Source organism: Saccharopolyspora sp. CA-218241 (assembly GCF_050954615.1).
GTDB lineage: Bacteria > Actinomycetota > Actinomycetes > Mycobacteriales > Pseudonocardiaceae > Saccharopolyspora > Saccharopolyspora cebuensis.
Genome location: NZ_CP191860.1, coordinates 4,353,910 through 4,468,294, shown reverse-complemented (window position 1 = coordinate 4,468,294; position 114,385 = coordinate 4,353,910). Strand labels below are relative to the sequence as shown.

Annotated in this window: 98 protein-coding genes and 4 pseudogenes (1 of these 102 cut by a window edge); 73 read left to right on the top strand and 29 right to left on the bottom strand. The window is 73.3% G+C overall.

Annotated elements, in window-relative coordinates:
- Positions 1 to 29: 29 nt before the first annotated feature.
- Entirely contained in the window at positions 30 to 2,780 is a 2,751-nt protein-coding gene (locus ACQP0T_RS21230) for a helix-turn-helix transcriptional regulator (protein ID WP_433869654.1), read from the bottom strand.
- A 231-nt stretch (positions 2,781 to 3,011) separates the two neighbouring features.
- Entirely contained in the window at positions 3,012 to 3,422 is a 411-nt protein-coding gene (locus tag ACQP0T_RS21225) for a RidA family protein (protein ID WP_433869653.1), read from the bottom strand.
- Positions 3,423 to 3,525: 103 nt separating this feature from the next.
- Between ACQP0T_RS21225 and ACQP0T_RS21220 the strand changes: the two genes are divergently transcribed.
- The 3 genes from ACQP0T_RS21220 (at position 3,526) to ACQP0T_RS21210 (ending at position 5,712) form a co-directional block, all read left to right on the top strand.
- Complete coding sequence (locus ACQP0T_RS21220; protein ID WP_433869652.1) at positions 3,526 to 3,870, top strand: winged helix-turn-helix transcriptional regulator; 345 nt, start codon at positions 3,526 to 3,528, stop codon at positions 3,868 to 3,870.
- Between the two features lie 267 nt (positions 3,871 to 4,137).
- Positions 4,138 to 4,908 (top strand): oxidoreductase, encoded by a 771-nt coding sequence (locus tag ACQP0T_RS21215; protein ID WP_433869651.1) that lies wholly within the window; start codon positions 4,138 to 4,140, stop codon positions 4,906 to 4,908.
- Positions 4,909 to 4,965: 57 nt separating this feature from the next.
- Positions 4,966 to 5,712 (top strand): SDR family oxidoreductase, encoded by a 747-nt coding sequence (locus tag ACQP0T_RS21210; protein WP_433869650.1) that lies wholly within the window; start codon positions 4,966 to 4,968, stop codon positions 5,710 to 5,712.
- Here ACQP0T_RS21210 and ACQP0T_RS21205 read toward each other — a convergent pair.
- From ACQP0T_RS21205 to ACQP0T_RS21195, 3 genes are all read right to left on the bottom strand, one after another.
- Positions 5,699 to 6,616 carry a LysR family transcriptional regulator gene (locus ACQP0T_RS21205; protein WP_433869649.1) on the bottom strand — a complete coding sequence of 306 codons (918 nt, stop codon included), beginning with the start codon at positions 6,614 to 6,616 and terminating at the stop codon, positions 5,699 to 5,701. The genes ACQP0T_RS21210 and ACQP0T_RS21205 overlap by 14 nt on opposite strands.
- 69 nt (positions 6,617 to 6,685) lie before the next feature.
- A complete protein-coding gene (locus ACQP0T_RS21200; protein WP_433869648.1) occupies positions 6,686 to 7,432 on the bottom strand; it encodes an SDR family oxidoreductase in 747 nt (248 codons plus the stop codon).
- Between the two features lie 122 nt (positions 7,433 to 7,554).
- Positions 7,555 to 7,701 (bottom strand): hypothetical protein, encoded by a 147-nt coding sequence (locus ACQP0T_RS21195; protein ID WP_433869647.1) that lies wholly within the window; start codon positions 7,699 to 7,701, stop codon positions 7,555 to 7,557.
- A 219-nt stretch (positions 7,702 to 7,920) separates the two neighbouring features.
- On the opposite strand from ACQP0T_RS21195, the gene ACQP0T_RS21190 reads away from it, so the two are divergent.
- A complete protein-coding gene (locus tag ACQP0T_RS21190; RefSeq protein WP_433869646.1) occupies positions 7,921 to 8,817 on the top strand; it encodes a helix-turn-helix transcriptional regulator in 897 nt (298 codons plus the stop codon).
- 460 nt (positions 8,818 to 9,277) lie between these two features.
- Positions 9,278 to 10,543 (top strand): uracil-xanthine permease family protein, encoded by a 1,266-nt coding sequence (locus ACQP0T_RS21185; protein ID WP_433869645.1) that lies wholly within the window; start codon positions 9,278 to 9,280, stop codon positions 10,541 to 10,543.
- 57 nt (positions 10,544 to 10,600) lie between these two features.
- On the opposite strand, the gene ACQP0T_RS21180 is transcribed toward ACQP0T_RS21185, so the two are convergent.
- Both ACQP0T_RS21180 and ACQP0T_RS21175 read right to left on the bottom strand, forming a co-directional pair.
- Positions 10,601 to 11,383, bottom strand: a complete 783-nt coding sequence (locus tag ACQP0T_RS21180; RefSeq protein ID WP_433869644.1) for a DNA-formamidopyrimidine glycosylase family protein — start codon at positions 11,381 to 11,383, stop codon at positions 10,601 to 10,603.
- 20 nt (positions 11,384 to 11,403) lie between these two features.
- The gene (locus ACQP0T_RS21175; protein WP_433869643.1) at positions 11,404 to 12,237 is read right to left on the bottom strand and encodes a ParA family protein; all 834 of its coding nucleotides are present in this window, start codon (positions 12,235 to 12,237) and stop codon (positions 11,404 to 11,406) included.
- Between the two features lie 104 nt (positions 12,238 to 12,341).
- On the opposite strand from ACQP0T_RS21175, the gene ACQP0T_RS21170 reads away from it, so the two are divergent.
- Positions 12,342 to 13,082, top strand: a complete 741-nt coding sequence (locus tag ACQP0T_RS21170) for a class I SAM-dependent methyltransferase (RefSeq protein WP_433869642.1) — start codon at positions 12,342 to 12,344, stop codon at positions 13,080 to 13,082.
- A 165-nt stretch (positions 13,083 to 13,247) separates the two neighbouring features.
- Positions 13,248 to 13,673: a DUF3040 domain-containing protein gene (locus ACQP0T_RS21165; protein WP_345355221.1), complete on the top strand. Its 426-nt coding sequence runs from the start codon at positions 13,248 to 13,250 to the stop codon at positions 13,671 to 13,673.
- A gap of 287 nt (positions 13,674 to 13,960) precedes the next feature.
- Here the strand turns inward: ACQP0T_RS21165 and ACQP0T_RS21160 are convergent, their stop codons facing one another.
- The 3 genes from ACQP0T_RS21160 to ACQP0T_RS21150 are packed head-to-tail and all read right to left on the bottom strand — an operon-like array spanning position 13,961 to position 18,401.
- A complete protein-coding gene (locus ACQP0T_RS21160; protein ID WP_433869641.1) occupies positions 13,961 to 16,174 on the bottom strand; it encodes a transglutaminase TgpA family protein in 2,214 nt (737 codons plus the stop codon).
- Positions 16,171 to 17,400, bottom strand: coding sequence for a DUF58 domain-containing protein (locus ACQP0T_RS21155; RefSeq protein WP_433869640.1), 1,230 nt, complete (start codon positions 17,398 to 17,400; stop codon positions 16,171 to 16,173). The genes ACQP0T_RS21160 and ACQP0T_RS21155 overlap by 4 nt, the downstream gene beginning before the upstream one ends.
- 2 nt (positions 17,401 to 17,402) lie before the next feature.
- Positions 17,403 to 18,401: an AAA family ATPase gene (locus ACQP0T_RS21150; RefSeq protein ID WP_433873799.1), complete on the bottom strand. Its 999-nt coding sequence runs from the start codon at positions 18,399 to 18,401 to the stop codon at positions 17,403 to 17,405.
- Between the two features lie 561 nt (positions 18,402 to 18,962).
- Here ACQP0T_RS21150 and mraZ point away from each other — a divergent pair.
- The 4 genes from mraZ (at position 18,963) to ACQP0T_RS21130 (ending at position 23,248) form a co-directional block, all read left to right on the top strand.
- Positions 18,963 to 19,394, top strand: a complete 432-nt coding sequence (mraZ, locus tag ACQP0T_RS21145) for a division/cell wall cluster transcriptional repressor MraZ (protein ID WP_345355212.1) — start codon at positions 18,963 to 18,965, stop codon at positions 19,392 to 19,394.
- A 344-nt stretch (positions 19,395 to 19,738) separates the two neighbouring features.
- The gene (gene rsmH / locus ACQP0T_RS21140; RefSeq protein ID WP_433869639.1) at positions 19,739 to 20,746 is read left to right on the top strand and encodes a 16S rRNA (cytosine(1402)-N(4))-methyltransferase RsmH; all 1,008 of its coding nucleotides are present in this window, start codon (positions 19,739 to 19,741) and stop codon (positions 20,744 to 20,746) included.
- Between the two features lie 55 nt (positions 20,747 to 20,801).
- Positions 20,802 to 21,413, top strand: coding sequence for a hypothetical protein (locus tag ACQP0T_RS21135; protein WP_433869638.1), 612 nt, complete (start codon positions 20,802 to 20,804; stop codon positions 21,411 to 21,413).
- Positions 21,413 to 23,248 carry a peptidoglycan D,D-transpeptidase FtsI family protein gene (locus ACQP0T_RS21130; RefSeq protein ID WP_433869637.1) on the top strand — a complete coding sequence of 612 codons (1,836 nt, stop codon included), beginning with the start codon at positions 21,413 to 21,415 and terminating at the stop codon, positions 23,246 to 23,248. Before ACQP0T_RS21135 ends, ACQP0T_RS21130 begins: the two co-directional genes overlap by 1 nt.
- A gap of 51 nt (positions 23,249 to 23,299) precedes the next feature.
- Here the strand turns inward: ACQP0T_RS21130 and ACQP0T_RS21125 are convergent, their stop codons facing one another.
- Positions 23,300 to 24,646, bottom strand: coding sequence for an MFS transporter (locus tag ACQP0T_RS21125; RefSeq protein ID WP_433869636.1), 1,347 nt, complete (start codon positions 24,644 to 24,646; stop codon positions 23,300 to 23,302).
- A 218-nt stretch (positions 24,647 to 24,864) separates the two neighbouring features.
- Here ACQP0T_RS21125 and ACQP0T_RS21120 point away from each other — a divergent pair, with 218 nt between their 5' ends.
- Positions 24,865 to 26,577 carry an IlvD/Edd family dehydratase gene (locus tag ACQP0T_RS21120; RefSeq protein ID WP_433869635.1) on the top strand — a complete coding sequence of 571 codons (1,713 nt, stop codon included), beginning with the start codon at positions 24,865 to 24,867 and terminating at the stop codon, positions 26,575 to 26,577.
- Between the two features lie 343 nt (positions 26,578 to 26,920).
- Here ACQP0T_RS21120 and ACQP0T_RS21115 read toward each other — a convergent pair whose 3' ends face one another.
- Entirely contained in the window at positions 26,921 to 27,406 is a 486-nt protein-coding gene (locus ACQP0T_RS21115) for a CHAP domain-containing protein (RefSeq protein WP_433869634.1), read from the bottom strand.
- Between the two features lie 464 nt (positions 27,407 to 27,870).
- Here ACQP0T_RS21115 and ACQP0T_RS21110 point away from each other — a divergent pair, with 464 nt between their 5' ends.
- From ACQP0T_RS21110 to ACQP0T_RS21035, 16 genes are all read left to right on the top strand, one after another.
- Positions 27,871 to 29,430, top strand: a complete 1,560-nt coding sequence (locus tag ACQP0T_RS21110; protein WP_433869633.1) for a UDP-N-acetylmuramoyl-L-alanyl-D-glutamate--2,6-diaminopimelate ligase — start codon at positions 27,871 to 27,873, stop codon at positions 29,428 to 29,430.
- On the top strand, positions 29,427 to 30,896 hold the full coding sequence (locus tag ACQP0T_RS21105) for a UDP-N-acetylmuramoyl-tripeptide--D-alanyl-D-alanine ligase (protein ID WP_433869632.1): 1,470 nt from the start codon (positions 29,427 to 29,429) through the stop codon (positions 30,894 to 30,896). Before ACQP0T_RS21110 ends, ACQP0T_RS21105 begins: the two co-directional genes overlap by 4 nt.
- A complete protein-coding gene (mraY, locus tag ACQP0T_RS21100; RefSeq protein ID WP_345355188.1) occupies positions 30,893 to 31,975 on the top strand; it encodes a phospho-N-acetylmuramoyl-pentapeptide-transferase in 1,083 nt (360 codons plus the stop codon). Before ACQP0T_RS21105 ends, mraY begins: the two co-directional genes overlap by 4 nt.
- Positions 31,976 to 32,039: 64 nt before the next feature.
- Positions 32,040 to 33,440: a UDP-N-acetylmuramoyl-L-alanine--D-glutamate ligase gene (murD, locus tag ACQP0T_RS21095; RefSeq protein WP_433869631.1), complete on the top strand. Its 1,401-nt coding sequence runs from the start codon at positions 32,040 to 32,042 to the stop codon at positions 33,438 to 33,440.
- A 7-nt stretch (positions 33,441 to 33,447) separates the two neighbouring features.
- Positions 33,448 to 34,875 carry a putative lipid II flippase FtsW gene (gene ftsW, locus ACQP0T_RS21090; protein ID WP_433869630.1) on the top strand — a complete coding sequence of 476 codons (1,428 nt, stop codon included), beginning with the start codon at positions 33,448 to 33,450 and terminating at the stop codon, positions 34,873 to 34,875.
- A 116-nt stretch (positions 34,876 to 34,991) separates the two neighbouring features.
- Entirely contained in the window at positions 34,992 to 36,062 is a 1,071-nt protein-coding gene (gene murG, locus ACQP0T_RS21085) for an undecaprenyldiphospho-muramoylpentapeptide beta-N-acetylglucosaminyltransferase (RefSeq protein WP_433873797.1), read from the top strand.
- A complete protein-coding gene (murC, locus tag ACQP0T_RS21080) occupies positions 36,059 to 37,495 on the top strand; it encodes a UDP-N-acetylmuramate--L-alanine ligase (RefSeq protein ID WP_433869629.1) in 1,437 nt (478 codons plus the stop codon). Before murG ends, murC begins: the two co-directional genes overlap by 4 nt.
- A complete protein-coding gene (locus ACQP0T_RS21075; RefSeq protein WP_433869628.1) occupies positions 37,495 to 38,244 on the top strand; it encodes a cell division protein FtsQ/DivIB in 750 nt (249 codons plus the stop codon). The genes murC and ACQP0T_RS21075 overlap by 1 nt, the downstream gene beginning before the upstream one ends.
- A 45-nt stretch (positions 38,245 to 38,289) precedes the next feature.
- On the top strand, positions 38,290 to 39,978 hold the full coding sequence (locus ACQP0T_RS21070) for a DUF262 domain-containing protein (RefSeq protein ID WP_433869627.1): 1,689 nt from the start codon (positions 38,290 to 38,292) through the stop codon (positions 39,976 to 39,978).
- Entirely contained in the window at positions 39,965 to 41,194 is a 1,230-nt protein-coding gene (locus ACQP0T_RS21065; protein WP_433869626.1) for a type II toxin-antitoxin system HipA family toxin, read from the top strand. Before ACQP0T_RS21070 ends, ACQP0T_RS21065 begins: the two co-directional genes overlap by 14 nt.
- Positions 41,195 to 41,387: 193 nt before the next feature.
- Complete coding sequence (locus ACQP0T_RS21060) at positions 41,388 to 42,068, top strand: nitric oxide synthase oxygenase (protein ID WP_433869625.1); 681 nt, start codon at positions 41,388 to 41,390, stop codon at positions 42,066 to 42,068.
- A gap of 133 nt (positions 42,069 to 42,201) precedes the next feature.
- Complete coding sequence (locus ACQP0T_RS21055) at positions 42,202 to 43,536, top strand: ABC transporter substrate-binding protein (RefSeq protein ID WP_433869624.1); 1,335 nt, start codon at positions 42,202 to 42,204, stop codon at positions 43,534 to 43,536.
- Positions 43,533 to 44,408: a carbohydrate ABC transporter permease gene (locus tag ACQP0T_RS21050; RefSeq protein ID WP_433869623.1), complete on the top strand. Its 876-nt coding sequence runs from the start codon at positions 43,533 to 43,535 to the stop codon at positions 44,406 to 44,408. Before ACQP0T_RS21055 ends, ACQP0T_RS21050 begins: the two co-directional genes overlap by 4 nt.
- On the top strand, positions 44,401 to 45,288 hold the full coding sequence (locus ACQP0T_RS21045; RefSeq protein WP_433869622.1) for a carbohydrate ABC transporter permease: 888 nt from the start codon (positions 44,401 to 44,403) through the stop codon (positions 45,286 to 45,288). Before ACQP0T_RS21050 ends, ACQP0T_RS21045 begins: the two co-directional genes overlap by 8 nt.
- A gap of 138 nt (positions 45,289 to 45,426) precedes the next feature.
- Positions 45,427 to 46,131 carry a D-Ala-D-Ala carboxypeptidase family metallohydrolase gene (locus tag ACQP0T_RS21040; RefSeq protein WP_433869621.1) on the top strand — a complete coding sequence of 235 codons (705 nt, stop codon included), beginning with the start codon at positions 45,427 to 45,429 and terminating at the stop codon, positions 46,129 to 46,131.
- A 313-nt stretch (positions 46,132 to 46,444) separates the two neighbouring features.
- A complete protein-coding gene (locus ACQP0T_RS21035) occupies positions 46,445 to 47,413 on the top strand; it encodes a helix-turn-helix transcriptional regulator (protein WP_433869620.1) in 969 nt (322 codons plus the stop codon).
- Here ACQP0T_RS21035 and ACQP0T_RS21030 read toward each other — a convergent pair.
- Positions 47,404 to 48,324 (bottom strand): SDR family oxidoreductase, encoded by a 921-nt coding sequence (locus tag ACQP0T_RS21030; protein ID WP_433869619.1) that lies wholly within the window; start codon positions 48,322 to 48,324, stop codon positions 47,404 to 47,406. The two genes, ACQP0T_RS21035 and ACQP0T_RS21030, sit on opposite strands and share 10 nt — an antisense overlap.
- 452 nt (positions 48,325 to 48,776) lie before the next feature.
- On the opposite strand from ACQP0T_RS21030, the gene ftsZ reads away from it, so the two are divergent.
- The 12 genes from ftsZ to ACQP0T_RS20970 all read left to right on the top strand — a co-directional run bounded on the left by ftsZ (position 48,777) and on the right by ACQP0T_RS20970 (position 60,347).
- The gene (gene ftsZ / locus ACQP0T_RS21025; protein WP_433869618.1) at positions 48,777 to 50,234 is read left to right on the top strand and encodes a cell division protein FtsZ; all 1,458 of its coding nucleotides are present in this window, start codon (positions 48,777 to 48,779) and stop codon (positions 50,232 to 50,234) included.
- A 160-nt stretch (positions 50,235 to 50,394) separates the two neighbouring features.
- Positions 50,395 to 51,099 (top strand): peptidoglycan editing factor PgeF, encoded by a 705-nt coding sequence (pgeF, locus tag ACQP0T_RS21020; protein ID WP_345355155.1) that lies wholly within the window; start codon positions 50,395 to 50,397, stop codon positions 51,097 to 51,099.
- Positions 51,096 to 51,821 carry a YggS family pyridoxal phosphate-dependent enzyme gene (locus ACQP0T_RS21015; protein ID WP_433869617.1) on the top strand — a complete coding sequence of 242 codons (726 nt, stop codon included), beginning with the start codon at positions 51,096 to 51,098 and terminating at the stop codon, positions 51,819 to 51,821. Before pgeF ends, ACQP0T_RS21015 begins: the two co-directional genes overlap by 4 nt.
- A 70-nt stretch (positions 51,822 to 51,891) precedes the next feature.
- Entirely contained in the window at positions 51,892 to 52,488 is a 597-nt protein-coding gene (locus ACQP0T_RS21010) for a cell division protein SepF (protein WP_433869616.1), read from the top strand.
- A 19-nt stretch (positions 52,489 to 52,507) separates the two neighbouring features.
- A complete protein-coding gene (locus ACQP0T_RS21005; RefSeq protein ID WP_345355146.1) occupies positions 52,508 to 52,792 on the top strand; it encodes a YggT family protein in 285 nt (94 codons plus the stop codon).
- Positions 52,793 to 52,837: 45 nt separating this feature from the next.
- Positions 52,838 to 53,674, top strand: a complete 837-nt coding sequence (gene wag31 / locus ACQP0T_RS21000) for a DivIVA-like cell division protein Wag31 (RefSeq protein WP_433869615.1) — start codon at positions 52,838 to 52,840, stop codon at positions 53,672 to 53,674.
- Positions 53,675 to 53,802: 128 nt separating this feature from the next.
- The gene (locus tag ACQP0T_RS20995) at positions 53,803 to 54,240 is read left to right on the top strand and encodes a hypothetical protein (protein ID WP_433869614.1); all 438 of its coding nucleotides are present in this window, start codon (positions 53,803 to 53,805) and stop codon (positions 54,238 to 54,240) included.
- 280 nt (positions 54,241 to 54,520) lie between these two features.
- Entirely contained in the window at positions 54,521 to 57,697 is a 3,177-nt protein-coding gene (ileS, locus tag ACQP0T_RS20990; protein WP_433869613.1) for an isoleucine--tRNA ligase, read from the top strand.
- A gap of 157 nt (positions 57,698 to 57,854) precedes the next feature.
- Positions 57,855 to 58,484, top strand: a complete 630-nt coding sequence (locus ACQP0T_RS20985; RefSeq protein ID WP_345355135.1) for an HD domain-containing protein — start codon at positions 57,855 to 57,857, stop codon at positions 58,482 to 58,484.
- 41 nt (positions 58,485 to 58,525) lie between these two features.
- Complete coding sequence (gene lspA, locus ACQP0T_RS20980; RefSeq protein ID WP_433869612.1) at positions 58,526 to 59,107, top strand: signal peptidase II; 582 nt, start codon at positions 58,526 to 58,528, stop codon at positions 59,105 to 59,107.
- Positions 59,104 to 60,036 carry an RluA family pseudouridine synthase gene (locus ACQP0T_RS20975; protein ID WP_433869611.1) on the top strand — a complete coding sequence of 311 codons (933 nt, stop codon included), beginning with the start codon at positions 59,104 to 59,106 and terminating at the stop codon, positions 60,034 to 60,036. The genes lspA and ACQP0T_RS20975 overlap by 4 nt, the downstream gene beginning before the upstream one ends.
- 53 nt (positions 60,037 to 60,089) lie before the next feature.
- The gene (locus ACQP0T_RS20970) at positions 60,090 to 60,347 is read left to right on the top strand and encodes a hypothetical protein (RefSeq protein ID WP_433869610.1); all 258 of its coding nucleotides are present in this window, start codon (positions 60,090 to 60,092) and stop codon (positions 60,345 to 60,347) included.
- A gap of 27 nt (positions 60,348 to 60,374) precedes the next feature.
- Here the strand turns inward: ACQP0T_RS20970 and ACQP0T_RS20965 are convergent.
- Positions 60,375 to 61,327: pseudogene (locus tag ACQP0T_RS20965) on the bottom strand (AsnC family protein).
- A 604-nt stretch (positions 61,328 to 61,931) separates the two neighbouring features.
- Here ACQP0T_RS20965 and ACQP0T_RS20960 point away from each other — a divergent pair.
- Positions 61,932 to 63,173, top strand: coding sequence for a cytochrome P450 family protein (locus ACQP0T_RS20960; protein WP_433869609.1), 1,242 nt, complete (start codon positions 61,932 to 61,934; stop codon positions 63,171 to 63,173).
- Between the two features lie 41 nt (positions 63,174 to 63,214).
- On the opposite strand, the gene ACQP0T_RS20955 is transcribed toward ACQP0T_RS20960, so the two are convergent.
- The gene (locus ACQP0T_RS20955) at positions 63,215 to 65,191 is read right to left on the bottom strand and encodes an arabinofuranosyltransferase (RefSeq protein WP_433869608.1); all 1,977 of its coding nucleotides are present in this window, start codon (positions 65,189 to 65,191) and stop codon (positions 63,215 to 63,217) included.
- A 262-nt stretch (positions 65,192 to 65,453) separates the two neighbouring features.
- On the opposite strand from ACQP0T_RS20955, the gene ACQP0T_RS20950 reads away from it, so the two are divergent.
- Entirely contained in the window at positions 65,454 to 66,050 is a 597-nt protein-coding gene (locus ACQP0T_RS20950) for a DUF2567 domain-containing protein (protein ID WP_433869607.1), read from the top strand.
- A gap of 5 nt (positions 66,051 to 66,055) precedes the next feature.
- On the opposite strand, the gene ACQP0T_RS20945 is transcribed toward ACQP0T_RS20950, so the two are convergent.
- A complete protein-coding gene (locus ACQP0T_RS20945; RefSeq protein ID WP_433869606.1) occupies positions 66,056 to 66,736 on the bottom strand; it encodes an LON peptidase substrate-binding domain-containing protein in 681 nt (226 codons plus the stop codon).
- Positions 66,737 to 67,065: 329 nt separating this feature from the next.
- Positions 67,066 to 67,770, bottom strand: a complete 705-nt coding sequence (locus ACQP0T_RS20940) for an NUDIX hydrolase (RefSeq protein ID WP_433869605.1) — start codon at positions 67,768 to 67,770, stop codon at positions 67,066 to 67,068.
- 101 nt (positions 67,771 to 67,871) lie between these two features.
- Here ACQP0T_RS20940 and nadA point away from each other — a divergent pair, with 101 nt between their 5' ends.
- From nadA to ACQP0T_RS20920, 4 genes are read left to right on the top strand one after another with little or no spacing between them, the layout of a single operon-like run.
- On the top strand, positions 67,872 to 68,888 hold the full coding sequence (gene nadA / locus ACQP0T_RS20935; protein WP_345355111.1) for a quinolinate synthase NadA: 1,017 nt from the start codon (positions 67,872 to 67,874) through the stop codon (positions 68,886 to 68,888).
- Positions 68,885 to 70,480 carry an L-aspartate oxidase gene (locus ACQP0T_RS20930; RefSeq protein ID WP_433869604.1) on the top strand — a complete coding sequence of 532 codons (1,596 nt, stop codon included), beginning with the start codon at positions 68,885 to 68,887 and terminating at the stop codon, positions 70,478 to 70,480. The genes nadA and ACQP0T_RS20930 overlap by 4 nt, the downstream gene beginning before the upstream one ends.
- Entirely contained in the window at positions 70,477 to 71,349 is an 873-nt protein-coding gene (nadC, locus tag ACQP0T_RS20925) for a carboxylating nicotinate-nucleotide diphosphorylase (RefSeq protein ID WP_433869603.1), read from the top strand. The genes ACQP0T_RS20930 and nadC overlap by 4 nt, the downstream gene beginning before the upstream one ends.
- Before the next feature lie 10 nt (positions 71,350 to 71,359).
- Positions 71,360 to 72,268 (top strand): lysostaphin resistance A-like protein, encoded by a 909-nt coding sequence (locus tag ACQP0T_RS20920; protein WP_433869602.1) that lies wholly within the window; start codon positions 71,360 to 71,362, stop codon positions 72,266 to 72,268.
- A 113-nt stretch (positions 72,269 to 72,381) separates the two neighbouring features.
- On the opposite strand, the gene ACQP0T_RS20915 is transcribed toward ACQP0T_RS20920, so the two are convergent.
- The 3 genes from ACQP0T_RS20915 to ACQP0T_RS20905 form a co-directional block, all read right to left on the bottom strand.
- Entirely contained in the window at positions 72,382 to 76,140 is a 3,759-nt protein-coding gene (locus ACQP0T_RS20915; RefSeq protein ID WP_433869601.1) for a glycoside hydrolase family 2 TIM barrel-domain containing protein, read from the bottom strand.
- A gap of 185 nt (positions 76,141 to 76,325) precedes the next feature.
- Entirely contained in the window at positions 76,326 to 76,907 is a 582-nt protein-coding gene (locus ACQP0T_RS20910) for a rhodanese-like domain-containing protein (protein WP_433869600.1), read from the bottom strand.
- A gap of 138 nt (positions 76,908 to 77,045) precedes the next feature.
- The gene (locus ACQP0T_RS20905) at positions 77,046 to 77,837 is read right to left on the bottom strand and encodes a carbon-nitrogen hydrolase family protein (RefSeq protein WP_433869599.1); all 792 of its coding nucleotides are present in this window, start codon (positions 77,835 to 77,837) and stop codon (positions 77,046 to 77,048) included.
- A 67-nt stretch (positions 77,838 to 77,904) separates the two neighbouring features.
- On the opposite strand from ACQP0T_RS20905, the gene ACQP0T_RS20900 reads away from it, so the two are divergent.
- Positions 77,905 to 78,528 (top strand): GntR family transcriptional regulator, encoded by a 624-nt coding sequence (locus ACQP0T_RS20900; protein WP_433869598.1) that lies wholly within the window; start codon positions 77,905 to 77,907, stop codon positions 78,526 to 78,528.
- 254 nt (positions 78,529 to 78,782) lie between these two features.
- On the opposite strand, the gene ACQP0T_RS20895 is transcribed toward ACQP0T_RS20900, so the two are convergent.
- The gene (locus tag ACQP0T_RS20895) at positions 78,783 to 80,102 is read right to left on the bottom strand and encodes an MFS transporter (protein WP_433869597.1); all 1,320 of its coding nucleotides are present in this window, start codon (positions 80,100 to 80,102) and stop codon (positions 78,783 to 78,785) included.
- Positions 80,103 to 80,173: 71 nt separating this feature from the next.
- Here ACQP0T_RS20895 and ACQP0T_RS20890 point away from each other — a divergent pair, with 71 nt between their 5' ends.
- The 7 genes from ACQP0T_RS20890 to ACQP0T_RS20860 all read left to right on the top strand — a co-directional run bounded on the left by ACQP0T_RS20890 (position 80,174) and on the right by ACQP0T_RS20860 (position 86,610).
- The gene (locus tag ACQP0T_RS20890; RefSeq protein ID WP_433869596.1) at positions 80,174 to 80,851 is read left to right on the top strand and encodes a DUF2848 domain-containing protein; all 678 of its coding nucleotides are present in this window, start codon (positions 80,174 to 80,176) and stop codon (positions 80,849 to 80,851) included.
- Between the two features lie 462 nt (positions 80,852 to 81,313).
- Complete coding sequence (locus ACQP0T_RS20885; RefSeq protein ID WP_433869595.1) at positions 81,314 to 82,909, top strand: ABC transporter substrate-binding protein; 1,596 nt, start codon at positions 81,314 to 81,316, stop codon at positions 82,907 to 82,909.
- Positions 82,906 to 83,901, top strand: coding sequence for an ABC transporter permease (locus tag ACQP0T_RS20880; protein ID WP_345355078.1), 996 nt, complete (start codon positions 82,906 to 82,908; stop codon positions 83,899 to 83,901). The genes ACQP0T_RS20885 and ACQP0T_RS20880 overlap by 4 nt, the downstream gene beginning before the upstream one ends.
- Complete coding sequence (locus tag ACQP0T_RS20875; RefSeq protein WP_433869594.1) at positions 83,894 to 84,796, top strand: ABC transporter permease; 903 nt, start codon at positions 83,894 to 83,896, stop codon at positions 84,794 to 84,796. Before ACQP0T_RS20880 ends, ACQP0T_RS20875 begins: the two co-directional genes overlap by 8 nt.
- Entirely contained in the window at positions 84,784 to 85,770 is a 987-nt protein-coding gene (locus ACQP0T_RS20870; RefSeq protein WP_433869593.1) for an ABC transporter ATP-binding protein, read from the top strand. The genes ACQP0T_RS20875 and ACQP0T_RS20870 overlap by 13 nt, the downstream gene beginning before the upstream one ends.
- A complete protein-coding gene (locus ACQP0T_RS20865) occupies positions 85,764 to 86,408 on the top strand; it encodes an ABC transporter ATP-binding protein (protein ID WP_433869592.1) in 645 nt (214 codons plus the stop codon). The genes ACQP0T_RS20870 and ACQP0T_RS20865 overlap by 7 nt, the downstream gene beginning before the upstream one ends.
- Positions 86,409 to 86,451: 43 nt before the next feature.
- Positions 86,452 to 86,610, top strand: coding sequence for a hypothetical protein (locus ACQP0T_RS20860; protein ID WP_345355065.1), 159 nt, complete (start codon positions 86,452 to 86,454; stop codon positions 86,608 to 86,610).
- 269 nt (positions 86,611 to 86,879) lie between these two features.
- Here ACQP0T_RS20860 and ACQP0T_RS20855 read toward each other — a convergent pair whose 3' ends face one another.
- The 3 genes from ACQP0T_RS20855 to ACQP0T_RS20845 form a co-directional block, all read right to left on the bottom strand.
- Positions 86,880 to 88,163, bottom strand: a complete 1,284-nt coding sequence (locus ACQP0T_RS20855) for a hemolysin family protein (RefSeq protein ID WP_433869591.1) — start codon at positions 88,161 to 88,163, stop codon at positions 86,880 to 86,882.
- 62 nt (positions 88,164 to 88,225) lie between these two features.
- Complete coding sequence (locus tag ACQP0T_RS20850) at positions 88,226 to 88,921, bottom strand: YqeB family protein (protein WP_433869590.1); 696 nt, start codon at positions 88,919 to 88,921, stop codon at positions 88,226 to 88,228.
- Between the two features lie 324 nt (positions 88,922 to 89,245).
- On the bottom strand, positions 89,246 to 90,502 hold the full coding sequence (locus tag ACQP0T_RS20845; protein ID WP_433869589.1) for a M14 family zinc carboxypeptidase: 1,257 nt from the start codon (positions 90,500 to 90,502) through the stop codon (positions 89,246 to 89,248).
- Positions 90,503 to 90,673: 171 nt separating this feature from the next.
- Between ACQP0T_RS20845 and hisD the strand changes: the two genes are divergently transcribed.
- From hisD to ACQP0T_RS20825, 4 genes and pseudogenes are all read left to right on the top strand, one after another.
- On the top strand, positions 90,674 to 91,990 hold the full coding sequence (gene hisD / locus ACQP0T_RS20840) for a histidinol dehydrogenase (RefSeq protein ID WP_433869588.1): 1,317 nt from the start codon (positions 90,674 to 90,676) through the stop codon (positions 91,988 to 91,990).
- Between the two features lie 32 nt (positions 91,991 to 92,022).
- Positions 92,023 to 93,161, top strand: a pseudogene (locus tag ACQP0T_RS20835) (histidinol-phosphate transaminase).
- A complete protein-coding gene (gene hisB / locus ACQP0T_RS20830) occupies positions 93,158 to 93,781 on the top strand; it encodes an imidazoleglycerol-phosphate dehydratase HisB (RefSeq protein WP_433869587.1) in 624 nt (207 codons plus the stop codon). Before ACQP0T_RS20835 ends, hisB begins: the two are co-directional and overlap by 4 nt.
- Before the next feature lie 56 nt (positions 93,782 to 93,837).
- A complete protein-coding gene (locus tag ACQP0T_RS20825; RefSeq protein WP_345355044.1) occupies positions 93,838 to 93,996 on the top strand; it encodes a hypothetical protein in 159 nt (52 codons plus the stop codon).
- Positions 93,997 to 94,373: 377 nt separating this feature from the next.
- On the opposite strand, the gene ACQP0T_RS20820 is transcribed toward ACQP0T_RS20825, so the two are convergent.
- Positions 94,374 to 95,798 (bottom strand): cation:dicarboxylate symporter family transporter, encoded by a 1,425-nt coding sequence (locus ACQP0T_RS20820; protein WP_433869586.1) that lies wholly within the window; start codon positions 95,796 to 95,798, stop codon positions 94,374 to 94,376.
- A 145-nt stretch (positions 95,799 to 95,943) separates the two neighbouring features.
- Between ACQP0T_RS20820 and ACQP0T_RS20815 the strand changes: the two genes are divergently transcribed.
- Together ACQP0T_RS20815 and ACQP0T_RS20810 are read left to right on the top strand one after the other, a co-directional pair.
- Positions 95,944 to 97,554 carry a sensor histidine kinase gene (locus ACQP0T_RS20815; protein WP_433869585.1) on the top strand — a complete coding sequence of 537 codons (1,611 nt, stop codon included), beginning with the start codon at positions 95,944 to 95,946 and terminating at the stop codon, positions 97,552 to 97,554.
- The gene (locus ACQP0T_RS20810) at positions 97,551 to 98,231 is read left to right on the top strand and encodes a response regulator (protein WP_433869584.1); all 681 of its coding nucleotides are present in this window, start codon (positions 97,551 to 97,553) and stop codon (positions 98,229 to 98,231) included. The genes ACQP0T_RS20815 and ACQP0T_RS20810 overlap by 4 nt, the downstream gene beginning before the upstream one ends.
- Before the next feature lie 255 nt (positions 98,232 to 98,486).
- On the opposite strand, the gene soxR is transcribed toward ACQP0T_RS20810, so the two are convergent.
- Positions 98,487 to 98,951 (bottom strand): redox-sensitive transcriptional activator SoxR, encoded by a 465-nt coding sequence (gene soxR / locus ACQP0T_RS20805; protein ID WP_345355032.1) that lies wholly within the window; start codon positions 98,949 to 98,951, stop codon positions 98,487 to 98,489.
- Positions 98,952 to 99,006: 55 nt separating this feature from the next.
- On the opposite strand from soxR, the gene ACQP0T_RS20800 reads away from it, so the two are divergent.
- The 6 genes and pseudogenes from ACQP0T_RS20800 (at position 99,007) to hisI (ending at position 103,670) form a co-directional block, all read left to right on the top strand.
- Positions 99,007 to 99,705, top strand: a complete 699-nt coding sequence (locus ACQP0T_RS20800) for a thiamine pyrophosphate-dependent enzyme (RefSeq protein ID WP_433869583.1) — start codon at positions 99,007 to 99,009, stop codon at positions 99,703 to 99,705.
- Positions 99,702 to 100,598 (top strand): transketolase family protein, encoded by an 897-nt coding sequence (locus ACQP0T_RS20795; RefSeq protein WP_433869582.1) that lies wholly within the window; start codon positions 99,702 to 99,704, stop codon positions 100,596 to 100,598. The genes ACQP0T_RS20800 and ACQP0T_RS20795 overlap by 4 nt, the downstream gene beginning before the upstream one ends.
- Before the next feature lie 60 nt (positions 100,599 to 100,658).
- Positions 100,659 to 101,288 (top strand): imidazole glycerol phosphate synthase subunit HisH, encoded by a 630-nt coding sequence (gene hisH, locus ACQP0T_RS20790; RefSeq protein ID WP_433869581.1) that lies wholly within the window; start codon positions 100,659 to 100,661, stop codon positions 101,286 to 101,288.
- A gap of 214 nt (positions 101,289 to 101,502) precedes the next feature.
- A pseudogene (priA, locus tag ACQP0T_RS20785) lies at positions 101,503 to 102,233 on the top strand (bifunctional 1-(5-phosphoribosyl)-5-((5-phosphoribosylamino)methylideneamino)imidazole-4-carboxamide isomerase/phosphoribosylanthranilate isomerase PriA).
- A 316-nt stretch (positions 102,234 to 102,549) separates the two neighbouring features.
- Positions 102,550 to 103,323, top strand: a complete 774-nt coding sequence (gene hisF / locus ACQP0T_RS20780) for an imidazole glycerol phosphate synthase subunit HisF (protein ID WP_433869580.1) — start codon at positions 102,550 to 102,552, stop codon at positions 103,321 to 103,323.
- On the top strand, positions 103,320 to 103,670 hold the full coding sequence (gene hisI / locus ACQP0T_RS20775; RefSeq protein ID WP_345355014.1) for a phosphoribosyl-AMP cyclohydrolase: 351 nt from the start codon (positions 103,320 to 103,322) through the stop codon (positions 103,668 to 103,670). The genes hisF and hisI overlap by 4 nt, the downstream gene beginning before the upstream one ends.
- Here the strand turns inward: hisI and ACQP0T_RS20770 are convergent, their stop codons facing one another.
- Positions 103,671 to 104,282, bottom strand: coding sequence for a TetR family transcriptional regulator (locus tag ACQP0T_RS20770; RefSeq protein ID WP_345355011.1), 612 nt, complete (start codon positions 104,280 to 104,282; stop codon positions 103,671 to 103,673). It lies immediately after the preceding gene.
- An 85-nt stretch (positions 104,283 to 104,367) separates the two neighbouring features.
- Here ACQP0T_RS20770 and ACQP0T_RS20765 point away from each other — a divergent pair.
- The 6 genes and pseudogenes from ACQP0T_RS20765 to lgt all read left to right on the top strand — a co-directional run bounded on the left by ACQP0T_RS20765 (position 104,368) and on the right by lgt (position 111,505).
- Positions 104,368 to 105,935: pseudogene (locus tag ACQP0T_RS20765) on the top strand (anthranilate synthase component I).
- Positions 105,913 to 106,518 (top strand): Trp biosynthesis-associated membrane protein, encoded by a 606-nt coding sequence (locus ACQP0T_RS20760; RefSeq protein ID WP_433869579.1) that lies wholly within the window; start codon positions 105,913 to 105,915, stop codon positions 106,516 to 106,518. Before ACQP0T_RS20765 ends, ACQP0T_RS20760 begins: the two are co-directional and overlap by 23 nt.
- A gap of 762 nt (positions 106,519 to 107,280) precedes the next feature.
- Positions 107,281 to 108,093: an indole-3-glycerol phosphate synthase TrpC gene (gene trpC / locus ACQP0T_RS20755; RefSeq protein WP_433869578.1), complete on the top strand. Its 813-nt coding sequence runs from the start codon at positions 107,281 to 107,283 to the stop codon at positions 108,091 to 108,093.
- 113 nt (positions 108,094 to 108,206) lie between these two features.
- Positions 108,207 to 109,472 (top strand): tryptophan synthase subunit beta, encoded by a 1,266-nt coding sequence (gene trpB / locus ACQP0T_RS20750; protein WP_433869577.1) that lies wholly within the window; start codon positions 108,207 to 108,209, stop codon positions 109,470 to 109,472.
- Entirely contained in the window at positions 109,469 to 110,263 is a 795-nt protein-coding gene (trpA, locus tag ACQP0T_RS20745; protein ID WP_433869576.1) for a tryptophan synthase subunit alpha, read from the top strand. The genes trpB and trpA overlap by 4 nt, the downstream gene beginning before the upstream one ends.
- A 138-nt stretch (positions 110,264 to 110,401) precedes the next feature.
- Positions 110,402 to 111,505, top strand: a complete 1,104-nt coding sequence (gene lgt, locus ACQP0T_RS20740; protein WP_433869575.1) for a prolipoprotein diacylglyceryl transferase — start codon at positions 110,402 to 110,404, stop codon at positions 111,503 to 111,505.
- 9 nt (positions 111,506 to 111,514) lie between these two features.
- Here the strand turns inward: lgt and ACQP0T_RS20735 are convergent, their stop codons facing one another.
- Positions 111,515 to 112,255 carry an IclR family transcriptional regulator gene (locus tag ACQP0T_RS20735; protein ID WP_345354990.1) on the bottom strand — a complete coding sequence of 247 codons (741 nt, stop codon included), beginning with the start codon at positions 112,253 to 112,255 and terminating at the stop codon, positions 111,515 to 111,517.
- A gap of 49 nt (positions 112,256 to 112,304) precedes the next feature.
- Here ACQP0T_RS20735 and asnB point away from each other — a divergent pair, with 49 nt between their 5' ends.
- Positions 112,305 to 113,843 (top strand): asparagine synthase (glutamine-hydrolyzing), encoded by a 1,539-nt coding sequence (asnB, locus tag ACQP0T_RS20730; protein WP_433869574.1) that lies wholly within the window; start codon positions 112,305 to 112,307, stop codon positions 113,841 to 113,843.
- 92 nt (positions 113,844 to 113,935) lie between these two features.
- On the opposite strand, the gene ACQP0T_RS20725 is transcribed toward asnB, so the two are convergent.
- Positions 113,936 to 114,385: the 3' portion of an ABC transporter ATP-binding protein gene (locus tag ACQP0T_RS20725; RefSeq protein WP_433869573.1), read on the bottom strand. 330 nt of this gene lie beyond the right edge of the window; only the last 450 of its 780 coding nucleotides appear in the window; its start codon lies off the right edge, out of view; the stop codon is at positions 113,936 to 113,938.

Here is a 114,385-nt window from a genome sequence, read left to right as displayed (position 1 = left end):
GGCGTGCTTACGCCGGGGCCGGGGTAGTACTACGGCTCGGTGGGCAAGGCCTCCAGCGCGTCGCGGAGTTCGGCGCGCGAGGTGATGCCGAGCTTCGGGAACACGCGGTAGAGGTGGGACGACACCGTCCGCGGCGACAGGAACAGCCGGGAGGCGATCTGCGGGTTCGACAACCCGGTCGCCGCCATCCTGGCGACTTCCAGCTCCTGCGGGGTGAGGGCTTCTCCCGCCTTCCCCCGGGAGGTCCGCGTCATTCCGGTGGCCCGGAGTTCCGCCGCCGCCCGGGCCGCCCACGAGCGGGCCCCGAGCTCCTCGAAGCGGCCGCGGGCGGCAGCCAGCTGCGCCCGGGAGTCGCGGTGGAGCCCTCGACGGCGCAGTTCCTCGCCGTAGGCCAGCTGAGCGCGGCCGACCTCGAAGGGCCACTGCTGGATGTCCGGCAGCCCGAGGGCTTCCTCGAAGCGTTGGGCCATGGCGTCGGGAGCCGATGTCATCGCCGTGACCGTGGCCGTGCACAGCGCCAATCGCGACGACAAGCGGCCGAGAGCGGCGTCGCGCAACGCGTCCGCGTGCCGTCGGGCCTCCGTCCGCCGGCCGGAGCGCACGGCGGCCTCGACGAGGTCCGGCGCGGACAGCACCGCTTCGTGGTTGAAGGGCGCCAGCGCGCCGGGGGCGCAGATCGTCGTGGCGTGCCGGTAGGCCGTCTCGAAGTCGGCGGCGCCGAGGGCCGCCCGGGCCAACGCCTGGTGGGCGTGGTTCTCCAGGCGCCGCAGGCGCCTGGGCCCCGACCATGCCCGGATGTTCTCGCAGTGCTCATGGCACGTGTCGAGGTCGCCACGCTGCGCCGCGGCCATCGCGGCGACGTAGTGCCCCCCTTGGGCGAACAGGTGGTACCCCGTCTCCTCGCACAGCGCGATGAGTTCAGCCGCGGCGTCGGCCGACGCCTGCCACCGCCCGGCGTACAGGTCGTCGAGGGCGAGGAAGACCAGGGCCGGCATGCTCGCACCCACCGCGCCGCCATCGCGCACCACCCGGGACACCGCCTCGCGGCAGCCCGGGAGCCGATCGAAGTACGAGGCGGCCAGGGCGGTGCGGATGACCACGTCGGCGTCGGCCTGGCCCTTCAGTCGCGCGATCTCCTCGTCCAGGCGGCGCAGCATGTCGTCGGTGACGGAGCCGAGGTCGTGGTGGATGCGCCCCAGCGACGTCGCGGCGATGGGCGATGCCGTGGGGAACCGGGCGAGCACGTCGACCAGCGGTCGCCAGTGCTCCGGCCGGCCCGAGAACTCGCTGACGATGGTGAGGGTGAACAGCGCGGTCTCCAGCTCGCCGGGTGGCGGTCCGGACGGGGCCGGGACCTGCTCGACCGCCTCCACCAGGAGACCGTGGGCCGTGTCGGCGTCACCCTCTGTGACCAGCGCCAGGTAGCCGGCGGCCGCAGCCGCTGAGAGCGGCCGGGCCGCCGGATCGCCCTGCACCTCGCGCATGATCTCGTGCGAGATCTCCAGATAGCCCGCGACCCAGGCAGCGATGTACGCGGCCCGCGAGAGGCGGCGCGTGCGATGCGCCTGGTCGGGGCTCAGCTCGGCCGCGCGCCGCAGCCTCGCGACGGCGCCGTCGGCGTCGCCGCGCCGCAGGCTGCGCCGGGCCGCCGACTCGATCACGGCGGCGACCGCTTCGTCGGGCACCGTCGTGGCTCGTGCGAGGTGATCACCGCGACGCTCGGGCTGGTCCACCAGCGCGTCGGCCAGCCGGCGGTGCGCCTCGCGCCGCTGCTCACCGGTGGAGCCGTCGACCACCGCGGACCTGACCAGCGGATGCCGAAAGCGCACCGCGCGGCCGCTCTCCGCGACCATGACCAGGTGGTCGCGCTCCGCAGGAGCGAGCCCCCCGAGCCCGCCCGGCCCACCGGCCGCCTCGAGGACGCCGATGTCGCCGGAACCTTCGAGCGCCGCGAGCAGCAGGAGGTCGCGCGTCCTTCGCGGCAGCCGTTGGACGCGGGCGCCGTACAGAGCACGGACGTCCCGGCCCGGCCCGCTCGCCCACCCCGCTCCGGGGCCGTCGCGGTCGCCGGACACGATGGCGGACCCGGCGAACTCCAGCAGGGCGAGGGGATTTCCCTGCGCTTCTCGCGCCACGTTCGAAAGGACCCGGCGGGGCAGGTGCGCGAAGCGCCGGGAGAGCAATCGCAGTGCGTCCGCGTCGGTGAGCGGCGTGACCTCGACCTCGGCCAGGCCTGTGGACCGGACGGGTTCGCCGGACTCCACTCGTTGGGCGCCGAGCAACCCGATGCGGCGACCACCCAGTCTTCTGGCGACGAATCCCACTGCCGATCGGCTCGCGTGGTCGACGACATGGATGTCGTCGACCACGAGGAGCAGCGGCCGGTCCTTCGCGGCCTCCTCGAACAGCGACAGCGCCGCGTTCAGGACGGTGATCCGGCTCGGCGCGGGACCGGCGCCGAGACCGAGCGCGACCTCGAGCGCTCCCCGTAGGGAACGCGGCAGCCGACCGAGCTCGTGCGGCAGCGCGGCGACGAGCTGGTGGAGCCCGGCGAAGCTGATGTCCGTCTCGTACTCGACGCCGCTCCCCCGGATGACCCGGACACCCTGCGCGTCCGCCAGTGCGGCGGCTGCGTCGAGGAGCGCCGTCTTCCCCACCCCCGGCTCACCGGTGAGCAGCGCGGTGGCTCCGTCCGTCGCGGTCTTGTCCAGGAACACTGCGAGCTCGGCGAGCTCGCGGTCCCGGCCGACCAGCCCGGCCGGCTCGAAGCCCAAGCCCATCACTGATCCAGCCCGCCTCGCATGCGCTGTGCCCTTCCTCCCGCCGCGCGGAAGCGGTCGAACGCCCGCCACGCACATCACCGGCAATCATCCCACCGACGGGGGACATCGGGGAGGTTCCCCGCGAGCTGGTCCGGTGCCCGGGTCCGTCCGATGGGTCTTCCCGTGGCCGGGCGGAACCCGCACCGCCACGCACACCCGGGCTGGCAGCGGTCCTCAACCGACCGGAAGTCAGCTGAGGAGAGCGGTCGCTTCGACCTCGACGAGCACGTCCGCCTCGAAGAGCTGCTCGACGCCGATGAGGGAGGCGGGCGGCATGGGCAGACCGAGTCCGATCTCCTCGGCAACGGATTCGACTCCGGCCATGAACTCGCCGATCTTCGCCGGGGACCATCCAGTCACGTAGAACGTCAGGCGCAGCACGTCCGCGAACGACGCACCCGCGCCCGTCAGGCCGACGGACGTGTTGCGCAGTGCTTGGGCGACCTGGCCGGCCAGATCCCCGGGTGCGACCGGAGTCCCGTCGGCCTGGCGGGCGATCTGGCCGCTGACGTGGACGTGCTTCGTCCCGGTGCCGACGGCCACGTGGTGGTACGGGGTCGGCCGCAGCATGCCGTCCGGGGTGAAGTGCTGAACAGTCATGGCTCTCTCCTCCACGATTGGTATCCATAAGCTACCTAGTGGAACAAAAACACTTCAACGAGACCGGGTTTCGCCATGGATACCGACGCCGGACTCCGCATCGATGCCCCATCGCGAACTGCTCGACCAGATCCTCGACAAGTGGTCGCTGAGCGTCCTGAACGAATTGTGCGAACGCCCGTGCCGGTTCGACGAACTGCGCCGGGCCGTTCCCCAGGTCACGCAGAAGTCGTTGACCGCGACGCTGCGGCGACTCGAACGCAACGGCGTGATCGAGCGCGAGGTCGTCTCCACCCGCCCCGTGGCGGTCCGGTATCGGATCACGGCCCTCGGCAAGACCCTTCGACACCCGATCGACGTGCTGCTGGCCTGGGCCTCGCGGAACATGCCCGCTATCGCGGGCGCACGCGAAGCTTTCGACGCGCGGGAGGATGAACCAGGACGCTGACGCTTCCCCGGCCGGGCCCCGGCGGCGACGCCGCCGGGTGTGCCGGCCGGAAGCGCGAAGTCCTGGGAAGTGTTGGACGCACCATAGGAAAACCCTATGGTGGGTGCCGCATTTTCGTCTTTGCCTCTCAACGTCCCCCCGGCCTACGCTGAAAACAGCTCGACGAGGCGGGACGGTGCGCCGCGATTCCTCTGGGGGATTGGCGGTCGTGCAGGACGCACTTCTCCGGTTGAGCGGTCCCGATGGGAAGACGAGAGGGCGAGCGGCATGGCCGTGGTGAACAACGGTCCAGGAGCGCGAGAATTCGCCGGAAAGCGAGTCGTGGTCACGGGCGGTTCACGCGGAATCGGCGCGGCGATCGTGCGCCAGTTCCTGGACGCGGGCGCCGAAGTGCTGACGACCGCCAGGGCGAGGTCGAGCACGGTGCCCGATGGCGCCGCCTTCGTGGCGGCCGATCTGCGGACCCGGGCCGGAGTGGCAGCAGTCGCCGAGGCCGCGCAGAAGACCCTCGGCGGGGTGGACATCCTGGTCGACAACGCAGGTGGAGCACGACCTTTCCGGAACGCCCGGGACATCCCCGATGAGGAATGGCAGGACCAGCTGGACCTGAACTACCTGGCGTCGGTGCGGTTGGACGCGCTGCTGACCCCGGGGATGCGTGAGCGGCGTGCGGGTGCGGTCGTGCACGTCTCCTCGGCCGCCGTCCCCACCTCCGCGCCGGGGTTCCTGCACTACACGGCGGCGAAAGCGGCGCTGCGGAACTACAGCCGGGGGCTGGCCCTGGAACTGGCCCCATTCGGGATCCGGGTCAACGCGGTGTCTCCCGGCCGGACCGCCACCCCCGGCGGCGAGGCGACGCGGGAGCAGCAGCTGGGCCTGGGCGGGGGGACGGACCAGGACGACACCCGGCCTCCGCTCGGACGCGACGGCCGGCCCGGCGACATCGCCGACGCGGTGCTGTTCCTCGTCTCGGACCGGGCGAGCTGGCTGACCGGCAGGAACCTCACCGTGGACGGGGGCGAGTTCCCCGTGGGCTGACGTCGGCGAGGTGAGCGAAGAGCCGGACGAGCGATCGAAGAAGCAGAGGTACCGGAAATGAACGACACGTACAGCGGCAGGAACGTCGTGATCACGGGCGGCAGCAGCGGCATAGGTCTCGCGACGGCGAAGCTGCTGGTGGACGGCGGAGCACGGGTGCTGATCACCGGCCGTTCCCGGAGCGCGCTCGACACCGCCGTGGCGCGCCTCGGTGAGAACGCGCTGGCTTTCCGGGGCGACGTGGCTTCGCTCGCCGACCTGGACGCGCTGGCTTCCCACGCACGAGACCACCTCGGCACGGTGGAAGCGCTGTTCGTCAACGCGGGTGTCACCAGTCCTATGCCTTTCGAATCGACCACCGAGGAGATGTTCGACCAATCGTTCGCGGTCAACGTCAAGGGCGCTTTCTTCACCGTGCAGAAGATCGCTCCGCTGCTGAGCACGGGGGCCGGCGTCGTCCTGACCACTTCGGCCGCGAACGTCATGGGCATGCTGGAGGCCAGCGTCTACGCGGCCGGGAAGGCAGCGCTGCGCTCGATGGTCCGCAGCCTCTCCCGCGAGCTCCTTCCGCGCGGAATCCGCGTCAACGCGGTCAGCCCCGGCCCGGTCGACACGGGAATCCTGGAGAGCACGATGACCAGGGAGGCCGGCGAGCAGTTCAAGGCGGAACGGGTCGCGGAGAACCCCATGCGGCGGTTCGGGACTCCGGAAGAAGTCGCCAGGACGGTGGCATTCCTGGCCTTCGATGCCACCTACACCGCGGGCGCCGAGTTCGTGGTGGACGGCGGCATCACCCAGTTGTGAGCACGCCCGGCCGGTTGCCGGGGAAGCCGGGGTAGTGCCAGGTCTCCTGACGCAGGATTTCGAGCAAGGTCATTTCCGCCGGTCCCGCGCCGGGCCGGACCGCGGCGACGGTGGGCATGGAGATGCCGGGCACGACGGGACGGGCGAGGTGCTCGAATCCGGGTGGCACGGCGGAGGCCGGCACGAGGGTCACCCCCAGTCCGTGGGCGGCCCAGCGCAGCGCCGTCGCGGTCTGGGAGACGCGGGCGACCGTGGTGGGGGACAGCTCGTTGTCGCGCAGGACGTCCCGCAGCACGCCGTCGAGCGCGCTGCCGTGGTCGAACCTGATCCACGGCTCCCGCGCCACGTCGCGGAGCTCGACCCGGTCCGCGGCGAGCCGCGCCTGTTCGGGACCCAGCACCGCGACGAACTCCTCGTCACCGAGGTGGTGGCCCTCGTACCGGCCGTCCTCGCACGGCCCGCCCACCAGGCCGAGATCCACCGCGCCCCGGCGCGCCAGCCGCTTCAGCTCAGCCGGATTCGCCTCCTCGAACACGGTGATCTCCAGCCGAGGGAACCGGCGGCGCACAGCGCTCAGCGCACCCGGCAGCTGCCGCGTGCCCAGTCCCATCTGCGCCGCGACCACCAGCTCGCCTTCCCGCTCATCGGCACCGGCCCGCGCCGTCGCCTTCGCCCGGCGCGCCGTCCTCACCGCGACTTCCGCGTCTCGCAGGAACGCGCGACCGACCGCGGTGGGCACCAGCCCGGTCGGCGTGCGGGCGAACAGCGCCACGCCGAGTTCCCGCTCCAGTCCGCGGATCTGCTGCGACACCGACGGCTGGGCGACCCGCAGCAATTCCGCTGCTGCGGTCGCCGAGCCCGCTTCGGCGACGGCCAGGGCGTACTCGAACTGGCGAAGAGTCAACGCCGCACCTCTCCCCACGCACCGGACGACCCGCCCGGTGATCGATGTGACAGCGCACGGCCGCGGCCGTCAGGCGGTGAAGCCGCCGTCGATGTCCAGGCTGGAGCCGGTGATGTAGTCGGCGTCAGGCCCGGCGACGTAGGACACGAAGGCGCCGACCTCCGCGGCGGTGCCATAGCGGTCGGTCGCCATGACACCGAGCATGGCCTGCGCGGTGGGCCCGTCGGAGGGGTTCGCATCGGTGTCGATCGGCCCGGGCTGGATGTTGTTGATGCTGATCCGGCGCGATGCCAGTTCACGCGCGAGGCCGCGGGTGAGGCTCGCCAGCGCGCCTTTGGTCAGCGCGTAGACCGACTGGCCGGAAAACGGCGTCCGGTCGGCGTTGACGCTGCCGATGTTGATGATCCGCCCGCCTGCGCCCATGTGAGCCAGGGACTGGCGGATCGCGACGATGGCGGACCGCACGTTGACCGTGAGCATCGCGTCGATCTCGTCCATCGTCAGGTCGGTGATCGGCGCAACGGTGGCTACGGCGGCGTTGTTCACGAGGATGTCCAGGCTGCCGAACCGCTCGACGGTCCGCGCGACGGCGGCTTCGATGTCCTGCTCGTGCATGCTGTCGGCGCGGATCGGGAGCGCGGTTCCCCCCGCGGCGACGACTGCGGTCGCGACGTCGTCCGCGCGCTCGGCGGACCGGGCGTAGGTGAACGCCACCGCTGCGCCGTCGGCCGCCAGGCGCGCGACGATGCCGGCGCCGACACCTCGGGAACCTCCGGTCACCAATGCGGTCTTGCCTTCGAGCGGTCGGGTGGTCATGGGTCTCCCTCTCGGTGCGGTGGTCTGGAACCGGACGCGCGTGCTCCCGGGCGTTGCGCGGAGTGCAGGCCGGCGCGCTTCCGGTGGTCGTGGGGGTGCCAGGCGGCTCGCCCCGGCGCGTGTCAGGACTTGCGCAGCGGAGCGCCGTCCACGGTCCCGGCGCCGAGCTGGTCGTGGTGCCGGTGCACGGGCGAGGAAGCCCTGCGCAGTCCGGTCGGCTGCACCATGCGAGGCTTGTCGGCGCCGGTGGTGAACGTGGTCCTGGGCATGCGCCAAGTCTTCGCCGAGCCGCCGGGACCAGCCAGGGAACGGTTCTCGGTAGGACCACCAGTACCACCGGGCGAGCACCGGAACAGACTTGCGGCGACTTCGGGACGCGGCGGAGCCGCTGCGCGGTGGGGCACGCGGCTCGGACCGCCGGCGGCCGAGGTTCCGCCACTCGCACCGCTCCGCGGATCCGTGCCGGAAGCGTTCCTTACGATGCAGTGGTGAACAAGGCACAGGCCGTCGGCAACCAGCTGGGCGCGACGCTTCGGGCCTGGCGGGACCGGCTCTCGCCCGAAGCCGTCGGACTGCCGGTGGACAGGGTGCGCCGATCGCCGGGCCTACGGCGGGAGGAGCTCGCCGAGCTGGCCGGCCTCTCCGTCGACTACCTCGTGCGACTCGAGCAGGGCCGTGCGGTCAGCCCCTCCGAGCAGGTCGTCGGTTCGTTGGCCCACGCGCTCCGGCTTTCCGAGGACGAGCGGGACCACCTCCATCGGCTCGCTGGGCTCGGGCCGCCGCAGGACCGGCGGGTCGTCGACGACATCCCGCCGAGCATGCTCCGGTTGCTGACCCTGCTCGGCTCCACTCCGGTCGCGGTCTTCGCCGCGGACTGGCAGCTGGTCTGGTGGAACCCCAAGTGGGCAGCGCTGTTCGGCGAACCCACGAGGATCGGCGCCGAGGAGCGAAACCTGGTGCGGTCGCGCTTTCCGGTCACCTCGGATCGCGGCCGTTTGACGAGCTGGCCGGTCATCCCGGTCAACGCAGAGGCCGCCGACCGGGCCCTCGTGGCCGACCTGCGTCGAGCCGCGGCCAGGTTCCCCGACGATCCGCGCGTGTCCGAACTCGTGGCCAGCAGGGTCGCCGGCAACCCCCGGTTCGCCGCGTTCTGGGCCGATGCCGCCGTGGGCCGGCACGCCGAAGACCGCAAGACCATCCGGCACCCCGTCATCGGGGAAGTGCACGTCGACTGCGATGTCCTGACGGACGGGGACACCGAGCTCAAGGTCGTCGCCTATACGGCGGTTCCGGGCAGCGAGGACGAAACCAAGCTCGCGCGGGCCGGCATCCTCGCTGCCCCAGGAGCGACGCGTGACCACGGGCGGCCGCACCGGAGCGGGTGAGGTGGGCAGCCGGCTCGCCCCCCGCAGCCATCAGCCACGGCCACCAGTGAGCAGCGCGTCGTCGACCTCGCCGACGGACGCCGGATCCGGTACCGGTCCGAGGCTGAGCCTGGCCGCCCATCGCCGGTGCCTCAACCCCGCCGACACCGCGTCCGGCCACCCGTGACGGGTCCGACGCCGGCGCCGACGGCCGTTCCCGCCGTCCCGCGGGGCCACTGGCCGGCTCACCGCGCCGACCGGGCCACCGCGCCGATCGTCCGAACGCGGGTTCGCGTCCGGTTCTCGGGTGAGTGGCCGTCCCTGCTTCCCGGCTCCTGAACGGGCGCACCGACGATCACTGTCCGTGCTGGTCTTGCTCCGTTGTTATCCCTTGATTGTGTGATGCGAAATAGTAATCTTCCCTTGGCTGCCACTCGGCGTGGCTGAGTCCGGTTGACCGGACGCTCGGGGGAGGACGAACGTGGCGTTGTGGACCGTGCACGGCGACGGTCGCCCCCCGCTGCGCGACGCGGTCGTCGGCGCGGACGAGCGGCTGAGCTGGCCGCTCACCGCCGGGTTCGGCGCCCAGCACCTGCTGGCGATGTTCGGCACCACGACCCTCGTACCGCTGGTGACCGGTTTCCCGGTCGCGACCACCCTGCTGCTCTCCGGCGTCGGCACGCTGCTGTTCCTGGCGCTGACCCGCAACCAGGTGCCCAGCTACCTCGGCGCCTCGGCGGCCTTCGTGGTCCCGCTCAGCGTCGCCGCCGACGAGGGCGGCGTCGGCCCGGAGGCGCTGCTCGGCGGGATCGTCGTCGTCGGGCTGGTCGTGGTCGCCGTCGGGATAGCGGTGAAGGCGCTCGGCGTCCGGCTGCTGGAGTCGGCGATGCCGCCGGTGGTCACCGGCGCGGTGGTGCTGATGATCGGGCTCGGGCTGGCACCGCAGGCGGTGTCCGCGTTCGGCGCGCAGCCCGCGGCCGGTGCGGTGACCCTGGGCGTGATCGTGCTGAGCACCGTGCTCAGCCGGGGCCTGCCGGCGCGGATCTCGGTGCTGGTGGGCGTGCTGGCCGGGTGGGGCGCGACGGCGCTGAGCGGCGGCCTGGCCGAGCACCGGGTGCGGGAGCTGCACGCGGCGCCGTGGTTCGGGCTGCCGGAGCTGATCAGCCCGGAGCTGCACCTGTCGGCGATGCCGTTCCTGCTGCCGCTGGTGATCGTGCTCGTCGCCGAGCACGTCGCGCACCTCAAGGTCGTCGCGGCCGCCAGCGGTCGCGACCTCGACCGGTTCGTCGGCGACGCCCTCATCGGCGGGGGCCTGGCGGTGACCCTGTCCGGATCGGCGGGCGGCTCGGCGCTGAGCAGCCACCCCGCCAACATCGGCGTGATGGCCGTGACGCGGGTCTACTCGACGGCCGCGTGCGTGGTGGCGGCGCTGGCCGCGGTGCTCCTGTCGTTCTCGCCGAAGCTGTGCGCGCTGATCGGCACCGTGCCGATGGGCGCCCTCGGCGGCGCGATGCTGGTGCTGTTCGGCCTGCTGGCGCTGGTCGGGGTCCGGATCTGGACCGCCGCGGACGTCGACTTCGCCGACCCGGTCAACCTCGCGGTGCTCGGCACCGCGGTCATCGCCGGGGTCGGCGACCTGACCCTGTCCCTGGGCGAACTCCGCATCACCGGGATGGTCTGGGGCTCGGTGGGCATCGTCGTGCTCTACCCGGCGCTGCGGCGCCTGGCGGACCTGCGCACCACCTGAGACCTCGCCTCACCCCTTCGTGCCCCGCACTCGGAACCTGTTCGGCGCGGTGGGGGGTCAGCGGGGTTGGCAGGTGGGGCAGTGGTGGGTGACGCGGGCCCGGGTGCCCTCGCCCTGGGAGCCCCGGTGCACCGGTCCGCCGCAGCGCAGGCAGCGGCGGCGGCCGTAGACCCAGTGCTGCGCGCCGCGCCGCAGGGTGCCGGTGGTGGACTGCTCGGGGTGCCAGGCGTTGCGCTCCAGCAGGTCCCGGGCCAGCCGGACGGCGCGGGCGGCGTCGACCTCCCCGACGGGCGCCCACGGCGACCGGCCGAGCAGGAAGCACACCTCGGTGCCGTAGAGGTTGCCGATCCCGGCCACGGTGGTCTGGTCCAGCAGCGCCTGGCCGAGTTCGCGCTCCGGGTCGGCGGTGAGCCGCCGGGCGGCTTCGGCGGCCAGCTCCTCGTCCCAGGCCGGATCGAGCAGGTCCGGCCCGAGCTGCCCCACCACCCGGTCCTCCTCGCGGGTCGGCAGCCAGCGCAGGTCGTGCAGGTTGAAACCGATCGCGAGCCGGTCGTCGGTGCCGAGCACGGCGCGGACCTGGTGCGCGGGGCGCCGCCACCGCGCCGAGGGCGGGTAGAGGTGCCAGGAGCCGTCCATCCGCAGGTGGTTGTGCAGCGTGTGACCGTCGGCGAACCGGATCAGCAGGTGCTTGCCCGCCGGGCGGACCTCGGTGATCTCGCGCCCGCCGAGGTCCAGCGCGGCCAGCTCGGGGTGCCGGACCTCGCCGCGGGTCAGCTCCCGGCCCGCCAGCGCCGCGTGCAGCCGGTGGCAGGTCAGGAAGACCGTGTCGCCCTCCGGCACCGGCGCTCACCGCCCCTCGGTCAGTCGTCCTCGTCGAAGTCCTCGTCGGCCGGATCGGCCGCGCGGCTCCGGCCGGCGCGCAGCGTCCGCGCCAACAGCAGGTTGAACGCCAGTGCGACTTCCCGCGCGCCGGGCGTCCCCCACCCGTGGATCGGCAGGCAGGCGCCCTGCGCCTGCTGCACGGCGAGCCGGTCCGGCAGCGCCACCGGCATCACCAGCGGGCCGAAGATCTCGCGCAGCTCCTCGATCCGGAACTGGTGCTCGTGCGACCGCGGCCGGACCCGGTTGACGATGACGCCCAGCGGTTGCAGGTCCGGGTTGGTGGACTCGCGCTCGGCCTGCACCGCCTCGAACGCCCGTTGCACGCCGGACACGGCGAAGATGGTCGGCTCGGTGACCAGCAGCGCGCGGTCGGCGGCCACCAGCGCCGAGCGGGTCAGCCTGCCCAGCGACGGCGGGCAGTCCAGCAGCACCAGCTGGTAGGGGAGTTCGTCCTCGGCCACCAGGTCGTCCAGCGTCGACAGCGCCGTGGTGAGCCGTTCCAGGTCGCCGTCGTCGCCGTGGTGCCCGTTGATCGACTCGGCGTCCTCGGAACCGACCAGGACGTCGACCTCCTCGCCCCACGAGGTGCTGGACAGGGCCGCTTCGAGCACTTCGGGCCGGGGATCGGCGAGCACGTCGCTGATGCCGCGCTCGGTGTCCTCCGGTTCCAGGCAGGCGGTCGCGTTGCACTGCGGGTCGAGGTCCACGACGAGGGTGCGGACCCCGCGGCGCATCGCCGCGGACGCCAGACCCAGCACCACGGTCGTCTTCCCCACGCCGCCCTTGAGGCTCAGCACTGCCACGGTTCGCACGCTCGTAGCCTACGGAACGCGGGCCCGGGCGCGGAGCACCGTTGGCGTTTGGTGATCCGCACGCCGCTGCATCGTCGCAGCGGTGCGGGATTACGCTGCTCACCATGAGATCCGACGTCGTCCGCCAGGTGCTGGAAGCCGAGCTGGAGCAGGCCCGCGACCGCCGGGGTGGGCGGTCGCCGCGGGTGCTCGACGTCGGCGGTGGCAGCGGGGTGTGGGCGGTGCCGCTGGCCGCCGCGGGGTGCTCGGTGACGGTGGTGGACCCGAGCCCGAACGCGCTGGCGACCCTGGAGCGCCGCGCGCTGGACGCGGGGGTCGCGGACCGGATCACGCCGTTGCAGGGCGACACCGACGCCCTGGCCGTGCTGAGCCCGGAAGGCGGGGCCGACCTGGTGCTGGCGCACGGCCTGCTGGAGTTCGTCGACGACGTGGACAGCTCGCTGGCGGCGCTGGTCGCGGCCACCGCGCCCGGCGGGGTGGTGTCGGTGCTGGTGGTGAACCGCTACGCCGCGGTCCTGGGGCGGGCGCTGGCCGGGCGCGTGGACGAGGCGCTGGGGCTGCTGGCGGACCCGCACGGCAGGCTGGAGGGCACCGCCGACCCGCTGCTGCGCCGCTTCGACACCGAGGGCCTGCGCGCGCAGCTCGGCGACGCGGGCCTGACCGTCGAGCTGGTGCAGGGCCAAGGCGCGCTGAGCGACCTGGTGCCGGGGTCGGTGTCGGACAGCAGTCCGACGGCCGCCGACCAGGTCGCGGAGCTGGAGCGGGTCGCCGCGGTCCGTTCGCCGCTGCGCGACGTGGCCACCCGGCTGCACGCGCTGGGCCGAATCGCTGCACCGAGGGGATGATGTCGGCAACCTCGCACGGTTCCGGTTCGGGGACCGGGTAGTCGTCGCGTCCCCGGAACCGTATCCTCGAGGATGACGCCCCCAAGCGTTCGCCGGGCCCCAGGCCGCGAGGAAGCCCCTCGCGGGTCTCCGGCGCCACGACAGACCTGTGCCGGAGGAGGAGCCATGCCACTCTCCGAGCACGAGCAGCGACTGCTCGACCAGATCGAGCGCGCGCTCTACGCCGAGGACCCCAAGTTCGCCTCCACCGTGCGCGGCGGGCGGTTGCAACGACCTTCCAGGCGGCGACGCCTGCAGGGCATCGCCGTCTTCGCACTCGGGTTGGTCCTGCTGGTCGTCGGCGTGGTGATACCGGTCAAGCCGGCCGATATCCCAGTGGTGAGCGTGGTCGGCTTCCTCGTGATGTTCGGCGGAGCAGTGATCGTCCTGTCCGCATTGCGTGGTGGTGGCGGAGAGGACGCCGAAGCCGAGCAAGGGGATTCCGGGGGCGGAGGTGCCGCCCGGAAGGGCAAGAAGGGGCAGGCCCCCCGCGCCCGCGGCTCCCTCTCGCAGCGCATGGAAGACCGCTTCCGCAAGCGCTTCGAGCAGTAGTGCGGATCGCCCGTCGCCCACCGGTGCGCCGGTGGGCGATTTCGCGCGCCCGAACGCGGTGGGTGAGGGGCACCCTTGTCCAAGTAAGGATTGCTTTCGCCAATGGCTTGCGTGGCGGTGCGGGTGGCGGAACCTCAGCGGTCCAAGTTGCGTGCCGCACCGCATGCGGCTCCGCCGCATGCTGAAATGACCCCTGACCCGGGCAAGGGTGCCCCTCACTCATCTCCCGAACTGGTGAGGGGGTCGTTCGCGGCGGTGCGGGCTGCGGGCTCGGTGGCGGGAGGGGCTCACCCGTCGCGCAGCGGTCGCAGCACCGAGCGGGGGAACAGCCGTTCCCGCCAGGTCAGCGGGGCGCTGCGGGCGATCCCGGCCAGCACCGCCGACACCGCCGGGGACAGGTCCCGGGCGGTGTCGGGCTCCGGTGGGCCGTACCACTGGCGTTCGACCGCCGTCACCAGCTCGCGCAGCGAGCGGGTCGCGTCCTGGTCCAAGCCGTGCCGCTCGGCCAGCGCGGTGGCCACCCCGCGCGCGGTCTCGCCGCGCCCGGGCGTGCTGCCCCGGTCCTGGAACTCGTCGAGCACCTCGCGCCACGCGGCTCCGGCGCCTCCGCTGGTCGCCGCGCGCAGCCGGAGGTGGCGGCGGGCGGCGCGCACCGCGGCGGGGGCGGCCAGCAGGACCACCGCCAGCGCGCCCAGGGCGATCACCCAGGCCACGCCGGACCCGCCGGACTCCGGTTCGCGGCGGGTGGCGTCGGGCTGCGCGGGCTGCTCGGGCGCCGGTCCCGCGGTGGGCGGCTGCGGGGCCTGGGACTGGGGTTGCCCGGGCGGCGGAGGCGGCGCCGGGACGGCCGGGCCGGCGTCGGCCTCCAGGAAGCCGGGCAGCGCGGTGCGGCCGTCCTCCAGCGGAGTCGGGTCGAAGGTCTGCCAGCCGTGGCCGGGGAAGTACACCTCCACCCAGGCGTGCGCGTCCTCGGTGGTGATCACCCGCTCGTCGCCGTCCCGGTAGCCCGCGGTGAAGCCGATCGCCACTCGGGACGGCACGCCGACCGCGCGCAGCAGCACCGCCATCGACGAGGCGTACTGCTCGCAGAACCCGCGCTTGCCCCGGAACAGGAAGTCCGACAGCGCGCTGATGCCGGTGTCCGGCGCGGTCTGCAGGTCGTAGCGGAACCCGTTGGCGGGGTCGGTGAAGAACCGGTTGATCGCCACCGCGCGGTCGAAGTCGTTGTCGGCGTCCGCGGTCAGCCGGCGGGCCAGCGCGGTGACCTCCGGCGGGATGCCGCTGGCGTCCAGGTACTCGGGTGCGATCGGCATCGAGCCGGTCGCGGAGCGCAGCTCCTCCGGGGACGGGTCCGGCAGCACGAGTTCCTCGGTGTACGGGCGGCTGTCCTGGTTGGTCTGGGTGAACACGACCCCTGCCGCCGGGTCGTAGCGCCACGACGGGCCCATCCCGGTCACCCCGGTCGGCACGCCGAACACCGGCAGCCACGGATCGCGGTAGCCGACCGGCCGGATCTCCACCCGCGCGGGCGGTTCGGCCGGTGGCGGGGTGCCCTCCGGCGGCGGCAGGTCCGGACCGGCGGGCACGCCCTGGGTGAGCCCTTCGAGCCGCCAGCCCTGCTCGGGGTTGAACCGGCGCAGCGTCAGCGCCCGCAGGTAGGCCTCATCCGGCAGGCCCCGGACCCGGAACAGCTCGACGACCTCGTCCCGTTCGAGCTGGCCGCGCAGCGAGGTGAACGGTTGCAGCCCGATCCCGCTGGTGCCGCCCGCCATGTCCGCCTCCGAACCGGGCAGCCGTCCCTCGGTGCCGACGCCGGTGAACGCGACGCCGCTGACCAGCGCGACGACCGCCGCCGAACTCGCCAGGCCGACCGTGGTGCGGCCGAACAGGGTGTGCGCGATCCGGTCCCCGGGTTCGCGGCGCTGCCAGCGCTGCTGACCGCCGCAGGCCAGCAGCAGCGCGAAGCCCAGCGCGCCGAGCGCGAAGCTCCACCACGGCAGCAGCCGCGCCGCCAGCGACGCCGGGACCGCGAAGACGCACAGCAGCACCAGACCGGCCACCGCGGGCGCGCCCATCCCGACCACGATGACGTCGACGGCGATGGCGACCAGGCCGACGCCCAGGCACAGCAGGCATTGCAGCGCGGGTTCGGCGGGCACCGGCGGGACCCCGGCGCGCACCTGCTCCAGCGCGCCGGACAGGTGCGCGCCGAGTTCGCCGATCGCCGCGGGACCGGGCAGCACGCCCAGCACGCCGGAGCCGGTGAACAGCGCGGTCAGCCCGAGCAGCAGCCCGACCAGCTGGGCCAGCACCACCACGACCGGGTGCTGGTTCAGCTTGCGCCCGGCGATCCCGATGCCGCCCAGCAGGGCCACCACTATCGTCGCGGGCAGCAGCCACCGCAGATCGGCCAGCACGCCGGTGAAGGAGGTGGCCGTGCACAGCACCGCCAGCCCGCCCGCGCCGGTGGCCACCACCGAGGTGTCCACCCGCGCGCTCATGACGCCACCACCCCCTCGGGTCCGGTGTGGTCCAGGCACAGGTCCCGCCACACGTCGGCGATCGACGTGCGGGGTCCGCGCGCCACCGCGACGGTCCAGCCCGCGGCGCGCAACTGCCGCGCGGTGCGCTCCGGGTCGAAGCCGCCTTCGCCGCCGTTCCAGGCCGCGACGTCGAGCAGCACCGCGAGGCTGCGGCTGCCCTGCGGGCGGAGCTTGACCAGTTCGGTGGCCGCCGCGGGGGTCGTCTCGCCGAGCACCGCGATCAGCTCGTGCCCGGCGCCGGGGTCGCGGGTGCACACCAGGTCGCGCTGGGCCGATCCGCGCACCGCCGCGAGCGCGTCGAGCACCCCGTCCTGGTCGAGCCCGGAGGCCAGCGGCTCGGCGTCCTCGGTGACCAGCCGCAGCGTCCGGCCGTGCCGTTGCAGGTGCAGCGCGATGCTGGCCGCCGCCGAGACGGCCCACTCCAGCGAGGAGCGGGCGCCGCTGCCCCGGTGCGCGGCCGAGCGCCGGTCCAGCAGCACGGTGAGATCGCCGTGCCACGGCCGTTCCTCGACCCGGACCATGAGCTCGTCGCGGCGCGCGCTGGACTTCCAGTGCACCCGCCGGATGTCGTCGCCGTGCCGGTACTGCCGGACCATCGCGTCGTCGTCGCCGTGCCCGGCGCGCTGCCGGGTGGTGCCCTCGCCGCCGCTGCCCATCCCGGCGGCCGCGGGGAACCCGGTGAGCTCGACGACCTGCGGCACCGCGATCAGCCTGCTGCGGTCGGCGAGTTCGCGCTCGAACTCGGCCATCCCGAACGGATCGCCGATCCGGGTGCGCAGCGGTCCGATGTGGTGGACGCCGCGCAGCGACGGCAGCACCGGGTACTCCAGCACCGTCCCCTCGCGGCGGGGCAGCGCGTCGAGGCGGAACCGCGGTCGGCCGCCGAGCGCGTGCGGGACGCCGTCCTCCAGCACCAGGCCGCCGACCGGCAGCCGCCCGCTGCCGGTGATCCGCAGCCGCACCTGGGCCTCGGTGCCCACCTCGACCCGGTCCGGCAGCACCCGCCGCTCGGCGGTGATGCCGAAGCGGGTGCTCGCCGACAGCAGCAGGGCCAGCAGCGGCAGCGCCACCACGAACACCGACACCCGCAGCAGGTCCCGCTCGTCGAGGACCAGCGAGCACGCCGCCGCGGCCACCCCCGCCGCCAGCAGGCAGCGCCCCCGGATGGTCAGGCCGCTGAGCATGATCAGCGTCGTCCGGCGTCGGAGTCGCCGCGCGGTACCGGGATCCGGGTGAGCAGCGACCGCACCAGCTCCGCCGCCGACTTCCGGGCCGCCCGCGCCTCGTTGGTGAGCACCAGCCGGTGCGCCAGCACGGGGACCGCCACCGCCTGCACGTCGTCCGGGATCACGTACTCGCGCCCGGCGAGCGCGGCCTGCGCCCGGGCGGTGCGGACCAGTTGCAGGGTGGAGCGGGGCGAGGCGCCGAGCCGCAGTTCGGAGAGCTTCCGGGTCGCGGTGACCAGGTCGATCACGTACCGCCGGATCTCCGGCGACAGGTGGATGCCGCGCACCGTCTCCAGCAGCGCCCGCACCTGCGCGCTGTCGGCGACCGGGCGCAGCTCGCCGAGCGGGTCGTGGCCGGCGTGCTCGTCGACCATCGCCAACTCGGCGCGGGCGTCCGGGTAGCCGATCGAGACCCGCGCGGTGAACCGGTCCCGCTGCGCCTCGGGCAGCGCGTAGGTGCCCTCCATCTCGATCGGGTTCTGGGTGGCGATCACCATGAACGGGGTGCTCAGCGGGTAGGTCTCGCCGTCCACGGTGACCTGCTGCTCGGCCATGCACTCCAGCAGCGCGGACTGCGTCTTGGGCGAGGCGCGGTTGATCTCGTCGCCGACCACGATGTCGGCGAACACCGGCCCGGGGCGGAACTCGAAGGAGTCGGAGGCCCGGTTGTAGACCGAGACGCCGGTGATGTCGCTGGGCAGCAGGTCCGGGGTGAACTGGATCCGGCTGGCGGTGCAGTCGATGGACCGGGCGAGCGCCTTGGCCAGCGAGGTCTTGCCCACCCCGGGCACGTCCTCCACCAGCAGGTGCCCCTCGGCCAGCATGGTCACCAGCGCGATGCGCACCACGTCGGACTTGCCGACCAGCACCTGCTCGACGTTGGCGGCGATGCGCTGGAGGGTGCCGTGCAGCGCTTCCACTCCCGGGGCGTGCGGTTCCGCCTCGGCGGAATCCGGCATCGGTGAGCCGGAGAGCTCTGCCTTGGGCGTCACGCCACCTCCCGTGTCTCGCGGGAGTGCCCGCGGTCGCGGACGTCCCACCCGAGCGTCGCGTCGGCGGCCGGACCGCCGACGGTTCCGCGCGGACCCGGGCCGGTTCGGCCGCAGGGTCGCGCACCGTGCTCGTGCAGTGTGCCAAACGGACACCCCCTTCCGGCACACCCGCACCGCCCCCCACTCCGCCCCACCTCCGCAGGCACCCGGCGCCGGGCGGCCCCGGGCGGCGGAGGCGCGGGCGTGTCGCGCATCCTCGGGGGAGCGCGGCGGCCGGGAATTCCCCACCCGCCACCTCGGACGCCCCACCTGCGGAAACGCCGTCAGGCTTCCGGGGGTGGCCGGGTCGTTTCGTGTTGACGGTGGTGGCGGGTGGGGTAGTGTGGGGGAAAGTGGGGCGGACGGGCGGCCGAAGAGGGGTTGGCGGTCCTCCGAACGACCCCGCGCCGAACGGCCCCGCGGAGCAACCGCCGCGGCGGTGCGCTCGGACGGGGCGCTCCGCCGGAGGGATCGGGAGGTGGACGAGGGATGTTCCTCGGCACCCACTACCCGAAACTCGACGACAAGGGGCGTCTGACGTTGCCGGCGAAGTTCCGGGAAGCATTGGCGGGGGGGCTGATGATCACCAAGGGACAGGATCACTGCCTCTACGTGTTCCCGCGCGCCGAGTTCGAGCAGATGGCCCGCAAGGTGGCCGACGCGCCGTTCACCAACGAATCGGTCCGGGCCTACCAGCGCTACCTGTTCGCCGGGACCGACGAGCAGCGACCGGACGGCCAGGGGCGCATCCCGATCGCCCCGGAGCTGCGCCGGTACGCCGATCTGGCCAAGGAGTGCGTGGTGATCGGCGCGATCAACCGGTTGGAGATCTGGAACGCGGAGCGGTGGCAGAGCTACCTCGACGAGCACGAGGAGAGCTACGCCACGGCTCAGGAGGAGGTGCTGCCCGGCGTGTTCTGATCCGGCCGCCCCGGTCGGAGCGCACGCGTCCTCGGGCCTCGTGAGGCCTCGGTCCGCTCGGCTATCGCACGCCTGGTGCATCTTCCCCGGTGCCAGGACGCGACGGGCGGGCGGGGACCTGACGGGTTCCGGGGAGCAGCACGGAGGACGCGGGCCCGAATCCCGGGCCCGCTTCGGTGTTCGGGGAGCGGAGGAGTGGTCTCGGAACGGCTCGCGGCGAGGACCGCGCTGCCCGTTCCGGACGTCGCCCCCGCCCTCGCGGGGTGACGGCTGCGGACCCGCGGCGGTGCCGGTCGGGCGCCGCACCGCGAAGCGGCTCCGCCGCTTGCTGAAAGGACTTCCGAATGAACAGCGGCACGCGGGAGGGAGGGACCGCCGTGGCCGATGAGCACGGCTCCGCGCGCGACCGGCACGTGCCGGTCCTGCTGGAGCGCACGCTCGAACTGCTGGCGCCGGCGCTGTCCGGGCGGCCCGCGGTGGTGGTGGACGCGACGCTCGGCATGGGCGGGCACGCCGAGGCGCTGCTGTCGGCGCATCCGGAGCTGACCGTGGTCGGCCTCGACCGGGACCCGGACGCGCTGCGGCTGGCCGGGCAGCGGCTCGCCCCGTTCGGCGACCGGGCTCGCCTGGTGCACGCCGTCTACGACGAGTGGACCGAGGCGCTGGCCGGGCTGGGACTGTCCCAGGTGGACGGTGCGCTGTTCGACCTCGGCGTGTCCTCGTTGCAGCTCGACGAGCCGGAGCGCGGTTTCGCCTACGCGCACGACGCGCCGCTGGACATGCGGATGGACCCGGGGGCGCCGCGCACCGCGGCGGAGGTGCTCAACACCTACTCGGCCGCCGAGCTGGCGCGGGTGCTGCGGGTCTACGGCGAGGAGCGGTTCGCGGGCAAGATCGCCGCCGCGGTGGTGCGGGCCCGGGAGAAGGAGCCGTTCGAGCGCAGCGGTCGGCTGGTGGACCTGCTCTACGGCGTGGTGCCTGCGGCCAGCAGGCGCACCGGCGGGCACCCGGCCAAGCGCACCTTCCAGGCGCTGCGCATCGAGGTCAACGCCGAGCTCGACGTGCTGGCGCGGGCGCTGCCCGCGGCGCTGGACTCGCTGGCGGTCGGCGGCCGGATGGTCGTGCTGTCCTACCACTCGCTGGAGGACCGGATGGTCAAGCGGGTGCTCGCCGAGCGGTCCAAGTCCCGGACCCCGGTGGACCTGCCGGTGGAGCTGCCCGGGCACGGCCCGGAGCTGAAGCTGCTCACCCGCGGCGCGGAACTGGCGGGGGAGCAGGAGATCGAGATCAACCCGAGAGCCGCGTCGGTGCGATGCCGGGCGGCGGAACGGATTTCCGAGGAGCCGGTGTGAGCGCCGGGCCCCCGGCGCGGCGGGGCTGCGGACACCGCACGGCAGAGGAGGCGGGATGACGGCACCACCCCGTACCAAGGCGGCCCGCGCGACCAAGGCCGCCGAGCAGGAGCGCGGAACGACCAAGCGGACCCGGACCGCCGCGGCGGAACGGGCCTACGCGCGCCGCGAGGAGCGCCGCGAGCGCTCCCAGCGCGAGACCACCGAGCGCCGCCCGCGCAGGCAGCGCCAGAACCTCGACGAACGGCGGGTCGCGGCGGGCGCGCGGCGTCCCGCGAAGGCCCGGGCCAAGCTCCCGGAGAAGGGCGCGCTGCTGCGGCTGCCGCTGGTGGTGGTCGTCATGTCGGTGTGCCTGCTCGGCCTGGCCACGACCCTCTGGCTGTCCATCTCGGCGGTCGGCGGCAGCTACCAGATCCAGCGCGGCGAGGAGCGCATCCGGCTGCTCAACGTGCGCAAGGAGGAGCTGATGCGCGACGTCAGCTCGATGAATTCGACGCCCGCCCTGCAACGCCGCGCCGAGGAGCTCGGCATGGTGCCCGCCCCCGGGGTCGGCCACCTGATGCCCCGCCCGGACGGGTCGGTCGAGGTCATCGGTGAGCCGTCCGAGGCGCCGACCCCGGCGTCGCCGCCTCCGCCGCCCGGTGCGCCCGATCCGGAGGCTCCTTGATGGTCCGACGCGGCACGAAGCGAACCGCGCGCACCGACGTCGCGGGCAGCGGGCGGCGGCTGCGGGTGGCCAACGCGCTGATGGTGCTGGCGTTGGTGCTCACCGCGGGCAAGCTGATCCAGCTCCAGGCGTTCGAGGCCGGTGAGCTCTCGGCGATGGCCGAGCAGCAGCGCGAGACGCGAGGCGACATCGTCGCCGAGCGCGGGTCCATCGTGGACCGGGCCGGCAACGTGCTGGCCTTCAGCAACGAGGCGCGCAAGCTCTACGCCAACCCGCGCGACCTCACCCGGACCTTCGACGAGGCGCACCGGGAGGACCCGACCAAGCCCACCGCCGCCGAGTACAAGCAGGAGATCGCGACCTACATCGACCACGTGCTCGATGGCCAGATCAGCGAGCAGGAAGTGCTCGACGCGCTGAACTCGGACGTCCAGTTCACCTACTTCGGCGAGCAGGTCGACGCGAGCAAGGCGGCGCTGATCACCGAGAAGTTCCCGCACATCGGCGCGGAGTACCGCGCCACCCGGGAGTACCCGGCGGGCAAGGTCGGGGCGAACATCATCGGTGCCGCGAACTGGCGGATGGACGAGAACCGGGTGCGCGGCATGATCGGGCTGGAGTCCGCCATGGACGACGTGCTGGCGGGCGAGAACGGGGTCAAGGTCTCCGACACGGCGGCCGGTCAGTCGAACCTGGTCATCCCGGGCACCGAGCAGGTGCTCGACCCGGCGGTGCCCGGCTCGGACGTGGAGCTGACCATCGACTCCGACCTGCAGTACGTGGTGCAGCAGCGGCTCGCCGACTACGCCAGGAAGACGGGGGCGGCCAACGCCAGCGCGGTGGTGCTCGACGCCAAGACCGGCGAGGTGTACTCGCTGGCCAACGACAAGACCTTCGACCCGGGCGGGAGCTGGGACGCCAACCTCGGCAACCCGGCCGTCACGCACGCCTACGAACCCGGCTCGGTCGGCAAGGTGATCACCGCGGCGGGGGCCATCGAGGACGGCCTGGTCGCGCCGGACACGGTGCTCCAGGTGCCCGGCTCGATCGAGGTGGCGGACCGGACGATCGGGGACGCCTGGCCGCACGGCACCATCCCGCTGACCTTCACCGGCGTGCTCGGCAAGTCCTCCAACGTGGGCACCCTGATGGTCGCCCAGAAGCTCGGCGAGCAGCGGTTCTACGACCTGGCGCGCAAGTTCGGCCTGGGCCGGTCCACCGGGATCGGGCTGCCGGGCGAGAGCTCCGGGTACCTGCCGCCGCCGGAGGAGTGGTCCGGCTCGACGTTCGCGAACCTGCCGATCGGGCAGGGGCTGTCGATGACGGTGCTCCAGATGGCCGGGATGTACCAGACCATCGCCAACGACGGGGTGCGGGTACCGCCCCGGGTGATCTCGGCGGAGGTCCGGCCCGACGGCACCCGGGTGGAGGCCCCGGAGCCGGAAGGCGTGCGGGTGGTGAGCGAGCGGACGGCCGACACCGTGAAGGACATGCTCCGCGGGGTGGTGCAGGACGCGCCGCAGCAGACCGGCACCGGTCCGGAGGCGGCGCTGCCGGGCTACCAGATCTCCGGCAAGACCGGCACCGCCCAGCAGATCGACCCGGAGTGCGGCTGCTACAGCAACGAGAAGCACTGGATCACCTTCGCCGGGATGGTCCCGGCCGACGATCCGCGCTTCGTGGTGGGCCTGATGCTCGACGCGCCCACCGCGGAGGTCCCGGAGGCGTCGACGGCCGCCCCGCTGTTCCACGACATCGCCGACTACCTGACCCGGCGCTACCACATCCCGCTGTCCCCGGAACCCGCTCCGGTCCAAACCCTCCAACTCCACTAGAGACCACCGCGACCGGGCGGCGGGGCTCCCGCCGCCCGGTCACCGGGCCGGTCAGGGGCGTTCGGCGGTTTCCGGTTCGCCGGGGCGTTCGTCGACCGGGTCGCGGAACCGGGAGATCAGCAGGAACAGCGCGCCCGCGCCGAGACCGCACAGCGCCAGCAGGTAGAGCCCGGCGGTGTCGGAGTTCAGCACGTCCTCGGCCCAGGTCTTGGCGATCGGGGCGACGAACCCGCCGAGGTTGCCCAGCGAGTTGATCAGCCCGATGCCCGCCGCGGCGGCGCTGCCGGTGAGGTAGGCGGCGGGGAAGGTCCAGAACACCGGCTGCACCGAGATGTAGCCGGCCGCCGCCACCGACAGCCCCGCGATGGCCAGCACCGGGTTGCCGAAGAACGCCGAGGCCGCGATGCCGACCGAGCCGCCGACCACGCAGGCCGCCGCGACGAAGCGCTTGCGCTGCTGGCCCACCCGGTCGGCGCCGATCGAGACGGTGATGTTGACCAGCAGCGCGACCGTCCACGGGATCGCCGTCACCAGCCCGACCAGCAGCCCGACGTCGGCGCCGACCGCGGCGGCGACCTGGGACGGCAGGTAGAACGTCATCCCGTAGACGCTGCACTGGATCAGGAAGTAGACCAGGCAGAAGTACAGCACCCGCGCGTCGACCAGCGCCTTCCACACCCGGTGCGGACCGCCGCGCCCCTCCTTGGCCGCGGCTTCGGCGTCCACCGCCGATTGCAGCGCGTCGCGCTGGGCGGGGCTGAGCCAGCGGGCGTGCGCGGGCTTGTTGTCCAGGTAGTAGAACGCCCAGACGCCGACGACGCAGGCGATCAGCCCTTCCACCGCGAACATCCACTGCCAGCCGAACAGCCCGGCGAGCCCGTCGAGCTCCAGCAGCATCCCGGACAGCGGGCCGCCGAGCACCGAGGCCAGCGGGATGCCCAGGTAGAACAGCGCGTTGCAGCGGGCCCGGTAGGCGTGCGGCACCCAGTGCGTGATGAACAGGATGACGCCGGGGAAGAAGCCCGCCTCGGCCACGCCCAGCAGGAAGCGCAGCGCGTAGAAGGTGAGCTCGTTGGTCACCAGCGCCATCGCCGCGGAGATCAGGCCCCAGGTGACCATGATCCGGCACATCCACCAGCGCGCGCCGACCCGCTGCATGATCAGGTTGCTGGGCACCTCGAACAGCGCGTAGCCGATGAAGAACAGCCCGGCCCCGAAGGCGTAGGCGGCCTCGGAGATCCCGGCGTGGAGCTGGAACTCCTCCTTGGCGAACCCGATGTTGACCCGGTCCAGGAACGCGATGATGTACATGAAGAACAGGAACGGCATCAGCCGCACCATCACGCGCCGGATCGCGCTGGTCAGCGCCTCGTCCTGGGCGTGGTCCGCCGCTTGCACACTGCCTCCCGATGAGGTGTGTCCGAAATACCGAACCTGGTTCGAGTGAGATGCGGCTCACGACTGTAGGTCGGGGTGGGGGAGCGTCAACGCTGTCGCCCGCCGGATGTTCGATACTGCAACCATTGTTCGAAATCGCGGATATCTCTTGCGTCCGGTGCCGGGGAGCTGGTTACGTTCGCCCCGGTCGAGCCCCACGGCGGCGAGGGAGAGGGCTGATGGCGCGGCGCAGCGCGGAGTGGTTCGGAGCGTTCGGGCGAGCCGGGATGACGGCCCGCTCCTGGGTGAAGAACCAGGGTTACAGCGACGAGGTGTTCGACGGGCGGCCGGTGATCGGCATCGGGACCACGTGGTCGGAGCTGGCGCCCTGCAACGCCCACCAGCAGCGCCTCGCCGAGTCGGTCAAGCGCGGGGTGTGGCAGGCGGGCGGGTTCCCGCTGGAGTTCCCGAACATGGCGCTGGGCGAGACGCTGCTGCGCCCGACGGCGATGCTCTACCGCAACCTGCTGGCCATGCAGGCCGAGGAGACCATCCGGGCCAACCCGCTCGACGGCCTGGTGCTGCTGTCCGGCTGCGACAAGACCACGCCCGGGCTGCTGATGGCCGCTTCGAGCGTGGACCTGCCGACGGTGATGCTCACCGGCGGCCCGATGCTCAACGGCAAGTACCGGGGCACCGAGGTCGGCTCCGGCACCGCGGTCTGGAAGGCCGAGGAGGACCTCGTCGCAGGCCGGATCACCCAGGAGGAGTGCTATTTCATCGAGAGCTGCATGTCCCGCTCCAACGGGCACTGCATGACGATGGGCACCGCCTCGACGATGGCCTGCATCGTCGAGGGGCTCGGGATGCAGCTGCCCTACGCCGCTTCCTGGCCCGCGGTGGACGCCCGGCGCTACGCCACCGCCCAGCGCACCGGGCAGCGGGCCGTCGAGCTGGTCGACGCCGACGTCAAGCCCTCCGACCTGCTGACCCGCGAGGCGTTCCGCAACGCCATCCGGGTCAACGCCGCGATCGGCGGCTCCACCAACGCGGTGGTGCACCTGATCGCCATCGCCAAGCGGGTCGGGGTCGACCTGAGCATCGACGACTTCGACGCCGACACCCGCGAGGTCCCGACCCTGGTGAACCTGGCGCCGAGCGGGAAGTACCTGATGGAGGACTTCTGCTACGCGGGCGGGCTGCCCGCGGTGATGAAGGAGCTGGGCGGGCTGATCGACGGCGAGGTGAGCACCGTCAGCGGCGCGACGGTCGCCGAGAACATCGCCGACGCCGAGGTGCACGACCGGGACGTGATCACCCCGTTCGACGAGCCGTTCCAGGCCGTCGGCACCGGCACCGCCGTGCTGCGCGGCTCGCTGGCCCCCGGCGGCGCGGTGGTCAAGCAGTCGGCCGCCTCGCCCCGGCTGCTGCGCCACCGCGGTCCGGCGCGGGTCTTCGAGGACGTCGACGACTACTACGCGGTGTGCAAGGACCCCGATCTCGACATCGACGAGAACACCGTGCTGATCATCCGCAACGCCGGTCCGAAGGGCTACCCGGGGATGCCCGAGGTGGCCAACGTGCCGGTGCCCAAGAAGCTGCTCGACCGGGGCATCGACGACATGGTCCGGATCTCCGACGGCCGGATGAGCGGCACCGCCTACGGCACCGTGATCCTGCACGTCACCCCGGAGGCCGCGGCGGGCGGACCGCTGGCGCTGGTCCGGGACGGCGACCTGATCAGCATCGACGCCGCCGAGCGGCGGCTGGACCTGGAGGTCGACGAGGACGAGCTGGCCCGCAGGCGGGCGGCCTGGCAGGCGCCGGAGAACCCGTACCCGCGCGGCTGGCCGCGGCTCTACGTCGACCACGTGCTGCAGGCCTCCGACGGCGCCGACCTGGACTTCCTGGTCGGCGGCTCGGGCTCCTACGTCCCCCGGGACGGCCACTGACCCGGCGGATTCCGAGGTGAGGGGCACCCTTGCCCGAGTAAGGACCGCTTTCGCCAATGATCTGCGTGGCAGTGCGGGTGGCGGAACCTCAGCGGTCTTCTCGCTGCGCCGATCGCCTTCTGCTGTACCCACTTCGTACCCGGCGTCGGCGCTGTCCTCGCGAGAAGACCGCTGAGAACCCGCGGCGGTGCAAGCTGACGGCCTCACCGCATGCGGCTGCGCCGCATTCGGAAAGAACCCCTAACTCGGGCAAGGGTGCCCCTCACTCACGTATCGAACGGGTGATGGGCAGCCGTGGGCCGGTGCCGGTGCGGGGCCCGGCCGCGCCTCCGGGCCCCGCGGCTCACGTCCTCGCGGGGACCGCCGGGTCGCTCCACCCGAGGTAGCCCGCGAAGTGGTCGAGACCGGCCGCGTGCCCGATCGCCCCGCCGATCGAGGTCGAGTGGAAGCCGCCCGCGCCGTCGGCGACGCCCACGTGGCCCCACTCCCCGGAGTTCCAGAACACGAAGGCGCCCGGCGGCGGGTTCCGGTCGCCCGGATGCGCGGCGCCGGTGTCCAGCGCCGCCTGCCAGTGCGCGTTCGCCGACGGCCAGACCTCGCTGGTGCCGTAGGCGCGCTCCACCGCCGTTTCGCAGTAGCCCTCGTAGGACGCGTCGCCCGCGTGCTGCCGGAACCACGCCACGGCACCGTGCGCGGTGCCGTCCGCCATCCGGGACGCCGCGACGTCCGGCGGCGCCGCCGGAACGGCCTGCGCCGCGGTGGGCGAGAGCGCCAGCGCCGCGCCGAGCGCACCCGCGGCGAGCACCCGACCGGTTCGACGAAGATCCACGAATCCTCCTCGGGGAGCGAAAATCCTTAACCGGGGAACCTATTCGACGCGTCGCGGGTCGCGCCATCGCTCGTTGCGCCGCATCCGGGCGGGCATCCGGGTGGTTCCTCGGTTCCGGCCCGTCGCCGGGTCCGGCGCGGACCGGGCACGGTGCGGTGCCGTTCACGCGGACGGGTGGGAGGGCGGCGCGGTCGCCCACACGCGCGGCGCGCGCTGCGGCGGCGGCCGATCCGTGCTGTGGTCGGCCGGGGGCCGACCGCGCCGGCGAGCACGGCGGATCACCACCGGGAGCGCCGGGCGACCGGGTCTCGGCGGCCCCCGCTCTACGCCGAACGGAGCAAGCGATGGCCGAAGCCAGCGGGCAGCCGACCATGAGGAATGCTCCTCATGAGCGACCGGTAGCCTCACGCGACGTGCCTTCCGCGGTAGCGACAGCCCCGCCCCGCCCGCTCGGGGTGGAGCCGGTGGAGATCGATCAGCTCGCCGAGACGATCGGCGCGCAACTCGTCCGCGTCCCAGGTCATGGCGCTGCCGCGCGGGTGACCGGGGCGACCCTGCGCGCCCAGCACGTGCGCCCCGGCGACCTGTTCGCCGCGCTGCCGGGAACCCGCGTTCACGGCGCCGACTTCGCCGCCCAAGCGCTCGACGCCGGCGCGGTGGCGGTGCTCACCGATCAGGCGGGCGTGCACCGGGCCGGGTTGAGCGAGCATCCCGCGGTGCTCGGCGGTGACGTGGCGCTGCTGGTGCACGACGACCCGCGCGGCGTCCTCGGCGGCGCGGCGGCCCGGATCTACGGCAACCCCTCGCAGCGGCTCAACGTCCTCGGGATCACCGGCACCTCGGGCAAGACCACCACGACCTACCTGCTGGAGGCCGGGCTGCGGGCCGCCGGATTCACCACCGGGCTGGTCGGCACCGTGGAGACCCGCATCGCCGGGGAGCGGCTGGACAGCGCCTTCACCACGCCGGAGGCCCCGGACCTGCAGGCGCTGCTCGCCGTGATGGTCGAGCAGGGCGTCACCTACGTGCCGATGGAGGTCTCCAGCCACGCGCTGGCCCTGCACCGGGTCGCGGGCACCCGCTTCGCCGTCGGCGGCTTCACCAACCTGTCCCAGGACCACCTGGACTTCCACCGCGACCTCGAGGACTACTTCCAGGCCAAGGCGCTGCTGTTCGACGGCCGTTCCCGGCGCGAGGTGGTCTGCACCGACACCGAGTGGGGGCACCGCCTGGTCACCGACGACACGATCACGGTCGCGACCGCGGGCGAGGGTTCCTGGACCGCCACCGGGGTGCGGGCCCACCCGACCGGCGAGCAGACGTTCACCGCGCACGGTCCGGACGGCCTCGCGCTGCCGATCCGGTTGCGGCTGCCCGGCTGGTTCAATATCGCCAACGCGCTGCTGGCGATCGGCATGCTGCACGCCGCCGGGGTGCCGACCTGGGCCATCGAGCGCGGGCTCGCCGAGGTCGACGTGCCCGGCCGGATGGAGCGCGTGGCCCTTGGGCAGGACTTCACCGCCGTGGTCGACTACTCGCACAAACCCGGCGCGGTCTCGGCGGTGCTCGACGCCGCGCGCGCCCAGGCCGAGGGCGACGTCCTCGTGGTGCTGGGCTGCGGCGGCGACCGCGACGTCGCCAAGCGACCGCTGATGGGCGAGGCCGCCGCCCGGCGCGCGGAGCTGCTCGTCGTCACCGACGACAACCCGCGCAGCGAGGACCCGGCCGAGATCCGGCGGGCCATGATCGGGGGTGCCCGTGACGTGCCCGCGGACGAACGTGGTGAAGTGATCGAGATCGGGGACCGGCGCGAGGCCATCGCGGAGGCGGTGCGGCGCGCCGGACCCGGTGACATCGTCGTCGTCGCGGGCAAGGGCCACGAGACGGGACAGGAAGTGGCGGGCGTGGTGCACCCCTTCTCCGACCGGGAGGAGTTGGCCGCCGCGCTGCGCAGGCGACTCGACGAGGGGTCGCAACGGCAAACCGAAGGGCGTCGGGGGCAGGGCGACGAGGAGGCAAGGTGATCCGGCTCAGCCTCGCCGACATCGCGGAAGCGGTGGGCGGCAGGCTTCATCGTGCGGACGGTTCGGAACTGGTGACCGGCAGCGTGGAGTTCGACTCCCGCGAGGTCGGCACCGGCGGGCTGTTCGTGGCAGTACCGGGTGAACGCGTCGACGGGCACGACTTCGCGGCGCGGGCGGTGGCCGACGGCGCGGTCGGCGTGCTCGCCGCGCGCGAGGTCGACGCCCCGGCGGTGATCGTGCCGCCGGTGGCGGGTGCGGACGGGTCCGGCGCGATGGCGCTGGCCGGGGACGCGGACGGTTCGGGCGCGGCGGTGCTCGCGGCGCTGGGCGCGCTGGCCCGGGCGGTGGTTGACCGGCTGCCCGACCTGACCGTGGTCGGGGTGACCGGCTCGTCCGGCAAGACCTCGACCAAGGACCTGATCGCGCAGCTCCTGGAACCGCTGGGGCCCGTGGTGGCCCCGCCGGGCTCGTTCAACAACGAGCTCGGGCACCCCTGGACCGCGTTGCGCGCCGACGAGCGGACCCGGCACCTGGTGCTGGAGAAGTCCGCGCGCGGCATGGGGCACATCGCGCACCTCTGCGAGATCGCCCCGCCGCGCATCGGCGCCGTGCTCAACGTCGGGCACGCGCACGTCGGCGAGTTCGGCACCCAGGAGGACATCGCGCGGGCCAAGGGCGAACTGGTGGAGGCGCTGCCCGCCGACGGCGTCGCGGTGCTCAACGCCGACGACCCGCTGGTGGCGGCGATGGCCGAGCGCACCGCCGCCCGGGTGGTGCTGGTCGGGGAGAGCCCGAACGCGCAGGTCCGGGCCGTCGACGTCGAGGTCGACGAGCTGGCCCGGCCCACCTTCACGCTGGTGACCGAGCAGGGCTCGGCCCGGGTGGCGCTGCCGCTGTTCGGCGAGCACCAGGTGGCCAACGCGCTGACCGCCGCCGCCATCGCCCTGGAGCTCGGTGCCACCGTGGAGCAGGTCGCCGAGCAGCTCGGCGGGGTGCGGCGGGTCTCGGCCCGGCGGATGGAGGTCGGCGAGACCGCCGACGGCGTCACCGTCGTCAACGACGCCTACAACGCCAACCCGGAGTCGGTGCGGGCGGCGCTCAAGACGCTGGCCGCGATGACCCGGGGTCGGCCCGGACGCGGCTGGGCGGTGCTGGGCGCGATGGCCGAGCTCGGGGAGTCCGAGGCCGAGGCCCACGACGAGATCGGACGGCTCGTCGTGCGGCTCAACATCGACAAGCTGGTCGTCGTCGGCGAGCAGGCCGGGGTGATGCACCAGGCCGCGTCGCTGGAAGGATCCTGGGGAGAGGAGTCGGTTCTGGTGCCGGACGTCGATGCGGCCGTCGCGCTGCTGCGCGCCGAGCTGCGTTCCGGTGACGTGGTGCTGACCAAGGCGTCGAACTCGGTCGGGCTGTGGCGGGTCGCCGACGCCCTGCTGGACGGCGACCGGAACGGAGGGGTGGCGTGAGGCCCATCCTGGTCGCCGCCGCGGTGGCGCTGGTCGTCTCGATCCTGTTCACCCCGTACCTGATCCGCGTCTTCTCCAAGCAGGGCTTCGGCCAGGAGATCCGCGAGGAGGTCCAGGGCCAGCACGCCGCCAAGCGCGGCACCCCGACGATGGGCGGCGTGGCGATCCTGGTCGCCATGTGGGCCGGCTACCTGGTCACCCACCTGACGGTGGCCGGGGAGCTGCCGAGCGTGTCCGGCCTGCTGGTGCTGGGGCTGACCACGGCGCTGGGCATCGTCGGGTTCATCGACGACTTCATCAAGATCCGCAAGCAGCGCAACCTCGGGCTGAACAAGACCGCGAAGCTGGTCGGCCAGCTCGTCGCCGCGGTGCTGTTCGCGATCCTGGCGCTGCAGTTCGCCAACCAGCACGACATCACGCCCGCGTCGGTGCACCTGTCGTTCGTCCGGGACATCGCGGTGGTGTCCTTCGGCGCTGTCGGGTTCGTCATCTTCGCCTACGTCGCGATCAGCGGCTGGTCGAACGCGGTCAACTTCACCGACGGCATGGACGGCCTCGCGGGCGGCACCGCCGCGATGGTGCTGGCCACTTACGTGGTCATCTCGTTCTGGCAGCTCCGCAACTCCTGCACCGCGGCGGTGGGGCCGATGCCCGGCTGCTACACCGTCCGCGACCCGCAGGACATCGCGGTCGTCGCGGCGGCGGCGATGGGCGCCTGCGTCGGGTTCCTGTGGTGGAACGCCGCCCCGGCGAAGATCTTCATGGGCGACACCGGGTCGCTGGCCATCGGCGGTCTGCTGGCCGGGCTCTCGATGGTCACCCGCACCGAGCTGCTGATGATCATCGTCGGCGGGTTGTTCGTCGTCGAGGCGCTGTCGGTGGTGCTGCAGATCGCGGTGTTCCGCACGACCCGGCGGCGGCTGTTCCGGATGGCCCCGTTCCACCACCACTTCGAGCTCGCCGGGTGGGCGGAGACCACGGTGATCATCCGGTTCTGGGTGCTGGCCGCGATCACCTGCATGTTCGGCCTCGGCCTGTTCTACGCGGACTGGCTGTCCGAGGTCGGCGAGTACATCTAGCGGTGGCGGGCGCCCGGTCCCGGGCGCCCGCCCCGGACCACGACGCGGCGGGGAGGCTTCTGCGGTGGGGTTCGAAGGACGTGACGTGCTGGTGGCCGGTGCCGGGGTGTCCGGCCGGTCGGCGGCCGAGGCGCTGCTGGCGGCGGGTGCCGAGGTGACCGTCACCGACTCCTCCGCCGACCGCCTCGCCGCGCTGGCGTCGTTGCAGGTCCAGGGCGCCCGGCTGGTCCCCGGCCTGACCGCCCCGCCCGCGGGCGCCGAACTGGTCGTCACCAGCCCCGGCTGGCGGCCCGACGCCCCGCTGCTCGCCGCCGCGGTGGCGGCCGGGGTCGAGGTGATCGGCGAGGTGGAGCTGGCCTGGCGGCTGGACCGGGAGAAGGCGGAGCCCGCCACCTGGCTGGCGGTGACCGGCACCAACGGCAAGACCACCACGGTCGGGATGCTGGAGTCGGTGCTGCGCCAGGCCGGGGTCGACGTCGTCGCCTGCGGCAACGTCGGGCTCCCGGTGGTGGACGCGGTGCGGGCCGGGCACCGGGTGCTCGCGGTGGAGCTGTCCAGCTTCCAGCTCCACTGGTCGGACTCGCTCGCCCCGCTGGCCTCCGTCGTGCTCAACCTGGCCGAGGACCACCTGGACTGGCACGGGTCGCTGACCGCCTACGGCGCCGCGAAGGCCCGGGTGTACCGGGGCAACGCGGTCGCGGTGGCCAACGCCGACGACGACTGGTCGACCCGGCTGGCCGAGGACGCGGCCGGTGCGGCGCGCCGGGTCTCCTACACCCTCGCCGAGCCGGGCCCCGGCCAGCTCGGCCCGTCCGGCACGCACCTGGTGGACCGGGCGTTCGACCCGGCCGCGGCGGTGCCGCTGGCCGAGCTCGCCGACGTCCACCCGGCCGGACCGCACAACGTCGCCAACGCGCTGGCCGCCGCCGCGCTGGCCCGCGCCTACGGCGTTCCGCCGGAGGCGGTGGCCGCCGGGCTGCGCGCCTTCGAGCCCGGCGCGCACCGCTCGGTCCCGGTCGGCGAGGGCGGCGGGGTGACCTACGTGGACGATTCCAAGGCGACCAACCCGCACGCCGCCGCCGCCGCGCTGCGCGCGCACCCGCGGGTGGTCTGGATCGCGGGCGGCTTGCTCAAGGGCGCCGAGGTGGACGAGCTGGTCGCCGCTCACGCCGACCGGCTGGACGCGGTGGTGCTGATCGGTCAGGACCGCGACCGGTTCGCCGCCGCGGTGGCCCGACACGCCCCGGATGTGCCGGTGCGGGAGGTCCTTTCGGGGGACGATGCGGGCATGTTGCACGCCGTCCGGCTGGCGAGCGGGTTCGCGCGACCCGGCTCGGTGGTCCTGCTCGCGCCCGCCGCCGCCTCGATGGACATGTTCACCGACTACGCCCACCGCGGCCGGGCGTTCGCCGACGCGGCGCGGACCGTGCTGGCCGAAGCGGCGGCGACGGTCCACGGCGGGTGACGCGGCCGTGCCCACCGCCACCGCACCCGCCCGCGCGCCGCGCCCGCGCGACAAGCGGCCCGGACCGCGCCGCGCCGCCCGGACGGTGCTGTCCCCGCTGACCGCGTGGCTGACCCGCCCGCTGGCCTCGTTCCACCTGCTGCTCGCGGTGTTCGGGCTGCTCACCGTCTTCGGGCTGGTGATGGTGCTGTCGGCGTCCAGCGTGGACTCGTTCACCTCGGCCGGGTCGTCCTACAGCGTGTTCGGCAAGCAGGTGCTGTACTGCCTGGCCGGGTTGGTCTTCTTCTACGCCGCGCTGCGCGCGCCGGTGAAGCTGCTGCGGCGGATCAGCTTGCCCGTGATGGTGGCCTGCCTGGTGCTGCTGGTGCTGGTGCTGACCCCGCTGGGCACCGAGATCAACGGCGCGCAGAGCTGGTTCTACGTCGGGGTGTCGTTCCAGCCGGTCGAATTCGCCAAGATCGCGCTCGCGGTGTGGGGCGCGCACGTGCTGGTCACCAAGCGGGCGCTGCTGACCCAGTACCGGCACCTGCTGGTCCCGGTGGTGCCGGCGGCGCTGCTGATGTTCGCGCTGGTGGTGCTGCAACCCGACCTCGGTTCCACGGTCACCCTGTTCATCGTGCTGGCCGCGCTGCTGTGGTTCGCCGGGGCGCCGCTGCGGATGTTCGGCGTGATGCTGCTCGGCGGGGTCACCGCCGTGGTGGCCCTGGCGATGGTCGCCGAGTACCGGCTGGCGCGGCTGACCAGCTTCCTGGACCCGACCGGCGATCCCAGCGGCAGCGGGTACCAGGCGATGCAGGCCCGGTTCGCGCTGGCCGACGGTGGGCTGTTCGGCCGCGGTCTCGGACAGGGCTGGTCGAAGTGGCAGTACCTGCCCAACGTGCACAACGACTTCATCTTCGCGGTGATCGGCGAGGAGCTCGGCTTCGTCGGCTGCCTGATGGTGCTGGTGCTGTACGGCACCACCGCCTACGCCGGGATGCGGATCGCCACCCGCAACACCGACCCGTTCATCCGGCTGCTGTCGGCGACGCTGACCACCTGGCTGGTGGGGCAGGCCGTGATCAACATCGGCTACGTGGTGGGTCTGCTGCCGACCACCGGGCTGCCGCTGCCGCTGATCTCCTCCGGCGGGTCGTCGGTGGTCACCACGATGCTGGTGTTCGGGCTGCTGGCCAACTTCGCCCGGCACGAACCGGAGGCGATCGCCGCGCTACGGTCTTTGGGACCGGGCCGGGTCGGCAGGCTGCTGCGGCTGCCCACCCCGGCGCCGTACCGGCCGCCGGGCAGGCGGCGGCCGAGGCAATCCACCCCGCCGAGCCGCCCCGGGGCCAAGAGCTCCGGCACCGCGGGCGCCCGCCGGGGTTCGACGACGCGAGCGCGCGGAACGCGCAACGGCCCGGGATCCCGGGCGCAGACACGAGGAGGACACCGTTGAGCGGGGACGAGACGGTCCGGATCGACCGGGGCGCCGGAGGGCCGATCCCGGCTTCGCAGGCCCCGCAGTGGCCGGCCCACGATCCGCAGGACGCCGTGCCGGGCCGGACGCTGTCGGTGGTGGTCGCCGGCGGCGGCACCGCCGGGCACGTGGAACCGGCGCTGGCGCTGGCCGACGCGGTGCGGCGGCTGCGGCCGGACGTGCGGGTGACCGCGCTGGGCACCGAGCGGGGCTTGGAGAACCGGCTGGTGCCCGCGCGCGGCTACCCGCTGGAGCTGGTCCCGCCGGTGCCGATGCCGCGCAAGCCCAGCCCGGAACTGCTGAAGCTGCCGCTGAAGGTCCGCGAGTCGGTCAAGCGGACCCGGGACGTGCTGGACCGGGTCGGTGCCGACGTGGTGGTCGGCTTCGGCGGCTACGTGTCGCTGCCCGCCTACCTCGCCGCGCGCGGCCGGGTGCCGATCGTGGTGCACGAGGCCAACGCGCGCGCCGGGCTGGCCAACAAGGTCGGCGCGAAGTTCGCCGAGCGGGTGCTGGCGGCGACCCCGGACAGCGGGTTGCCGGACGCCCGGGTGATCGGCATCCCGCTGCGGGAGTCGATCACCCGGCTGGACCGGCACGCGCTGCGCGCCCAGGCGCGGGCGCACTTCGGGCTGCACCCGCACGCCCCGACGGTCCTGGTGACCGGCGGTTCCCAGGGCGCGCGCACCCTCAACACCGCGTTCTCCGGTGCGGCGCAGGCGCTGGGCAGCGCCGGGATCGGCGTGCTGCACGCGCACGGCCCGAAGAACACCGTGGCGTTGCAGCAGGTCCCGGGTTCGCCGGTGTACAACGCGGTGCCGTACCTGGAGCGGATGGACCTGGCCTACGCCGCGGCGGACCTGGTCGTGTGCCGGTCCGGGGCGATGACCGTCGCCGAGGTCTCGGCGGTCGGCCTGCCCGCGGTGTTCGTCCCGCTGCCGCACGGCAACGGCGAGCAGGCGCTCAACGCGCAGCCGGTGGTCGCCGCGGGCGGCGCCCGGCTGGTCCCGGACGAGGAGATGACCGTGCAGCGGGTGATCGACGAGGTGCTGCCGCTGGCCCGCGACGCCCAGCGGTTGCAGGAGATGAGCCGCGCGACGCAGGGCAGCGGCCACCGGGAGGCCGACGAGGTGCTGGCGCGGACCGTGCTGGAGGTGGTCGGGCGATGACGCCGCGGACCGAGGACGTGCTGGCCCGGGCGCACCTGGTCGGCATCGGCGGCGCCGGGATGAGCGGCATCGCCCGCATCCTGCTGGCCCGCGGACACGAGGTGTCCGGTTCGGACGCGCGGGATTCGCGCACCGTGCTGGGGCTGCGCGCGCAGGGCGCCCGGATCGGGCTCGGCCACGAGGCCGCCAACCTCGACCTGTTCGACACCGACCCGACGGCGGTGGTGGTCTCCACCGCGATCCGCCCGGACAACCCGGAGCTGGTCGAGGCGGGGCGGCGCGGGATCACCGTGCTGCGCCGGGCCGAGGCGCTGGCCGCGCTGATGGCCGGGGACCGGGTGGCCTGCGTGGCGGGCACCCACGGCAAGACCTCCACCACCTCGATGCTCACCGTGGCGCTCCAGCACTGCCGGAAGGACCCGTCCTTCGCCATCGGCGGCGACCTCAACGAATCGGGCGCCAACGCGCACCACGGCGACGGCGGCATCTTCGTCGCCGAGGCGGACGAGAGCGACGGCTCGTTCCTGTGCTACGAGCCCTCGGTCGCGGTGGTGACCAACGTCGAGCCCGACCACCTGGACCACCACGGCAGCGCCGAGGCCTACATCGCGGTCTTCGACGAGTTCCTGGAGCGGCTCACCGCGGACGGCGTGCTCATCGCCAACGCCGACGACCCGGGCGCGGCGCGGTTGGCGGACCGCGCCGCGGCGGCGGGGCGGCGGGTGCGGCGCTACGGCCGCTCGGTCACCGGCGAGGGCGACGCGCGGCTGGTCGGCTACCGGCCGCAGCGCGGCGCCGGGGTCGTCACCGTCGAGCTGGTCGGCGCCGAGGCGGGCGCGGACCGGATCGACGTGCAGGTCTCGGTGCCCGGCGAGCACATGGCGGGCAACGCGGTGGCCGCGCTGCTGGCCGGGCTGGAGCTGGGTGCCCCGCTGGCGGACCTGCTCGACGGCCTGGCCGCCTTCGGCGGGGTGCGCCGCCGCTTCGAGTTCAAGGGCAGCGCCCGCGGCGTCACCGTCTACGACGACTACGCGCACCACCCGACCGAGGTGGACGCGCAGTTGCGCGCCGCCCGCCCGGTGGTCGGCGACGGACGGCTGGTGGTGGTGTTCCAGCCGCACCTGTACTCCCGCACGGCCGCGTTCGCCCCCGAGTTCGCGACCGCGCTCGGCCTGGCCGACGAGGTCGTGGTGCTCGACGTCTACGGCGCCCGCGAGGAGCCGCAGCCGGGCGTGACCGGTGAGCTGATCGCCGACGCGGTGCCGCTGCCGCCGGAGAAGGTGCACTACGAACCCTCGTTCACCGCGGCGGCGCCCCGGGTGGCGGCGCTGGCGCGCCCCGGCGACCTGGTGCTGACGATGGGCGCCGGGGACGTCACGATGCTGGGCGAGGAGATCATCTCCGAGGTCGAGCGCGTCGTCGCGGAGGCCTGATGGCGGGCACGGCGACGCGGCGCGGTGGCGGGGCCCGACCGGGTGCCCGCCGTACCGGACGGCGCCCGGTGCGCGGCGGTCGTCCCGCGGCGCGGCGGCGCTGGCCGGTGCTGCTGGGGCTGGCGGTGATCACCGTCCTCGTCGTGCTGCTCCACTCCACCCCGCTGCTCGGCGTGCGCTCGATCCGGGTGGTCGGCGAGACGGAACTGACCCGGCAGCAGGTCGTGGACGCCGCGGGCGTGCCGCCGGGCACGCCGATGCTCCAGGTCGACACCGAGCAGGTGCGGGCCCGGCTGGAGCAGCGGCCCACCGTCGCCTCGGCCGAGGTGTCGCTGTCCTGGCCGAGCACCGTCGAGGTCGCCGTCACCGACCGGGTCGCGGTGGCCTACGTGGTGGCGCGCGAGGCGATCCGGCTCGTCGGTCCGGGCGGGATGCCGTTCGAGGCGGTGCCGGCGGCCCCGCCGGGCCTGCCCGAGCTGCGGGTCGCGCGGGTCGCCCAGGACGATCCGACCACGACCGCCGCGCTGTCCGTGCTGCTGGCCCTGCCCCCGCAGGTGCGCGCCGAGGTCACCGCCGTGGTCGCCGAGCGCCCCGGCGACGTGCACCTGCGGCTCACCGGGGACCGCGAGGTGCACTGGGGGGCGGCCGAGGCCAACGAGCACAAGGCGGCGATCCTGCCGCCGCTGCTGACCCGCGAGGGCCGGGTCTACGACGTCACCGCCCCCACGCTGCCCACCGTCGCCTCCTGATCGTCTTCGCGGTGGCGGCAGCGCTGACAGGACGTTGTGGGACGCTTGCCTGACCACGACTCCTGGGAGCAGCGGATGAGCATGCAGCTCGACTCTTTGCCCAGCGCGACGACCCTCGACATCGAGACCCTGGTCCACCGGGCGTGGCAGGGCCGCATCCGGGTGCCGCGCTTCCAACGGGACTTCCGCTGGCACCACGAGGACGTGCGCAGGCTCTTCGACAGCATCGTGCGGGGCTACCCGATCGGCAGTCTCCTGCTGTGGGTCCGCCAGGCCGAGGCGAAGGCGGTGCGGCTCGGCGTCCTCGACATCGAAGCGCCCGAGTCAACGGAGGCGCTGTGGGTCGTCGACGGTCAGCAGCGGATCACCAGCCTGGCCAACGCGCTGCACCCGGAGGGGGCGAAGGACCCGCGCTTCGCGCTCGCCTACGACCTCGTCGAGAAGAGATTCGTCCGTCCGGCGAAGAACGCGGGCCCGACCGTGGTGCCGCTGCACGTCCTGTTCGACCTCCAAAAGCTCATCTTCTGGTTCAACGAGCACCAAGAGATCAAGGATTTCCTGGACCAGGCGAGCCGGATCACCCGGTCGCTGCGGCAGTACGCGGTTCCGGTGTACCAGGTCCAGCGCGCGGATCCGGTGGTGTTGCAGGACATCTTCGACCGGATGAACAACTACGGCAAGCGGCTCACCCGGGCCGAGGTGTTCAACGCCCTCCACCGCGAAGAAGGCGAAGGTGAGGGCGAACAGAACGGGATCGACATCATCGCCGCTCGCATCGCCACCGAGCACTCCTTCGGCACGATCGACGGCAACACGGTGCTCCAATCGGTGCTGGCACCTCGCGGTGCCGACGTCAAACGCGCCATCCAGGAGGAGTTCAGGACCGGTGCCGATCGCAGGGAAGCCTACGACGTCGCGGAGCGGGCACTGCGCAAAGCCGTCGAATTCCTCCAGCGCGACGCCGGGGTGCCGCACTTCACGATGCTCGCGTACCACTACCTGCTCCCTCCGCTGGTGCGCCTGTTCGCCCTCCACCCCGAGATCGGCGGTCGGAACCGGTTGCTGCTGCGCCGGTGGTACTGGCGAGCGGCCGTCGCAGGTCCTCAGCAGTTCAAGGCGGGGACCGGGGATGCCGCGCGATTGCTGTGCGCTCGGGTCGATCAAGACCTCACGGGTTCGATCCAGCAGTTGCTGGAGACCGTTCAGCAGCAGGAACCGGTGTTCCCCGGGCTCAGCGGTTTCGCCACGAACCAGGCGGCCACGAAGATCGTGCTGTGCTCGTGGTGGGCGCTTGAACCGAGGGACCCGGAGACCGGACTGCCGTACGAGGCGGCCGACCTCGCGACACCGCTCGTCGATCAGCGGACCGCGCGGTCGGCGGTCCGCTACCTCGCACCCAACCGCGCGGTGCCCAAGTCGTTGCGCGCGTGGGCGGCGAACCGGGTCCTCATGCCGGTGGTCTCCGTCGATTCCCAGGAGGCCGGACAGCTCTTGGTGGACGTGGAGCCGGACGTCGAGGACCCCGCCGGGCTCAGGCGTTCGCACCTGGTGGACGACGCGGTGATCGAGCTGCTCCGGAGCGGCGCCCACGGTGGCGCGGTCGAGGCCCGGCAGGTTCTCATCGAGCAGCACCTGCGCGACTTCCTAGCCCGGATGGGCGAGTGGAACTCCGAGAACACGCCACCGCTCGCGGACCTGATCCTCGACGACGAGGACGACGATGGCACCGAATGAGACGCGGCACGGCGTCTGGCTCGGGGAACGCCGGGTCGGCACGCTGAATCAGCGCGGCGATCACACGTGGTTCGGCTTCACCGAGGAGTACCGCGAGGATCCGCAGCGACCGGTTCTGGGACTGGTCTTCGAGGAGGACCCCGACCGGCGCCACAGCAGTTCACTTCGCGTTCCGCCGTGGTTTTCCAACCTGCTGCCGGAGGGACCGCAGCGTAGGTGGATCGCTGCGGGGCGTGGCGTTTCGGTCGACCGGGAGATGGAATTGCTCGCGCAGGTCGGCCACGATTTGCCTGGGGCGGTCCGCGTGCTCGCCGAGGACGCCGTTCCGGAACAGTGGGATCCGTCCGCGGACGTTCCCGACCCGTATCGCGGAGTCGCCGAGCAGGAGCGTTGGCGGTTCTCGCTCGCCGGGGTCGGGTTGAAGTTCTCGATGGTCTCCGAGGGCGACCGCTTGACCCTGCCCGCCCACGGCGAGGGCGGCGACTGGATCGTCAAGCTCCCGGACCGCGTGTACCCGGACGTGCCGCGCAACGAGTTCGCGATGATGTCCTTGGCACGCGCGGTGGGCATCGACGTGCCGGAGATCCGTCTCGTGCACCGGTCGAAGCTCGACCGCTTGCCGGAGAAGGTGTGGCCGAACGAGGAATGGGCGTACGCGGTCGAGCGGTTCGACCGGGCCGACGGCGGTCGGCGCATCCACATTGAGGATCTCGCGCAGGTCCGGGACTTCTACCCGGACGGGAAGTACCGGGGCAACTACGAAACTGCGGCATCCCTGCTGTACCGGCGGCATGACCTCGGCTCGCTGCTGGAGTTCGTCCGGCGGCTGGTTTTCTCGATCATGATCTCGAACGGTGATGCGCACCTGAAGAACTGGTCATTGATCTACCGGGACGGTCGGTCGCCGAGCATCTCGCCAGCGTACGACCTGGTGTGCACCGCACCGTACCGCGACGACGGCCCCGAGGACCTGGCTTTGCGGCTCGGCGGCGGAGAACGTGCCTTCGACCGCATCGGCCTCCGTGCGTTCGCCCGGCTCGCGGAGCGGCTGCGCGTCGCCCCGGAGGGCGTGACCGAGGTTGTCGTGGAAACCGTCGATGCCGTCGTCGCGGAGTGGCCACGCCATGCTGGGCTCCTCGACGCGAGCCCGCGGTTGCAAGAGGTCCTCGACGCAAGCGTGTCGGCGAGGGCGAAGACCTTGCTGTCGGCCGACTGATACGAGGATCTCTCCGCGACGATCGGCTTCTACCGCCCGCACGCTGCCCACCGTCGCCTCCTGATCGTCGCCCGGATCCACGCCGAGAACCCGGATTCCGGGTCGTTGCGGCCGCGGCTGGACCGGATGCGCCACGAGGTCGGGACCACCGGCACGTACTGGCACACCCCGGAGGAGCTGGCGTTCGGCGCCCGTGGCGTGGCGCAACAGCGCGCGGTGCGTCGGCCGGTTGTACTGGCGCAGCCTGAAGGTGCGGGACCTGCGCGACGTGCGCAGCGTCGCCGGGGTCGCCGCGCACTGCGTGCAGCACCTGCGGCTGGCGGGCAACGGCGGCAAGGTCCGGCCGGTGATCAGCGTGTTCCCGCCGGAGACCCCGCAGCGCCCGGCGCCGCGGATCTGGAACGAGCAGCTCATCCGCTACGCCGGGTACGAAGCGCCGGACGGCTCGGTGCGCGGCGATCCCCGGTACCGCCGGTTCACCTCCGCGGTGCTGGGCTTCGGCTGGCGGCCCCCGGCCCGGCGCACCCCGTTCGACGTGCTGCCGCTGGTGGTGGAGACCGCCGAGGAGGGGTCGCACATGTTCGCGCTGCCCCCGAGCGCGGTGCTCACCGTGCCGATGTCGCACCCGGAGCTGCCCTGGTTCCGGGAACTCGGCCTGCGCTGGCACGCGGCCTCTGTGATCAGCCACATGCGGATCAGCATCGGCGGCGTCTCCTACCCGGCGGCGCCGCCGCCCGTGCTCGAACGTTATCGCTCAGCGGCCTTTTCGCGAGGACGCCCTGATGCCGTGTATGGGCGATCCATCAAGAAGGGCGCCCGGAGCGAGAAGACCGCTGAGGTTCCGCCACCCGCACCGCCACGCAGATCATTCTGAAAGCGGTCCTAACCGGGACAAGGGTGCCCCTCACCTCGTTCTCGAACGGGTCGCGCGACCTCGGGTCCGTGCCCGCAATGGAGCATTGACGATCGACCCGGTGGTCAGCAATCGTTTTCCGCGGGGTGATCCGATGATGGGTCCTGGTGGTGCCGGCTTCGGCAGGCGCGCGCTGCTGCGCGGTGCGGGCGCGGGTGCGGCGCTGGCGCTGACCGGGTGCGCGCCCCGGCGCGACCCCGGCGAGATCACCTTCTGGAACTTCTACGGCCCCGGCGGGCCGCAGGAGTCGCAGAGCGACTGGTTCGTCCGGCTGGCCGAGGAGTGGAACGCCACGCACGAGGTGCAGGTCCGGCTGCGCTACGTGCCGAGCAAGGACTACAAGTCCGGCCCCGCCCTGCAGACCGCGTTCAGCGCGGGCACCGGACCGGACGTCTTCCTGCTCAGCCCCGGCGACTTCCTGCGCTACTACAACGGCGGCGCGCTGGCGGACCTCACGCCGCACCTGGATCCGTCGGTGCGGGCGGACTTCCTCCCGCAGGTGCTGGAGACCCGCCTGGTCGACGACCGGGTGTACGGGCTGCCGATGGAGATCGAGCCGCTGGCGCTGTTCTACGACGAGGACGCCCTCGAAGGCGCCGGGCTCGCCGAAGGCGACCTGCCGCGCACCTGGGACGGCCTGCTCGGCGTCGCCGACGCGCTCACCTCCCCGGACCGCTTCGGCCTGATGCTGGAGACCAATCCCGGCTACTACCAGAACTTCACCTGGTACCAGTTCCTGTGGATGGCGGGCGGCGAGGTCTTCAGCGACGACCAGCGCCGCTCCGCCTTCGCCGGGCCGGCCGCGCACGCCGCGCTGCGGTACTGGCAGCAGGCCGTCGAAGCCGGGGTCGCGCCCCGGCGGGTGCGGGGCAGCGGCGGCAACGACTCGATCTCCAACCTCGCCTCGGGGTTCTGCGCGATGCAGCAGCTCGGCATCTGGGGCATCGCGGAGATCGCCGAGCAGGCGCCGGACCTGCGCTACGGGGTGATCCCGATGCCCGCGCCCGCGGACGGCGAGTACACCACGGTGCTGGGGAGCTGGGCGATGGTCGCCAACGCCCAAGGCGTCAACCCGCGGGCCGCGGCGGAATTCGTGGTGTGGGCGCTGGGTTCGGCCGACCCGGCCTGCGTCGAGCGGATGCGGCGGTGGAACACCGAGGCCAAGTCCGGCCTGCCGCCGCGCCGGTCGGTGCAGCGCGTCGCCGAGCGGCGCGGGGCGTTCGACAGCGGGCCGATGCGGGCGTTCGCCTCGGAGGTGATGACGCGGTCGCGGGCCGAACCCCGGTTCCCGCCCGAGGTCTACCGGGCGATCTCCGACGCGTTGCAGTCCTGCCAGCTCGACGGGGGTGATCCGGTGGCGGCCGCGGCGGGCGCGGCCGACCAGATCGACACCTTCCTGAGCACCTACGACGGGGCGCGGATCCAATGAGGGCGCGGCGATCGGACACCCGCGCGGCGTGGCTGTTCCTGGCCCCGGACGGGGTGGGGCTGCTGCTGTTCGTCGCGATCCCGACCGTCCTGGCGCTGCTGGTCGGGTTCTTCCACCTGGACGCGTTCGGCAACCTGTCCTGGGCCGGGCTGGACAACTTCCGGCTGATGGCCGGGGACGGCCTGCTGTGGCGCAGCTTCGGCATCACCCTGCTGTACGCGGCGATGTTCGTGCCGCTGTGCTTCGCGGTGTCGCTCGGGCTGGCGCTGCTGGTGCGCGACCACTTCCCGGGCGTCGGGGCGGTGCGGGCGGCCCTGTTCCTGCCGCACTCGGTGAGCCTGGTGGTGATCGGCCTGGTCTGGCAGTTCCTGCTCACCGACAAGACCGGCGCGGTGAACCGGCTGTTCGGGCTGTCGGAGGTGTCCTGGCTCGGCGACCCGGACCTGGCGCTGTTCACGCTGGTGCTGATCAGCGTCTGGTTCCTGATGGGCTACCAGATGCTCATCTTCCTGGGCGGGCTCCAGGACATCCCGCGCGAGTTCTACGACGCCGCGACGGTGGACGGCGGCGGGCCGTGGCAGCGGTTCCGGCACGTCACCTGGCCGATGCTGCGCCCCACCAGCTTCTTCGTGCTGGTGACCTCGACGATCAACGGGGTCGCCGGGCTCCAGGTGTTCGACCTGGTCTTCGTGGTCACCTCCGGCGGTCCGGCCAACGCCACCTCGACGGTCGTGTACTACGCCTACCAGCAGGCGTTCCTGTTCGGCCGGTTCGGCTACGCCGCGGCGATCTGCGCCCTGCTGGTCGCCGCGCTGGCCGCGTTCACCGCCGCGCTGTTCGCGCTGACCCGGGGAGGCCGGTTCGATGGCTAGGGGACCGCGCGCCGACGCCGGGAGCGCAGCGGGTACCGCCGGAGGCGGTTCCGCGGCGAGGAGGCCGCCGAGGCCGGGAACGGTCGCCAGGGCCGCGCGGGTGCTGGCGGCCTACCTGGTCGCGCTGCTGACCGTGGCACCGCTGCTGTGGTTGCTGCTCAGCGCGTTCCGCCCGGCGGGCGAGCTGTTCGAGCTCGGCCTGCCCGACGAGCTCACGCTGGCCAACTTCGCCTACGTGCTCACCGAGGTCCCGTTCCTGCGCTACCTGGCCAACAGCGCGATCGTGTCGGTGACCGTCACCGCGATCGCGCTGCTGCTGCACTCGATGGCCGCCTACGCGCTGGCCCGGATCGCCTTCCGGGGCCGGGGGATCGCCTTCGCCGCGGTGGTGGCGACGCTGCTCATCTCGCTGCCGGTGATCCTGGTCCCGCTGTTCCTGGTGGTGCGGGCGCTGGGCATGGTGGACAGCTACGCCGGGCTGATCGTGCCCGGGGTGTTCAACGCCTTCGGCATCTTCCTGCTGCGCCAGTTCTACCTCGGCGTGCCGCGCGAGCTGGAGGAGGCCGCGCACCTCGACGGGTGCGGGCACTGGCGGATCTACTGGCACGTCGTGCTCCCGCTGAGCCGGCCGATGCTGGCGGCGCTGGCGGTGCTGTTCTTCCTGGCCAACTGGAACTCGTTCCTGTGGCCGCTGACCGTGGCGCAGGACGAGTCGCTGCGCGTGGTGCAGGTCGGGATCGCCTCGTTGCAGGGCCAGTACGCCTCGAAGCAGCACTACGTGCTCGCCGCCGCGGTGCTGGCCGCGCTGCCCACGGTGCTGGTGTTCCTGTTCGGCCAGCGGCGGTTGGTGGAGTCGCTCAAGACCAGCGGGATGCGGTGAGCAGTTCCCGCCAGCTCCGGGACCGCGATCGGCGGTTGCGGCAGCATCTGGCGGCGGAAAGCCCGTTCTCGCGCTCGATGTCCGGGTGCGCGGCCGCGAGCAGCACGGCGGACGGGCGTTCGAGGAGAGGAGGACGGAATGCGCGCGCAGCTCAAGCTCGTCGTCGCCGTGCTGGCGTCGATGCTGGTGCTCGGCGGGGTCGCGACCGCGGCCGAGGACCGGACCCTCGGGCTCGGCGACCGGGGCGCCGACGTCACCGAGGTGCAGATCCGCATCGCGGGGTGGGCCGCCGACGGTCCGCAGCGGACCTTCGTCGCGGTGGACGGGATCTTCGGCCCGGCCACCGAGGCCGCCCTGAAGCGCTTCCAGCGGGCCTACGGGCTCACCGCCAGCGGCCAGGTGGACGCGCCGACCCAGCAGGCGCTCGACGCGCTGGCCGACCCCGACGGGTCCACCGCGCACTTCGACTTCGCCGAGTTCCACTCCAAGGACGGGGCGGGCTTCGGCGGCGGCAAGGTGGGCAGCTCCACCGTGCAGGAGAACGTGCGGCGGCTGATGTACAAGCTGGAGGCCGTGCGCAAGAAGGCCGGGGACGCCCCGATCACCATCAACTCCGGTTTCCGCAGCATCGCGCACAACAGCGACGTCGGCGGCGCGTCGAACAGCCAGCACATGTACGGCATCGCGGCCGACATCGTGATCAGCGGCACCAGCGTCGGCCAGGCCATCGGCCACGCCCAGACCTCGGGCTTCTCCGGCATCATCCGCTACAACACCTTCACCCACGTCGACAGCCGCGTGGAGTACGGCTACGGAGCAGGCTCCTGGTACTGGGCCACCTGAGTTTCGCTGTTCGGCAACTCGCCTGGCGGGCCGGTGCGGGCAGCGGAACCTCAGCGGCCTTCTCGCTGCGGGATCGCCGACATCATGAACCACGTCGGCGCTGTCCTCGCGAGAAGGCCGCTGAGAACCCGCGGCGCTGCCGGCCGCCCAGGTGGTCGCAAGCGGCTCCGCCGCTTGGACGACCCACGACCACCGCGCACGACCAGGTGATCTTCTTCCGAGTGAGGGGCACCTTCATCCGGCATGGTCGGAGGAAGGTGCCCCCACCCATTCCCCCCGCGGGTGAAATCGGGTGCCGGACTAGGCTGGGGCGGTGCGCGCTTCCCGGTTGATCGCGTTGCTGTGCCTGCTCCAGGTGCGGGGGTCGATGACGGGGCCGGAGCTCGCCCGCGAGCTGGAGGTCTCGGAGCGGACCGTGGCCCGGGACGTGCTCGCGCTGGCCGAGGCCGGGGTGCCGGTGTACGCCGAACGCGGCCGGACCGGCGGGTATAGGTTGCTCGGCGGCTACCGGTCCAAGCTCACCGGGCTGCACCAGGCTGAGGCGGAAGCGCTGTTCCTGGCCGGTTTGCCCGGCCCGGCGGGGGAGATGGGGCTCGGTGACGAGGTCGCCGCCGCCCGGCTCAAGGCCCGCGCCGCGCTCGCCCCGCCGTTCCGCGACGCCCCGGACCGCGTCGGCCAGCGCTTCCACCTGGACGCCCCGCGCTGGTTCCGGGACGCCGAGGCCCCCGCCGCGCTGGCCGGGCTGAGCCGCGCGGTGTGGCGGGACAAGGTGGTGATCGCCACCTACCGGCGCTCCGGTGCCGAGGAGGTGCGGCGGGTGCTGGAACCGCACGGCCTCGTGCTCAAGGCGGGCGTCTGGTACCTCGCGGCCCGCTCCGGCGACCGCTTCCTGGTGTACCGGGTGGACCGCTTCGGCGACGTCGAGGTCGGCGCGGACGGGTTCGCCCGCGATCCGGACTTCGACCTGGCCGCGTTCTGGGCGGCGCGGTCCGAGGAGTTCGCGCGTTCCCTGCTGCGCGAGGAGATCACCGTGCGGATCAGCCCGCTCGGCCTGCGCCGGCTGCCCGGGGTGATCGAGGCCGCGGCGGTGCGCGCGGCGGCGGACGGAGCGGGGGAGCCGGACGCGGACGGCTGGGTGCGGACGGTGCTGCCGGTGGAATCCCACGACGTCGCCCACTCCCAGCTCCTCGGCCTCGGCGCGGAGGTCGAGGTGCTGGCGCCCCCCGAACTCCGCGCCCGGCTGGCGGGCAGCGCCGCCCGCCTCGCCGCGCTCTACCGGTAGTCCGCCGGGTCGCCTTCCCCGCCGCCCCACGACACCTCGGTGAGGTAGCGCCAGGAGTCCGGCCGGGAGCCGTCGACGTCGGTGAAGCCGTACTCGCGGGCGAGCTGCCCGGTCGACAGCGACCGGGTGTTCCACCGCGCCACGTCGGGGTCGGCGGCCAGCGCGACCACCGCGCGCCCGACGTAGGCGGGCGTCTCCGAGGTGCCGAAGCCCGGCTCCTGCGCGATCGCGTCGCGCCAGGTGTCCTCGGTGACGCCGAAGTGGTCCAGCATCATCTCCGAGCGCAGCCAGCCCGGTGTCAGCGACACCGCCGTTCCGCCGTGCGGCGCCAGCTCCTCGCCCTGCGCCCGCGCCATCCGGTGCGCGGCGACCTTGGCGACGTCGAAGAACGCGCCGCACTCGCCGCGGTACCAGCGCTCGTTGACCTCCGCGGTGCCGTCGGTCAGCTCCACGACCAGCGCGCCCGGCTCGCGGACCATCAGGCCCAGCGCGAAGTGGCTGGTGACCAGGTGCGCCTCGATGCCGGTGCGCAGCCGGGCGATGCCCATGTCCAGGGGGTGTTCCCACAGCAGCGGCGTGTGCCACTCGATCAGGTGCTCCCCGCCGAGGTCGTTGACCAGCACGCCGAGCCGCCCCTGCTCGGCCTCGATCCGCCGCACCAGGTCGCGCACCTGCTCCGGGTCGGTGTGGTCGACCGGCACCGCGATGCCGGTGCCGCCCGCCGCCGTGACCAGCTCGGCGGTCTCCTCGATGGTCTCCGGCCGGTCGTAGTCGGACCGCCGCTGCCGGGTGCTGCGCCCGGTGCCGTACACGGTGGCCCCGGCCGCGCCGAGTTCCACGGCGATCCCGCGTCCGGCCCCGCGCGTGGCGCCCGCCACCAGTGCCACGACGCCGTCCAGTGCTGCGCTCATCCTTCGTCTTCTCCCTGGTCGTTCGGTCGGAATGCCGACGATCGCAGCGATACCGGACAACCGCGGTCGGGAATTCGCGGCTCCGACCCCGCCCAGTGCCCGTTCGGGTGAAGCGTGCTCGGGGTACGGTGTCGGTGGGGTGATCACGTCACGACGTGTTCACCCGAGGGGAGGAAGACAAGGGGCTCGGCTCGCTGTTCCGCCGACGACGGTCCGGGGGCCGGTGCGGGTGCGCGGCAGGACACACCTGGTCGCGGGACCGGCGTGGCTGCTGGACTTGGGTCCGAGGACCTGCTTACCGTCCGCACCGAGCGCGGGACCGGTGATCGAACGGTCCTGCTGCCGCCGACGACCTCGGTGCCGGAGCGGCGGTGGTCCCCGCCGACGGGCGGCGCGGCAGTACCGGTGGTAGAAGCAACGAGCACAGAGCCACGATCAGGAAGGCGGATCCGATGACGCCCCCGCACAACTACCTCGCGGTGATCAAAGTCGTCGGCATCGGCGGCGGCGGCGTCAATGCCGTCAACCGCATGATCGAGGTCGGTCTCAAGGGCGTCGAGTTCATCGCGGTGAACACCGACGCCCAAGCCCTGCTGATGTCCGACGCCGACGTGAAGCTCGACATCGGTCGCGAACTCACCCGCGGTCTGGGCGCGGGTGCCGCTCCCGAGGTCGGCAGGCAGGCCGCCGAGGACCACAAGGAAGAAATAGAAGAGGTCCTCAAGGGCGCCGACATGGTCTTCGTGACCGCGGGCGAGGGCGGTGGCACCGGGACCGGTGGCGCACCGGTCGTCGCCTCGGTGGCGCGCAAGCTCGGGGCGCTCACCATCGGCGTGGTCACCCGGCCGTTCTCCTTCGAGGGCAAGCGCCGGGCGCAGCAGGCCGAGGAGGGCATCAAGGCGCTGCGCGACGAGTGCGACACGCTGATCGTCATCCCCAACGACCGGCTGCTGCAGCTCGGCGACATCGGGGTCAGCCTGATGGACGCGTTCCGCTCCGCGGACGAGGTGCTGCTCTCCGGTGTCCAGGGCATCACCGACCTGATCACCACCCCGGGTCTGATCAACCTCGACTTCGCCGACGTCAAGAGCGTCATGTCCGGGGCGGGCAGCGCCTTGATGGGCATCGGCTCGGCCCGCGGGGAGGGCAGAGCCGTGGAAGCCGCGCAGAAGGCGATCAACTCGCCGTTGCTGGAGGCCTCGATGGAAGGCGCCCACGGGGTGCTGCTGGCCATAGCGGGCGGTTCGGACCTCGGCCTGTTCGAGATCAACGAATCCGCCTCGCTGGTGCAGGAGTCGGCGCACCCCGAGGCGAACATCATCTTCGGCACGGTGATCGACGACTCGCTCGGCGACGAGGTGCGGGTGACGGTGATCGCCGCCGGGTTCGACTCGGGCGCGCCCACCCACAAGAAGCTGGAGCCGACCCGGGTCGGGGGCAGGTCCGAGGACGAACCGCCGACCGAGGTGCCGCCGCGCGAGGACCCGGAACCCGCCGCGCCGCAGCAGGTCGAGCGGGCCCCGGAGCCCGTCCAGCAGCCGCCGGCGCAGCAGCAACCGGCTCCGCAGCAGCCGGTCCAGCAACCGGCCGCCCAGCAGCCGCCCGCGCCGGCGCAGCCCGCCCAGCAGGAGGTGCCCGCCGAACCGCAGCGCCCGGCGCCGGTGCAGCGGGAGGACCAGCAGCCCGCCGAGCAGGACCAGCAGCGCACCGGGTTCCCCCAGCGCTCCGGGATGTTCGGCGGTGACGGCTCCACCACCGGCGGCGTGTCGGTGCCGACCCGGGCCGGGAGCGGCTACCCGACGCACACCGGCGCCTCCTCGGGCCGTTCCGGCTCGGTGCCGAACCGGCCGGTGCCGGTCTCCGACGACACCGACGACGACGTCGACATCCCGCCGTTCATGCGCCGCTGAGCACCGACCGCACCGGCCCCGGACCGCGGCGGCGGGTGCGCGAGAATCGGCACCGGGAACGTTCCGTTCCCGGTGTCGTTCCACGTGCGGCGCCGGTTCCCGCCGGGAACCGCCCGCCCCGGTCAGGCCAGGAGGCTGAGCAGCAGTGCGGATTCGTCGCGTGATCACCACGCGGGAGGGCGGCAGCTCCCGGCCGCCGTTCGACTCGTTCAACCTCGGCGGCCGGGTCGGCGACGACCCCGAGGCGCTGGCGGCCAACCACCGCAAGCTCGCCTCCGGCATCGGGCTGCCCGCGGACCGGCTGGTGTGGATGGAGCAGATCCACGGCCGCACCACGACGATCGTGGACGGACCGCAGGCCGAGCCGGTGGAGGCCACCGACGCGCTGGTGACCGCCGAACCGGACCTGGCGCTGGTCGCGCTGACCGCCGACTGCGTCCCGGTGCTGCTGGGCGACCCGGAGACCGGGGTCGTCGCGGCGGTGCACGCGGGCCGCGTCGGCGCCCGGGTCGGGGTCCTGGTCTCCGCGCTGGAGGGGATGCTGGAGGCCGGGGCGCGGCTGGGGGCGATCGAGGCGCTGCTGGGACCGGCGGCCTGCGGCGAGTGCTACGAGGTGCCCGCCGGGATGCAGGCCGACGTGGAGCGGCACCTGCCGGGTAGCGCCTGCAAGACCCGCCGGGGCACGCCGGGGCTGGACCTGCGGGCCGGGCTGTGGGAGCAGCTCGCCGCGGCCGGGGTCGGCAAGGTCGGCGTCGACCCGCGTTGCACGATGGAATCCCCGGAGCTGTTCAGCCACCGCCGCGACGAGGGCCGCACCGGCCGGTTCGCCGCCCTGGTCTGGGCCGAGCCGGAGGAGCGGTCGTGAACCGGCGCGAGGAGATCGCCGAGTCCCTCCGCGAGGTCGAGGAGCGGGTCGCGGCGGCCTGCCGGGCGGCGGGCCGGGACCGCTCCGAGGTGGAACTGCTGGCGGTGACCAAGACGTTCCCGGCGTCGGACGCGGCGCTGCTGGCGGACCTGGGGCTCACCGCGTTCGCGGAGAACCGGGAGCAGGAGGCGCGCGGCAAGGTCGGCGAGTTCGACGCGCTGCGCCCGGACGCCGGCGTGCGCTGGCACATGGTCGGCCAGCTCCAGCGGAACAAGGCGCGCTCGGTGGTCCGCTGGGCGGACGTGGTCGAGTCGGTGGACAGCGAGCGGCTGGTGGCGGCGCTGGGCAAGGCGACCTCGAACGCGCTGGCGGCGGGGGAGCGGTCCGCGCCGCTGGAGGTGCTGATCCAGGTCGGCCTCGGCGACTCGCCCGGGCGCGGTGGTTGCCCGCCGGAGCAGGTTCAGTCACTCGCAGAGGTGATCAGTCGCACGAGTGATCTTCGACTGCGGGGAGTGATGGCCGTGGCCCCATTGGGCGGTGACCCGGTTGTGTCCTTCGATACACTTTCGGCGATCTCCGAGCGTCTCCGCCGGGATCACCCGGAAGCTGGCGACGTGTCCGCCGGGATGAGCGGTGACCTGGAAAGTGCCGTGGCCCACGGCTCGACGCGCGTGCGTGTCGGAACCGCGCTGCTCGGCGGGCGCCGGTTAATCTCGCCGTAGCCGCATCAGGGGGTCGAAGGTCGTCCGCCTTGTGCTCGGTGCGAAGGAGTCGCAGAGGAAGGGCATGCCGATGAGCGCTTTGCACAAGTTGAAGGCCTACTTCGGCATGGTCCCGGCCGACGAGGTGGACGAGTACGACGACGACGTCTACCGCGACCAGGAGACCTTCGACACCGCCGCCCGCAGGCGGCCCGGCGGTGCGCGTGGAAGCTACCAGCCCGAGGCCGACGGCGAGCCGGAGGGCTACGTCGAGGACTACCGCGAACCGCCGCGTTCGCGCAGGCCGTGGGCTTCGGAGACCTCGACGCGGGGGACGCTGTCCGGGGACCAGTCGCGGGAGTCGGTCTCCCGGCTGCGGGCGGTCACCGACACCGGCACGCAGTTCAACTTGAGCAAGATCACAACCCTGCACCCGCGCAGCTTCAGCGAGGCCAGGACGATCGGGGAGCAGTACCGCGACGGCACCCCGGTCATCATGAACCTGACCGAGATGGACGAGTCCGACGCCAAGCGGCTGGTGGATTTCGCCGCCGGGCTGGCCTTCGGCCTGCGCGGATCCATCGAGAAGGTCACCAACCGCGTGTTCTTGCTCTCACCGCCCAACGTGGACGTCGCGGCCGAGGACAAGCGGCGGCTCGCCGAGGGCGTCTTTTTCAACTACGGGTGAGTGGTGGCAGAGTTGAGGCGTGTACCCGCTGCAGATCGTCCTGTTCTACGTTCTGTTCTTCTTCTGGTTGCTGCTCACGGCACGTATCGTGGTGGAGCTCGTAAGGGTGTTCGCCCGCGATTGGCGGCCTGTTGGGGGGGTTGCAATCGCGTTGGAGAGCATCTACACAGTGACCGATCCGCCGGTCCGGCTGTTGCGTCGGGTGATGCCGACGGTCCGGATCGGCGGTGTGGGACTGGACCTATCGATTATGGTGCTGCTGCTGGTCGTGTTCATACTGATGCGACTGGTCCAACCCGGGTGACGGGGAACCCGGGACCCGCAGCCGAGGAGTGCGTGAGGTGATCTTGTGGGCTTGACCCCCGCCGACGTGCATAACGTCGCGTTCAGCAAACCTCCGATCGGTAAGCGGGGCTACAACGAGGACGAGGTGGACGCGTTCCTCGATCTCGTTGAAGCCGAGCTTGCCCGGCTGGTGGAGGAGAACAACGACCTGCGGAGCCAGGTGGAGCAGCTCGAGACCCAGCTCCAGTCCGCCCAGGTCGACCTGGAGGACGCCCGCAGCCAGGCGGCGTCGGTCTCCCCCGCCCCCGCCGCCCAGGAGGAACCGCGCCGACTGACCCCGGTGCCGGCGCCACCGAACCCGGCCGAGCAGACCTCGCCCGGCGGTGACCACCACGTCCAGGCCGCGAAGGTGCTCGGCTTGGCGCAGGAGATGGCCGACCGGCTCACCGGCGAGGCCAAGGCCGAGGCCGACGGCATGCTCTCCGACGCCCGGACCAAGTCCGAGCAGCTCCTGTCGGAGGCCCGGTCCAAGTCCGACAGCATGGTGAACGAGGCGCGCACCCGCGCCGAGACGCTCATCAACGACGCCCGGACCCGATCCGAGACGCTGGAGCGGCAGTCCCGCGACAAGGCGGCCAGCCTGGAACGCGATGCGCAGCGCAAGCACGCCGAGGTGATGGGCAACATCACCCAGGAGAAGAACGCGCTGGAGAAGAAGATCGAGACGCTGCGGACGTTCGAGCGCGAATACCGCACCCGCTTGCAGACCTACCTCGAATCGCAGCTCCGCGAACTGCAGGACCGCGGCTCGGCCGCGCCCGCCGACAGCAGCGGCGGCGGCAGGTCGTCGGGCCAGCAGACCAGCTACAGCTTCGGCGCCAGAGCGGCCGAAGCGGGCTGAGGACGCGCGACGAGGATGACCACCACGGCGGTGGCGGGCTGCGGTCCGCCACCGCTGGAGTGCGTCTCGGGGCCGTTGCCCGCTAGGTGGTCCCCGCCGCGCCGGACGGCGAGGAGCGTGACGTTGCCGTGCTGCTGATCGTGCTGCTGCTGGTGGTGGCCGCGGCGGGGGTGCTGGCCGCGGCGGTCGGCACCGGGCACCCGCAGTGGGCCTGGTACTCGGTCCTGCTGAGCGCGCTCGCGGTGCTGCTGCTGGTGCTCGACCGGGTCCGCCGCCGGCGCGCCGCCGCGCCGGGACGATCGGTCGGCTCCGGTCCGGAGCCCGAGTTCGCCGACGCGCCGGAGGTCCCGGAGCCGGAGGTGGGGCGCGGTGGCGAGCCCGCCGCCGACGCCGAGGTGCTGGTGGTCGACGAGCACCCGCGCTACCACCTGACCGGCTGCGACTGGATCGCCGGGCAGGAGACCATCCCGCTGCCGCTGGCCGAGGCCCGCGAGCTCGGCTTCACCCCGTGCGGGGTGTGCGCCCCGGACTCGACGCTGGCCGCGCGGCCGGCGGGCAACCGCTGAACCCCGTCGCCGCGGCTCGCCGCGAATCGCTATCCTGGTCGGCACAGGCGATGATCCGGCCATCACCGGGGAGCTTCCGGAAGAAGGGGTCGCCGCGGCGGCCTTGGTAGAACCGGACGGGTCCGGCCCGTGACAGCCGACGAGGAGCGGTCGTGCGCACCGGACGGCGGGTGCACGGCAAGCGGGGTGGTACCGCGGCCGCGTGCGAGGCACGCCGGGTCGTCCCCGGGCCGCCGAGGTCGGGCGGGATCGACGACACACCGCGAGGAGCGCATCCGCGATGGCTTACCCGAAGGTTCAGTTCAGCGGCGCCGGTGAACCGGAGCCGGGCCGGTCGGCGGGGGTGCCCGCGCAACCGTCCTTCCCGGACGTCGAGCGCGCGGTGCTGGACTTCTGGGCGGCCGACGGCACGTTCCGCGAGTCGGTGCGGGCCCGCGAGGCCGGTGCCCACGGCGCCAACGAGTTCGTGTTCTACGACGGCCCGCCGTTCGCCAACGGCCTGCCGCACTACGGCCACCTGCTGACCGGCTACGTCAAGGACGCCGTGCCGCGCTACCAGACGATGCGCGGCAAGCGGGTCGAGCGCCGGTTCGGCTGGGACTGCCACGGGCTGCCCGCCGAGGTGGAGGCGGAGAAGCAGCTCGGCATCACCTCGAAGTCCGAGATCGAGTCGATGGGCGTCGCCGAGTTCAACGAGGTGTGCCGGACCTCGGTGCTGCGCTACACCGCCGAGTGGGAGGACTACGTCACCCGGCAGGCGCGCTGGGTGGACTTCGACAACGACTACAAGACGCTCGACCTGGACTACATGGAAAGCGTCATGTGGGCCTTCAAGACCCTGTGGGACAAGGGCCTGGTCTACGAGGGCTTCCGGGTGCTCTGGTACTGCTGGCGCTGCGAGACGCCGCTGTCCAACACCGAGACGCGGATGGACGACGTCTACCGGCAGCGCCAGGACCCGGCGGTGACCGTCGGGCTGCGGCTGGTGGCGCCGGGCGAGGTCTACGACCGGGCGCTGGCCCTGGTGTGGACCACGACCCCGTGGACGCTGCCGTCGAACCTGGCCGCCGCGGTGCACCCCGAGGTCGACTACGTGCTGGTCGAGCCCGCGGGCGGCGACGAGCGCTACGTGCTGGCCGAGGCCCGGCTGGGCGCCTACGCCCGGGAGCTGGGCGAGGACGCCGCCGAGCACGTGGTGGCCCGCTTCACCGGCGCCGACCTGCTCGGCACCGGGTACGCGCCGCCGTTCGACTTCTTCACCGGCCGCGAGGGCGCCCACCGGGTGCTGGCCGCCGACTACGTCACCACCGAGGACGGCACCGGGATCGTGCACATCGCCCCGGCCTTCGGCGAGGAGGACAAGGCCGTCACCGACGCGGCGGGCATCGAGCCGGTCGTCCCGGTCGACGCGCACGGCCGGTTCACCGCCGAGGTCGCGCCGTACGAGGGCTTGCAGGTCTTCGAGGCGAACAAGGCGATCGCCCGCGACCTCAAGGACGCCGGGTTGCTGCTGCGGCACGAGACCTACGACCACCCGTACCCGCACTGCTGGCGCTGCGACAACGCGCTGATCCAGCGCGCGGTGTCGTCCTGGTTCGTGGCGGTCAGCCGGTTCCGGGACCGGATGTTTGAGCTGAACCAGCAGATCGGCTGGGTGCCCGAGCACATCCGGGACGGCCAGTTCGGCAAGTGGCTGGACAACGCCCGCGACTGGAACATCTCCCGCAACCGGTACTGGGGTTCGCCGATCCCGGTGTGGGTCTCCGACGACCCGGCCCACCCGCGCACCGACGTCTACGGTTCGCTCGACGAGCTGGAGCGCGACTTCGGGGTGCGCCCGACCGACCTGCACCGACCGGGGATCGACGAGCTGACCCGGCCGAACCCGGACGACCCGACGGGGCGGTCGACCATGCGCCGGGTGCCGGAGGTGCTGGACTGCTGGTTCGAGTCCGGCTCGATGCCCTTCGCCCAGGTCCACTACCCGTTCGAGAACGCGGACTGGTTCGAGCACCACTACCCGGGCGACTTCATCGTCGAGTACAACGGCCAGACCCGCGGCTGGTTCTACACGCTGCACGTGCTGGCCACCGCGCTGTTCGACCGGCCCGCGTTCGCCAACGTGGTGGCGCACGGCATCGTGCTCGGCCACGACGGGCTCAAGATGTCCAAGTCCAAGCGCAACTACCCGGACGTCAACGAGGTCTTCGACCGCGACGGCTCGGACGCGATGCGCTGGTTCCTGATGTCCAGCCCGATCCTGCGCGGCGGCGACCTGGTGGTCACCGAGCGCGGCATCCGGGACGCGGTGCGGCAGGCGGTGCTGCCGCTGTGGAACTCGTGGTACTTCCTGGCGCTCTACGCCAACGCCGAGGGCGCGGAGGGCCGGACGCGGGTGGGCAGCGAGCACGTGCTGGACCGCTACGCGCTGGCCAAGACCCACGAGATGGTCGGCGACGTGCAGGCCGCGATGGACGCCTTCGACCTCGCCGGGGCCTGCGCCACCGTGCGGGAGTTCCTGGAGGTGCTGACCAACTGGTACGTGCGCCGGTCCCGCGACCGGTTCTGGGCCGGTGACCGGGACGCCATCGACACCCTGCACACCGTCCTGGAGGTGACCTGCCGGGTGGTGGCGCCGCTGCTGCCGCTGACCGCCGAGGCGGTGTGGCGCGGGCTGACCGGGCAGCGGTCGGTGCACCTGGCGGACTGGCCGCTGGTCGACGAGCTGCCCGCCGACCCGGCGCTGGTGGCCGCGATGGACCGGGTGCGCGAGGTGTGCTCGGCGGCGCTGGCCCTGCGCAAGGCCAACAAGCTGCGGGTGCGGTTGCCGCTGGCCTCGCTGGTGGTGGCCACCCCGGACGCCGGGTCGCTGCGGCCGTTCGCCGACCTCATCCGCGACGAGGTCAACGTGAAGTCGCTGGAGCTGACCACCGAGGTCGCCGAGCACGGGCACTTCGAGGTCGCCGTCAACGCGCGGGCCGCCGGGCCCCGGCTGGGCCGCGACGTGCAGCAGGTGATCAAGGCGGTCAAGGCGGGCGACTGGCACCGCACCCCGGAAGGTGCCGTGGTGGCGGCGGGCATCGAGCTGGCCGAGGGCGAGTTCTCCGAGCGGCTGGTGTCCACCGACCCCGGTGCGGCCTCCGCGCTGCCCGGTGGCCGCGGCCTGGTGTCGCTGGAGACCGAGGTGACCCCGGAGCTGGCGGCCGAGGGGCTGGCCCGCGACGTGGTGCGGGTGATCCAGCAGGCCCGCCGGGACGCCGGGTTCGAGGTCTCCGACCGGATCACCGCCGAGCTCGCGGCATCGGAGGACGTGCTGGCCGCGGTGGCGGCGCACCGCGACTTCATCGCGGCCGAGACGCTGGCCGACGCGGTGGACCCCGGCCCGGCCGAGGGCGGCTTCGCCGGCACCGTCGGCGAGGGGATCGACATCACCGCCCAGGTGCGCCGCAAGGCGTGACGCCGAGGTGAGGGGCACCCTTGCCCGAGTAACTTGGGCAAGGGTGCCCCTCACCCACGTCTCGAACGGGTGAGCAGAGCGAGGGGTGGCGGCGGCGCCTGGGTACCCGAGTCGTCGCGGGAGTCGCCGCAGCCACCGGAACCGCCGAGGAGGAGCCATGCCGCTGGACGTCGAGGTGCCGCGCACGGAACTGGCCCGCGAGGCCACCGAGCTGGTGCGGGACACCACGAGCGAGTTGATCTACCACCACTCCCGGCGGGTCTACTTCTTCGGCGCCCTCCAGGGGCGCGCCCGGGGGCTGAGCTGGGACCCGGAGCTGCTCTACCTCGGCGCCCTGTTCCACGACGTCGGCCTCGGCGCGGAGTTCCACACCAGCGGACGCCGCTTCGAGGTGGACAGCGCCGACGAGGCCCGCCGCTTCCTGCGCGCCCGCGGTGTCCCGGACGACGGCGTCCGGCGGGTGTGGACCGCGATCGCCCTGCACACCACCCCGGGCATCCCGGAGCACATGGAGCCGGAGGTGGCGCTGGTCACGGCCGGGGTGGAGTACGACGTGCTGGGGCTGGGCTTCGACGCCATCACCGCCGAGGACCGCGCCGAGGTCGTCGCGCAGCACCCGAGGCCGGACTTCAAGAACCGCATCCTGGAGGCCTTCCGGCAGGGCGTCGAACCCAAGCCGGAGACCACCTTCGGCAACGTCAAGGCCGACGTGCTGGCGCACTGCACGCCCGGCTTCGAGCGCGGCGACTTCGTCCGCACCATCCGCGAGTCGCCCTGGCCGGAGTGACCACCGGCGACCGCCCGGAGCACGTCGGGGACAATGGCGGCGTGAGCACCGAGCCGACGCCCGCCGAGCAGCCTCCCGGACCGACCGGGTCGCCCCGCCCGTGGAAGCTGCCCGTCCTGCTGTTCGGGGTGGCCGCCGCCGTGCTGCTGCTCGACATCGCGACCAAGGTCGCCGCCGTGGCCTTCCTCGAGGGCGAGGTACCGGTCGAGCTGCTCGGCGGGCTGGTCTACCTCGACGTGCTGCGCAACCCGGGTGCGGCCTTCTCGCTGGGCACCGACTTCACCTGGCTGCTGTCGCTGCTGGCGATCGCCGTGGTGCTGGGCATCTGCTGGCTGGCGCTGAAGGTCCGCTCGACCGGCTGGGCGATCGGCCTCGGACTGGTGCTGGCCGGGGCCGCCGGGAACCTGGTGGACCGGATCTTCCGCGCCCCCGGACCGCTGCGCGGGCACGTGGTGGACATGATCTCGGTGCTGGAGCCGGGCGGGGCGTTCTTCCCGGTGTTCAACGTCGCGGACTCCGCGATCTGCTGCGGCGGCGCCCTGGTGGTGCTGCTGACGCTGCTCGGCCGGGACTACGACGGCACCGTGCACCGCAAGGGCGGGAAGGCGGAGGCCGCCTCGTGACCGAGCTGCGCACCCTGCCGGTGCCCGAGGGGCTGGACGGACTGCGGGTCGACTCCGGGCTGGCCAAGCTGCTCGGCCTGTCCCGCAGCGTGGTCGCCGGGCTCGCCGAATCCGGCGACGTGCTGGTCGACGGCGCGCCGGCGGGCAAGTCGGACCGGCTCATCGCCGGGGCCTGGCTGGAGGTCTCGCTGCCCTCGGCGGACCGCACGATCGAGGTCGTCCCGGTGCCGGTCGAGGGCCTCGGCGTGCTGCACGAGGACGACGACATCGTGGTGGTGGACAAGCCGATCGGGGTCGCGGTGCACCCGAGCCCCGGTTGGGAGGGCCCGACCGTGCTCGGCGGGCTGGCCGCCGCGGGCGTGCGCACCGCGTCCTCCGGGCCCGCCGAACGGCAGGGCGTCGTGCACCGCCTCGACGCCGGGACCACCGGCGTGATGGTCGTCGCCAAGAGCGAGTTCGCCTACACGGCGCTCAAGCGGGCGTTCAAGGAGCGCACCGTCGACAAGCGCTACCACGCCGTCGTGCAGGGCCACCCGGACCCGAGCCGGGGCACCATCGACGCGCCGATCGACCGGCACCCCCGGCACGACTACAAGTTCGCGGTGGTCACCGGCGGCAAGGCCAGCATCACGCACTACGAGACCGTCGAGGCGTTCCGCGCCGCCTCGCTGGTGGACGTGAAGCTGGAAACCGGCCGCACCCACCAGATCCGGGTGCACTTCTCGGCGGTGCGCCACCCCTGCGCGGGCGACCTCACCTACGGCGCCGACCCGGTGCTGGCCCGCAAGCTCGGGCTGACCAGGCAGTGGCTGCACGCGCGCAGCCTGTCCTTCGAGCACCCCGGGGACGGCCGGTGGGTCACCTTCGAGAGCCCGTACCCGGCCGACCTGCAACACGCGCTGGACGTGCTCCGGGACCAGGACCGCTGACCCGCGGCACCGGGTAGCGTGGTGGTCCGCCAGATCATCCGCAGGAGGCCCCGATGACACCGGAGTCGCGTTCGCCCGACGACGTCCCGACCCCGCCCACCGGACTGCCGGTCGTCGACGAGGACGGTCGCAGCCTCGCCGACCTGATCCGCGCGGAGGACATCGGTTCCGCCGCGCCCGCGGTCTTCGGCGAGCCCGCCGCCGGCGGCGCCGACGCCCCGGCGGGGGACTGGCCCGAGCTGGAGTACCGCAGCAAGGAGCAGCCCGCGCGCCGGGGCCCGCTCGACTGGATCCGCCGCCGGGACCGCTGAGCGGCCCCGCCGCTCCCGCACCGGTGGCTACAGGTCCGTGATGTCCCAGAGCAGGGTCCGCTGCTCGTCGCCCGGCCTGGGCGACCAGCGCACCGCGGTCAGCTCGGTGGCGTCCGGCAGCACGTAGACGGTGTGGCCGCCCGCGGTTTCCCCGGCGGGACGCCGATCCGGTGCGGCGGCCGGGAGGACAGCGACACCGAGGCCTTGCCCACCGCCGATCCGTCGGTGGCGACCAGCTCCAGGTGCAGGTCCGGCAGCGAGTTGAACGGCGTGGCGCCCCGGTTGGTCAGCTCGGTGTGCACCACGACGGCGCGCTCGCCGTCCTGCAGCTCGTACCCGGCGGCGGTGAACAGGAAGTCGGCCGGGTCCACCACCTCGACGAGCTGGATGGTGATCCGCTCGCCTTCCAGGCCCTCGACGTCGAGCTTGCTGCCGACCTTGCCGGTGCGCACCGGCTGCGGGCGGGCGGGGCGCGGCGGCTCACCCCGCGCCCACGCGGCCGAACCGGGCGGGCCCCACACGTTCACCGGGTCCGGCGGGCCGGGCGGCTGGCCGAACGACGGCGGCGTCGGGGTGAAGCGCTGCGGCCCGCTGGTGCCGGGCCCGGGGTGGGCGCCGCTGTACCCACCGCTGGGCGGCTGCGGGTACGGACCGCTCGGCGGTTGTCCGGGACCGCCGGGCGCCGGGTACGAGCCGCTGGGGGTCGGGTAGGAGCCGCTGGGCGGCTGCACCGGGTACGCTCCGCTGGCGAGGTTCTGGGCGTTCCACGCCTGGGCGGCGGCGACGGCCTTGCGGATGCCCTGCTGATCGCATTCCACGCCGACCAGCAGCGGCAACCCGGTGGTCGAGAGCACGGCCAAGCGCGCGGCGACGTCCCGCACGTCCATGCCGAGCCGACCGGCGATCTCGGGCACCGACGCACGGCCCATCTCGGCGACGACGGAGAGCAGACGTACGTCCACGGGATCTGGGCCAGCCACGTCGATCCACGCTACCCCCTCCACCGATCGTGGACAGCGGGGGCGCCGGGTTTTTCCGGGTCGCGGCGCGCCTGGGCCGTTTCGAGAGCCCCGGGCGCGGGAGCGTGAACCTGGCCGCTCCCCCGAGAACCCGCGCAGGAAGGCGCTGTCCAGCGACTTCGTCTCCACGGAGAACGGCCTGCAAGGCGAGCTCAAGGGGGAAGCGGGCTGCTTCGAAGGCGTCTGACGCAGCCACCCGTTCGGGAACGAGGTGAGGGGCACCCTTGTCCCGGTATGGGGTCCTTTCAGAATGCGGCGGAGCCGCATGCGGTGAGGCACGCAACCGGCACCGCGGCGGGTTCTCAGCGGTCTTCTCGCGAGGACAGCGCCGACGCCGTGTACGTCGTGGGTACATCAGGAGGCGATCGGCGCAGCGAGGGGACCGCTGAGGTTCCGCCACCCGCACCGCCACGCAGATCATTCTGAAAGCGGTCCTATGTTGGGCAAGGGTGCCCCTCACCCAGGTCTCGTCCGGGTGGGGCGGGGTGTGCGCCGGGATGGGTGACAGCGTTCGGTTATAGGAGTTAACTGGTTCTGGACATGCTTCCCGAACCGGAGGACTCCGATGACCGCCACCGATCCGCGCCCGCCGGACCCGCTCGTCCCCGAACCGGAGGTCGACGCCGACTTCGTCCAGCACCTGCACGAGCGCTACGCCGAGATCCGGGAGCGGACCCCGGTGCAGCGGATGATGACCCGGGGCGGACTGCCCATCTGGTCGATCACCCGCTACAGCGACGTCCGCGCCGCGCTGGCCGACCCCAGCCTGAGCAAGGACGTGGCCGGAGCCGACCGGGTGATCCGGGCCAAGCTGCCGGTCCAGGACGACGACGGCGGGCACCCGTTCACCGATTCGCTGGCCGCCCACATGCTCAACATGGACCCGCCGGATCACACCCGGGTCCGCAAGCTCGTGGTCAAGGCGTTCACGCCCCGCCGGGTCGAGGCGCTGCGACCGCGGATCGAGGAGCTCACCGCCGAGCTGCTCGACGCGATGGCCGGTGAGTCCACGGTGGACCTGCTGGACGCCTACGCGTTCCCGCTGCCGATCCGGGTCATCTGCGAGCTGCTGGGCATCGACGAATCCCGCCGCGACGACTTCCGGGCGTGGACCAACGCGCTGCTCGACGACACCGACCACGAGGCCACGATGGCGGCCGCCAACGCGATGAGCGCGTACCTGGTGGACCTCATCGAGCGCAAGCGCGCCGAGCCGGGCGAGGACCTGCTGAGCGGTCTCATCGAGGCCACCGACGAAGGCGACCGGCTCACCCGCGACGAGCTGATCTCGATGGTGTTCCTGCTGCTGATCGCCGGGCACGAGACCACCGTCAACCTGATCGGCAACGCGGTGCTCGCGCTGCTGCACCACCCCGACCAGTGGGCCGCGCTGCGCGCCGATCCCGAGCTGGCGGCGGCCGCGGTGGAGGAGGCGCTGCGGTTCGACGCGCCGGTCATGCACGGCACCCTGCGGCACACCACCCGGCCGGTCAGCTACGGCGGGGTGGAGATCCCGGCCGGGGAGGCGGTCTGGGTCGGGCTCAGCTCCGCCAACCGCGATCCGGAGCGCTACCCGGAGCCCGACCGCTTCGACCTCGGCCGCGACGCCCAGGGCCACCTCGCCTTCGGCCACGGCATCCACTTCTGCCTCGGCGCCCAGCTCGCCCGGCTGGAGGGCCGGATCGCGCTGCGGCGGCTGGTCGAGCGCTTCCCCGACCTGCGCGCCGCCGAACCGCTGGACGAGCTGGGCTTCCGGTTCAGCACGCTGATCCACGGGCTCCGCCGGTTCCCGGTGCACCTGGGCTGAGCCCGCGCGGTCGGCGACCGGTGGGCCGCCGACCGCGCTTCTCAGTCGCGCACGGCGATGGTGTACGGCCCGACGTCGGCCACCTCGAACTCCGGCGACTGGAACAGCGCGCGGTCGAAGCGCACCTCGTAGTCCCGGACGTTGGGCAGTTGCGGGAACGCGTCGGCCTTGAGCTCCATGCCCAGGCCCGTCGGCGGCTGCCCGGAGTCCGCCGAGGTCGCACCGCCGAGCGAGTGCGGGCTGTCCGGGTTGCGCAGCACGAACACGGTCGGCGCGGGGTACTCGCTGCGCTCCAGCATCCGGACCAGCTCGGCGCTGTCCCGCGCCCGGCTCCACCGGTGGATCTCGGCGGCGCGGCCCTCGTAGTCGGCCAGCGGGTTCGCGTAGTGCGGCGTCTCCTGCTGGAAGCCCCAGTACGGCCGGAACGACATCAGCTTGTAGTTCGTGCTGAGCACGACGTTGCGCTGCGGCGGGCGGTCGCTGAGCCGGTCGATCGCGCGGTTCACGTCGTCGGTCCACGACCCGGCCTCCTCCGGGTCGCGGTGGCCCTTGGCGTTGACCCCGGTGGGGTAGTAGTCGGTGTAGGCGGTCTGCACCGAGGGTTCCAGCGCGTCGCCGATGGCGTGCTGGGTGATCGAGACGGCACCGCCCAACCCCAGCGCGAAGGCCACCGCGCTGATCCGCACCGCGTACCGCCCGGACAGCCGGTGCCGCAGGAACCCGATCAGCTCCAGCAGCCCGAACACCCCGGCGGCGGCCAGCACCACGTCGAGGACCACGGTGAGCCGGAAGGCCAGCAGCGTCGTCTTGGCGATCAGCGCCAGCGTGGACAGCGCGAACCAGCAGTAGACCGCGATCACGATGGTCAGCATCGCGGCGGCGATCTCGTTGCGGCTGCAGCGCAGCAGCAGCCACACCACGCCGATCAGGCACAGCAGCCCGAACGCGGTCGCCTCGGTCATCGGCAGCGGCAGGAAGGCGCCGTTGGCGGGCAGGTAGTGCTGCGCTGCGCTGCGCGGGTTGTCCAGCAGGAAGCTGGTGGACAGCAGGTAGGGCAGCCACACCAGCAGCGCGATCACCAGGCTCACCAGCCCGATCGGCAGCAGCCGCAGGAACAGCGCCCGCACCGTCGGCCAGAGCGCGTCGCCCCGGCGCACCCGGAACACGCCGATGAGCACCGCCATGGTGACGACCATCAGCACGGTGAAGCCGAAGTGCAGCGTGTAGGTCACCGCGGCGAAGCCGACGAAGGCGCCGATGAACACCAGCGTGCCGCGCGGTGCCGGATCGCGGCGGCGCAGCACGTGCCAGGTCAGCACGGCCAGCGGGGGCAGCCACGCCGCCGACGGCCACGCGTAGGGCTCCTCGATGCCGTGCAGCATCCCGGCCAGCGCGGTGACCAGCGCGGCCAGCAGCGCCAAGCGGCGCCGGACCACCAGGCTCCACAGCGTGTAGGCCACCACCGCGGTCACCGCCACCCAGCACAGCGCGTAGGGCTTGTAGGCGGCCCAGCCCTCCCAGCCGAGCAGGTTCGCGAACCGCCCGCCGAGCCAGAACCAGCCTGCCGGGTAGTACGGCGCGACCTCGGGGTAGTTCATGTCGGCCAGGCCCGCGGTGCTGGCCATCCGGGTCATGTACTGCAACCGGAAGCCGTTGTCCACCGAGGACCCGCCGAAGTAGTACCGGGTGCCCTGCAACGGGATCGCCAGCGCCAGCGTGGTGAACGCGCTCAGCGCCACCCAGGTGCCGCCGGTGCGCAGCCAGCGCGGCGAGCGGTGGTGCCCGAACACCACGAGGCCGAACAGCAGCACCAGCACCAGCGCGCTGCCCACCGCGGCCAGCGCTTCCGGCGCGAAGCTGGGTTCGCTGATCCCCAAGCGCGCCACCAGGAACTGGAGGCCGAGGCAGACCACGGTCGCCACGATCGACCCGAGCAGGATCTCCAGCACCGCGCCGCGCAGCGGCAGCCGCACGGCGGAGTCCTGCCGCGGCTCGTCGATCGGGCTCGGTCCGGTCAAGAGGGAGCTCGGCAGGGTTCCCGCCACAGTAAAGATCCTTCGGCCGCAGGCGGACAGGGAGGCTCGGCGAGCCTAGTTGATGTGCGCCGCCTCACCTGCTGTCGGGGGAGGTCGCGGCGGTGGCGCCGGACGCTAGTCTGGGTGGATGCGCCCGGCGCCGGACGCGTCCGCGGCCTCGCGCGGCGGGATGCCGGTCGCGAGCGGCTGCCTGCGGGAAGCGGGCGGCGCGGTTGCCGAGACGGGCGCTTGAGGAGCGTGCGAGATGACCGAATCCGCCGGACACGGCGCTGCGGTTCCGGCCGGTCCCCACGAGGAACCGTTCGAGGGCCCGTGGCTGCTCGAACCGGTGCCGAAGGTCGTGGTCAAGGCCGACCTGCTGCCCGCGGTGAGCACGGCGTCGCTCATCGCGCTGCTCGGCATCCCGCTGGGCTGGCTCTGGTCCCTGCTGGCACCCGCGCAGGCCGGCGTGCTGCTGGCGGACGGGACGCTGGCGTCGATGCCGCTGGCGAGCTACCACGCGTTCGACGCGCTCGCGCTGTTCCTGCTGCTCGGCTTCACCGCCGGCGTGCTGGTGGCGGCGGTGCTGTGGATGTCCCGGCGGCGCCGGGGGCCGGTGCTGCTGCTCGCGGGCGTGGTCGGCGCCGCGCTGTCCGGCTGGCTGGCGATGACGCTGGGCGCCTCGTTCGCCGCCGCCGCGCACCCGGTACCGCCCACCGCCGCACCGGGCGACCTGATCCAGGAGGCGCCCGCGATCGGCACGGCCTGGGCGCTGCTCGCCCAGCCGTTCGGCCTGACCCTCGGCTACGGGCTCTGCGCGTCCTGGAACGGGCTGGACGACCTCGGGCGGCGCGGCGCCTGAGCTGCCTAGTTGACGCTGGCGTGCTGGGCGAACTCGGCCAGCGGGGCGGGCACGGCGCGCAGCTCGCGGAGGAACTCCGACTCGCGCAGCAGCAGCCTGCGAGCCATCCGCAGCCGCTCCAGCGGGTCGGTCTGGGCGAGCAGCTCCTGGCGGTCCTCGACGGTGAGCACGCAGTCGTCGGCCAAGGCGTAGGCGAGCTCTTCGACCTCGGCGCCCTCGTCGAGCCGGGGTGTGCTGCCCCCGCGCAGGCCGGTGGCGTGGTAGCGCTGGTGCGCGGCGCTGGCCGACATGGTCAGCCGCTCGCGCAGCGACTCCGAATCGCGCTCCGGCGGGGTGTCGGGCAGCCACTCGACCCGGGCCATCAGGTACGGCGCCGCGTGGTGGTCGATCTGGAGCAGCCGGAAGCGGTGCTCGCCGGTGCTGTTGATGTCGAAGCGGCCCTCGGGGAGCTGCTGCACCTGGTCGAGGTGCGCGCTGCAGCCCACGTCGTGCAGCGAGTCGACGTTGTCGGCGCCGACCTCCCAGCCCTGCCGGATGGCGACCACGCCGAAGCGGCGGTCCGGCACCACGTCGTTGATCAGGTCCGAGACGAGCTGGCGGTAGCGCGCCTCGAACACGTGCAGCGGGAGCCGGCCGCCGGGCAGCAGGACGGTCCCGAGCGGGAACAGCGGCAGCGTGTCGGTCACCGATCCAACGTACTCGGACAAAGTCCGAAGTAGCCAACCGTGTGCTGATCGGGTGTGGTGGTCCTGGTGCGTGGCGGTGCGGGTGGCGGAACCTCAGCGGCCTTCTCGTCGGGAGAACCAGCACCACCGTCAGGCAAGCGGCAAAGCCGCTTCCGCTTTGCCCCACCCTCGCAACTGGCACCGCCGCGGGTTCTCAGCGGTCTTCTCGCGAGGACAGCGCCGACGCCGTGTACGTCGTTGGTACATCAGGAGGCGATCGGCGCAGCGAGGGGACCGCTGAGGTTCCGCCACCGGCACCGCCCCGCAGCACGGTGTCGATGGGCTCGGGCTCAGGTCGGGGGGCGTAGTACTGCGAAGGGGTCGGTGACCTGCAGGTCGCGGCTGGTGAAGGCGAACAGCGCCGGGGGGCGCCCGCCTGCTGGTCCGGCGGCGACCGTGCGCCCGGTGGCCCGCAGCACGCCGCGCCGGGACAGCACGCGCTGGAGGTTGGTCGCCGCGATCTGGTAGCCGAGCGCGGCCGAGTAGATACGGCGCAGCTCGGAGACGGTGAACTCGGCCGGGGCCAGGGCGAACCCGATGTTGGTGTAGGAGAGCTTGGCCCGCAGCCGGTCGCGGGCCGCGGGCACGATCCGGGCGTGGTCGAAGGCGGTCGGCGGCAGGTCGTCGGCCGGGTGCCAGCTCGTGTCGGCGGGCACCGCGGGGTCGAGGTCGGAGGGCACCAGGCCGAGGAACGCGGTGGCCACCACCCGGTGACCGGGCACCCGGTCCGGGGCGCTGAACACCGCGAGCTGCTCGACGTGGGACAGCGTGTGCACGTCGACCTTCTCGGCGAGCTGCCTGCGGATCGAGGTCTCCACGTCCTCGTCGGCGCGGAGCCGCCCGCCGGGCAGCGACCACCGGCCCTGGTGCGGCTGCCTCGCCCGCTGCCACAGCAGCACGCGCAGCCGTCCGTCGCGCACCTGGAGCACCGCGGCGAGGACTTCGTGACCGGCATCGCCCTTGTCCCGCGCGGTCCCGGTGTTAGGATGTGGCACGTTTTCGATTCTAAGGCGAAAACCCCGATGGGGCGAAATCGGGGAGGGAGTGCGGCGCCCGCCGCGCGGTCGTTCGGCGGGTACCGGCGAGGAGGAACGAGATGGTCGCTGCTGCAACGTGGGAGCGGACCGATTCCGGCTACACCGGCGTGGTGCCGGACGCGGCCTGGGCGGAGGAGGTGCGGCGCCTGGCCGAGGAGCGCGACGCCGTGCTGCTGGCGCACAACTACCAGCTCCCGGAGATCCAGGACGTCGCCGACCACACCGGCGATTCGTTGGCGCTGAGCCGGATCGCGGCGAACAGCCCGGCGAGCACGATCGTGTTCTGCGGCGTGCACTTCATGGCCGAGACGGCGAAGATCCTCAGCCCCGGCAAGACGGTCCTCATCCCGGACGCGCGGGCGGGGTGCTCGCTGGCCGACTCGATCACCGCCGAGCAGCTCCGCGCCTGGAAGGCCGAGCACCCCGGCGCCGTGGTGGTCTCGTACGTCAACACCACGGCCGAGGTGAAGGCCGAGACCGACATCTGCTGCACCTCGTCCAACGCCGTCGAGGTGGTGCGCTCGATCCCGGCCGACCGCGAGGTGCTGTTCTGCCCGGACCAGTTCCTCGGCGCGCACGTCCAGCGCGAGACCGGGCGGGAGAACCTGCACGTCTGGGCGGGCGAGTGCCACGTGCACGCCGGGATCAACGGCCCCGAGCTGGCGGCGCGGGCGGCGGCGAACCCGGACGCGGACCTGTTCATCCACCCGGAGTGCGGCTGCGCCACCTCGGCGCTGTACCTGGCGGGGGAGGGCACCGTGGAGCCGTCCCGGGTCCGGATCCTGTCCACCGGCGACATGCTCACCGCCGCCCGGCGGACCGGGGCGAGCTCCGTGCTGGTGGCCACCGAGGTCGGGATGCTGCACCAGCTCCGCCGGGCCGCCCCGGAGATCGACTTCCGCGCGGTCAACGACCGCGCCTCCTGCCGGTACATGAAGATGATCACCCCGGCCGCCCTGCTGCGCTGCCTGCGCGAGGGCGCCGACGAGGTCCGCGTGGCCGAGGACGTCGCCGAGCGCGGTCGGGCCTCGGTGGAGCGGATGATCGGCATCGGCACCCCCGGAGGTGGCGAGTGAGCTGGGAGGCGGCGGCCGACCTGGTCGTGGTCGGCACCGGGGTCGCCGGGCTCACCGCCGCGCTGCGCGGGCGCGAGCTGGGCCTGCGGGTGCTGGTGGTGAGCAAGGACGCCGCGGCGGCGGGCAACACCGGCTGGGCGCAGGGCGGCATCGCGGTGGTCCGCCCCGACGAGCGCGACGCGACCGACGACCTGGAACGGCACGTCGAGGACACCCTGACCGCCGGGGCCGGGTTGTGCTCGCCCGCGGCGGTGCGCGGGGTGCTGGCCGACGGTCCCGAGGCGATCGCCCGGCTGCGCGCCACCGGCGCGGTGTTCGACCCGGGCGCGGACGGGGCGCTGGCCCGCACCCGGGAGGGCGGGCACAGCGCGTTCCGGGTGATCCACGCCGGCGGCGACGCGACCGGGGCCGAGGTGCAGCGGGCGCTGTCCGCGGCGGCCCGCGACGGCGGCGTCCCGGTGCTGGAGCGGCACTGCGCGGTCGAACTGCTGCGCGCCGACGACGGCGCCATCGCCGGGCTGCTCACCCTGGACGGCGAGGGCAACCCCGGCGCGCTGCGGGCGCCGGCCGTGGTGCTGGCCACCGGCGGGCTCGGCCAGCTCTACGCCGCGACCACCAATCCCGAGGTCTCCACCGCCGACGGCATCGCGCTCGCGTTGCGCGCCGGGGCGTCGGTGGCCGACCTGGAGTTCGTCCAGTTTCACCCGACCGTGTTGCACGCGCCGGACGCGCGGGGCCACCGCCCGCTGGTCACCGAGGCGGTCCGCGGCGAGGGCGCGGTGCTGGTCGACGTGCGCGGGCGGCCGGTGATGGCGGGGGAGCACCCGCTGGCCGACCTGGCGCCGCGCGACGTGGTGGCCGCCGCGATCGGCCGCCGCACCGCGGCGACCGGCACCGACCACGTGTACCTGGACGCGACCGGGCTGGACGGCTTCGCCCGCCGGTTCCCGACCGTGCACGCCGCCTGCCGGGCGGCGGGGATCGACCCGGCCACCGAGCCGATCCCGGTCACCAGCGCCGCGCACTACTCCTGCGGCGGCGTGGTGACCACGGTGGACGGCCGCACCGCGGTGCCCGGCCTCTACGCGGCGGGCGAGGTGGCCTGCACCGGGCTGCACGGCGCGAACCGGCTGGCCTCCAACAGCCTGCTGGAAGGGCTCGTGGTCGGCGGCCGGGCCGCCGAAGCGGTGGCCCAGGACCGGCGGCGCGGGCTGCTGGTCCGCCGACCGGCCGCCGAGACCGCCCCACCCGCGCAGGCGGTGGTGGACCGGGAGCTGCTGCAACGCACCATGAGCCGGGCTGCGGGCATCGGCCGCGACGCCGCCGGGCTCGCCGGTGCGGCGGCCGAGCTGGAGCGGCACGCGGTGGTCCGCCCGCTGCGGGACCGCCGGACCGTCGAGGACAGCGCCCTCGCGCTCACCGCCCGGGCGCTGCTGGCCGCGGCGGCCGAGCGCACCGAATCGCGCGGCTGCCACCGCCGCACCGACCACCCGGGCACCGACGACCTGCGGTGGCGGCGGAGCCTGGTGCTCCGGCTGGACGTGTCGGGGTGGCTGTTCACCGGCACCGGGATCGCGAGGGCGGCGGCATGAAAGCGGAACCGAACCTGGACGCGGCGCGCCGGGTGGTGCGCACCGCGCTGGCCGAGGACCTGGCCTTCGGCCCGGACGCCACCACGGCGGCCACGGTGCCCGCCGGGGCCACCACCGAGGCGGCGTTCACCACCCGGCAGCCGGGCGTGCTCGCCGGGCTGCCGCTGGTGCGCCTGACCCTCGACGAGGTGATCGGGGCCGACCGGTACCGGGTGCTGGAGGAGCGCCCGGACGGCGCGGCGCTCGCGGCGGGCGACTGCGCGCTGCGGGTGCACGCCCCGGTGCGCGACCTGCTCACCGCCGAGCGCACCGCGCTTAACCTGCTCTGCCACCTCTCCGGGATCGCCACCGCCACCGCGGCGTGGGTGCGGGCGGTGGCGGGCACCGGCTGCGACGTCCGGGACAGCCGCAAGACGCTGCCCGGGCTGCGCGCGCTGCAGAAGTACGCGGTGCGCCTCGGCGGCGGGGTGAACCACCGGATGGGCCTGGGCGACGCGGTGCTGATCAAGGACAACCACGTCGTCGCCGCGGGCTCGGCGGTCGCCGCGGTGCGCGCCTGCCGGGCGCACGCCCCGGAGCTGCCGATGGAGGTGGAGGTCACCGACCTCGACGAGCTCGACGCGGTGCTGGCCGAGGGCGTGGAACTGGTGCTGCTGGACAACTTCACCCCGGAGGGCTGCGCCGAGGCGGTGCGCCGGACCGCCGAGCGCGCCCCCGGCACGGAGCTGGAGGCCTCCGGCGGGCTCACCCTGGAGGTGGCGCGCGCCTACGCCGAGACCGGGGTGCGGTACCTGGCGGTCGGCGGCCTGACGCACTCGGCGCCCGCGCTCGACCTCGGGCTCGACCTGGCGGAGGAACCGCCCGCGTAGCCTGATCACCATGCGACCCGCGCCGTTCCCGCACGGAATCGAGACGGCTCGACGGCCCACCGGCCCGATCCTCGGCATCGTCGTGGTCGTGGCCTGCGTGCTGCTGGGCCAGCTCCTCGGTGCCGTGGTGCTGCTCCCGCTGTTCGGGCTCGAACCGATCGCGCTCTTCGCCGGACCGCTGGGGCCGGTCGAGCAGCTGGTGCTGCTGCTCAGCTCCGGTGGCCCGGTGGTGCTGCTGGCGCTGTGGATCGGGCTGAAGGAGCGGCGCCGGTTCGGCAGCGTCGGGTTCGTCCCGGCCTCGCGGGTCGGCCCGCGCCTCGGGCTGGGCGTCGGGGTCGCGGTGCTGCTGCTGTCGCTGCCGGTCGCGCTGAACCTGCTCACCGGCCAGTACGAGGTGCGCGCGGTGCAGCTCGCGCAGCTCGGCGCCGCGCTGCTGGCGCTGCTCGGGTTCGCCGTGCAGGCCTCCAGCGAGGAGGTGCTGATCCGCGGCTACCTGCTCCAGGTCGTTCGGCGCGGGTGGGGCCTGCCGGTCGCGATGGGGGTGCAGGCGGTGGTGTTCACCGCGCTGCACGGCGCCAACGCGGGGGTCAGCGCGGTCGGCCTGGTCAACATCCTGCTGGTCGCCGCCCTGCTCGGGTTCTGGGCGCTGGCCGAGGGCGGGCTGTGGGGGGTGTGCGCCTTCCACGTGGTGTGGAACTGGTTGCAGGGCAACGGTTACGGCATCGAGGTGTCCGGGATGGACATCGGCGCCGCGGTGCTGGACGTGGCCGCGTCCCAGGGCGCCGCCCCGCTGCTCACCGGCGGCGACTTCGGCGTCGAGGGCAGCCTGATCACCACCGCCGTCCTGCTCGCCGCCACGGCCCTGGCGGCCCGGGCCCACCACCGCCGCACCCCCTCCACCCGGTCGGGGGACGAATGACCGGCCCCGCCAGCACCGTTCACCCGCAAAGGAAGTGAGTGAGGGGCACCTTCATCCGACTATGCCGGATGAAGGTGCCCCTCACCTGTCACGACTTCACCTGGTCGAGGGCCTCAGCCGGTGGTGGGGCGGAGGGTGACCGAGTAGGCGTGCCGCTGGTCCGGTCGCACCCGGTACTGCTCCTGCACCGGCACCGGGGTGTCGCCGAGACCGGTCACCGCGTCGCTCACGTGCAGGGTGACGAAATCGTCCCGCACGAGCTGGTGGGCGAAGTCGGTGCGCTCGGCGTTGGAGTACCGGTCGGCCGCGATCGCCAGGTCCTCGCCGGCGACCTGGACGCCGCCGCCCTCGCCGGACAGCACCGCCCACGAGGTGTCGACCTTGACGCCGTTGTCCTGCGGCGGCAGGAAGTCGAACCACTGCTCGTCGACCGTGCCGGACCACCGCCCGATGTGCTGGGAGTCCTTCCGGTCCGGGTAGGACTCACCGGGTCCGCGGCCGTACCAGTCGAGCTGCCCGAACGATTCCGGCACCCGCATCGCGAAGCCCACCCGGGGCAGCCACGGCAGCGAGCGCATCCGCTCCCCGTAGGCCTCGACCTCGTGGTCGATGCGCACCGCACCGGTCCGGTCGACGGTGTAGACCCACCTGCTGTCGAAGCCGTTGCCGGGCGCGCCGGTCACGTCGGTGTCCACCGCGATCCGCACCTCGCCCGGCGCGGGCCGGGTGACCTCGAACGACCGGACGTGGGTGGTGAGCCGGTCGAGCCCGGCCGCGCGGAACTGCGCCTCCGGGTTGATGCCGCTCCAGTTGCTCCACTCGTTGCCGGTGGGCGCCCGGAAGACGTCGAGCCGCGGCCCGCCGACGACCTGCTCGCGCCCGTCCGCCCGCATCGAGGCCAGCGTTCCGGATTCGCGGTCGAAGGTGTAGCGGAAGCCCGAGCCGGCGACCGCGACCGAGTCCCCGGCCTCCTCGACCGACAGCGCACCGGCCTCGGCCGCGCCGTCGACCGGCGGTGGCGCCGGTTCGCTGCCGCCCGCGCGGAGCTGCTCGGTGCTGACCACGTGGTCGCCGCGCCGGGCTTCGAGCACCAGGAACCGCTCGGTCTTCCCGGCGGGCGGGAGGTCGAGCCGGACCTGCTCGGCCTGCCCGGGTCCGACCTCGGCGTCCACCGCGCCCGCGGCGAGTTCGCGCCCGGCCTCCACCAGCTTCCAGCTCAGCTCGTAGGCCGAGGTGGACAGCGTGTGGTTGAGGTTGCGCACGGTGAACTCGCCGGCGGACCCGCCCGGCTCGAAGCGGATCGGCGCGTGGCTGTAGGCCATCTGCGCCAGCTCCGGCTGCGGGGTGCGATCGGAGTTGATCACGCCGTTGGCCAGGAAGTTGGACGCGCCGTAGTCGAGGAACTCGCCGCGCCGCTGCTCGGTGTCGAAGTCCAGCGCCAGCACCGCCCGGTCCACCGGGTCGGCGGCGAACTGCTCGGGGGTGAGCGCGGTGTCGTAGATCCGCGCGGAGTCCACCACCGCGTGTGTGGTGCGCCCGGCGAAGGAATCGCCGTGCTTCTCCATGTTCCGGCCCACCGACACCGTGTACATCGTGTTCGGCGCGATGGTGCCGGAGTAGGGCTCGGCGGCCACCTCGACGCCGTCGATGTGCAGCCGGACCTGCTCGCCGTCGAAGGTGCCGGTCAGCCGGTGCCACTCGCCCCACCAGTCGTCCGGTACCGCCACCCGCGCGGTGTGCCAGGCGCCCTCGCCGTAGACGAAGAACTCGACGTGCTCGGCGTCGGGCATCTGCAGCGCCCACTGCTTGTCGCCCTTGGCGAGGAAGGTGCCCGAGCCCTGCCAGGACAGCGGCTTGACCTGGATGTCCAGCGTCACGGCGTCACCCGTGATGTCCAGCCGCGGATCGCGGTAGGCCTCCACCCAGTCGTCCAGACCGGACAGTTCCAGCCCCTTGCCCGCGACGCCCTCGACGGATTTCGGGTTCCCGCCGTAGTGCACGGGGATGCCGTTGCCGGAGACGTCCGGTGTGGACCGCAGCGGCCGGACCAGGCCCTGATCCACCCAGTCCCACACGAACCCGCCCTGCAACGACGGTTCGCGCCGGATGATCTCCCACATGTCCTCGTAGTGGCCCAGGCTGTTGCCCATCGCGTGCAGCCACTCGCCCATGATCACCGGTTTGGTGGTCTCGCGGGCGATCTCCTCCAGCCGGTCCGGGGAGGGGTAGCGCGGGCCCCACACGTCGGCGAACGGCGCGTCGCCGTCCGGGTGGTTGGACTGGTGGTACAGCGGCCGGGTGGGGTCGGTGGCGCGGGCGTGCTCGGCCATCGCGAAGTGCGCCTCGCCCAGCCCCGCTTCGTTGCCGGTGTCCCACAGCACGACGCTGGGGTGGTTCTTGTCCCGCTCCAGCATCGCCGCGAAGCGCTCGGCGAAGGCGGCCTGCCACTCCGGCCGGTCGGCGAGGCAGTCCCGGTCGCCGGTGGCGGTGCAGTCCTCGCGGTAGTGCGTCTCGATGTCGACCTCGTCGGCCAGCAGCAGGCCGTGCCGGTCGGCCAGCCGGTACCAGTACGGGTCGTTCGGGTAGTGCGAGGTCCGCACCGCGTTGACGTTGTGCCGCAGCATCAGCTCGACGTCCTCGCGCTGGGTGGCGCGGTCGACGGTGCGACCGGTCTCCGGGTCGTGCTCGTGCCGGTTCACCCCGCGCAGGTCGACGGCCTTGCCGTTGAGCAGGAGCTGCTCGTCGCGGACTTCGACCTCGCGGAAGCCGACCGGCTGCTGGGTGGTGTGCACGACCTGCCCGCGCTGGTCGACCAGTTCGAGCACCGCGGTGTACAGCGACGGCGTCTCGTCGCTCCACAGCTGCGGGTTCGCGATCTCCTGCGCCAGCTCCACCGACGCGCCGCCGCCGCCGCCGACCCGGACCTCGCGCTCGAACCGCGCGACCTCCGCGCCGTCCGGTCCGTGCAGCCGCGCCCGCACCACGTGCGGTCCGGCGCTGCCGCCGGGCACCCGGCGCAGGTCCACGCCGAGGCGCAGGGTGGCGTCGGTGTAGTCCTCGTCGAGCTCGGTGCGCACCGCCACGTCCTCCAGGTGCGTGCGCGGCACGCTGTAGAGGTGGACGCTGCGGAAGATCCCGGACAGGTGCCAGAAGTCCATGTTCTCCAGGTAGCTGCCCGAACCCCAGCGGTGCACCTGGACGGCGATGGTGTTGGTGCCCGGCCGCAGGTGCTCGGTCACGTCGAACTCGGCGGGGGTGTAGCCGCCCTGGTCGTAGCCGACGTAGCGGCCGTTGACCCACACGAACCAGCCGCTGGTGGCGCCTTCGAAGCGCAGCAGCTGGCGGCGCCCGTCCCAGTCGGCGGGGACCTCGAACTCGCGGACGTAGGCGCCCGTCGGGTTCACGTCGTCCGGCACCTTCGGCGGGTCGTAGGGCGCGACCTCGGAGGGCACGTTGCGGTAGATCGGCCGGTCGTGGCCCTGCTGCTGCCAGGCGCCGGGGACGGTGACCTCGTCCCAGCCCTGGCCGCCGCGCTGCCAGCCCGCGGGCAGGTCGCGGTGGTGCTCGACGTAGTGGAAGCCCCACTTCCCGTCCAGCGACCGGGTCCACGGGGTCGGTTCGTCGGCGGGGGCGTCGAGGTCGTGGCGCGCGGAGCGCAGCGCCTGCTCGGCGTCGGCGTAGGGGCGCAGCAGCGCGTGGTGCGGTTCCTGGCCTTCCCCGGTGCGTCCCGGGTCCTCCAGGTACCGCTCGACCTGCGCCGGATCGGTCGGTCCGTCGACGGGTTGCGACTGTGCGGTGGGGGCCACGACCAGCGCGGCCACCACCGAGGAGACGGCCACCACGAGGGCGGGACGCCATGACTGGCTTCGCATGAAACCTCCGGGAGGCATCAACACCGACGTTTTCTGTTCTTTCTTGTTTGACTCTGTGGTGTTGATGTCGGAGCTTGGAGCCCGGAGGACCCGAGGTCAATATGACCGAATCGAATTGCGCCTGTTCGGAGCAAGGCCGCACCGCGCCGCCGGGGCGGGTTCCGGCGGCGCGGCGCGGGCGGTGCTCAGGAGCCGAGCGGCGCCTCGGCGGCGGTCAGGGCGCGGAGCTGGACCGCCGGGTCCTGGCGCGGACCCCGGTTGTGCGGGAGCTTGCCCAGCAGCGCGGCCATCGCGCAGGTGTTGCTCAGCGCCGCGAAGGTCAGCCCGCCGCCGATCGCGGCGGCGAGCCACTTCAGCTTCGGGACGAACACGCTGCCGAGCACCCCGGTCAGCACCAGGGAACCCGCGACCAGCCGCACCTGGCGCTCCATCGCCCAGGTGCCGGTGCCCTGCTCCAGCGGGGCGCCGTCGCCCTCCCAGGCGGTGACCCCGCCGCCGAGCACCCGCCGGTCGGTCAGCCCGGACTCGGCCAGCAGCGCGTCGGCCTGCTCGGCGCGGGCGCCGGAGGCGCAGACCAGCACGACCGGGTCGGAGTGCTCGGCGCGCAGCGTCGGACCGGACTCGCGCAGCACCTCCAGCGGCACGTTGTGCGAGCCGGGGATGTGCGCGGCGGCGAACTCGCCCGGGGTCCGCACGTCGATCAACCGGGTGGTCGGCCGGGTGCGGAGCAGTTCCTTGAGCCGGGAGGTGTCCACGGTGCTGGTCATGGGGGTTCCCTTCCGTCGGGGCGGTGCCGTGCTGCTGTCGAAGGTACCCCCGGGGGTATATCGGAAGGGTGATGTGGTGAGGAACCCCATCCGCCCGGCGGCACGGCGCGGCGAGGGGCCGCCGGGCGGGAGGAGTCCTCAGAACCGGCGGTTGGCCAGCACCGGGACCGCCGCCCGCGCCTGGTCCACCGACTCCCGGTCGACGTCGACGACCAGCACGTCCGGGGCGTCACCGAGCTGCGCCCGCACCTCGCCCAGCGGGGAGGCCAGCAGGCTGTAGCCGATGCCGGTCGGCGCCTTGCCGCTGGGCTCCCGGCCGACGCTGCGCGGATCGGCCTGGCCGCAGGCCACCACCCACGAGGTCGAGTCCAGCGCGCGGGCCCGCGCGAGAAGCTCCCACTGGTCCCGCTTGCCTTCGCCCGCGCCCCACGAGGCGGCCGTGACGATCACCGAGGCGCCGCTTTCGGCCAGCGCGGTGTAGAGCCCGGGGAAGCGGATGTCGTAGCAGGTCGCCAGGCCGATCGAGGTGCCGTCCAGCTCGACGATCACCGGCTCGGCGCCGGGCGCCACGGTGCGCGACTCGGCGAAGCCGAACGCGTCGAACAGGTGCACCTTGTCGTAGCTGGTGTCCAGGCCGCGCCCGGTGGCCAGCAGGGTGTTGGTGACCCGGCCGTCGGCGCTGGGGGTGAACATCCCGGCGACCACCGCGATGCCCGCCTCGTCGGCCAGCCGCCGCACCTCGGTGGCCCACGGTCCGTCCAGCGGCTCGGCGACCGGGCCCAGCTTGATCCCGAAGCAGGCCATCGTCGCCTCCGGGAACACCGCCAGTTCGGCGCCCGCTTCCGCGGCCCGGCGCACGCCGTCGGCCACGAGCTCCAGGTTCGCCTCGGGATCGGGGCCCGACACGATCTGGCACAACGCAATCCGCATGACGCTTCCGCCTTTCTCAACCCGATATGATGCCTGTATACCAGTGATATGCGATGGGGGACTCCGCGTGCGGTCCGGTCGGCAGCTCGCCTACGACTACCTGAAGGACACCGTCCTCAGCGACCCCTCGATGCAGGGGCAGTTCGTCAACGAGCAGACCCTGGCCGACGAGATCGGGGTTTCCCGCACGCCCATCCGCGAAGCGCTGCTGCTGCTGGCCGCCGAGGAACTCGTGCAGCTGGTGCCCAAGCGCGGCGCCTACGTCGCCCCGATCAGCGGCCGGGAGATCCGCGAACTCTTCGAACTCCGGAGCGTGGTGGAGTGCTACGCCGCGACCCGGGCCGTCGAGCTCGACGAGGTCCCGCTGGAGACGATGCGCGCGGAACTGACCGCCCAGGCCGCCCTCGACGGCGACCGGGCCCGCGAGTTCATCGAGCACGACCACCGGTTCCACGCCGCCCTGGTGCGCGCCGTCGGCAACGACATGCTCACCAAGACCTACGACGGACTGCGCGCCCGCCAGGTGCGGGCCGGGGTCGAGGCGCTGCTCGGCTCCGACGACCGCAAGCAGGCCGTGCTCGCCGAGCACCAGGCCATCGTGGACGCGCTGGCGGCGCGCGACGCCGCGGCGGCCACCGCGGCCATAGAAGTGCATCTGAAAGCAACCCGCCAAGTTCTTCTTACGGCTTGATCTTTCGGTGTGCCGTGGTCCGGTTGCGTAGGGGTGCGGGTGGCGGAACCTCAGCGGCCTTCTCGCTCCGGGCGCCCTTCCTGATGTACAAGCGCGTACACGGCGTCAGGGCGTCCTCGCGAGAAGACCGCTGAGAACCCCGCGGCGGTGCGAGCTGCGAGGGTGGGGCAAGGCGGAAGCGGCTTTGCCGCTTGCCTGACGGTGGTTCCGTTTGGCGCGTGCCTGGGCACGCGGCTTCGCCGCTTGGCCGGGGGTCATGGTTGGGCGGGGGTGGTGGTGCGGTGTGCGCCGTCGTCGTGCGGGAGCGGTGAGCGGCCCAGCGCGAGGCCGATCAGCGTCACGCCGCAGGCCGCCGCCAGGTAGCCGGCCGGGGCGACCCAGGTGCCGAACGCCGCGAACAGCGAGGTGAACAGCAGCGGGGCCAGCGCGCCGCCGATCACGCCGGCCAGCGTGTAGGCCAGCGACGCCCCGGTGGAGCGCAGGGCCGGGCTAAACTGCTCGGCGACGAAAGCGGCCTGCGGCCCGTACATCAGCGCGTGCCAGAACAGGCCGACGACCACACCGGTGACCAGCATCGGCACCGACCCGCCGCCGACCGCCGGGAAGAACACGAACGGCCACAGCCCGGCGCCGATCGCCCCGACCGCGTAGAGCCGCCTGCGGCCCCAGCGGTCCGAGAGCGCACCGGCCAGCGGGATCAGGCCCAGTTGCAGGGTCGAGCCGACCATCACCCCGAGCACCGCCAGCCCGTCCGGCAGGCCGAGGGTCTGCGTGGCGTAGGTGAGCACGAAGACGGTGAACAGCGCGTAGAGCACGTCCGGTCCGACCCGGCTGAGGATCGCCGCCACCAGCGCGCGGGGCTCGCGGGTGAAGACCTCGCGCAGCGGGGCGGCGGCCCGGGTTCCGGAGCGCTGGAGCTCCTGGAAGACCGGCGTCTCCTCCAGCTTCACCCGGATCCACAGGCCGAACAGCACCAGCACGCCGGAGAGCAGGAACGCCACCCGCCATCCCCAGGACAGGAACTGCTCCTGGGACAGCGTGGCCGCCAGCGCCGCGAGCACCCCGTTGGCCATCAGGTTCCCGGCGGGCGGGCCGATCTGCGCCGCCGAGGCCCAGAACCCGCGCCGCTCGGGGCTGCCGTACTCGCTGGACAGCAGCACCGCGCCGCCCCACTCGCCGCCGATGCCCACGCCCTGCGCGAAGCGCAGCACCACCAGCAGCAGCGCGCCCAGCGCGCCGACCTGGTCGTGCGTCGGCAGCAGTCCGATCAGGACGGTGGCGATCCCGGTGACCAGCAAGGTGATCACCAGCACCTGCTTGCGGCCGAGGGTGTCGCCGAGCCGGCCGAAGACGAATCCGCCGAGGGGTCGGGACAGGTAGCCGACCGCGTAGGTGGAGAAGGCCAGCAGGGTGCCGGACAGCGGGTCGTGGCTCGGGAAGAACAGCTGCCCGAAGACCAGCGCCGAGGCCACCGAGTAGGCGGCGAAGTCGTACCACTCCAGCGACGTTCCGCTCAGCGCGGCGGTGAACGCCTTGATCAGGTCCTTGCGGGGCGGGGCGGGTGCTCGGGTCATCGGTGCTTCCTCGTCGTGGTGCATGTAATACTGGAGGTATACAACACGTATGCGGATTTGGGGAGGGTGCGATGTCACCACTTCGTTTCGGAGTCGGCGACGAGGTCGTGGAGGTGACCGTCACCGCGGCGCTCAACGCCGGGTACGCCGGGCGCAGCCAGCAGGACGTGGCCGCGCACGTGGCCGAGCTCGCCGAACTGGGCGTCCCGGCGCCGACCCGGACCCCGTGCCTCTACCCGGTGGCGCCGTATCTGGCGATGCAGACCGACGAGGTGCCGGTGCAGCACGGCCGCACCTCCGGGGAGGCGGAGTGGGCGCTGGTGGTCACCGGGCCCGAGGAGCGCGACGTGCTGCTCACCGCCGCCTGCGACCACACCGACCGGGACCTGGAGGTGCACGGCGTGGCCTGGAGCAAGCAGGCCGGGCCGGACGTCCTCGGTGACCGCGCCTGGCGGCTGGTCGACGTCGCCGACCGGATCGACCGGCTCACCCTGACGGCGTGGGCCGACGGCGCGCCGATCCAGCGGGGCACCCTCGCCGAGCTCCTCGATCCCGGGTACTGGCTGGCCGACCTGCGCGAGCGCGACCTGCTGCGGCCGGGCGTGGTGCTGCTGTCCGGCACGATCCCGATGCTGCCCGGCGTGGACCAGTTCGCCGACCGCTGGCGCGTCGAGCTCGGCGACCCCGACACCGGCGACACCCTCGCCTGCGACTACGCGGTCCGGCGCATGCCCGACGCGGTCGCCTGACCCCGGCAAAGACCGCTTTCGCCAATGGCCTGCGTGGCGGTGCAGGTGGCGGAACCTCAGCGGTCTTCTCGCTCCGGGCGCCCTTCCTCATGTACCCACCACGTGCACAGCGTCAGGGCGTCCTCGCGAGAAGGCCGCTGAGAACCCGCGGCGGTGCCGGTTGCGTGCGTGGGGTAGTGCGGAAGCGGCTGGCGCCGCTTGGCTGACGGCGGTTGGGCGAGTTCGCGGGTTCGCCAGGCAAGCGGCTCACGCTGCTTGCCTGGCGGTCGTGCCGATTCGTGCGTGTGTGCCGGAGCGTTCGCCCGTTCGTGAAGTGAGTGAGGGGCACCTTCCTCCGGCCAAGTCGGAGGAAGGTGCCCCTCGCTCGGGTAAGGCCGCACCGGTCGGGTCGGGGGTGGGTGTGTCGGGCGAGGCGGCGGCTTCTTATTGAAAGCTAGTTGCAGTTGCACTTATGGTCCAGTAGTGCTGAATCGTCGTGCTGTTCTCCTCGCCGGGCCCGCCGTGCTGGGTCTGCTCGCGTCCGGGTGCGCCGCGCCGACCCCGGCGGGCGGCTCGGGCTCCGATCCCCGCTCGATGCTGCTGGCCGACGGCTACGAGCCGGAGAGCCTGAACCCGCTGCTGGGCTACGGCCTGGAAGGCGCGTCCAAGTTCTACGACGGGCTGCTCGCCTTCGACGGCCGGTCCGAGCTGCGACCGGCGCTGGCCGCCGCGCCGCCGCGGCCGAGCCCGGACGCGCGGAGCTGGACGGTGACCCTGCGCGAGGGCGTCCGGTTCCACGACGGCACCCCGTTCGACGCCGAGGATGTGGTGGCGACCTACCGGGCCGCCACCGACCCGGCCTACGCGTCCACGGTCGGCTCCGACTACGCGATGGTCGAGCGGGTGAGCGCGCTGGACCCGCGCACCGTGCGGTTCGACCTCGCCTACCCGTACTCGGCCTTCCCCGCCCGGATGGTGCTGGGCATCGTGCCGAGCGAGGCGCTGGCCGAGCCCGCGCCGCTGGCGGAGTCACCGCTGAACACCCGGCCCGTCGGCACCGGCCCCTACGAGCTGGTCGAATGGCGCCGCGGCGACCAGATGACCTGGAAGGCCAACGAAGACTACTGGGGCGGCGCACCCGCGATCAAGGACGTCACGGTGGCCTTCGCCGAGGACGACAACACCCGGGCGCAGCGGCTGCGCTCCGGCGAGTTCGACGGCACGGTGCTGCCCCCGGTGCTCGCCGGGAGCGTCGGCCGGGACGGCTACCGCACCGTCTACCACGAGACCGCCGACTACCGGGCCATCGCGCTGCCCAACGACCACCCGGTCACCGGTGATCCGGCGGTGCGCGAGGCGCTGAACCTCGCGGTCAACCGGCAGGGCATGCTCGACGCGCTGCTCGGCGGGCACGGCACCCCGGCGCACACCCCCATCCCGGGGTCGATGGCCGAGGAGCACGAGCCCGCGGCGACCTTCCCCTTCGACCCGGACCGCGCCGCCCGGATCCTCGACGAGGCCGGGTGGCGGGCCGGTCCCGACGGCGTGCGGCAGCGCGGCGGGCAGCGGGCCGAGTTCACCGTGATGTACTTCGCCGACGACAGCCTGCGCGAGGACCTCGCCCGCGCCTTCGCCTCCGACGCCGCGGCGATCGGCGTCCACGTCGAACTCGCCGGGGTGGACCGGGCCGCGGTGCCCGCCCGGCTGGACACCGACGGCATCGTGCTCGGCGGCGGCAACCCGGTGGACGCCGACCCGCAGAGCTACGACAGCCTGCACTCCTCGGCGATCGGCACCGGCACGTACAACAACCCCGGCAAGTACCGCAACGCCGAGGTGGACGCCGCGCTCGACGCCGCCCGCCGGTCCACCGACCCGGCCGAGCGCGCCGCGCACTACCGGACCGTCCAGCGCGCCTACGTCGAGGACCCGGGCCTGGTGTACCTGGCCTTCATCGACCACGCCTACGTGATGCGCGAGGGCGTCTGGGACGGCTACCGGCCGGTCGTCGAGCCGCACACCCACGGCACCACCTGGGGGCCGTGGTGGAACCTCCAGGACTGGAAGCCCGCCGCATGAGCGCACCGGCGGTGACCCGGCGGGCCGCGGTCGGCCGGTTGGTGCTGCGCCGGCTCGGCTTCGCCGTCCCGGTGGTCGTGGTGGTGGCGTTCGGCGTGTTCCTGCTCGCCGCCGCCTCCCCGTTCGACCCGGTCCACCAGTACTTCGGGGTGCAGCTCTACAGCGCCTCGGCCGCCGACGTGGCCCGGGTCCGCGCCGAGCTGGGCCTGGACGAGCCGGTGCTGGCGCAGTTCTGGAACTGGGTGACCGGGGTGCTCGGCGGCGACCTCGGGGTGTCCCGCTCGTTCCGGCAGCCGGTGGCCCAGGTGGTCGCCGAGCGGCTGCCCTGGACGATCCTGCTGGCCGCCACCGGCCTGCTGCTCGCGGTGCTGCTGGCCCTGGTGCTGGGCACCGCCGCCGCGTGGCGGCAGGGCGGCTGGCTGGACCGGGCGGTCACCGCGCTGGGGCACGCGATGGAGGGCGTGCCGCCGTTCGTGCTCGCGCTGCTGTCCATCGCGGTGTTCTCGCTGGGCCTGGGCTGGCTGCCGGTGGCCGGGCTGACCGACGCGGGCAGCGCCGTCACGGTCGGCCAAGTCGTCGAGCACCTGCTGCTGCCCGCCCTGGTGCTGGGCGTGTCGCAGACGCCGTGGCTGGTGCTGCACGTGCGGCAGTCGATGCTCACCGCGCTCGCCGAGGACCACGTGACCGGCGCGCGGGCCCGCGGCCTCGGGGAGCGGGTGGTGGTGCTCAAGCACGCGTTGCCCACCGCGCTGCTGCCGTTCGTGGCGCTGCTCGGCGCCCGCATCCCGGAGCTGGTCACCGGGGCGGTGCTGGTGGAGGAGGTCTTCTCCTGGCCGGGGCTGGCCGCCGCGGTGGTCACCGCCGCGACGGCCGTGGACTACCCGCTGCTGGCGATCATCACCTTGGTCGCCACCCTCGCGGTGCTGCTCGGCTCGCTGCTGGCCGACATCGCCGCGCTGTTGCTGGACCCGAGGGTGAGCGTCGATGGCTGAGCCGCTGGTGGATCCCGGACCGTGGCGCCCGGCGGGGCGCGCTCGCGCGGGCACGCCGCGCGGCCGGGCGGTGGGGCTGCGCCTGGCCGCCCGCCGGGTCGGCGGCCCCGCCCTGCTCGGCTTGCTGGTGCTCGGCGCGATCGCGGTGCCCGCGCTGGCCGGGGACACCTCGGTGCGCTACGACGAGGTGCGGCTGCCGCCTTCCCCGGCGCACCCGTTCGGCACCGACACCGGCGGGCGCGACCTGTTCGCCCAGTCCTTCGCCGGACTGCGGGTCTCGCTGCTGGTGGCGGCGTTGTGCGCGGTGGTGTCGGCGGTGCTCGGCGCGCTGGTCGGCGCGGTGGCCGGGTCGCTGGGCGGCTGGACGGACCGGCTGCTGATGCGGCTGGTGGACACCGTCAACGCGGTGCCGCACCTGCTGCTGGGCATCGTGATCGTGGCGCTGTACCGCGGCTCGCTGGTCGCGGTGATCCTCTCCATCGCGGCGACGCACTGGACGACGGTGGCCCGCATCGTGCGCACCGAGGTGCTCTCGCTGCGGCGCCGCCCGCACGTGGACGCGGCCATCGCGGGCGGGTCGTCGCGGTGGCGGGTGCTGCACCGGCACCTCCTGCCCGCGATCGTGCCGCAAGCCGCGCTGTCGGCGGTGCTGCTGGTGCCGCACGCGGTCTGGCACGAGACCGCGCTGAGCTTCCTGGGGCTGGGACTGCCCCCGCACCTGGCCAGCATCGGCACCCTGCTCGGCGACGGGCGGGAGGCCGTGCTGCTCGGCGCGTGGTGGATGGTGCTGTTCCCGTCGCTGCTGCTGGTCCTGACCACCCTCGCCGTGTCCGGGGTGGCCGCCACCTGGCGCGACCGGGTGCTGCCGAGGAGACGATCGGAGTGGGCGCTGTGACGATCACGAGCGGGGTGACCACCGAACCGCTGCTGGAGCTGGACCGGCTGTCGGTGCGCTTCGCGCTGGGCGGCGGGCGCGGCGAGGTGCGCGCGGTCAGCGACGCCTCGCTGCGGCTGCGGCCCGGCCGGGTGCTGGCGCTGGTGGGCGAATCGGGGTGCGGCAAGTCGGTGCTGGCCTCGGCGCTGCTGGGGCTGCTGCCGGGCAACGCGCGGGTGCGCGGGGCGGCGCGGCTCGCCGACGGCACCGAACTGCTCGCCGCGCCGGAACGGGTGCTGTCCCGGCGGGTCCGGGGTCGGCTGCTGGGCCTGGTCCCGCAGTCGGCGAGCACCCACCTGACCCCGGTGCGCACCGCCCGCGCCCAGCTCGCCGAGGTGCTGCGGGCGCTGCGCCCGGACTCGGGGCCGGACGCGGCCGACGCGCTCGCGGAGGAGGTCGGGCTGCGCCCGGCCGACCTCGACCGCTACCCGCACGAGCTCTCGGGCGGGATGGCGCAGCGGGTCGCGGTGGCGCTGGCGCTGGCCGGTGATCCGCCGGTGGTGCTGGCCGACGAGCCGACCACCGGGCTGGACCGACCGCTGGTGCACCGCACCCTGGACCTGCTCGCCGCCGCCACCGACGAGCAGCGCGCGGTGCTGCTGATCACCCACGACCTCGCCGCGGCCCGCCGGGTCGCCACCGACGTGGCGGTGATGTACGCCAGCCGGATCGTCGAGTCCGGACCGGCCGAGGAGGTCTTCGCCGACCCGTGGCACCCCTACACCGCGGGGTTGCTCGGCGCGCTGCCCGGCGGCGGGTTCCGGCCGATCCCCGGCCACCCGCCGGTGCTCACCGAGCTGGACCGCCTGGAGGGGGAATGGGGCTGCGCGTTCTGCCACCGCTGCCCGGACGTGCCCGGCTTCGCCCCCTGCACGGGGGACCCGGAGCTCCTCGACCTCGGCGACCGGTCGGTCGCCGCGCACCCGCCGTGCTGAGCGGCACCGACCTGGTCGCCGGGTACCGGAGGGGTGAACCCGTGCTCGACGGGGTGAACCTGGAGGTCCCGCCGGGGACCGTGGTCGGGCTCGCGGGCCCGAGCGGCTGCGGCAAGTCCACCCTGGCGCGGGTGCTGGCGCTGCTCCAGCAGCCGTGGTCCGGTCGGGTGGTCCTCGACGGCGAGCCGGTCCACCGGTTCCGGCACGCCACGCCGCGCGCCCAGCGCACCGCGGTGGGCGTGGTGTTCCAGCACCCGCGCCCGGCGGTGGACCAGCGGTTCACGCTGCGCCAGGTCGTCGCCGAGCCGCTGCGCGCCACCGGGCGGCCGGACGCCGTCGACGCGCTGGCCGAGGAGGTCGGGCTGACCCCCGAGCTGCTGACCCGCCGCCCGCACGAGGTCAGCGACGGCCAGCTCCAGCGGGCCTGCCTGGCCCGCGCGCTGGCGCTGGAGCCCCGCTACCTGATCTGCGACGAGATGACCGCCATGCTCGACGCCTCCACCACGGCGGCCCTGGTGCGGGTGGTCGACCGCCGGGTCCGCGAGGACGGCACCGGCGTGCTGGCGATCAGCCACGACGAGGAATTGCTCGACCACTGGGCCGCGCACGTCGTCCCACTCGGTACTGGTTCGATATGACATCGTGTCGGGGACCGATCAACGATGAGCATGGGAGTCGACGATGAGCGAGGGCGAAGGCACCACGTTCATGCAGTGGCGCGAGCGCGCGCAGAACGAGGTGCGCGAGGACCGGCCGAAGATGCGCGCGGTGCTGGTGACGGCTGCCGTCGTGGTCGTGGTCGGCATCGTGGTCGGCGCGCTGTTCTTGGCACTGGGCTGACGCGGGGGAGCGGCGGGCCAGTCCCGCCGCTCGTCACCACGCAGTCCGACGGCAACCACCGCCGAGCCCGACCACCGTCAGGCGAGCGGCGAAGCCGCTTCCGCTTTGCCCCACCCTCGCAACCGGCACCGCCGCGGGTTCTCAGCGGTCTTCTCGCGAGGACGCCCTGACGCTGTGTACGTGGTGGGTACATGAGGAAGGGCGCCCGGAGCGAGCAGGCCGCTGAGGTTCCGCCACCGGCACCACCAAGCAACGGGACCACAGCACCTTCACGAAAGCTTGGTGACTTGGAGGCGGGCTACCCTGTGCCCTTCCATCCTTTGCACCGTGAACCGGTGGCCCAGCGCCTCCAGCGTCTCGCCCTCCGCGGGCACCCGGCCCAGGCCGTTCACCACGAACCCGGCCACCGTGTCGTAGGGGCCCTCCGGCAGCGTGATGCCGGTCTGGTCGACGAAGTCGCCGCGGTGCAGCAGGCCGTCGACCTCGTAGCTGCCGTCCGGTCCCGGTCGCACCGGGGCGGCGCTGGGGTCGTACTCGTCCCAGATGTCGCCGACGACCTCCTCCACGACGTCCTCCACGGTGACGATCCCCGCGGTGCCGCCGTACTCGTCGACGACCACGACCAGGTGGCCGCCCCGCCGTCGCATCTGGGACAACGCCGCCAGCACCGGTTTGCTGGCGGGCAGCGCGATCACCGGCCGGGCCAGGTCGCCCACCTTGCGCACGCCGCGCGGGTTGTCGTGGCCGGTGGTGAGCAGGTCGCGGACGTGGATGAAGCCGATCACGTCGTCGGCGGTGTCCCGGACCACCGGGTAACGGGAGTGCGGCTTGTCGGCGACCTCGGCGATGGCGTCCGGCAGCGTCATCGACAGGTCCAGGAAGTCGACCTCGGTGCGCGGCACCATGATCTCGCCGAGCACCCGGTCACCGGCCTCGAAGGCGTCGGTGAGCAGCCTGCGCTCCTCCACGGTGAGCTGCTCGTTGGTGCGCACCATGTCGCGCAGCTCCTCCTGGCTGACCGCCTCCCCGCTCTCCCGCGGGTCCATGCCGATCAGCCGCACCACCGCGTTGGTGGACTTGGACAGCAGCCAGATCAGCGGGCGGAACAGCGTCGCCAGCCAGTCCAGCACCCCGGCGGTGACCAGCGCGACACCCTCGGACTTCTGCAGCGCCAGCCGCTTGGGCGCCAGTTCGCCGAACACCAGCGACAGGTACGAGACGAACAGCGTCACCAGCAGCAGCGCCACCGTCGCGGCCAGCCCGACCGGTAGGCCCCAGCCGGTCAGCACCGGTTCGACGCGCACCGCGATGGTCGCGCCGCCGTAGCTGGAGGCGAAGAAGCCGGCGAAGGTCACGCCGATCTGCACCGCGGACAGGAACCGGTTGGAATCCGCCCGCAGCCGCGCCACCCGCCCTCCCCGCTTCGAGCTGCCCGCCAGCCGCCGCACCTGGCCTTCGCGCAGCGACACCAGGGCGATCTCGGCCGCGGCGAAGTACCCGCCGACCAGGACGAACACCAGGACCAGGGCCAGGTTCCAGAACACGCCATCCACCCGGCGGATTCTCCCACCGCCGACGGTGATCGGCGGAGCGTCGCGCCGGGCCGGTCACGCGATCAGCCCAGCTCGGCCCACCGCCACCGCTGCTGCTTGCGCTCGTCGCGGACCACCACGCCGCGCTCGGCCAGCTCGGCCCGCAGCCGCGCGGCCTCCTTGCGGTCGCGGCGGCGCAGGGCGCGGGCCCGCTCGGCGAGCAGGGCGTTGATCCGCAGCCCCAGCTCGGGTTCGTCGGGCTCCCACCGCCGGTAGCGGGCGCGGTGCGGATCACCGCCGTGCCACGGGAAGCCGTGCCGCCGCAGCGCCGCCGCCAGCTCGCGGCGGTCCAGTCCGGTGCGCTGCCGGACCAGCTCGGCGCCGGACTCGTCGAGCAGCACGAGCTCCTTGCCCTCGACGAACACGGCACCGACCTCGCCGCGCCGGAAGGTCCGCTCGGCGCGGTCGCGGGCGAGCACCAGCCGGTCCTGGGCCACTTCGGCGCTGATCCGCTCCTGGGACCACAGCCCGGCGAAGCCCAGGCCGATCACCGCGCCCACCGCCAGCGAGGCGGTCAGGCCCCATGGCTCGGGGATGTCGGCGACGAGCACGAACACGCCCTGGAACGGCGCCCAGGACAACCCGGCCACCCAGTCCGAGACCAGCTTCACGACGAACAGCACCGCCGCGCCCAGCAGCGGCCCGACCAGCCACGAGCCGACCCGCACCAGCGCCGGTTCGGCGACGGTGGACGTTCCGGTGGCGGGCTCGGCGGACATGACCCCATTGTCGCCGCACGGTGCACCCGGGCACGGCCCGGGTGCACCGGACGGCTGTGGTCCTGCTGCGGAGCGCAGCCTGGTCAGGCGAGCAGTGCAGCCCACGCGCGCGCGAAACCCGACCGCCGTCAGGCAAGCGGCGAAGCCGCTTCCGCTTTGCCCCACCTGATCAACCGGCACCGCCGCGGGTTCTCAGCGGTCTTCTCGCGAGGACGCCCTGACGCTGTGTACGTGTTTGGTACATGAGGAAGGGCGCCCGGAGCGAGAAGGCCGCTGAGGTTCCGCCACCCGCACCGCCAAGCAAAAAGACCACCACACCGGAAATCAGACCCCGGCCTCCCGGATGAGGACGTCTACTGCCTCGTCATTCCGGGCGGTCTCTTCTGCGATGACCTCGTCCGGCGGGTAGAAGCCCTCCAGGCCGCCGCCCTCGGCCGGGTACATCTCGAAGGTGAAGGCCAGGATGCCGTGCTCGGCCCACATCCAGTCCAGGCTGCCGCCGTCGGTGATGTAGAGCCCGCTGGCCTGCTGCGGGGTGTAGCCGTTGGTGCGGGCCATCTCGGTGCCGACCCGTTCGAACCGGTCGTACTGCTCCTGGGTCATGCCCTCGGTGACCTGGTCGGTGGTGTACCCGAACGGCCAGAGCACCAGCTCCGAGTAGGTGTGGAAGTCGATCGCGGCCTCGATCTGCTGCTCGCCGCCGACCACCCGGGAGTCGATGAAGTCGCGCAGCGCGGCGGTCTCCGGGGCCGACCACGCCTCGGTCCCCCGGTAGGTCTCCGCGTTCGGATCGCCGCTGGAGCCGCCGCAGCAGCCCCACTTGTGGCCCCAGTTGCGGTTGAGGTCGGTGCCGGGCCCCTGCCGGTTCTTGCGCCAGCCCAGGTACTGCCCGGAGGCGACGTCGTGGATGGACCCGTCCGGGTTGACCACCGGGATCACCCACAGCTCGCGGCTGTCGACCATCTCGGCGATCGCCGGGTCCGTGGCGTACCCGTCGGTGAACCGCTCCACGATCCGCAGGCACATCTCGGTGGTCAGGTGCTCGCGCGCGTGCTGGTTGCAGTCGAACAGCACCTCCGGCTCGGCCTCGTCCTGCCCGGCGTTGTCGCTGATCTTGAGCACGGGGATGTCGCGGCCCTCGTGCGAGGTGCCCGCGCTGGTCAGGGTCGCGATGTCCGGGTGGTCGGCGACCGCGGCGCCGAGCTCGGCCACCACCTCGTCGTAGTTGTGGTAGCCGCGGTCCTCCGGCGGGAAGTCGCCGGGCGCGCCCTGGCCCCGGCGGGCCAGCTCGGCGGCCACCGAGGTGCGCCGCTGCGGTGCCAGCCCGGCGGCGCGCATCCGCTCCGCCTGCTCCGGTGTGGCCTCGACCACCGCCTCGCCGCCGGACACCGAGAGCACCAGGGCCCCGGTGCGGTTGATCGCGGTGCGCTCCTGGACGTCGGTGCCGGGCACCGCGTAGATCGCCCGGGTGTCGCCGGTCCCGCCGGCCGGTGCCGCGGCGGCCGTCACGCCCGCGTGGGCCGCCAGGGTCAGGCACGCGGCGGCCACCGCCACCGCCGTGCGCCGAGAACTCGTCCTCATCGCCGTCTCCGCTCGCTCGGGTGACCCCCCGCGGTGGGAAGCGTGCGGTGCGGAGGAGCGGCGGGCAAGCGCGTGGCGAGGATTGCTCCGCGCCCGCCGAGGTTCGGCGTCGGCACCCGGCGGCGGACGACTACCCTGGTAGGAGTCAACCCCGGTGCCGGAAGGATGCCCATGCTGACCCGTACCGACCTGCGCGGTCGTGTCCCGTCCACCGTCGAGCTGCGCGCGACGCTGCCGCGCGCCGAAACGGACGTGGAGCACGTGCTGCACCAGGTGCGGCCGGTGATCGAGGCGGTCCGCGACCGGGGTGTGGACGGTGTGCTGGAGTTCACCGAGCGGTTCGACGGGGTCCGGCCGGACCGGATCCGGGTGCCCGCCGAGGCCCGGCGGGAGGCCCTGGCCGGGCTGGACCCGCAGGTCCGCGCGGCGCTGGAGGAGTCGATCCGGCGCGCCCGCGCGGTCCACGCCGACCAGCGGCGCACCGACACCACCACCCAGGTGGTGCCCGGCGGCACGGTCACCGAGCGCTGGGTGCCGGTGGCCCGGGTCGGGCTCTACGCGCCCGGCGGGCTGGCGGTCTACCCGTCCAGCGTCGTGATGAACGTCGTCCCCGCGCAGGCCGCCGGGGTGGAGTCGCTGGTGGTGTGCAGCCCGCCGCAGGCGGAGTGCGGTGGCCTGCCGCACCCGACGATCCTGGCCGCCGCCGAGCTGCTGGGCGTCGACGAGGTGTGGGCCGTGGGCGGCGCGCAGGCCGTCGCGCTGCTGGCCCACGGCGCCGCCGACACCGACGGCGCCGAGCTGGCGCCGGTCGACATGGTCACCGGCCCCGGCAACGTCTACGTCACCGCCGCCAAGCGCCACCTGCGCAGCCTGATCGGGATCGACTCCGAGGCCGGGCCGACCGAGATCGCGGTGCTGGCCGACGCCACCGCCGACCCCGCCCACGTGGCCGCCGACCTGATCAGCCAGGCCGAGCACGACACCCTCGCGGCCAGCGTGCTGGTCACCTCCTCGCCGGAGCTGGCCGAGGCGGTCGACGCGGAGCTGGAGCGGCAGGTCGCCGCCACCAAGCACCAGGAGCGGATCCGCACCGCGCTGTCCGGCCGCCAGTCCGGCTGCATCCTGGTGTCCTCGATCGACGACGGGGTCCGGGTGGTCGACGCCTACGCCGCCGAGCACCTGGAGATCCAGACCGCCGACGCCGAGGCGGTCGCCGCCGGGGTGCGCAACGCGGGCGCGATCTTCGTCGGGCCCTACGCGCCGGTGTCGCTGGGCGACTACTGCGCCGGTTCCAACCACGTGCTGCCCACCGGCGGCTGCGCCCGGCACTCCTCCGGGCTGAGCGTGCAGAGCTTCCTGCGCGGCATCCACGTCATCTCCTACGACGAGCGGGCGCTGCGCGAGGTCGCCGACCAGGTCGTCGCGCTCGCCGACGCCGAGGACCTGCCCGCGCACGGCCAGGCCGTCACCGCCCGCTTCCCCCGCTGAGCGGCCCCAGAACCGAACGAGGTGCTCTTCCCATGACCGATGTGCTCGGCGGCGAGACGACGCTGGCCGACCTGCCGTTGCGCGCGGACCTGCGCGGGCGCAGCCCCTACGGGGCGCCGCAGCTCGACGTCGCGGTCCGGCTCAACACCAACGAGAACCCGTATCCGCCGCCGCCCGAGCTGGTCCGCGACGTGACCGAGGCGGTGCGGCAGGCGGCGGCCGGGCTGCACCGCTACCCCGACCGCGACGCCGCGGAGCTGCGCGCCGACCTGGCCGCCTACCTCACCGGCGCGACCGGCGTCACCGTGTCGGCGGCCAACGTGTGGGCGGCCAACGGGTCCAACGAGGTGCTGCAGCAGATCCTGCAGGCCTTCGGCGGACCGGGGCGCAGCGCGCTGGGCTTCGAACCGTCGTACTCGATGCACCCGATCCTGTCCGCGGGCACCCGCACCGACTGGGTGCCCGCGCCGCGCCGCGCGGACTTCAGCCTGGACGGCCCGGCGGCGGCCCGCGCGATCGCCGAGAAGCAGCCGGACGTGGTGTTCGTGACCAGCCCGAACAACCCCACCGGCCAGTCCGTCGGGCTCGACGACCTGCGCGCGGTGCTCGACGCCGCGCCGGGCGTGGTGGTCGTCGACGAGGCCTACGTCGAGTTCTCCTCGCGGACCAGCGCCATCGCGCTGATCGCCGAGCACCCGGCCAAGCTGATCGTCAGCCGCACCATGAGCAAGGCGTTCGCGTTCGCCGGCGGTCGGCTCGGCTACCTCGCCGCCGCCCCGGCGGTGATCGAGGCGCTGCTGCTGGTCCGCCTGCCCTACCACCTGTCCGCCCCGACGCAGGCCGCCGCGCGGGCCGCGCTGCGGCACGCCGACGCCACCCTCGGCTCGGTGAAGGACCTCGTCGACGAGCGCGGTCGGGTCGTCGAAGCGTTGCGCCGCCTGGGTTTCACCCCGGTGGACAGCGACGCCAACTTCGTCCTGTTCGGACCGTTCGCCGAAGCCGACCGCGCCTGGCGGCGGTTCCTGGACCGGGGCGTGCTGATCCGCGACGTCGGCATCCCGGGCACCTGCGGGTGACCGTGGGCACGCCGGAGGAGAACGACGCGTTCCTGGCCGCCGCCGAGGACGCGGTGGCCGAGATCGCCGCGCAGACCGAGGAGAGCCCGCAGTGAACCACGCCTTCCCGCTCGGCACCCGCACCGCCCGGATCGAGCGCACCACCCGGGAATCCTCGGTGCTGGTGGACCTCGACCTCGACGGCAGCGGCCAGGTCGACATCGACACCTCGGTGCCGTTCTACGACCACATGCTCACCGCGCTGGGCACCCACGGCGCCCTCGACCTCACCGTGAAGTCCAGCGGTGACGTCCACATCGATGCCCACCACGTCGTCGAGGACACCGCGATCGTGCTCGGCCAGGCGCTGCGCGAGGCGCTCGGGGACAAGTCGGGCATCCGCCGGTTCGGCGACGCCTGGATCCCGATGGACGAGACCCTGGCGCACGCCGCCGTGGACGCCTCCGGCCGGTCCTACTGCGTGCTCACCGGGGAACCCGAGCAGTACAACAGCTTCACCATCGGCGGGAACTACCCGTTCGTGCTGAACCGGCACGTGTTCGAGTCGATCGCCTTCCACGCGCACCTCAACCTGCACGTGCGGGTGATCCACGGCCGCGACCCGCACCACATCGCGGAGGCCCAGTACAAGGCCATCGCCCGGGCGCTGCGCGCCGCCGTCGAACCGGACCCGCGGTTCGCCGGCGTCGTCCCGTCCACCAAGGGCGCGCTCTGAGCTGAACCCCGTCCGCCCGGGCCGGACGCAGATCCGCCCCGGGTAGGCTCGGCGCCATGCGGGACTTCCTACCGATCATCCTGCTCGGCCTCGCCGGGTTCCTCATCGGCGGCGTCTACGCGACGTGGAAGACCGCCCGCGGCCTGTCGATCCTGCTCGGAGTCGCGGCCGTCCTCGCCGTGGCGGGCGGCACCGGCTGGCTCATCTGGGGCTGACCCCGTTCGAGACGTGAGTGAGGGGCACCTTCATCCGGCATAGTCGGACGAAGGTGCCCCTCACCTGTTCACGATGGACGGTCCCGGGTGCGTGTGCCACCCTTTCGCGTCGTGAGTGAGGGGCACCCTTGTCCCACTATGGGGTCCTTTCAGAATGCGGCGGAGCCGCATGCGGTGAGGCACGCAACCGGCACCGAGGCGGGTTCTCAGCGGTCTTCTCGCGAGGACAGCGCCGACGCCGGGTACGTCGTGGGTACATCAGGAGGCGATCGGCGCAGCGAGGGGACCGCTGAGGTTCCGCCACCCGCACCGCCACGCAGATCATTCTGAAAGCGGTCCTATCTTGGGCAAGGGGGCCCCTCACCTGGTTCGGCGGGTCACTCGCGGGTGGCGGTGGCCTTGGTGTCCGGGGTGGTGATGGTCTCCGCTGCGGGGGCTTCCGCCGGGGACGTCTCGGCCGCCTGCTTGTCGTCGGCCTGGGCGTCGCCGCCGTGGCCGTCGTCGGCGAAGGCCTGCTCGTCGAACGGGGCCTTGCCGGCGAAGACCTGCTGCATCTGGCCGCGGTCGATCTCCTTGGTCCACGAGCCGATGAGGACGGTCGCCACCGCGTTGCCCGCGAAGTTGGTCAGGGCGCGGGCCTCCGACATGAACCGGTCGATCCCGACGATCATGCCCACGCCGTCGACCAGGTCCGGCCGGTGCGACTGGAGCCCGCCGGCCAGGGTGGCCAGCCCGGCGCCGCTGACGCCCGCCGCCCCCTTGGACGCGATGATCATGAACAGCAGCAGCGAGATCTGCTCGCCGAGGGTCAGCGGGTCGCCCATCGCGGCGGCGATGAACAGCGACGCCATCGTCAGGTAGATCGCGGTGCCGTCGAGGTTGAACGAGTAGCCGGTCGGCACCGTGATGCCCACCACCGGCCTGCTGACGCCGAGGTGCTCCATCTTCGCGATCAGCCGCGGCAGCGCGGCCTCCGACGACGAGGTGGACACGATCAGCAGGAACTCGCGGCCCAGGTAGCGGCACAGGGAGAAGATGTTCACCCGGGCGACCGCCCACAGCAGCGGGCCGAGGATCACGAACACGAACAGCAGGCACGTGATGTAGAAGCCGACCATGATCACGGCCAGGCCCTTGAGGGCGTCGACGCCGGTCGCGCCGACCACCGCCGCGATGGCGCCGAACGCGCCGACCGGGGCGACCCACATGACCATCGCCAGGATCTTGAACACCAGGCGCTGGATGTGCTCGATGCCGCGCAGGATCGGCGCGCCCTTCTCACCCAGCGACTGCAGCGCGAACCCGGTCAGCAGCGCGACGAGGAGGGTCTGCAGCACCTCGCCCTCGGTCAGCGACGACACCAGCGTCTGCGGGATGATCCCGAGCAGGAAGTCGGTGGTGCTCTCGGCCTCGCCGCCGGCCTGTTGGGCGCCCTGGCCGCGCAGCTCGTCGGTGAGCTGGAGCCCTTCGCCCGGGTGCAGGACGTTGCCGACGAGCAGGCCGATGACCAGCGCGACGATCGACATCACGACGAAGTAGCCCAGCGCGAGACCGCCGACCTTGCCGACCTTCGCGGCCTGCCGGACGCTGCCGACGCCGAGCACGATCGTGCAGAAGATGACCGGCGAGATCATCATCTTGATCAGGTCGACGAAGCCGGTCCCGAGGGGCTTGAGCGCGGTGCCGAAGTCCGGGGCGAGGAAACCGACGGTGATGCCGCCCAGGACGGCGACGATCACCGCGATGTAGAGATAATGCGTCCGATCTCGACGACGCGGTGTCGCAGCGTCATTGCTAGCCACTGTCACTACTCCTCGTGCGGGTGAAATGAACGCACGGCCGCCGTGTGCCAGGTCACGGCGGGTGCCGGAGAGTGACTATCGGCGCCGAGTATCGTCGGCGTCACGCTTTTGTACATTCTGTTCACGTTCATCTCACGGGTGCGTCATGTCCACTTCCGGCCGAACCGGGCGCGGAGTCGCGGGCTGGAGCCTGGCCCGCCAGCTCTTCGTCCTTCAGGTCGTCGTGGTCGCGGTCGTGGTGCTCGCCGGGACCGGTCTGGCCTGGTTCGACGCCCAGCGCCGGACGCAGCAGAGCGCTCAGGAGCAGGTGCTCCTGGTGGCCCGCGCGCTGGCCGCCCAGCCGGGGGTGCGCGCGGCGATCAGCGGCCCCGACCCGAGCGCGACGCTGCAACCGATGGCCGAACGGGTGCGGCGGGACACCGGCGTCGAATTCATCACGATCATGTCCCCGGACGGGATCCGGTACAGCCACCCGAACCCGGCCCGGCTCGGGCACCGGTTCCTCGGGCACACCGAGCGCGCCGCGGCGGGCGGCGTGATCGTCGAGACCTACCCGGGCACCCTCGGGCCGTCGGTGCGCGCCGTGGTGCCGGTGCGCGGCGACACCGGCCGGGTGACCGGGCTGGTCGCGGTCGGCATCGGGGTCCACGTGCTCAGCGCCGAGCTGCGCGGGCAGGTCACCGCGCTGGTGCTGGTGGCCGTCGCCGCGCTGGCCCTCGGCGGGGTGCTCACCCGGCTGGTCGGCGCCCGGCTGCGGCGGCACACCCACGACCTGCGCCCGGCCGAGCTGAACCGGATGTACGGCTACCACGAGGCGATCCTGCACGCGGTCCGCGAAGGGCTGCTGCTGATCTCCCCGGCGGGCCGCGTGGTGCTGTGCAACGACGGCGCCGCCGCGCTGCTGCCGGTGCCCGACGCGGAGGGCAGGCAGGTCGACGACCTCGGGCTGCCCGACGAGCTCGCCGAGGCGCTGCGGGGCGGCGGCCGGATCCGCGACGAGGTCCACCTCACCGACGACCGGGTGCTGGTGGTCAACGTCTCCCCGGTGCGCAGCGGTGGGCGGGACCTCGGCACGGTGGTCACGCTGCGCGACCACACCGACCTGCAAGCGCTGTCCGGCGAGCTGGACTCGCTGCGCGGGTTCGCCGAGGCGCTGCACGCCCAGGCGCACGAATCGGCCAACCGGCTGCACACGGTCGTGTCGCTGATCGAACTGGGCCGCACCGAGGAGGCGGTCGCCTTCGCCACCGACGAGCTGGAACTGGCCCAGCGGCTCACCGACCGGCTGGTCGGGGCGGTCGGCGAGCCGGTGCTGGCGGCGCTGCTGCTGGGCAAGACCGCCGAGGCCGCCGAGCGGGGCGTCGAGGTGGTGCTCACCGAGGAGAGCTGGATCGAGGAGCCCGACATCGATTCCGCGGGCCGGATCGACCCCCGCGACCTGGTGACCATCGTCGGCAACCTGGTGGACAACGCGGTGGAGGCGGTGCTCGACGTGCCCGACCCGCGGGTCGAGGTGACGCTGCGCGGCGGCCCCGACGGCCTGCTGCTCCGGGTCGCCGACAACGGGCCCGGGGTGGACGCCGAGGTGGTGCGGCGGATCTTCCACCGCGGCTGGTCGACCAAGCGGGCCGGGCGCGGGCTGGGGCTCGCGCTGGTCGGGCAGCGGGTCCGGCGGCACGGCGGCACGATCGAGGTGCGCGCCGACGACGGCGCGGTGTTCGAGGTGCGGCTGCCCGCCGCGGAGGTGGCCCGGTGATCTCGGTGCTGGTGGTGGAGGACGACCCGGTGGCCGGCGAGGCGCACGCCACCTACGTCGCGCGGGTCAGCGGGTTCGCCGTGGCCGGGCGGGTGCGCACCGGGCAGGGCGCGCTGCGCTTCGTCGAGCGGACCCCCGTCGACCTGGTGCTGCTGGACCTGCGGCTGCCCGACATGGACGGGTTGCAGGTCGCGCGGGCGCTGCGCACCGCGGGCAGCGACGCCGACGTGATCGCGGTGACCTCCGCGCGGGACCTCAAGGTCGTCCGGGCCGCGGTGTCCAGCGGGGTGGTCCAGTACCTGCTCAAGCCGTTCACCTTCGCCGCCATGCGGGACAAGCTGGAGCACTACGCGCGGTTCCGGGCCAGCTTCGAGCACGACCGGGACGCCAGCGGGCAGGGCGAGATCGACCGCGCCTTCGCCGCGCTGCGCGAGATCGACCGCAGCTCGCTGCCCAAGGGGATGAGCGAGGAGACGCTGGCCGCCGTCGTCGCCGCACTCCGCGCGGAACCGGAGGGCGCGGCCGCCGGGGCGGTCGGCACCACCGCGGGGGTCTCCCGGGTCACCGCCCGCCGCTACCTGGAGTACCTGGTGGACACCGGGGTGGCCGAGAGGCGGCCGCAGTACGGGGGGCCAGGAAGGCCGGAGATGGCCTACCGGTGGTCTGGTGAGGAGTAGTTGTCGGCGGCCTTCACGTCTGGGTTGTGCCGTGGTCCGGTTGCGTGGCGGTGCGGGTGGCGGAACCTCAGCGGTCTTCTCGCTCCGGGCGCCCTTCCTCATGTACCAAGCACGTACACAGCGTCAGGGCGTCCTCGCGAGAAGGCCGCTGAGAACCCGCCGCGGTGCGAGTTGCGAGGGTGGGGTAGTGCGGAAGCGGCATTCGCCGCTTGCCTGACCGTGGTTGCGTGGGTTTGCGGCGCTCGCTCGTTCTCGCTACGTCTGCCGGGAGTCGGCTGCGGGGCGTAGGAGCGGGGCGCCCGGGCCGCGTTCGGCCCAGCGGTCGTCCGGGTTCTGCAGGGCGCAGGAGCGCAGCGAGAGGCAGCCGCAGCCGATGCAGTCGGTGAGGTGGTCGCGGAGCCGTTGCAGGCCGTCGATGCGGGCGTCGAGCTCGTCGCGCCAGCGCCGGGAGAGCCGCGCCCAGTCCGCCTTGGTCGGCGCGTGGTCGGCGGGCAGCGTGGCCAGCGCCTCGGTGATCTGCTCCAGGCTCAGCCCGACGCGTTGCGCGGACCGGATGAAGGCCAGCCGCCGCAGCACGTGCCGCTGGTAGCGGCGCTGGTTCCCGGTGGTGCGGGTGGTCGAGATCAGCCCGCGTTGCTCGTAGAACCGCAGTGCGGTCTGGGCCACGCCGCTGCGGTGGGCGACCTCTCCGATGGTCAGCAGTCCCGATCGCGTCGACACCCGGTCAGCGTAGCAGCCTTGACTTCGAGTTAGCTCGAAGTATCAGCCTGGGGCCATGACCACTTCGACCACCGGATACGCCGCGCTCGGCCCGCTGCTGAGCGCCATGACCGGCGACGAGAAGCACTCCGCCGCGGCGACGTCCACGTTGGACGTGCTCTGGGTGCTCTACGACCGGGTCCTCGACGTCGCCCCGGACCGGGTGGACGACCCGGACCGCGACCGCTTCCTGCTCTCCAAGGGCCACGGGCCGATGGCCTACTACGCGGTGCTGGCCGAGAAGGGCTTCGTGCCGCCGGAGATCCTCGGCCGCTGGGGCGGGTTCGACTCCCCGCTGGGCTTCCACCCGGACCGGGTGCTGGTGCCCGGGGTGGAGATCGGCAGCGGCTCGCTCGGCCACGGACTGCCGCTGGCCGTCGGCACCGCCCTCGGGCTCCGCGCCCGGGGCAGGCACCGGCCCCGGGTGGTGGTGCTGGTCGGCGACGCCGAGCTCGACGAGGGCAGCAACCACGAGGCCATCGCGGTGGCCGGGCGCTTCGGGCTGGAGCGGCTCACCACCGTCGCGGTGGACAACCGCTCCGCCAGCCACGGCTGGCCCGGCGGCCTCGCCGAGCGCTTCGCTCGCGAGGGGTGGGCCACCGCCACCGTCGACGGCCGCGACCACGACGCCCTGGCCACCGCGCTGCTGGCCGAGCACCCCGGCCGACCGCTCGCGGTCGTGGCCGAGGTCGAATCCGAGGAGGACGACCGATGATCACCATGCGCGAGACCTTCACCGAGATCACCAGCGCCGCGCTGGACGAGGACGAGCGGCTGGCAGTGGTGCTGGCCGACATCTCCGCCGACCGGTTCACCGGAGCCGCCGTCCGGCACCCGCACCGGGTGCTCAACGTCGGCATCCGGGAGCAGGCGATGATCGGCGTGGCCGGCGGCCTGGCGCTGACCGGGATGCGCCCGATCGTGCACACCATCGTCCCGTTCCTGGTGGAACGGCCGTTCGAGCAGCTCAAGCTCGACCTCAACCACCAGGGCGTCGGGGCCGTGCTGGTCGGGACCGGCGCGTCCTACGACTACCCGTCGGCCGGCCGCACCCACATGGGCCCGGGCGACGTCGCGCTGCTGGACACGCTGCCCGGCTGGACCGTGCACGTGCCGGGCCATCCCGACGAGGTGCCGCCGCTGCTGCGCTCGGCCCTGCGCGGCGACGACCTGGTGTACCTGCGGTTGTCGGACCGGGTGAACGACGCCGCGCTGGGCGTCGGGCCGGGCTGGCAGCGGGTCCGCCGGGGCGGTCGGGGCGTGGTGCTCGCCGTGGGGCCGATGCTGCGGCCGGTGCTGGCCGCGACGGCGCTGCTGGACGTCACCGTGCTCTACACCCCCACGATCCGGCCGTTCGACGGCGCCGGGCTGCGGGCCGCGGTGCACGACGCGGCGCCGGAGGTGGTGCTCGTCGAGCCCTACCTCAGCGGCACCTCGTCCGCGCAGGTCGGCGAGGCGCTGGCGGACCTGCCGCACCGGATCCGGGCGCTGGGCGTGCGGCGCGACCGGGAGCTGCGCGCCTACGGCACCTCCGACGAGCACGAAGCGGCGCACGGCCTCGGTCCGGCCGCCCTGGCGGGCACCATCGGTGCCTTCCTCGGCGGGTGAGGCGGGGGTGTGGTGCGACGCATGGGCGGGGGCACCGGCGTCCGGCGGTAACCTGGAGCCGTGGCACGAGTCGTCATCTTGGACTACGGATCAGGCAACCTCCGCTCCGCCGAGCGCGCGCTGGAACGCGCCGGGGCCGACGTGGAGGTGACCGCGGACCATCGTGCCGCCACCGAGGCCGACGGCCTGGTGGTCCCGGGGGTCGGTGCCTTCGCCGCGTGCATGGAGGGCCTGCTGGCGGTCGGCGGTGACCGGATCATCGACAAGCGGCTGGCCGGGGACCGCCCGGTGCTGGGCATCTGCGTCGGGATGCAGGTGCTGTTCGACCGGGGCGTCGAGCACGACCAGGCGGCTGACGGGTGCGGGCAGTGGCCGGGCACCGTCGAGCGGCTGCGCGCCGACGTGCTGCCGCACATGGGTTGGAACGAGGTCCGGGCCCCCGCCGACAGCGTGCTGTTCGCCGGGATGGACCCGGGGACCCGGTTCTACTTCGTGCACTCCTACGGGGTCCGCCGGTGGGAGCTGGCGCCCGCGGAGCCGCTCGCGCCGCCCCGGGTGACCTGGGCCGAGCACGGCGAGCCGTTCGTCGCCGCGGTGGAGAACGGGGCGCTGATGGCCACCCAGTTCCACCCGGAGAAGTCCGGTGCGGCCGGGGCCGCGCTGCTGGCCAACTGGCTGCGCTCGCTGTGAGCACCCGCTGAGCGGTCGCCGTGCGTGGCGACCTCAGCGGCCACCTCGCGACGCGCCCCTCCCGGCACCAGGTCGTCCTCGCGCGCGGACCGCGGAGAACCGCGGGGGTGCGGGCTGCTCGGCCACCGGGCCACCGCTGGCGGCGGCAGCCCCGGTTCGGGCGAACTCCCAGGCCCCACGACCGGGGAGGACGCCGGTTTCGTAGGGTTGGGGGGTGACTTTCACCCTCCTCCCCGCTGTTGACGTCGCCGACGGCCAGGCCGTGCGCCTGGTGCAGGGCGCGGCCGGTACCGAGACCTCCTACGGCGAGCCGCTGGAGGCGGCCCTGGCCTGGCAGCGCGCCGGCGCGGAGTGGATCCACCTGGTCGACCTGGACGCGGCCTTCGGCCGCGGCTCCAACCGGGAGCTGCTGGCCGAGGTGACCGGGAAGCTCGACGTGGACGTGGAGCTCTCCGGCGGCATCCGGGACGACGCCTCGCTGGAGGCGGCGCTGGCCACCGGCTGCCGCCGGGTGAACCTGGGCACCGCCGCGCTGGAGGACCCGGAGTGGACCGACCGGGTCGTCGCGGCCTACGGCGACCGGGTCGCGGTAGGGCTCGACGTGCGCATCACCGAGCAGGGCCACCGGCTCGCCGCGCGCGGCTGGACCAAGGACGGCGGCGACCTGTGGGAGGTGCTGGCCCGGCTCGACGCCGCGGGCTGCCGCCGCTACGTCGTCACCGACGTCAGCAAGGACGGCACCCTGCGCGGGCCGAACGTGGAGCTGCTGCGCGCGGTCTGCGCCCGCACCGACGCCCCGGTGATCGCCTCCGGCGGCGTGTCCAGCGTGGACGATCTCGTCGCGCTGTCCCGGCTGGCCCCGAGGGCGTGGAGGGCTCGATCGTCGGCAAGGCGCTCTACGCGGGCAACTTCACCCTGGAAGAAGCCCTCGCCGCCGTCCGCTGACCCCGATGTGAACTGGGTGAGGGACACCCTTGCCCGAGCAAGGGGTTCTTTGAGAATGCGGCGGAGCCGCATGCGGTGCGGCACGCAACTTGCACCGCGGCGGCTTCTCAGCGGTCTTCTCGCGAGGACAGCCGTGACGCCGTGTACGTCGTGGGTACATCAGGAACGGCTCCCGGAGCGAGCAGGCCGCTGAGAAGCCGCCACCCGCACCGCCACGCAGATCATCATCGGCGAAAGCGGTTCTAAAGGTGCCCCTCACTCACATCCCGAACGGGTGCTGGGGTGCTGGGTGACCGGGGGTGTCTACGCTGGAGGCATGGCCGTCGCGGTGCGTGTGATCCCCTGCCTTGACGTCGATCAGGGTCGGGTCGTCAAGGGCGTCAACTTCACCGACCTGCGGGACGCGGGCGATCCCGTCGAGCTGGCCCGGGCCTACGACGCCGAGAGCGCCGACGAGCTGACCTTCCTCGACGTCACCGCCTCCTCCGGGGAGCGCGAGACGACCTACGACGTGGTCCGCCGCACCGCCGAGCAGGTGTTCATCCCGCTCACCGTGGGCGGCGGCGTGCGCAGCCCGGACGACATCGACCGCCTGCTGCGCGCCGGGGCCGACAAGGTGAGCCTGAACACCGCCGCCATCGCCCGCCCGGAGCTGTTGCGGGAGTCCGCGCGGCGCTTCGGCGCGCAGTGCGTGGTGCTGTCGGTGGACGCCCGCCGGGTGCCGGAGGGCGGCGAGCCGACGCCGTCGGGCTTCGAGGTCACCACGCACGGCGGCCGTCGCGGCACCGGCATCTGCGCGGTGGAGTGGGCCGCCCGCGGCCAGGAGCTCGGCTCCGGCGAGATCCTGCTCAACTCGATGGACGCCGACGGCACCAAGGCCGGGTTCGACCTGGAGATGATCCGCGCGGTGCGCGAGGTGGTCGAGGTGCCGCTGATCGCCAGCGGCGGTGCCGGCGCCGTCGAGCACTTCGCCCCCGCGGTCCGCGCCGGGGCCGACGCGGTGCTGGCCGCCAGCGTCTTCCACTTCGGCCAGTTGCGCCTCGGCGAGGTCAAGGAGGCCCTGCGCGCGGAAGGGATCACGGTCCGGTGAGCGAACTCGACCCGGCCGTCGCCGGACGGCTCAAGCGCGGTGCCGACGGGCTGTTCCCCGCGGTGGCGCAGGAACGCGGCACCGGGCAGGTGCTGATGCTGGCGTGGATGGACGACGAGGCGCTGCACCGGACGCTGACCACCCGGCGCGGCACCTACTACTCCCGCAGCCGCGGCGAGCACTGGGTGAAGGGCGCCACCTCCGGGCACGTCCAGCACGTGCACGAGGTGCGGCTGGACTGCGACGGCGACACCGTGCTGCTCATCGTCGACCAGGAGGGCGCCGCCTGCCACACCGGCGACCACACCTGCTTCGACGCCGACGTGCTGCTCGCGCCGGAGGGCTGATCAGCCCGGCACGTCGCTCAGGTCCCCGGTGAGGTAGCGCTGCAGGTTCGGGGCGATCGCCGCGACCACCACGTCGTGCTCGGCCGAGGCCAGCGGCTCCAGCCGGACGACGTAGCGGACCAATCCCAGGCCCACGATCTGGGTGCCGCACAGCGAGGCCCGCAGCGCCGGCCGGTCGGACCCCAGCGCCTCGGTCACCCTGGCGAACACCGCCGTGCTGATCAGCTCCTTGAGCATGGTGACCGCGGTCTCGTGGGTGGCGATGCTGCGCACCAGCGCCACGAACTCGCCGCCGCCCGCGTCGTCCCACACCGCCAGGAACCGCCGCACCATCCGCTCGCCGAGCCGCTCCGGGTCGCCCTCCAGCAGCGCCGGGATCACCACCGCCGGATCGAAGGGCAGCGCGATGGCGGCGGCGAACAGGCCCTCCTTGCCGCCGAACCAGTGGTTGACCATCGCCGGGTCCACCCCGGCGCGGGCCGCGAGGGCGCGCACCGTGGCGCCGTCGTAGCCCTGCTCGGCGAACTCCGCGCGCGCCGCGGTCAGCAGCGCGGATCGGGTGTCCTCCCCGCCGCGGCGCCGTCCGCGCCGCTTGGGCGTGCCGTTGCTCACCGGTCCATCCTCGCCGGTGGCGGGCGGGAGGGGCAAAGCACGGGTCCTCGCCGACCGGCCCCGGCTGCGCGGCACAATGTCGGGCATGGTCGGCGACGGTGATTTCGGCAGTGCGAGCCCAGGACGTGCGGAGTTCCGCGAGCTGGCCGCGGGACGGCGGGTGATCCCGGTGGTGCGGCGGCTGCTCGCGGACGACGAGACCCCCTGGGCGTCTACCGCAAGCTCGCGGGCGACCGCCCCGGGACGTTCCTGTTCGAGTCCGCGGAGAACGGTCGCTCCTGGTCCCGCTGGTCGTTCGTCGGGGTGCGCAGCGCCGCCGCGCTGACCGTCAAGGACGGCGTCGCGCACTGGACCGGCACGCCGCCGGTCGGGCTGCCCAGCGGGGGCGACCCGCTGGAGGCGCTGCGCGAGTCGGTCCGGTTGCTGCAGACCGAGCCGCTGCCCGGGATGCCGCCGCTGACCGGCGGGATGGTCGGCTACCTCGGCTACGACATCGTCCGCAGGCTGGAGCGGCTGCCCGACCTCACCGAGGACGACCTGCGGCTGCCCGAGATGGTGATGCTGCTGGCCACCGACCTCGCCGCGCTGGACCACCACGAGGGCACCATCACCCTCATCGCCAACGCCGTGAACTGGGACGACAGCCCGGAGCGGGTGGACGCCGCCTACGACGACGCGGTCCGCAGGCTCGATGACATGACCGAGCGGCTGTGCACCCCGGCGCCGCCGACCGTGGCGGTCCTGTCCGCCGCGAGCCCCGACTTCGAGCGCCGCCGCAGCCCCGAGGAGCACCACGCGGCGGTGGAGCGGGCGAAGGAGGCGATCCGGGACGGCGAGGCGTTCCAGGTCGTCGTCTCGCAGCGCTTCCAGATGTCCACCAGCGCCGACTCGCTGGACATCTACCGGGTGCTGCGCACCACCAACCCGAGCCCGTACATGTACCTGCTGCGGATGGAGGCGCCCGACGGCGGCACCCCGTTCGACATCGTCGGCTCCAGCCCGGAGTCGCTGGTCACGGTGCGCGACGGGCAGGCCACCACGCACCCGATCGCCGGGACCCGCTGGCGGGGCGCCGACGAGGACGAGGACGCGCTGCTGGAGAAGGAGCTCATCAACGACGAGAAGGAGCGCGCCGAGCACCTGATGCTCGTCGACCTCGGCCGCAACGACCTGGGCCGGGTGTGCCGACCGGGCTCGGTGCACGTGGTGGACTTCTTCCGGATCGAGCGCTACAGCCACGTGATGCACATCGTCTCCACGGTCACCGGGCGGCTCGCCGACGACCGCACCGCCTTCGACGCGGTGACCGCCTGCTTCCCGGCGGGCACGCTCTCCGGCGCGCCCAAGCCCCGGGCGCTGGAGCTCATCGAGGAGCTGGAGCCGACCCGGCGGGCCCAGTACGGCGGCGTCGTGGGCTACCTGGACTTCGCCGGGGACGCCGACACCGCCATCGCCATCCGCACCGCCCTGGTCCGCGACGGCACGGCTTACGTGCAGGCGGGCGGCGGTATCGTGGCCGATTCGGACCCGGTCGCGGAGGACCGGGAGTGCCTGAACAAGGCGCGCGCGGTGCTCAACGCGGTCGCCACCGCCGAAACCCTGCGCAGCCCCCGCGGATCGGAGGAGACGGTTGACCACCGAGCCACGCTCTGAGGGCCCGCGCACGTCCAAGCGCCTGCTGTGGTCGGTGGTGCTGCTGATGCTGCTCGGCGCCGGCCTGCTGTGGGCCGCCGGATCGGTCGAGTGGGCCAGCCAGGCGTTCCGGCTCCAGTTCGGCGGGGAGCGCCGGGTCGGCGCCTCGGGCGGTGACGTGCGCCCCGAGCTGGTGCCGCTGGCGCTGGCCGGGCTCGCCGCCGTCGCCGCGGTGCTGGCCACCGGCGGCTGGCTGCGCCGGGTCGTCGGCGCGCTGGTCGTCGTCGCAGGCGGGCTGCTGGTCTACCGAGCCGTCGGGCAGATCGATTTCGGCTGGTTCGCCGGCGCCGGGCCCGGCCTGCCTCCCGGCAGCACGCCGATCGGCGAGCCCAGCCTGAGCCCGATCGGCCCGCTGCTGATGTCGGTCGGCTCCGTCGTGCTGCTCGGCGCCGGGCTGCTGGTGGTGCTGCGCGGCGGGCGGATGCCCGCGATGGGCGCCAAGTACGCCGCCCCGGGCGAGCAGCGCGCCACCGTCTCGCACGATCCGCAGCGGCGGATGTGGGATGAGTTGGATGAAGGAAGGGACCCAACCGAAGACCGCTGAGTCTTTTTGGTGTGGTGGTCTTTTTGCGTGCGGTGCAAGTGGCGGAACCTCAGCGGCCTTCTCGTCGGGAAGGTGTTGTGGTCCATTTGGCGCGCGGTGCGGGTGGCGGAACTTCAGCGGCCTTCTCGCTCCGGGCGCCCTTCCTCATGTACGACCACGTACACAGCGTCAGGGCGTCCTCGCGAGAAGACCGCTGAGAACCCGCGGCGGTGCCGGTTGCGTGCGTGGGGCAAAGCGGAAGCGGCTTCGCCGCTTGCCTGACGGTGATCCGGTTTCGCGCGTGCGTGGCTTGCCTGACGGCGGTCGGGTTTCGCGTGTGCGTGGGGCGACCGCTTCGCCGCTTGCCTGATGGTGGTGCATGTGGTGCATGTGGGGGTGCTTGTGGATAGGTGAGGGGCACCCTTGTCCCGGTTACTTGGGCAAGGGGCCCCTCACCTGGTTCTCGAACGGGTGAGGGACTCCTGGGCGGGTGGGGCTGCCCGGTTCGCCCGGATCGGTCGGATTCGGTTCCGGGGGCCTCGTTCACCTCGTCGGGGTCGTCCTCGGGTTGCCGGGTTCGTCGACGGGCCTCCTGGCAAGTGCGGAAGGTCCTTGCTGCGCTGGGACGTTGGGCCGCCCCCTTGGTAGGACCGGTCCGCGGGCGGGTTTAGCATCGGATGAGCGACGGCACGGCGGGAAGGGGAGTGTCGTGATCGAGCGCGATGCGTTCAGCCGCGCGACGTCGCGGGTGCGTGTTCGGGGCATGACCTGCGAGGTGTTCGCGTGAGCGTTCTGGATTCCATCATCGAAGGCGTCCGCGAGGACATGGCGGTCCGCGAGGCGGCCGTCTCCTTCGACGAGATCAAGCAGCGGTCGGCGGCGGCGCCGCCACCGCACGACGTGCTCGCCGCGTTGCGGGCACCGGGCGTCGGCGTCATCGCCGAGGTCAAGCGGCGCAGCCCGTCCAAGGGCGAGCTGGCCGAGATCGGCGAACCGCAGGACCTGGCGGCCGACTACGCCGAGGCCGGGGCCCGGGTGATCAGCGTGCTGACCGAGCAGCGCCGCTTCGGCGGGTCGCTGGCGGACTTCGACGCGGTGCGGGAACGGGTGCCGGGCACGCCGATCCTGCGCAAGGACTTCGTGGTCAGCCCGTACCAGGTGCACGAGGCGCGGGCGCACGGCGCGGACATGGTGCTGCTCATCGTGGCGGCGCTGGAGCAGAACGCCCTGGAGGCGCTGCTGGACCGGGTCGAGTCCCTGGGCATGACGGCGCTGGTCGAGGTGCACACCGCCGAGGAGGCCGACCGGGCGCTGGAGGCCGGTGGGAAAGTCATTGGCATCAACGCCCGCAACCTGCATACCCTCGAGGTGGACCGGGACGTGTTCGGCCGGATCGCCCCGGGGCTTCCGCAGGACATCCTCAAGGTCGCCGAGTCCGGGGTGCGCGGTCCCAGCGACCTGATGGCCTACGCCGGGTCCGGTGCCGATGCGGTGTTGGTCGGCGAGGGCCTGGTGACCAGCGACAACCCGAAATCGGCGGTCACCCAGCTCGTGACGGCGGGATCGCACCCGGCGTGCCCGCGGCCGAGCAGGTGATCCGGCGGCCGGGCCGGTAGGCTCCGGACCAAGATCGATTCGGGCGGGCGTCCGGTGGCGGGCGCCCGCCCGGCTCCGTTGCGGGCGTCCGCCCGCAGGACAGGAGGCTTCGCATGACCGGTAGCGGTGCGGAAACCGCTCGCGCGCACCGTCCCAGCAGGCCCGTGCCCGAGGGGCACGACCCGGACGAGCGCGGGCACTTCGGTGCCTACGGCGGCCGGTTCATGCCCGAGGCGCTGATCGCCGCGCAGGACGAGCTGGCCGCCGAGTACGCCAAGGCGCAGGCCGACCCGGCGTTCGTCGACGAGCTGAACCGGCTGCTGCGCGACTACGCGGGGCGGCCGTCCCTGCTCACCGAGGCTCGGCGGTTCGCCGAGCACGCGGGCGGCGCGCGGATCCTGCTCAAGCGCGAGGACCTCAACCACACCGGCTCGCACAAGATCAACAATGTGCTGGGGCAGGCGTTGCTGGTCAAGCGGATGGGCAAGCGGCGGGTCATCGCCGAGACCGGCGCGGGCCAGCACGGCGTGGCCACCGCCACCGCCTGCGCGCTGCTCGGCCTGGACTGCGTGGTCTACATGGGCGAGGTCGACACCCGGCGGCAGTCGCTCAACGTGGCGCGGATGCGGCTGCTGGGCGCCGAGGTGATCCCGGTGGCCACCGGTTCGGCCACGCTCAAGGACGCGATCAACGAGGCGCTGCGCGACTGGGTGACCAACGTCGACGACACGCACTACCTGCTGGGCACGGCGGCGGGCGCGCACCCGTTCCCGGTGATGGTCCGCAACTTCCACCGGGTGATCGGGGAGGAGGCCCGCGAGCAGGCGTTGGCGCTGGCCGGCCGGCTGCCCGACGCGGTCGCGGCCTGCGTGGGCGGCGGGTCCAACGCGATCGGCATCTTCCACGGCTTCATCGACGACCCGCAGGTCCGGCTGGTCGGCTTCGAGCCCGCCGGCCACGGCATCGAGTCCGGTGAGCACGGCGCCACGCTGACCGCGGGGATCCCCGGCACGCTGCACGGCGCCCGGTCCTACCTGCTCCAGGACGACGACGGCCAGATCGCCGAGGCGTACTCGATCTCGGCCGGGCTGGACTACCCGGGCGTCGGGCCCGAGCACTCCTACCTCAAGGACTCCGGCCGCGCCGAGTACCACTCGGTCAGCGATGACGAGGCGATGCGGGCGTTCCGGCTGCTCTCCCGCACCGAAGGCATCATCCCGGCGATCGAGTCGGCGCACGCCCTGGCCGGCGCGCTGCGGCTGGGCCAGGAGCTCGGGCCGGAGGGCGTCATCGTGGTGAGCCTGTCCGGGCGCGGCGACAAGGACATGGATACCGCGGCCACCTACTTCGGGCTGGTCGACGAGGAGGAGGCGCGGTGAACCTCGACGAGGTCTTCCAGCGGTGCAAGCAGGAGCAGCGGGCGGCGCTGATGGGCTACCTTCCCGCCGGCTACCCGACGGTGGCCGAGTCGGTCGAGCTGCTCGACGGGATGCTCGCGGGCACCGGTGACCGGCCGGGCTGCGACGTCGTGGAGATCGGCATCCCGTTCTCCGACCCGGTGATCGACGGCCCCACCATCCAGGCCGCCGCCACGACCGCGCTGCGCGCCGGGTTCCGGGTGCGCGACTTGTTCGACATCGTCTCCGCCGTCGCCGAGCGCGGCGGGCACGCCGTGGTGATGACCTACTGGAACCCGGTGCACCGCTACGGCGTGTCGGCCTTCGCCCGCGACCTCAAGGCGGCCGGGGGGCTCGGCGTGATCACCCCGGACCTGATCCCGGACGAGGCCGACGAGTGGGCCGCGGCCTCCGAGGAGCACGGCCTGGACCGGATCTACCTGGTCGCGCCCTCGTCCACCGAGGAGCGGCTGGCGATGACCGCGAAGGCCAGCTCCGGCTTCGTCTACGCGACCTCGGTGATGGGCGTCACCGGTGCCCGCGACTCGGTCGGCGCGTCGGCCGCCGGGCTGGTGGACCGCACCCGCGCGCACACCGACCTCCCGGTGGGCGTGGGCCTGGGCGTGCGCACCCGCGAGCACGCCGCCGAGGTGGCCGGGTTCGCCGACGCGGTGATCGTCGGTTCGGCCTTCGTCTCCGCCGCCGAGCGGGAGGGCCGGGACGGCGTCGCGCGGCTGGCCGCCGACCTCGCGGACGGCGCGCGCGGGCGCTGAGGACGTCCGGTACCGCGCAGCGGCGGCGGTCGCTGCGCGGCCACCTGAGCAGCCGCCACCGGCACCGCCGAGCGGGGGCGGTCCCGAGCCCCTCACCCACCACCGGCACCGGGTGACCGGACCGCTACGGTGGTGGCCGTGAGCGCCTCGGTCGCCGCCTCGGCGAGTACCCACCTGGCCACGATCCCGAGCCCGCCCCAGGGCGTGTGGTACCTCGGGCCGATCCCGCTGCGCGCCTACGCGCTGTGCATCATCGCGGGCATCATCGTCGCGGTCTGGTGGGGCAGCCGCCGCTGGGTGGCGCGCGGTGGTCGCGAGGGCACCGTCGTCGACATCGCGGTGTGGGCGGTGCCGTTCGGGCTGATCGGCGGTCGCCTGTACCACGTCGCGACCGACTGGCACAAATACTTCGGCGAGGGCCGCAACCCGCTGGACATCTTCCGGATCTGGGAGGGCGGGCTCGGCATCTGGGGCGCGGTGGCGCTCGGTGCGGTCGGCGCCTGGATCGGCTGCCGCCGCCGGGGCATCCCGCTGCCCGCCTTCGCCGACGCCATCGCCCCGGGCCTGGTGCTGGCCCAGGCGATCGGGCGGCTCGGCAACTGGTTCAACCAGGAGCTCTACGGGGCGCCGACGGACGTGCCGTGGGGCTTGGAGATCTACCGCCGGATCGACCCGGAGACCGGGCTGGCCGATCCGATCGCCGGCGTCGCCCTGGACCAGACGCCGATCGTCGTGGTGCACCCGACGTTCCTCTACGAGCTGCTGTGGAACGTCGGCGTCTGCCTGCTCGTGGTGTGGGCCGACCGCCGGTTCCGGATGGGGCGCGGCCGGGTCTTCGCGCTCTACGTCGCGGGCTACACGGCCGGTCGGGTGTGGATCGAGATGATGCGCACCGACGCCGCCACGCTGGTGTTCGGCGTCCGGATCAACGTGTTCACCTCCATCGCGGTGCTGCTCGCCGCGCTGGCCTACCTGCTGCTGGTGCGCGGTGGCCGGGAGGACCCCGCGCTGCTGTGGGGCACCCGCGGCGACTCCTCCGACGGGGCGTCGGAGCCCGCGGGCACCGGGCCGCACGACGGCGCCGCCCGGGACGACGACGCCGCCCGGGACGACGGGTCTTCACGGGACGACGGGTCGTCACGGGAGGAGGAGGCCGACCGCGGCGGTGGAGCGGAGCGCACCGACGAGGGCGGTACCGGGCAGCGCGAGGAGTCGGCGGACACCGACCGCCGATCGCGCTAGGCCGGGCCCTCAGCCGCCGAGCGCCGCGGACAGGCGTCCGGCGGCGTCGGCGACTTCCGCGACGACGGGCTCCAGCGCGTCCGGCGGCAGCCGGAACACCGGCGCCGAGACGTTGAGCGCGGCGACCACCGCGCCCCGGAAGTCGCGCACCGGCGCGGCCACCGCGACCAACCCGGGTTCGTACTCCTCGGCCGCCACGACGTGCCCGGCCGCGCGTTCGGCGCGCACCCGGCGCAGCAGGGCGGGCAGGTCGCGCGGCGCCCGGTCGGTGCCGGGCAGCGGAGCGTCCCCCAGCACCTCGGCGAGCTCGGCGTCGGACAGCCCGGTCAGCAGCGCCCGGCCGCTGGAGGTGCAGCTCAGCGGGGTCGTGCGGCCGATCCACTCGTGCGCCTGCAACGCCCGGCCCGGCCGCTCGGTGAGCACCGTGACGGCCGTGTCCGCGCCGCGCACGGTCAGGTAGGCGGCTTCGCCGAGCCGCCGGACCAGCCCGCGCAGCACCTCCGGCGCCTGGTGCAGCAGCCGTTCGTCCCCGGCCTGCCCGGCCAGGGCGAACAGGCCCCAGCCCAGCCGGTAGGACAGGTCCGCGTCGCGTTCGGCGAACCCGGCCTCGGCGAGCACCTTCAACGTCCGGGAGACCTGCGTCTTCTCCTTGCCGAGCGCTTCGGCGACGTCCTGGACCCGCATCGGTCCCGCTCCCAGCGCCCGCAGCACCTCCAGCGCCCGGTGGACGCTGCTCAGCCCTTCGCTCACCCGATCATTCTGCGGCATCGCGTGCGCATGGAGCAACTAGCGTTGCCGCATGGGCGCGGGTCTGCCTACGGTCGACGGCATGTGCGGAATAGCTGCTCAACACCGGACCGATTCGACCCCCGACCTGGACGCGGGCACCCGGATGCTCCTCGCCTTGGCGCACCGGGGTCCTGACGACAGCGACCACCGGACCGTCGGCGAGCACGCCTGGCTGGGGCACACCCGGCTGTCCATCGTCGACCTCGACGGCGGCAGGCAGCCGCTGACCTCCCCGGACGGGTGGTCGCTGGTCTGCAACGGCGAGATCTACAACCACGAGCAGGTGCGTGCGGAACTCGGCGGCGCGGTCTTCGGGACCGCGTCGGACAGCGAAGCCGCGCTGGCCCTGCTGCGCACCGGCGGACCGGCCGAGCTGCACCGGCTGCGCGGGATGTGGGCGCTGTGCGCGGCGGCGCCGGACGGGCGGTTCGTGGCCGCCCGCGACCCGCTCGGCATCAAGCCGCTGTACTGGGCCCGCCGCGGCGCGGCGGTCCACTTCGCCTCCGAGCTGCGGGCGTTCCCCGCCGAGGTGCAGGACGCGGTGGAGTCGTTCCCACCCGGCTGCTACTGGACTCCGGAGGCGGGCGTGGTCCGCTTCGCGACGGCGGTCCCGGCGGCCGACCCGGCGGTGTGGGAGGGCATCGCCCCGGAAGTCGCGGAGAAGGCCACCCGCGAGGTGCTGGTCGACTCGGTGCGGCGGCACCTGATGGCCGATGTGGAGGTCGGCGTGTTCCTGTCCGGCGGGCTGGACTCCAGCCTGGTCGCGGCCATCGCCGCCGAGCACTGCGCCGAGCGGGGACGGCGGCTCAAGACCTTCGCCGTCGGCACCGAAGGCTCGGCGGACCTGCTCGCCGCCCGCGCCGCCGCCGAGCACCTGGGCACCGAGCACCACGAGGCGGTGTTCACCGCACGGGAGGCGATCGAGGTGCTGGACGAGGTCGTGGCCTCGGTGGAGTCCTTCGACGCCAGCCTGATCCGCAGCGCGGTGCCCAACTGGTTCCTCAGCGAGCTGGCTTCCCGGCACGTCAAGGCCGTGCTGACCGGTGAGGGCGCCGACGAGCTGTTCGCCGGGTACTCCTACTACCACGCCGAGCACGCCACCGGCCTCGACGCGGAGCTGGTCCGGACCCTGGAGGAGCTGCACGGGCTCAACCTGCAGCGCTGCGACCGGGTCACCATGGCCCACGGCCTGGAGGCGCGGGTGCCGTTCCTGGACGCCGAGGTCATCGCGCACGCCACCGCGCTGCCCGCGGCGTACAAGGCGCTGGAGCCGGACGGGATGGAGAAGGGCCACCTGCGGCGGGCGTTCACCGGCTGGCTGCCGGCGGAGCTGCTGTGGCGGCGCAAGGAGCAGTTCGGCACCGGCAGCGGCGCGCAGGACCTGCTTTCGCCGTACTGGGCGGACCGCGTCCCGGACGCCGACCTCGCCGCCGCCGGGGACGCCCTCGGCGTGCGCACCAAGGAGGAGCTGGCCTACTACCGGGCGTTCCGCCGAGCCCTCCCGGCGGTCCGCCCGGACCGGGTCCTCACCCGCTTCGCCACCGCCTGAGCGGTCCCACATCCCGGACGCCCGCCCGTCCGGGAGCTGAGTGAGGGGCACCTTCATCCGAGTATGTCGGATGAAGGTGCCCCTCACTCGGTTCACATCGTGGGACGGGTGGGAGCGATGACCGGGGAACCGTCGGCGTTGCGCAGCACGGCGACCCGCGCGCTGTAGCGCTCGGCCAGCGTCGCCGGGGTGAGCACCTCCGCCGGGGTGCCCTCCGCGGCGACCCGGCCCCCGTCGAGCAGCAGCAGCCGCTCGGCGTACTGCCCGGCCAGCGTCAGGTCGTGCAGCGTCGTGACGACCGTGGTGCCCAGCTCGTGCCGCAGCTCGTCGACCAGGTCGAGCAGGGCCTGGGCGTGCCCGACGTCGAGCCCGGTGGTGGGCTCGTCGAGCAGCAGCACCCCGGCCCGCTGGGCCAGCGCCCGGGCCAGCACCGCCCGCTGCTGCTCGCCGCCGGAGAGGGTGGTCAGCGGGCGGTCGGCGAGCCGGGTCAGGTCGAGCCGCTCCAGCAGCGCGCCCACCACCGCGACGTCGCTCGGCCCCTC

Bases quoted from the DNA above. Each gene is read 5' to 3' on its own strand.
- ACQP0T_RS21230 (WP_433869654.1), bottom strand. From the start codon at position 2,780: ATGGGCTTGGGCTTCGAGCCGGCCGGGCTGGTCGGCCGGGACCGCGAG.
- ACQP0T_RS21225 (WP_433869653.1), bottom strand. From the start codon at position 3,422: ATGACTGTTCAGCACTTCACCCCGGACGGCATGCTGCGGCCGACCCCG.
- ACQP0T_RS21220 (WP_433869652.1), top strand. From the start codon at position 3,526: ATGCCCCATCGCGAACTGCTCGACCAGATCCTCGACAAGTGGTCGCTG.
- ACQP0T_RS21215 (WP_433869651.1), top strand. From the start codon at position 4,138: ATGGCCGTGGTGAACAACGGTCCAGGAGCGCGAGAATTCGCCGGAAAG.
- ACQP0T_RS21210 (WP_433869650.1), top strand. From the start codon at position 4,966: ATGAACGACACGTACAGCGGCAGGAACGTCGTGATCACGGGCGGCAGC.
- ACQP0T_RS21200 (WP_433869648.1), bottom strand. From the start codon at position 7,432: ATGACCACCCGACCGCTCGAAGGCAAGACCGCATTGGTGACCGGAGGT.
- ACQP0T_RS21195 (WP_433869647.1), bottom strand. From the start codon at position 7,701: ATGCCCAGGACCACGTTCACCACCGGCGCCGACAAGCCTCGCATGGTG.
- ACQP0T_RS21170 (WP_433869642.1), top strand. From the start codon at position 12,342: ATGAGATCCGACGTCGTCCGCCAGGTGCTGGAAGCCGAGCTGGAGCAG.
- ACQP0T_RS21165 (WP_345355221.1), top strand. From the start codon at position 13,248: ATGCCACTCTCCGAGCACGAGCAGCGACTGCTCGACCAGATCGAGCGC.
- ACQP0T_RS21160 (WP_433869641.1), bottom strand. From the start codon at position 16,174: ATGAGCGCGCGGGTGGACACCTCGGTGGTGGCCACCGGCGCGGGCGGG.
- ACQP0T_RS21155 (WP_433869640.1), bottom strand. From the start codon at position 17,400: ATGCTCAGCGGCCTGACCATCCGGGGGCGCTGCCTGCTGGCGGCGGGG.
- ACQP0T_RS21150 (WP_433873799.1), bottom strand. From the start codon at position 18,401: ATGCCGGATTCCGCCGAGGCGGAACCGCACGCCCCGGGAGTGGAAGCG.
- mraZ (WP_345355212.1), top strand. From the start codon at position 18,963: ATGTTCCTCGGCACCCACTACCCGAAACTCGACGACAAGGGGCGTCTG.
- rsmH (WP_433869639.1), top strand. From the start codon at position 19,739: ATGAACAGCGGCACGCGGGAGGGAGGGACCGCCGTGGCCGATGAGCAC.
- ACQP0T_RS21135 (WP_433869638.1), top strand. From the start codon at position 20,802: ATGACGGCACCACCCCGTACCAAGGCGGCCCGCGCGACCAAGGCCGCC.
- ACQP0T_RS21130 (WP_433869637.1), top strand. From the start codon at position 21,413: ATGGTCCGACGCGGCACGAAGCGAACCGCGCGCACCGACGTCGCGGGC.
- ACQP0T_RS21120 (WP_433869635.1), top strand. From the start codon at position 24,865: ATGGCGCGGCGCAGCGCGGAGTGGTTCGGAGCGTTCGGGCGAGCCGGG.
- murC (WP_433869629.1), top strand. From the start codon at position 36,059: ATGACGCCGCGGACCGAGGACGTGCTGGCCCGGGCGCACCTGGTCGGC.
- ACQP0T_RS21075 (WP_433869628.1), top strand. From the start codon at position 37,495: ATGGCGGGCACGGCGACGCGGCGCGGTGGCGGGGCCCGACCGGGTGCC.
- ACQP0T_RS21065 (WP_433869626.1), top strand. From the start codon at position 39,965: ATGGCACCGAATGAGACGCGGCACGGCGTCTGGCTCGGGGAACGCCGG.
- ACQP0T_RS21055 (WP_433869624.1), top strand. From the start codon at position 42,202: ATGATGGGTCCTGGTGGTGCCGGCTTCGGCAGGCGCGCGCTGCTGCGC.
- ACQP0T_RS21050 (WP_433869623.1), top strand. From the start codon at position 43,533: ATGAGGGCGCGGCGATCGGACACCCGCGCGGCGTGGCTGTTCCTGGCC.
- ACQP0T_RS21045 (WP_433869622.1), top strand. From the start codon at position 44,401: ATGGCTAGGGGACCGCGCGCCGACGCCGGGAGCGCAGCGGGTACCGCC.
- ACQP0T_RS21040 (WP_433869621.1), top strand. From the start codon at position 45,427: ATGCGCGCGCAGCTCAAGCTCGTCGTCGCCGTGCTGGCGTCGATGCTG.
- ACQP0T_RS21030 (WP_433869619.1), bottom strand. From the start codon at position 48,324: ATGAGCGCAGCACTGGACGGCGTCGTGGCACTGGTGGCGGGCGCCACG.
- ftsZ (WP_433869618.1), top strand. From the start codon at position 48,777: ATGACGCCCCCGCACAACTACCTCGCGGTGATCAAAGTCGTCGGCATC.
- ACQP0T_RS21010 (WP_433869616.1), top strand. From the start codon at position 51,892: ATGAGCGCTTTGCACAAGTTGAAGGCCTACTTCGGCATGGTCCCGGCC.
- ileS (WP_433869613.1), top strand. From the start codon at position 54,521: ATGGCTTACCCGAAGGTTCAGTTCAGCGGCGCCGGTGAACCGGAGCCG.
- ACQP0T_RS20985 (WP_345355135.1), top strand. From the start codon at position 57,855: ATGCCGCTGGACGTCGAGGTGCCGCGCACGGAACTGGCCCGCGAGGCC.
- ACQP0T_RS20970 (WP_433869610.1), top strand. From the start codon at position 60,090: ATGACACCGGAGTCGCGTTCGCCCGACGACGTCCCGACCCCGCCCACC.
- ACQP0T_RS20960 (WP_433869609.1), top strand. From the start codon at position 61,932: ATGACCGCCACCGATCCGCGCCCGCCGGACCCGCTCGTCCCCGAACCG.
- ACQP0T_RS20950 (WP_433869607.1), top strand. From the start codon at position 65,454: ATGACCGAATCCGCCGGACACGGCGCTGCGGTTCCGGCCGGTCCCCAC.
- nadA (WP_345355111.1), top strand. From the start codon at position 67,872: ATGGTCGCTGCTGCAACGTGGGAGCGGACCGATTCCGGCTACACCGGC.
- nadC (WP_433869603.1), top strand. From the start codon at position 70,477: ATGAAAGCGGAACCGAACCTGGACGCGGCGCGCCGGGTGGTGCGCACC.
- ACQP0T_RS20920 (WP_433869602.1), top strand. From the start codon at position 71,360: ATGCGACCCGCGCCGTTCCCGCACGGAATCGAGACGGCTCGACGGCCC.
- ACQP0T_RS20915 (WP_433869601.1), bottom strand. From the start codon at position 76,140: ATGCGAAGCCAGTCATGGCGTCCCGCCCTCGTGGTGGCCGTCTCCTCG.
- ACQP0T_RS20910 (WP_433869600.1), bottom strand. From the start codon at position 76,907: ATGACCAGCACCGTGGACACCTCCCGGCTCAAGGAACTGCTCCGCACC.
- ACQP0T_RS20905 (WP_433869599.1), bottom strand. From the start codon at position 77,837: ATGCGGATTGCGTTGTGCCAGATCGTGTCGGGCCCCGATCCCGAGGCG.
- ACQP0T_RS20895 (WP_433869597.1), bottom strand. From the start codon at position 80,102: ATGACCCGAGCACCCGCCCCGCCCCGCAAGGACCTGATCAAGGCGTTC.
- ACQP0T_RS20890 (WP_433869596.1), top strand. From the start codon at position 80,174: ATGTCACCACTTCGTTTCGGAGTCGGCGACGAGGTCGTGGAGGTGACC.
- ACQP0T_RS20880 (WP_345355078.1), top strand. From the start codon at position 82,906: ATGAGCGCACCGGCGGTGACCCGGCGGGCCGCGGTCGGCCGGTTGGTG.
- ACQP0T_RS20875 (WP_433869594.1), top strand. From the start codon at position 83,894: ATGGCTGAGCCGCTGGTGGATCCCGGACCGTGGCGCCCGGCGGGGCGC.
- ACQP0T_RS20860 (WP_345355065.1), top strand. From the start codon at position 86,452: ATGAGCGAGGGCGAAGGCACCACGTTCATGCAGTGGCGCGAGCGCGCG.
- ACQP0T_RS20850 (WP_433869590.1), bottom strand. From the start codon at position 88,921: ATGTCCGCCGAGCCCGCCACCGGAACGTCCACCGTCGCCGAACCGGCG.
- ACQP0T_RS20845 (WP_433869589.1), bottom strand. From the start codon at position 90,502: ATGAGGACGAGTTCTCGGCGCACGGCGGTGGCGGTGGCCGCCGCGTGC.
- hisD (WP_433869588.1), top strand. From the start codon at position 90,674: ATGCTGACCCGTACCGACCTGCGCGGTCGTGTCCCGTCCACCGTCGAG.
- ACQP0T_RS20825 (WP_345355044.1), top strand. From the start codon at position 93,838: ATGCGGGACTTCCTACCGATCATCCTGCTCGGCCTCGCCGGGTTCCTC.
- ACQP0T_RS20815 (WP_433869585.1), top strand. From the start codon at position 95,944: ATGTCCACTTCCGGCCGAACCGGGCGCGGAGTCGCGGGCTGGAGCCTG.
- ACQP0T_RS20800 (WP_433869583.1), top strand. From the start codon at position 99,007: ATGACCACTTCGACCACCGGATACGCCGCGCTCGGCCCGCTGCTGAGC.
- ACQP0T_RS20795 (WP_433869582.1), top strand. From the start codon at position 99,702: ATGATCACCATGCGCGAGACCTTCACCGAGATCACCAGCGCCGCGCTG.
- hisF (WP_433869580.1), top strand. From the start codon at position 102,550: ATGGCCGTCGCGGTGCGTGTGATCCCCTGCCTTGACGTCGATCAGGGT.
- trpB (WP_433869577.1), top strand. From the start codon at position 108,207: ATGACCGGTAGCGGTGCGGAAACCGCTCGCGCGCACCGTCCCAGCAGG.
- asnB (WP_433869574.1), top strand. From the start codon at position 112,305: ATGGGCGCGGGTCTGCCTACGGTCGACGGCATGTGCGGAATAGCTGCT.